General features: G+C 53.9%; 92 protein-coding genes, 1 pseudogene and 1 riboswitch (1 of these 94 running past the window's edge). Of the genes and pseudogenes, 49 read left to right on the top strand and 44 right to left on the bottom strand.

The features are described from left to right. On the top strand, positions 1–1,110 hold the 3' portion of the coding sequence (gene zapE, locus CX650_RS06705) for a cell division protein ZapE (RefSeq protein WP_101095370.1). Its footprint begins 9 nt before the window's first position; only the last 1,110 of its 1,119 coding nucleotides appear in the window; its start codon lies off the left edge, out of view; the stop codon is at positions 1,108–1,110. 64 nt (positions 1,111–1,174) lie between these two features. Here the strand turns inward: zapE and glnE (CX650_RS20530) are convergent, their stop codons facing one another. Then, positions 1,175–2,899, bottom strand: a complete 1,725-nt coding sequence (glnE, locus tag CX650_RS20530; protein WP_478011478.1) for a bifunctional [glutamate--ammonia ligase]-adenylyl-L-tyrosine phosphorylase/[glutamate--ammonia-ligase] adenylyltransferase — start codon at positions 2,897–2,899, stop codon at positions 1,175–1,177. Between the two features lie 31 nt (positions 2,900–2,930). Then, positions 2,931–4,130: pseudogene (gene glnE / locus CX650_RS20525) on the bottom strand (bifunctional [glutamate--ammonia ligase]-adenylyl-L-tyrosine phosphorylase/[glutamate--ammonia-ligase] adenylyltransferase); the annotation flags it as partial. A gap of 235 nt (positions 4,131–4,365) precedes the next feature. Here glnE (CX650_RS20525) and CX650_RS06690 point away from each other — a divergent pair. From CX650_RS06690 to CX650_RS06655, 8 genes are all read left to right on the top strand, one after another. Then, on the top strand, positions 4,366–5,316 hold the full coding sequence (locus CX650_RS06690; RefSeq protein WP_101095367.1) for a hypothetical protein: 951 nt from the start codon (positions 4,366–4,368) through the stop codon (positions 5,314–5,316). 31 nt (positions 5,317–5,347) lie between these two features. Beyond that, complete coding sequence (locus CX650_RS06685) at positions 5,348–6,247, top strand: DUF350 domain-containing protein (RefSeq protein WP_039034533.1); 900 nt, start codon at positions 5,348–5,350, stop codon at positions 6,245–6,247. Positions 6,248–6,251: 4 nt separating this feature from the next. Next, positions 6,252–7,979, top strand: coding sequence for a polyamine aminopropyltransferase (locus tag CX650_RS06680; RefSeq protein ID WP_101095366.1), 1,728 nt, complete (start codon positions 6,252–6,254; stop codon positions 7,977–7,979). A 79-nt stretch (positions 7,980–8,058) separates the two neighbouring features. Continuing rightward, entirely contained in the window at positions 8,059–8,472 is a 414-nt protein-coding gene (locus CX650_RS06675) for a YjfI family protein (protein WP_025010359.1), read from the top strand. Positions 8,473–8,483: 11 nt separating this feature from the next. Next, a complete protein-coding gene (locus tag CX650_RS06670; RefSeq protein ID WP_039034531.1) occupies positions 8,484–9,173 on the top strand; it encodes a PspA/IM30 family protein in 690 nt (229 codons plus the stop codon). 6 nt (positions 9,174–9,179) lie between these two features. Beyond that, positions 9,180–9,830 (top strand): hypothetical protein, encoded by a 651-nt coding sequence (locus tag CX650_RS06665; protein ID WP_101095365.1) that lies wholly within the window; start codon positions 9,180–9,182, stop codon positions 9,828–9,830. A gap of 6 nt (positions 9,831–9,836) precedes the next feature. Beyond that, complete coding sequence (locus CX650_RS06660) at positions 9,837–10,163, top strand: hypothetical protein (RefSeq protein WP_039034529.1); 327 nt, start codon at positions 9,837–9,839, stop codon at positions 10,161–10,163. A 71-nt stretch (positions 10,164–10,234) separates the two neighbouring features. Next, positions 10,235–11,032 (top strand): ion transporter, encoded by a 798-nt coding sequence (locus CX650_RS06655; RefSeq protein WP_039034569.1) that lies wholly within the window; start codon positions 10,235–10,237, stop codon positions 11,030–11,032. Positions 11,033–11,180: 148 nt separating this feature from the next. Here the strand turns inward: CX650_RS06655 and CX650_RS06650 are convergent, their stop codons facing one another. Beyond that, positions 11,181–12,665, bottom strand: coding sequence for a CYTH domain-containing protein (locus tag CX650_RS06650; protein ID WP_167388629.1), 1,485 nt, complete (start codon positions 12,663–12,665; stop codon positions 11,181–11,183). Positions 12,666–12,897: 232 nt separating this feature from the next. On the opposite strand from CX650_RS06650, the gene CX650_RS06645 reads away from it, so the two are divergent. From CX650_RS06645 to putA, 4 genes are all read left to right on the top strand, one after another. Then, positions 12,898–13,578 carry a TIGR00153 family protein gene (locus CX650_RS06645; RefSeq protein ID WP_039034527.1) on the top strand — a complete coding sequence of 227 codons (681 nt, stop codon included), beginning with the start codon at positions 12,898–12,900 and terminating at the stop codon, positions 13,576–13,578. 27 nt (positions 13,579–13,605) lie between these two features. Next, complete coding sequence (locus CX650_RS06640) at positions 13,606–14,874, top strand: inorganic phosphate transporter (protein WP_101052656.1); 1,269 nt, start codon at positions 13,606–13,608, stop codon at positions 14,872–14,874. Between the two features lie 127 nt (positions 14,875–15,001). Further along, positions 15,002–15,580 carry a TIGR04211 family SH3 domain-containing protein gene (locus CX650_RS06635; protein ID WP_083399717.1) on the top strand — a complete coding sequence of 193 codons (579 nt, stop codon included), beginning with the start codon at positions 15,002–15,004 and terminating at the stop codon, positions 15,578–15,580. 253 nt (positions 15,581–15,833) lie between these two features. Next, the gene (putA, locus tag CX650_RS06630) at positions 15,834–19,025 is read left to right on the top strand and encodes a bifunctional proline dehydrogenase/L-glutamate gamma-semialdehyde dehydrogenase PutA (protein ID WP_189484297.1); all 3,192 of its coding nucleotides are present in this window, start codon (positions 15,834–15,836) and stop codon (positions 19,023–19,025) included. Between the two features lie 75 nt (positions 19,026–19,100). On the opposite strand, the gene CX650_RS06625 is transcribed toward putA, so the two are convergent. Next, positions 19,101–20,330, bottom strand: coding sequence for a dicarboxylate/amino acid:cation symporter (locus tag CX650_RS06625; protein WP_039034523.1), 1,230 nt, complete (start codon positions 20,328–20,330; stop codon positions 19,101–19,103). 230 nt (positions 20,331–20,560) lie between these two features. Next, positions 20,561–20,824, bottom strand: a complete 264-nt coding sequence (locus tag CX650_RS06620; RefSeq protein WP_039034522.1) for a hypothetical protein — start codon at positions 20,822–20,824, stop codon at positions 20,561–20,563. Between the two features lie 431 nt (positions 20,825–21,255). Here CX650_RS06620 and CX650_RS06615 point away from each other — a divergent pair, with 431 nt between their 5' ends. After that, the gene (locus tag CX650_RS06615) at positions 21,256–22,554 is read left to right on the top strand and encodes a DUF5666 domain-containing protein (RefSeq protein ID WP_101095363.1); all 1,299 of its coding nucleotides are present in this window, start codon (positions 21,256–21,258) and stop codon (positions 22,552–22,554) included. A gap of 63 nt (positions 22,555–22,617) precedes the next feature. Here CX650_RS06615 and CX650_RS06610 read toward each other — a convergent pair whose 3' ends face one another. The 5 genes from CX650_RS06610 to CX650_RS06590 form a co-directional block, all read right to left on the bottom strand. Then, positions 22,618–23,193 carry a NifB/NifX family molybdenum-iron cluster-binding protein gene (locus CX650_RS06610; protein WP_101095362.1) on the bottom strand — a complete coding sequence of 192 codons (576 nt, stop codon included), beginning with the start codon at positions 23,191–23,193 and terminating at the stop codon, positions 22,618–22,620. Continuing rightward, positions 23,190–23,480 (bottom strand): DUF134 domain-containing protein, encoded by a 291-nt coding sequence (locus tag CX650_RS06605; protein WP_025888568.1) that lies wholly within the window; start codon positions 23,478–23,480, stop codon positions 23,190–23,192. Before CX650_RS06605 ends, CX650_RS06610 begins: the two co-directional genes overlap by 4 nt. A gap of 179 nt (positions 23,481–23,659) precedes the next feature. Then, positions 23,660–25,405, bottom strand: coding sequence for a heme ABC transporter ATP-binding protein/permease CydC (cydC, locus tag CX650_RS06600; RefSeq protein ID WP_101095361.1), 1,746 nt, complete (start codon positions 25,403–25,405; stop codon positions 23,660–23,662). A gap of 1 nt (position 25,406) precedes the next feature. After that, positions 25,407–27,275, bottom strand: a complete 1,869-nt coding sequence (gene cydD / locus CX650_RS06595) for a heme ABC transporter permease/ATP-binding protein CydD (protein WP_101095360.1) — start codon at positions 27,273–27,275, stop codon at positions 25,407–25,409. A gap of 340 nt (positions 27,276–27,615) precedes the next feature. Next, on the bottom strand, positions 27,616–28,662 hold the full coding sequence (locus CX650_RS06590; protein ID WP_101095359.1) for a DUF3626 domain-containing protein: 1,047 nt from the start codon (positions 28,660–28,662) through the stop codon (positions 27,616–27,618). Between the two features lie 223 nt (positions 28,663–28,885). Here CX650_RS06590 and CX650_RS06585 point away from each other — a divergent pair, with 223 nt between their 5' ends. Both CX650_RS06585 and dbpA read left to right on the top strand, forming a co-directional pair. Continuing rightward, a complete protein-coding gene (locus tag CX650_RS06585) occupies positions 28,886–30,385 on the top strand; it encodes a DEAD/DEAH box helicase (protein ID WP_101095358.1) in 1,500 nt (499 codons plus the stop codon). A 92-nt stretch (positions 30,386–30,477) separates the two neighbouring features. Beyond that, positions 30,478–31,911, top strand: coding sequence for an ATP-dependent RNA helicase DbpA (gene dbpA, locus CX650_RS06580; RefSeq protein WP_101095357.1), 1,434 nt, complete (start codon positions 30,478–30,480; stop codon positions 31,909–31,911). A gap of 175 nt (positions 31,912–32,086) precedes the next feature. On the opposite strand, the gene CX650_RS06575 is transcribed toward dbpA, so the two are convergent. The 7 genes from CX650_RS06575 to CX650_RS06545 form a co-directional block, all read right to left on the bottom strand. Continuing rightward, complete coding sequence (locus CX650_RS06575; protein ID WP_101095356.1) at positions 32,087–32,689, bottom strand: PqiC family protein; 603 nt, start codon at positions 32,687–32,689, stop codon at positions 32,087–32,089. Between the two features lies 1 nt (position 32,690). Further along, positions 32,691–34,364, bottom strand: coding sequence for an intermembrane transport protein PqiB (gene pqiB / locus CX650_RS06570; protein ID WP_229799983.1), 1,674 nt, complete (start codon positions 34,362–34,364; stop codon positions 32,691–32,693). Further along, positions 34,357–35,664: a paraquat-inducible protein A gene (locus CX650_RS06565; RefSeq protein WP_229799984.1), complete on the bottom strand. Its 1,308-nt coding sequence runs from the start codon at positions 35,662–35,664 to the stop codon at positions 34,357–34,359. The genes pqiB and CX650_RS06565 overlap by 8 nt, the downstream gene beginning before the upstream one ends. A 105-nt stretch (positions 35,665–35,769) precedes the next feature. Beyond that, positions 35,770–37,245 carry an efflux transporter outer membrane subunit gene (locus CX650_RS06560; protein ID WP_101095355.1) on the bottom strand — a complete coding sequence of 492 codons (1,476 nt, stop codon included), beginning with the start codon at positions 37,243–37,245 and terminating at the stop codon, positions 35,770–35,772. Next, positions 37,245–40,343, bottom strand: coding sequence for an efflux RND transporter permease subunit (locus CX650_RS06555; protein ID WP_101095354.1), 3,099 nt, complete (start codon positions 40,341–40,343; stop codon positions 37,245–37,247). The genes CX650_RS06560 and CX650_RS06555 overlap by 1 nt, the downstream gene beginning before the upstream one ends. Then, positions 40,340–41,449: an efflux RND transporter periplasmic adaptor subunit gene (locus tag CX650_RS06550; RefSeq protein ID WP_226684512.1), complete on the bottom strand. Its 1,110-nt coding sequence runs from the start codon at positions 41,447–41,449 to the stop codon at positions 40,340–40,342. The genes CX650_RS06555 and CX650_RS06550 overlap by 4 nt, the downstream gene beginning before the upstream one ends. 106 nt (positions 41,450–41,555) lie before the next feature. Next, positions 41,556–42,440: a LysR substrate-binding domain-containing protein gene (locus CX650_RS06545; protein WP_101095352.1), complete on the bottom strand. Its 885-nt coding sequence runs from the start codon at positions 42,438–42,440 to the stop codon at positions 41,556–41,558. A gap of 1,210 nt (positions 42,441–43,650) precedes the next feature. Between CX650_RS06545 and CX650_RS06540 the strand changes: the two genes are divergently transcribed. Next, positions 43,651–44,922 carry a hypothetical protein gene (locus CX650_RS06540; protein WP_101095351.1) on the top strand — a complete coding sequence of 424 codons (1,272 nt, stop codon included), beginning with the start codon at positions 43,651–43,653 and terminating at the stop codon, positions 44,920–44,922. 835 nt (positions 44,923–45,757) lie between these two features. On the opposite strand, the gene CX650_RS06535 is transcribed toward CX650_RS06540, so the two are convergent. The 9 genes from CX650_RS06535 to CX650_RS06495 all read right to left on the bottom strand — a co-directional run bounded on the left by CX650_RS06535 (position 45,758) and on the right by CX650_RS06495 (position 55,464). Next, positions 45,758–46,699, bottom strand: a complete 942-nt coding sequence (locus CX650_RS06535) for an FRG domain-containing protein (protein WP_101095350.1) — start codon at positions 46,697–46,699, stop codon at positions 45,758–45,760. A 932-nt stretch (positions 46,700–47,631) separates the two neighbouring features. Further along, the gene (gene cobO / locus CX650_RS06530; RefSeq protein WP_025011252.1) at positions 47,632–48,246 is read right to left on the bottom strand and encodes a cob(I)yrinic acid a,c-diamide adenosyltransferase; all 615 of its coding nucleotides are present in this window, start codon (positions 48,244–48,246) and stop codon (positions 47,632–47,634) included. Beyond that, positions 48,236–49,885 carry a cobyric acid synthase gene (locus tag CX650_RS06525; RefSeq protein WP_101095399.1) on the bottom strand — a complete coding sequence of 550 codons (1,650 nt, stop codon included), beginning with the start codon at positions 49,883–49,885 and terminating at the stop codon, positions 48,236–48,238. The genes cobO and CX650_RS06525 overlap by 11 nt, the downstream gene beginning before the upstream one ends. Before the next feature lie 74 nt (positions 49,886–49,959). Continuing rightward, positions 49,960–50,556 (bottom strand): bifunctional adenosylcobinamide kinase/adenosylcobinamide-phosphate guanylyltransferase, encoded by a 597-nt coding sequence (gene cobU / locus CX650_RS06520; protein WP_101095349.1) that lies wholly within the window; start codon positions 50,554–50,556, stop codon positions 49,960–49,962. Then, positions 50,553–51,329 carry an adenosylcobinamide-GDP ribazoletransferase gene (locus tag CX650_RS06515; RefSeq protein ID WP_101095348.1) on the bottom strand — a complete coding sequence of 259 codons (777 nt, stop codon included), beginning with the start codon at positions 51,327–51,329 and terminating at the stop codon, positions 50,553–50,555. The genes cobU and CX650_RS06515 overlap by 4 nt, the downstream gene beginning before the upstream one ends. Beyond that, complete coding sequence (gene cobT, locus CX650_RS06510) at positions 51,329–52,393, bottom strand: nicotinate-nucleotide--dimethylbenzimidazole phosphoribosyltransferase (RefSeq protein WP_071237202.1); 1,065 nt, start codon at positions 52,391–52,393, stop codon at positions 51,329–51,331. Before cobT ends, CX650_RS06515 begins: the two co-directional genes overlap by 1 nt. A gap of 17 nt (positions 52,394–52,410) precedes the next feature. Next, the gene (locus CX650_RS06505; protein ID WP_101095347.1) at positions 52,411–53,481 is read right to left on the bottom strand and encodes a FecCD family ABC transporter permease; all 1,071 of its coding nucleotides are present in this window, start codon (positions 53,479–53,481) and stop codon (positions 52,411–52,413) included. Next, positions 53,478–54,419 (bottom strand): ABC transporter ATP-binding protein, encoded by a 942-nt coding sequence (locus CX650_RS06500; RefSeq protein WP_101095346.1) that lies wholly within the window; start codon positions 54,417–54,419, stop codon positions 53,478–53,480. The genes CX650_RS06505 and CX650_RS06500 overlap by 4 nt, the downstream gene beginning before the upstream one ends. Positions 54,420–54,518: 99 nt before the next feature. Continuing rightward, positions 54,519–54,655, bottom strand: a riboswitch (cobalamin riboswitch). 68 nt (positions 54,656–54,723) lie between these two features. Further along, positions 54,724–55,464 (bottom strand): histidine phosphatase family protein, encoded by a 741-nt coding sequence (locus CX650_RS06495; protein WP_101095345.1) that lies wholly within the window; start codon positions 55,462–55,464, stop codon positions 54,724–54,726. A gap of 241 nt (positions 55,465–55,705) precedes the next feature. Between CX650_RS06495 and metH the strand changes: the two genes are divergently transcribed. Then, positions 55,706–59,425: a methionine synthase gene (metH, locus tag CX650_RS06490; RefSeq protein ID WP_101095398.1), complete on the top strand. Its 3,720-nt coding sequence runs from the start codon at positions 55,706–55,708 to the stop codon at positions 59,423–59,425. Positions 59,426–60,100: 675 nt separating this feature from the next. Next, positions 60,101–60,643, top strand: a complete 543-nt coding sequence (locus CX650_RS06485) for an outer membrane beta-barrel protein (protein ID WP_224866062.1) — start codon at positions 60,101–60,103, stop codon at positions 60,641–60,643. Positions 60,644–61,032: 389 nt separating this feature from the next. On the opposite strand, the gene CX650_RS06480 is transcribed toward CX650_RS06485, so the two are convergent. Further along, entirely contained in the window at positions 61,033–65,586 is a 4,554-nt protein-coding gene (locus tag CX650_RS06480; RefSeq protein ID WP_101095344.1) for an ATP-binding protein, read from the bottom strand. A 121-nt stretch (positions 65,587–65,707) separates the two neighbouring features. On the opposite strand from CX650_RS06480, the gene CX650_RS06475 reads away from it, so the two are divergent. Further along, complete coding sequence (locus CX650_RS06475) at positions 65,708–66,619, top strand: LysR family transcriptional regulator (protein WP_025008920.1); 912 nt, start codon at positions 65,708–65,710, stop codon at positions 66,617–66,619. 104 nt (positions 66,620–66,723) lie between these two features. On the opposite strand, the gene blaOXA is transcribed toward CX650_RS06475, so the two are convergent. Further along, positions 66,724–67,593: an OXA-55 family carbapenem-hydrolyzing class D beta-lactamase gene (blaOXA, locus tag CX650_RS06470; protein ID WP_157823003.1), complete on the bottom strand. Its 870-nt coding sequence runs from the start codon at positions 67,591–67,593 to the stop codon at positions 66,724–66,726. A gap of 266 nt (positions 67,594–67,859) precedes the next feature. Between blaOXA and CX650_RS06465 the strand changes: the two genes are divergently transcribed. The 10 genes from CX650_RS06465 to CX650_RS06420 all read left to right on the top strand — a co-directional run bounded on the left by CX650_RS06465 (position 67,860) and on the right by CX650_RS06420 (position 78,332). Further along, complete coding sequence (locus CX650_RS06465; protein WP_101095343.1) at positions 67,860–69,008, top strand: pyroglutamyl-peptidase I; 1,149 nt, start codon at positions 67,860–67,862, stop codon at positions 69,006–69,008. A gap of 71 nt (positions 69,009–69,079) precedes the next feature. Continuing rightward, positions 69,080–69,649 carry a SprT family zinc-dependent metalloprotease gene (locus tag CX650_RS06460; protein ID WP_101095342.1) on the top strand — a complete coding sequence of 190 codons (570 nt, stop codon included), beginning with the start codon at positions 69,080–69,082 and terminating at the stop codon, positions 69,647–69,649. 113 nt (positions 69,650–69,762) lie between these two features. After that, on the top strand, positions 69,763–70,500 hold the full coding sequence (locus CX650_RS06455) for an endonuclease (protein WP_229799989.1): 738 nt from the start codon (positions 69,763–69,765) through the stop codon (positions 70,498–70,500). Positions 70,501–70,518: 18 nt separating this feature from the next. After that, a complete protein-coding gene (rsmE, locus tag CX650_RS06450) occupies positions 70,519–71,250 on the top strand; it encodes a 16S rRNA (uracil(1498)-N(3))-methyltransferase (protein WP_101095340.1) in 732 nt (243 codons plus the stop codon). 43 nt (positions 71,251–71,293) lie between these two features. Beyond that, positions 71,294–72,253: a glutathione synthase gene (gene gshB / locus CX650_RS06445; protein WP_101095339.1), complete on the top strand. Its 960-nt coding sequence runs from the start codon at positions 71,294–71,296 to the stop codon at positions 72,251–72,253. A 7-nt stretch (positions 72,254–72,260) separates the two neighbouring features. After that, on the top strand, positions 72,261–73,577 hold the full coding sequence (locus tag CX650_RS06440) for an alkaline phosphatase (protein ID WP_101095338.1): 1,317 nt from the start codon (positions 72,261–72,263) through the stop codon (positions 73,575–73,577). A gap of 124 nt (positions 73,578–73,701) precedes the next feature. Further along, entirely contained in the window at positions 73,702–74,736 is a 1,035-nt protein-coding gene (locus CX650_RS06435; protein WP_101095396.1) for a class I SAM-dependent methyltransferase, read from the top strand. Between the two features lie 316 nt (positions 74,737–75,052). Beyond that, positions 75,053–76,723 carry a DUF342 domain-containing protein gene (locus tag CX650_RS06430; RefSeq protein ID WP_101095337.1) on the top strand — a complete coding sequence of 557 codons (1,671 nt, stop codon included), beginning with the start codon at positions 75,053–75,055 and terminating at the stop codon, positions 76,721–76,723. Positions 76,724–76,826: 103 nt separating this feature from the next. Further along, positions 76,827–77,189, top strand: coding sequence for a DUF4144 domain-containing protein (locus CX650_RS06425; RefSeq protein WP_226684522.1), 363 nt, complete (start codon positions 76,827–76,829; stop codon positions 77,187–77,189). Between the two features lie 111 nt (positions 77,190–77,300). Beyond that, complete coding sequence (locus CX650_RS06420; protein ID WP_229799986.1) at positions 77,301–78,332, top strand: site-2 protease family protein; 1,032 nt, start codon at positions 77,301–77,303, stop codon at positions 78,330–78,332. A 49-nt stretch (positions 78,333–78,381) separates the two neighbouring features. Here the strand turns inward: CX650_RS06420 and CX650_RS06415 are convergent, their stop codons facing one another. The 8 genes from CX650_RS06415 to CX650_RS06380 all read right to left on the bottom strand — a co-directional run bounded on the left by CX650_RS06415 (position 78,382) and on the right by CX650_RS06380 (position 88,339). Next, positions 78,382–79,239 carry a pirin family protein gene (locus tag CX650_RS06415; protein ID WP_101095334.1) on the bottom strand — a complete coding sequence of 286 codons (858 nt, stop codon included), beginning with the start codon at positions 79,237–79,239 and terminating at the stop codon, positions 78,382–78,384. A gap of 99 nt (positions 79,240–79,338) precedes the next feature. Continuing rightward, complete coding sequence (locus CX650_RS06410) at positions 79,339–80,262, bottom strand: phosphatidate cytidylyltransferase (protein WP_025008904.1); 924 nt, start codon at positions 80,260–80,262, stop codon at positions 79,339–79,341. Beyond that, entirely contained in the window at positions 80,259–80,897 is a 639-nt protein-coding gene (locus CX650_RS06405; RefSeq protein ID WP_025889733.1) for a lysophospholipid acyltransferase family protein, read from the bottom strand. Before CX650_RS06405 ends, CX650_RS06410 begins: the two co-directional genes overlap by 4 nt. Before the next feature lie 19 nt (positions 80,898–80,916). Then, positions 80,917–81,345: a hypothetical protein gene (locus CX650_RS06400; RefSeq protein WP_101095333.1), complete on the bottom strand. Its 429-nt coding sequence runs from the start codon at positions 81,343–81,345 to the stop codon at positions 80,917–80,919. Further along, a complete protein-coding gene (locus tag CX650_RS06395) occupies positions 81,338–82,723 on the bottom strand; it encodes a phosphatase PAP2/dual specificity phosphatase family protein (RefSeq protein ID WP_101095332.1) in 1,386 nt (461 codons plus the stop codon). Before CX650_RS06395 ends, CX650_RS06400 begins: the two co-directional genes overlap by 8 nt. Then, positions 82,723–84,492, bottom strand: a complete 1,770-nt coding sequence (locus CX650_RS06390) for a bifunctional alpha/beta hydrolase/class I SAM-dependent methyltransferase (RefSeq protein ID WP_101095331.1) — start codon at positions 84,490–84,492, stop codon at positions 82,723–82,725. The genes CX650_RS06395 and CX650_RS06390 overlap by 1 nt, the downstream gene beginning before the upstream one ends. A 25-nt stretch (positions 84,493–84,517) precedes the next feature. Further along, positions 84,518–85,132, bottom strand: a complete 615-nt coding sequence (locus CX650_RS06385; RefSeq protein WP_101095330.1) for a CDP-alcohol phosphatidyltransferase family protein — start codon at positions 85,130–85,132, stop codon at positions 84,518–84,520. A gap of 195 nt (positions 85,133–85,327) precedes the next feature. After that, positions 85,328–88,339 carry an ImpA family metalloprotease gene (locus CX650_RS06380; RefSeq protein ID WP_101095329.1) on the bottom strand — a complete coding sequence of 1,004 codons (3,012 nt, stop codon included), beginning with the start codon at positions 88,337–88,339 and terminating at the stop codon, positions 85,328–85,330. Between the two features lie 247 nt (positions 88,340–88,586). Here CX650_RS06380 and CX650_RS06375 point away from each other — a divergent pair, with 247 nt between their 5' ends. Both CX650_RS06375 and CX650_RS06370 read left to right on the top strand, forming a co-directional pair. Beyond that, a complete protein-coding gene (locus tag CX650_RS06375; protein ID WP_071476643.1) occupies positions 88,587–90,185 on the top strand; it encodes a TerC family protein in 1,599 nt (532 codons plus the stop codon). 275 nt (positions 90,186–90,460) lie between these two features. Continuing rightward, positions 90,461–92,401 (top strand): GGDEF domain-containing protein, encoded by a 1,941-nt coding sequence (locus tag CX650_RS06370; RefSeq protein ID WP_157823002.1) that lies wholly within the window; start codon positions 90,461–90,463, stop codon positions 92,399–92,401. 2 nt (positions 92,402–92,403) lie between these two features. Here CX650_RS06370 and CX650_RS06365 read toward each other — a convergent pair whose 3' ends face one another. Then, on the bottom strand, positions 92,404–93,135 hold the full coding sequence (locus tag CX650_RS06365) for a DUF3581 domain-containing protein (RefSeq protein WP_100144868.1): 732 nt from the start codon (positions 93,133–93,135) through the stop codon (positions 92,404–92,406). A 400-nt stretch (positions 93,136–93,535) separates the two neighbouring features. On the opposite strand from CX650_RS06365, the gene CX650_RS06360 reads away from it, so the two are divergent. From CX650_RS06360 to CX650_RS06350, 3 genes are read left to right on the top strand one after another with little or no spacing between them, the layout of a single operon-like run. After that, on the top strand, positions 93,536–94,756 hold the full coding sequence (locus CX650_RS06360; protein ID WP_039034144.1) for a porin: 1,221 nt from the start codon (positions 93,536–93,538) through the stop codon (positions 94,754–94,756). Between the two features lie 42 nt (positions 94,757–94,798). Continuing rightward, a complete protein-coding gene (locus CX650_RS06355) occupies positions 94,799–95,371 on the top strand; it encodes an FMN-binding protein (RefSeq protein ID WP_101095327.1) in 573 nt (190 codons plus the stop codon). Beyond that, a complete protein-coding gene (locus tag CX650_RS06350; RefSeq protein WP_101095326.1) occupies positions 95,368–96,117 on the top strand; it encodes a PepSY-associated TM helix domain-containing protein in 750 nt (249 codons plus the stop codon). The genes CX650_RS06355 and CX650_RS06350 overlap by 4 nt, the downstream gene beginning before the upstream one ends. A gap of 2 nt (positions 96,118–96,119) precedes the next feature. Here the strand turns inward: CX650_RS06350 and CX650_RS06345 are convergent, their stop codons facing one another. The 4 genes from CX650_RS06345 to CX650_RS06330 all read right to left on the bottom strand — a co-directional run bounded on the left by CX650_RS06345 (position 96,120) and on the right by CX650_RS06330 (position 101,126). Beyond that, complete coding sequence (locus CX650_RS06345; RefSeq protein ID WP_268248567.1) at positions 96,120–97,922, bottom strand: ABC transporter transmembrane domain-containing protein; 1,803 nt, start codon at positions 97,920–97,922, stop codon at positions 96,120–96,122. Between the two features lie 62 nt (positions 97,923–97,984). Beyond that, positions 97,985–98,518: a heme utilization protein HutZ gene (gene hutZ / locus CX650_RS06340; RefSeq protein WP_039034142.1), complete on the bottom strand. Its 534-nt coding sequence runs from the start codon at positions 98,516–98,518 to the stop codon at positions 97,985–97,987. Beyond that, positions 98,515–99,063 carry a heme utilization cystosolic carrier protein HutX gene (gene hutX, locus CX650_RS06335; protein WP_373297504.1) on the bottom strand — a complete coding sequence of 183 codons (549 nt, stop codon included), beginning with the start codon at positions 99,061–99,063 and terminating at the stop codon, positions 98,515–98,517. The genes hutZ and hutX overlap by 4 nt, the downstream gene beginning before the upstream one ends. A gap of 11 nt (positions 99,064–99,074) precedes the next feature. Continuing rightward, entirely contained in the window at positions 99,075–101,126 is a 2,052-nt protein-coding gene (locus tag CX650_RS06330) for a TonB-dependent hemoglobin/transferrin/lactoferrin family receptor (RefSeq protein ID WP_101095395.1), read from the bottom strand. Between the two features lie 450 nt (positions 101,127–101,576). On the opposite strand from CX650_RS06330, the gene CX650_RS06325 reads away from it, so the two are divergent. The 7 genes from CX650_RS06325 (at position 101,577) to CX650_RS06295 (ending at position 106,818) form a co-directional block, all read left to right on the top strand. After that, positions 101,577–102,398 carry an energy transducer TonB gene (locus tag CX650_RS06325; protein ID WP_101095323.1) on the top strand — a complete coding sequence of 274 codons (822 nt, stop codon included), beginning with the start codon at positions 101,577–101,579 and terminating at the stop codon, positions 102,396–102,398. Positions 102,399–102,412: 14 nt separating this feature from the next. Beyond that, positions 102,413–103,129 (top strand): MotA/TolQ/ExbB proton channel family protein, encoded by a 717-nt coding sequence (locus tag CX650_RS06320; protein WP_028779489.1) that lies wholly within the window; start codon positions 102,413–102,415, stop codon positions 103,127–103,129. Then, a complete protein-coding gene (locus CX650_RS06315; protein WP_101095322.1) occupies positions 103,126–103,533 on the top strand; it encodes an ExbD/TolR family protein in 408 nt (135 codons plus the stop codon). Before CX650_RS06320 ends, CX650_RS06315 begins: the two co-directional genes overlap by 4 nt. A gap of 64 nt (positions 103,534–103,597) precedes the next feature. Then, the gene (locus tag CX650_RS06310) at positions 103,598–104,437 is read left to right on the top strand and encodes a heme/hemin ABC transporter substrate-binding protein (protein ID WP_157823001.1); all 840 of its coding nucleotides are present in this window, start codon (positions 103,598–103,600) and stop codon (positions 104,435–104,437) included. 2 nt (positions 104,438–104,439) lie between these two features. Beyond that, the gene (locus CX650_RS06305; RefSeq protein WP_101095320.1) at positions 104,440–105,459 is read left to right on the top strand and encodes a FecCD family ABC transporter permease; all 1,020 of its coding nucleotides are present in this window, start codon (positions 104,440–104,442) and stop codon (positions 105,457–105,459) included. Positions 105,460–105,467: 8 nt separating this feature from the next. After that, positions 105,468–106,313, top strand: coding sequence for a heme ABC transporter ATP-binding protein (locus tag CX650_RS06300; protein WP_101052715.1), 846 nt, complete (start codon positions 105,468–105,470; stop codon positions 106,311–106,313). A 169-nt stretch (positions 106,314–106,482) separates the two neighbouring features. Then, positions 106,483–106,818 (top strand): DUF2956 domain-containing protein, encoded by a 336-nt coding sequence (locus CX650_RS06295; RefSeq protein WP_101052713.1) that lies wholly within the window; start codon positions 106,483–106,485, stop codon positions 106,816–106,818. 151 nt (positions 106,819–106,969) lie between these two features. Here the strand turns inward: CX650_RS06295 and CX650_RS06290 are convergent, their stop codons facing one another. Further along, positions 106,970–107,275 carry a winged helix-turn-helix domain-containing protein gene (locus tag CX650_RS06290; RefSeq protein WP_039034136.1) on the bottom strand — a complete coding sequence of 102 codons (306 nt, stop codon included), beginning with the start codon at positions 107,273–107,275 and terminating at the stop codon, positions 106,970–106,972. Between the two features lie 226 nt (positions 107,276–107,501). Here CX650_RS06290 and CX650_RS06285 point away from each other — a divergent pair, with 226 nt between their 5' ends. Genes CX650_RS06285 through CX650_RS06275 form a run of 3 tightly spaced genes read left to right on the top strand, consistent with a single transcriptional unit; the run spans position 107,502 to position 110,123 of the window. Further along, on the top strand, positions 107,502–108,050 hold the full coding sequence (locus CX650_RS06285) for a PH domain-containing protein (protein WP_101052709.1): 549 nt from the start codon (positions 107,502–107,504) through the stop codon (positions 108,048–108,050). 5 nt (positions 108,051–108,055) lie between these two features. Beyond that, positions 108,056–109,534, top strand: a complete 1,479-nt coding sequence (locus CX650_RS06280) for a PH domain-containing protein (protein ID WP_229799993.1) — start codon at positions 108,056–108,058, stop codon at positions 109,532–109,534. Between the two features lie 25 nt (positions 109,535–109,559). Then, positions 109,560–110,123 carry a DUF924 family protein gene (locus tag CX650_RS06275; RefSeq protein WP_101095318.1) on the top strand — a complete coding sequence of 188 codons (564 nt, stop codon included), beginning with the start codon at positions 109,560–109,562 and terminating at the stop codon, positions 110,121–110,123. Between the two features lie 25 nt (positions 110,124–110,148). Here the strand turns inward: CX650_RS06275 and CX650_RS06270 are convergent, their stop codons facing one another. After that, a complete protein-coding gene (locus CX650_RS06270; RefSeq protein ID WP_101057589.1) occupies positions 110,149–110,580 on the bottom strand; it encodes a universal stress protein in 432 nt (143 codons plus the stop codon). Positions 110,581–110,669: 89 nt separating this feature from the next. Between CX650_RS06270 and CX650_RS06265 the strand changes: the two genes are divergently transcribed. Next, positions 110,670–111,911 (top strand): lysozyme inhibitor LprI family protein, encoded by a 1,242-nt coding sequence (locus CX650_RS06265; protein ID WP_157823000.1) that lies wholly within the window; start codon positions 110,670–110,672, stop codon positions 111,909–111,911. Between the two features lie 51 nt (positions 111,912–111,962). On the opposite strand, the gene CX650_RS06260 is transcribed toward CX650_RS06265, so the two are convergent. Beyond that, entirely contained in the window at positions 111,963–112,346 is a 384-nt protein-coding gene (locus tag CX650_RS06260) for a SpoIIAA family protein (protein ID WP_101057592.1), read from the bottom strand. Between the two features lie 199 nt (positions 112,347–112,545). Here CX650_RS06260 and CX650_RS06255 point away from each other — a divergent pair, with 199 nt between their 5' ends. The 3 genes from CX650_RS06255 to CX650_RS06245 all read left to right on the top strand — a co-directional run. Next, positions 112,546–113,994 carry a coniferyl aldehyde dehydrogenase gene (locus tag CX650_RS06255; protein WP_101095316.1) on the top strand — a complete coding sequence of 483 codons (1,449 nt, stop codon included), beginning with the start codon at positions 112,546–112,548 and terminating at the stop codon, positions 113,992–113,994. Next, positions 113,991–114,605: a TetR/AcrR family transcriptional regulator gene (locus CX650_RS06250; protein ID WP_101057595.1), complete on the top strand. Its 615-nt coding sequence runs from the start codon at positions 113,991–113,993 to the stop codon at positions 114,603–114,605. Before CX650_RS06255 ends, CX650_RS06250 begins: the two co-directional genes overlap by 4 nt. 192 nt (positions 114,606–114,797) lie before the next feature. Beyond that, positions 114,798–115,343 (top strand): transposase domain-containing protein (locus CX650_RS06245; RefSeq protein WP_208622107.1); only part of this gene is annotated, 546 nt, incomplete at its 3' end.

Below are 115,343 nucleotides of genomic sequence, written 5' to 3'. Positions count from 1 at the left end.
ACAATTTCCCCCTCTGAACGCTATGCCCAAGGCCCTTGGCAGCAAGACCCCGCCCAGTTGCCTGCGCTGGCAGCGCTTGATAAGCGTTTTCAGGCGCTCGGTCAGGGAAACAAAGTCCCCGGGCTCTACCTGTGGGGCGATGTCGGCCGCGGCAAGACCATGTTGATGGATCTCTTTTTCAATGCCGTCGAGGGGCAGCCCAAGCTCAGACTGCATTTTCATCACTTTATGGCCAGGGTTCACAGAGATCTGAACCGCATCAGCGGCACCCGTGAGCCTTTGGATCAGATTGCCGCCACACTGGCCAAAGAGTGCCGCCTGCTGTGCTTCGATGAGTTTTTCGTCTCGGATATCGGCGATGCCATTATTCTCGGACGTTTACTCGAAGGGCTGTTTAACCGTGGCGTTATGCTGGTCAGCACTTCCAATACGCCAATCGAGCGCCTCTATGAAAACGGCCTGCAGCGAGAGCGCTTTTTGCCGACTATCGACTTGTTGCAACAAAAGATGGAATCGCTGCACCTCAATGGCGAGCGGGACCATCGCCTCACCAAAGGCGCGCTCCATGCCCAGGCGGCACTTCCCCTGCTGCAGCTTGGCAATGAACCTGACTTCAGCCAGTGGCTTTCAAAAAACGCCTCGGGCCCAGGGCAACTCTGCATCATGGGCAGAGCGCTTTTTTTCCAAGCCATGGAAGCCACACAATCCCTGGCCTGGTTTCGCTTCGATCAGCTGTGCGAAGGGCCGAGATCCACTCTGGATTATATGGAGCTGGCCGAAACACTGGATACTCTGCTGCTGAGCCATGTGCCCAGACTTGGCGGTGAGCGCCGCGGCTGGATCCGCGCCCGCGGCACCGAAGATGCTGCCGAAGCCGTCAGCACAGGCGATAGAAAACTCAGTTATGCGCCGGAGGATGATGCCGCCCGGCGCTTTATCGCCCTGATAGATGAGTTTTATGACAGGGGTAAACAACTGGTGCTGCATGCCCAAGTACCACTGGAACAACTGTATCAGGGCGGCGCCCTCAGCTTCGAGTTTCGCCGCACCTACAGCCGCTTAAGCGAAATGTTGCAGCGAACTCCCGGCAAGCCAGGGGTAGGTTATTGAAAGTCGAATAAAGATGGCATCAACCTCTTGTATCCGAGCCATGCCCATCAGCCATAAATAACTCTTACCCCAGGATAAGCTCATAGATGTTGCTGACCCGCTCGGCCTGCTCCGCCACTTTTTCCTGCGCCACTTGCCCAGGCAACCCGGCCAGAGTCAACCTGTGGTTTTCATCCCTCAGCATGCAATAGGCCTGAGTCAGATGCTGCGCCGACATCAAGGGCAACAGCTCAAGCTCAGCCAACACCTCAAAAATCCGCACATTATCAGACCAGATACACAGCTCAGGATGCTTATGGGCATGGGCCAGCACCAGATACTGAGCGATAAATTCAATATCGGCGATACCGCCAACGCTTTGTTTAAGATCGAACATTCCCTGCGGCGCTTTGAGCAGATGGTCGCGCATCTTAAGGCGCATCTCACGCACTTCGCTGGCCAGCTGTTTCCTGTCCCTTGCTTGGCGCAGCACACTGTCTCGCACCGCCTGAAATTCCTGCGCCAAGACGTTGTCACCGAAGACAAAGCGAGCACGAACCAAAGCCTGATGTTCCCAGGTCCAGGCCTCCTGCTGCTGATATTCACCGAAATGCCCAATTTCACTGACCAAGAGCCCGGAGGCGCCCGATGGTCTCAGGCGCATATCCACCTCGTAGAGCTCGCCCGACATGGTGCGGGTAGAAAACAGGTGTAATATCCGCTGCGCCAGTTTGAGATAGAAGTGCCCCACATCCAACGGCTTGTCACCGTCAGTCGAACCGCCCTTGGCATTGTGCAGAAACACCAGGTCGAGATCCGAGCCGTAGCCCAGCTCAATGCCCCCCAGCTTGCCATAGCCGACGACGGCAAAACCTATCTCGCCGTCAGCCAGGCCAAGCGGCACGCCGTGGCGCTCTGTCATTTGCTGCCAGGCCTGTTGCACCACTTGCTCTATAATGGCCTCGGCAAGAAAGGTCAGGTGATCGCTGACCTGCATGATAGGCAAGACCCCGGTGACATCCGCGGCGGCAATTTTCAACTGTTGTGACAGTTTGAACTGCCTGAGCGCCTCCATCTGCTGCTCCATATCCTCTTCCGGAACCCGCAGCAGGTATTGACGCAGTTCACTGCCGTAATCATCCAGAGAAGTGGTGTCATAAAGCTGCGCCGGATCGATCAGCTCATCCAGCAACATGGGGAATTTCGCCAGTTGCTGGGCAATCCAGGGACTGGCACAACACAGGCTCACCAATTGTTGGCGGGCGCCGGGGTTTTCACACAAAAGTTCAAGATAAGTGGTGCGGGTGAGGATCTGCTCCAGTACGCCGGTTACCGGCTTGAATGCCTTGCCGGGATTGGGCTGCAGCGTCAGCTCCTCAAGCATTTTCGGCATCAGCTTATCCAGGGTATCCCGCCCTCTTGGGCCTATGGCCCGGCGTGATACCGTCTCGTGCCAATGGGCCAGACTGCTCCAGAGTTCATTGTCTTCTATGCCTCGCTCGGCCAGCAGCGATTGTATGTCTTCCTCGCTGTCACAGACCCAGAGCTGGCAGGCCCAGCTATCGCTTTGCTCCTCATTATCTTCATCACCGCCGACGGTATCGCGAAAATGGCGATGAATTTTGAACATGGCAGAATCAATCTCACTGCGCAGCTCTGCTTCATTGGCCATCTCCAGTGCATAGCAGAGACGATGCCAATCCAAACCGTTATCCGGCAGGGTCTGGGTCTGTTTATCTCCTATGGCCTGCAACAGGTTTTCTACCCGGCGCAGCAGCAGATAACTTTGCTTGAGTTCATCTACCGCCAGGTACTCAAGTTGCCCNCTGGGTCTGTTTATCTCCTATGGCCTGCAACAGGTTTTCTACCCGGCGCAGCAGCAGATAACTTTGCTTGAGTTCATCTACCGCCAGGTACTCAAGTTGCCCCAAACGAAAGAGGGTATCTATGGCATCGAACAGGCTTTGACTGCGCAGCGCAGGCTCCCGGCCGCCGCGGATAAGCTGAAAACTCTGCACCACGAACTCCACTTCGCGGATACCGCCGGCACCGAGTTTGATGTTGTCCTTGAGCTGGCGCCGCCGCACTTCCTGGGCGATAAGGCGTTTCATCCGCCTCAAGGAATCTATGGCAGAAAAGTCGATATAACGCCGGTAAACAAAGGGGCGCAGCAGGTCGTGAAGCTCATCAGAGTATTGAGTCCAGGGACCAAGCGCACGGGCTTTGACCATGGCATAACGCTCCCAGTCACGCCCCTGCTCCTGATAATAATCCTCAAGGGCGCTGTAGCTGACCACCAGCGGGCCACTCTCGCCATAGGGACGCAAACGCATGTCGACCCGGAACACAAAGCCATCGACTGTGACCTGCCCCAGCAGATTGACCAGGCGTTGCCCCATGCGGATAAAGAACTGCTGGTTATCCAGGCTGCGCCGACCGCCCTGGGTCTCGCCGTGTTCCGGGAAGGTAAAGATCAAGTCGATATCGGATGAGAAATTCAGCTCACGACCGCCCAGCTTGCCCATTCCCAGGATCATCAAGGGTTGTGGCTTGCCGTCGCTGTCACAGGGGGTTCCCAGACTCTGGCACATTTCACGATAGAGCCAGTCTCTGGCGCCGATGATCAGTGCCTCAGCCAATACAGAGAGATCAAGCAGTGACTCCTGCAGCGGGCTATAACCCATGAAGTCGCGCCAGGCGAGGCGTACCATTTGCCGATTGCGATAATTTCGCAGCACTGATTTGGCGGTTTCTTCCTGGGTGACAGAGTCGAGCAGGGATTGAATTTCGCCGGCAAAGTCTTGTCTATCCAGGCGAGTGAGCTGGCCGGTAAACAAGGGGGCAATCCACTCTGGGTGGCGGCACAGCTGAGTGGCAACATAATCACTCAGGCCCATAACTCGCTGCAGCTCCTGCTGCTCGATGAAGCTGAGCTCGGTGACCACCTCAGGCCAGCGCTCCACCAGCAGATGCCAATGCTTACCGGCCTGCTTACACAGCAACTCGGAAAACGGCTTTTGACTGTCACACCCCAATTCCATAGTTATCCCTGTTCGATTGTATTCAAGATTATTTAGACATATTATGTCATTTTACTGCACGTATCTCTGCTCGACATGAGGGTTACCAAGTCGATGCCTGTGATTCTGACTTCACCCCAATTCTTGTGGGTGATACTCTGTGCACAGATTACACCAACTTGCACTGACGGCCTACGGGGACCAGAGGTTTTAGCACCGTTTGCCAGTCTCAAGTGCTTATCATAATGGAGAAAACATGGCAGGAATGCTGATCCGTATTCTCAGTCTGCTAATGCTGTTATCACTGACAGCCTGCGGTGACGACAGACCCGAGCAGATCGCCCAGTTGCAACAGCTGAATGACCAACGTCTGGAAAAACTCGGCCAGATGCTGGACAAAGACCAGCTGCGCAACGGCATCTTACTTAAACAGTATGGTCAAATTCTGGCGCAGCAGCGGCCGGAATTACAACCGCTGGTGGAGCAACTGACACTGGATGCCACCAGTAAAGGACCACTGTACAAGTCACTGGAAAGCAGGGTGAAAGACGCCAAGGTGGCGAGCAACTTTGTTAATCTTGACCAACAGTTGGAAGAGGAAAACAACCTCTATCAAGCGCTGGACTCAAGCCTGTTCAACGACATGCTGTCAGATCCCGTCAATGTGATTGCCGATATGTCAGAGGGCAAACTCGCCAGGGTCAACGCCATCAGCCGCGAGGCTTCAACCCTGGCCAATGGCTCGGAAGACTTTGGTGCCGGCAGCCAGTTGGTGGGTAACCCCGCCTATGGCCAGTGGCAAACCGATTCCAACGGCATGTCCTTTTGGGCCTGGTATGGCATGTACTCCATGTTTTCCAACCTGTTCCACAGGCCGGTTTATTATGACAACTGGTCCAGAGGCAGGGATTACAGCTACTACAATGATGTGGGCCGCTATCGCTATACCTCCCCCAAGCAGGCCAAGGCCCAAACTCAGGTCTATGAGCGCACCAAAAAACGTTTCGACTCTCAAGGCAAACGCTTTGACAGCCCTTATGCCAAGTCCCGCTCCGGCTCCAGCGCCCTCTCTCGTCAGAGCAGCGCCGCACCCAAGCCATCCAGCAGTGGACAATCGGCCAACAAGTTTCGCTCAAACTACTCTAAAGACAGCAGTTTCCGTAATTCTGGCAGTCGCACCAGCCGTGGTGTCAGCCGGGGCAAATAACTCAGCCAGGATCACAACTTAAGGAATGAACATGACTCTATTTCAGGAATTCGGCATCACTCAGGAACTGGCCGTCATACTCGCCATCGACCTTTCTATCGCCGTGGTACTGCTCACTCTGACCCGCTACCTGCAGGGCTGGAGTATTCGGGTAAACAGCAGTGAAGAGCTGGCGGTCAGAGACAACTTCGCCTTCGGCATCAGCACCGCCGGCGCTGTTGCGGCACTGGGTATAGTGCTGACAGGCGCCATTACCGGCGCCGCCGCTCACAGTTATCTGCAGGAAGCCATCGGCATGAGCGCCTACGGCCTGTTTGGTCTGGTGCTGATCAAAATGGGGCGCTTTTTGCACGATAAAATCGCCTTGAATAATATCGACAAGAACGCCCTGGTACTCAAAGGCAATGTGTCGGTTGCCATAGTCGATGCCTCGGCCGCTATCGCCACTGCGATTATTATCCGCGCCGTGCTGCTGTGGGCCGAAGATCTGACTCTGGATACCTTTATTGCCATCCTCAGTGCCTTCGCCATCTCTCAATTGATGCTGGTGTTGCTGACCCGCCTCAGAGAGAATCGCTACGCCGCCCGCAACCAGGACAGCTCAATGCAGCAAGCGCTGGCACAGGGAAATACCGCCTTGGCGATACGTCATGCCGGGGCGATGATCGCCATGGCGCTGAGCTTCAATGCCGCCAGTCACTTTATCGTCTTCAGCCCTGAAGCCTATGTCACCAACGCCCTTGGCTGGCTGGTGTTCTCCTTCATTATGTTGGTGGTACTGAGCCTGCTGCTGCCCTTGGTCAAACTCCTGGTGCTGGCAAAAATTGACCTCGCCGATGAGGTGGAAAAGCAGCACAACATAGGCTTGGCCGCGGTTGAAATGGCGATCAGCATAGCGGTTGCGCTGATCCTCACCGCTTTGATGGCCTGATCCCGTGGCATTAAGTAGTCACGCCAACCCCCAAGAGCCCAACAGACGCCACTTAGGTGCCCTCGATGATGCCCTGCTTTTGGGGATCATGGGGGTACTGGCGGCCTGTGGTCTGATATACGAATACCTGCTTTCCCATTATGCCGGGCGCATTTTGGGCGCCCTCGAGGCAGCCATCTACACCATGATAGGCTTGATGATAGTCTCCATGGGCTTGGGGGCCTTTGCCGCCCGCAAGATAAAGTGCGCCTTCAGTGGCTTTGCAGTATTGGAATTAACTGTCGCCTTGCTGGGCTCACTGGCGATTCTGATCACTGCGGCCGTCATCGGCTTTGGCCACGAGCTGCCGGAACTGATAGGACGAACCCTGGGGCTACCGCCGGATCATCTGCCTAAGGGTGGCTTTATCGGCCGTTTTCAGGAGTTATCCCGCTACCTGCCCTATCTCTGGGGTGTATTGCTCGGCTTGATGATAGGCATGGAGATCCCGCTCATTGCCAGGGTGCGTCAGGCTCTTTCCGAAGAACACCTGCTGCACAATGCCGGCACCATCTATGGCGCCGACTATATAGGCGCAGGTGTCGGCGCGGCGCTCTGGGTCGGCTTTATGCTGGCGCTGGATATCCAGCTGGCTGCCGCCATGACAGCCGCCTTTAACCTCTTGGCCGGGTTTATCTTTATTATCCGCTTCAGAGACAGGATCCGCGCCGCCAACTGGTTACTGGCGGCACACGTACTGGCTACGGGGATACTGCTGATGCTGGCCATTAAGGGGCCGACCTGGGAGCAAGGGTTCAACAACCTCCTGTATCAAGACAAGGTCGTCTATGCCAAGGCTACCCGGTTTCAGCAACTGACACTGACCAAGCGCCTGATGGGTAACCATCTGCCGCCGGTGTACTCCCTCTATATCAATGGACGGCTGCAGTTCTCCTCCAGTGATGAACACATCTATCATGCCTTCCTGGTACATCCGACTCTGGCAGCCAGTGCCCGTCACGACAAGGTGTTGATCATAGGCGGTGGGGATGGATTGGGCTTGAAACAGGTACTGAAATGGCAACCCAAGCAGGTCACTCTGGTGGATCTCGATGCCGAGATGGTCAAACTGTTCAAAGAACCCGGGGCTGAAGTACCGGAAGATCTCAGGACTGCATTGCTCGGCCTCAACGACAACGCCTTTGCCGATCCCAGGGTGGAAACGGTTTTCGACGATGCCTTTAACGGTGTCGACCGCTTGCTGGCCCGCGGTGATAAATACGATGCCATCATAGTGGATCTGCCAGATCCCTCACATCCGGATCTCAATAAGCTCTATTCAGACCTGTTTTATAAAAAACTCAGGGAACTTTTGAGCGCGGATGGAGCCATCAGTATACAGTCCACCTCGCCTTACCATGCGACCAAGGCCTTTATCTCAGTCGGCAAGACCCTGGCACTGGCGGGATTCAGGGTGAATCAGTATCACCACAATGTGCCCAGCTTTGGCGAATGGGGCTGGACCATAGGAACACTCAATGGTCAGGACGCCAAGAGCAGGCTGCAGCAGATGCAGCAACTGCCGGTAGAGGATGACTGGTTGACGCCCGGGCTTATTCGCGGCGCCTTCGAGTTTCCGAAACAATTTTACACTAAGATGGACCAGGTTCAGCCCAACACCATAGGCTCGCTGCAGCTGTATTACTACCACCTGCAGGCATGGACAGATGAACAGGGTGTAGCAACCTTTTAAACAGGCAAAGATAACGCTTGACATATTATGTCTCGGTGTTATCTTTAAACGCAGACATAATATGTCAAAGAGGACAAATATGAATATTCACACTATTGCCAATCATTTAAATGGACTTGGCGACAACAGCTCTACTGGGTTCCAGTTTGACTGTTACCCCATTGAAGGGGATGTAGAAGTGTTGCAGGTCAATGTGGTTGGCCGTGAAGAGATCCCCGTATTTGTTTCGGTAACGGAAAACCAAATCCTCTGCATCAGTTATCTCTGGGGAGAGGATGAACTCAAGCAGGAACGCCGTGCCGAGATGTTTGAAACCATGTTGGAACTCAACATCCCTATGCCACTGTCTTCATTCGCCAAGATTGATGATAAGTATGTGGTTTACGGTGCACTCTCCCTGCAATCGAGCATGCTGGAAATAGAGCAGGAACTCTCTGTCCTGTCTGACAACTGTCTCGAAGTCATTGACGAACTGGTCGACTTTTTGAAATAAGGAGCCAAATCATGGGCATACTGAACAAAATTCTTACAGCATTCCGCGGTGGGGCCAACGAAGTCGGCCAAAGCATAGTGGATGCCAATTCAACCCGCATCTTCGAACAGGAGATCCGTGACGCCGAGAAACACCTCACCAAGGCCAAGCGTGAACTGACAGATGTGATGGCCAAAGAGATGCAAGCCAGCCGCGAAATCGATCGCATTAAGCGTGCTATCGCCGAGCATGAAGGCTATGCCACTCAGGCACTGGAAAAAGGCAATGAAACCCTGGCACTGGAAGTGGCCGAGAAGATTGCCCAGCTGGAAATGGAACTGGCCGAGCAACAAACCGCCAACGACAGCTTCAGCGCCCATGCTGCCCGCCTGAAAGATCTGGTAAAGAAAACCGAACGTCAGTTGGCCGACTATCAGCGTCAGCTGAGCATGGTCAAGACCACTGAAAGCGTGCAAAAGGCCACTGCTTCCATTACCGACTCTTTCGCGTCAAGCAACTCCAAACTGCTCAACGCCAAAGACTCACTGGAGCGTATCAAGGCCCGTCAGCAACAGTTTGACGACCGCCTGAAGGCTGCCGAAAACCTGGAAGCCGAGAACAGCGACCAATCGCTGAAAGCCAAGCTGGCTGAAGCCGGTATCGGCGAGCAGAAGAGCAACGCCAGCGATGTGCTCGAGCGTTTGAAAGCCAAGAAAGGCTGATAACCTATGGGATTCTTTGGCAGCCTGTTTGGCAAAAAAGAAACTCCAGTGCGTCAGCTTAAGCATCCGTCAGAGCTGCAAAAGGGCGATATGATCTCCCTAGATGACAGCTTTGCCCTGCCTGCGCACCTGCGCGGGCAGCAGCTTAGGGTCGAAGCCGTCAATACCTATGAGTATCAGCGCAGTCAGTCGACTGAGTGGGTGCTCAAGGGGCACAGCGGTGAAGCCATCTATCTGGGGCTGGATGAAGACGACGAAACCTGGCTGGCTTTTTCACTGAAAATAAGCCGTGCTCAGGTGGATGCCTTGTTCGATCTGGATGATTTCGCCGCCATCTTCGATGAACCGGGGAAAGCTGAGCTAAGTACCAAGGCGCTCATCGCCGAGACTGAGATGCTTGAGCAATGGCTCGGGAAACACTACCATCAGGTCAGTTTTGCTGAGTTTGGCTATTTCCATCGGAAAGATTACCGTGGACTCAGGCCACCTCAGGATGCTGACGGTGCAACTGGAGAGGCTTTCGAGAGCTATCAGTTGCTGGATGATGACGAGTCTCGCGCTGTGGATATCGAAGTCTATGAAGGCGGCGAAACCGATGTGGCGCTGACCCTTTACCGCCCCCTCAGCGATATTCGTGACTACTGGCCAGGAGAATAATGCGGCATGAGCAAGAACCACCCTTATCCGGAAAAATGGTTACAAAACCAAAAAGCTGCCAAGGCAACCCAGGTAGCTTTCGATCTGGATGAAAGGTTTCAATACTCCATCCGCAAGGCGGCCCTGGATACAGGAGTCAGCCCGTCAGATCAGATCCGCATGATATTGGGTTTATCCGTGGCCAAGCGTCCCAAGCGGCCACGGTTAACCGTTTCACTCAGTCCCGCCGACTATGTTCAGCTCGCCGAAAAATACGGCTTGGCACCGGATGCACAGCTGGAAATCAAAAAACGGGTATTGGAAGACCTGGTACAATTCGTAGACGAACAATAAACGCGCGCATTTACAGGAAACGGTAAGTCTTTTACCCTGAAAGGATATCAAGTTTTTCAATGGAAGAACCAATGCCGGATAAACCTCGCTGGTTCCTGAAGCCGCCTGTTCAAGTCTCCCCTTTCGAATTGGCGATGATGTTATTGTCGCTGATTTCTGTGGTTGTGATCCTGATCATGACCTTTGTCCCTGTCGATCCTGAAACCCATAAGCTGTTGTTTTATATCGATACGGGTATCTGTTTTATCTTTATGAGTTATTTCCTGGTGGGCTTGGTTCAGGCAGAGAATCGACTCGCTTATATCAAGTCTCACTGGGTCGACTTTGTCGCCAGCATTCCGGCGATTGAAGCGCTGCGCTTCGCCCGTTTATTCCAGATCCTCCGGGTATTGCGGCTCATTCGCATGAGCAGTTCGCTGATAGGGCCACTGCTGAAACAAAGACGTCAAGCCACTATCGCCAGCCTACTGGTGTCCATGGTGACTATCATCACTATCGCCTCGGTATTGATGTTGCTGGTGGAAAGCGGCGTCGAAGGCGCCAATATTCAAACCGCCGAAAACGCTATCTGGTGGGCAATTGTGACTATTTCCACCGTCGGATACGGTGACTTTTACCCTGTGACGACTGTGGGTCATGTAATAGGTGGCATAGTCATCGTCTGCGGGGTCAGTTTCTTCGGGGTCATTTCCGGTTATATGGCATCGCTGTTTGTCGCCCCTGATGAACAAGAAAGCCTGGAAAACCAAAGCAAGGTCATCAAGAGCGAGTTGGATCTGGTACTCGAACGCATGGAAGCTAACCAACAACAGATGCTGACGGAGATCGCCGACTTGAAGCAGAAACTGGCGCAGCAACAGCGGGACTAATCCAATCAACAAGAAGGACGCCTAGGCGTCCTTCTTTGTGCTTATTTCCGGGCGACTCCTCCGGAAAACTTAGGGAAGGCGCGAATAAGTCCTCGTGGCCTTCTCTTTTGTAGTAGAGTGGCTTGCACAGCAATTGGCGTTCAAGGCATCAACGCCAGTAAGGGGGTTGCTGCAGCGCCATCTTACGGGATTGCTCCATTGCAAAAATCAAACTCTGCTGTTTGTCGGCCAAGGCTTCAGCAAACTCAGGCGCCAACTGCTCGGCCATGACATAAGCGCCGAGACTGATGATCCCATGACTCAAATCCTGCCAGGGAGCACGGAAACTATCACGAGCCTTGGATGAATAGAGGCTGCCATAAGCCAGCCCCACCAAGATGCCTTCATCCAAGGGCGTTGCCAGTTTCAAATAGTCATCACGGCTGAGTTCATCCCCCGGCATGGCCGCGAGCAGCTTTTGCCAGGATGCCTCCTGCAGACCGTCACAGGTTCCCTTCAAGCCACCGGCCACGACTATCTGCATTTCACCACTGGCCAGTTCGAGCAACATGTTCACCAGTTGCAACTGCAGCTGACCGTAGCGGCAATCCTGCCATAGCGTTTGTAAACGGCCGTGGAAATCCATATTTTGCAACTGTTGCAATGCCCGTTCACGCACATCCCCCGCATTGCCCAGCTTACCGAGCAGCAACTTATCCTGGGCCAAACGCCCGAGATAATTGGCTTCTGTCACAAAAGCGAGTTGCTGCTCCAGCCAGGAAAATCCCGCTTTGGTCTGGCTGTTGCCCAAGGTGAACTGCCCCAAAGTCAAACGCAGCAGGCGCACGCAAGAGCGCAGACGCTGCCACAATAGCGCTTGCCCTACCGGGTCATCAAAACTCTCGGCAATCATGCCCTCCAACAATTGCCAACGCTCCAACGCCGTTTCCAGCACCACCAAGAGTGTCGCCTTGATATCATTATCACAGGGCAGGCTGATATATTGCAGCGCTTCCAACGCCAGTGGACTGGCCTGCTGCGCCAGGCGATAGCCTCGCTGCGCCTTACTGGCCTTCCCCAGGCGCAGGGGCACATTGGCTGCCACCTGCTGTGCCAGCGGTAAGAGATCGGCTGCTCGGCCCCGCTTGAGTTCAAATTCCAGCTCACAAAGCGATTCGCTCCGGCCCCCGGCACTGATAGTGCCGGTATCCAGTGCCAGCTCTATCAGGCTATCCCCCTGAACCACCAACCAGCAGCAACGCTGAAAATCAGTATGAAACAGGCAACCGAGGCGGGCTTGCAGTCCGTCGATATCGGTATTCTCAGGCCAAATTTCAGCAGGAAACAGCGATAAAACAGGGCTGTTGGCATCAATATCGACATTGTATTCCGGTCGACTGTGGATCCCACCGCTGACCCGACCGGCAGTTTTTATGGTCTGCTCCCGCTTACCGTCACATCCGCGGACTCTAAGCCCCATATCCAGCTGACGCAGTGCCAGCTCTGGCGTATCATAATAGCCATTACTCAACTGCTGGCATCCCTGGGATGTAGCGGCGGGTAAAGAGTTCAGAAATGTGGTCAGCTGACTGACTTCTGTGGCGGGGAAAAAGAGCTTAAGTTCTATCTCATTTTGTTGATTGTCGGCATCCATGGTGCGCTACTGCTCATTTTGTCATCAAAAATTCATCATCTCGTCATTCAAAGGTCACAATGTCATATTGTTGTCACAAAAATGACCTAGGATTATCCTGTCGGGTGATATATAACCCGATAGAATAAAAACTGACGTGTTTTCTGTAAAAACACAGTTTCAATAAGCGGACGCTTGGGTTAACATTCGCCCGCATTTCCAATAGTGGAATAACCTAAATAGGTAAACGGCTATGCCAGTAAACTCTATTTTAGGCGTGTTTGCAAAATCGCCGATAAAACCTCTGCAAGAGCATATAGACAAAGTATACGATTGTGCTTCGCTACTCGTGCCCTTCTTCGAAGCGACCATAGCTGAAGATTGGGACAGTGCGGTCACTATTCGCAAGAAGATCAGCCAAGAGGAAAAAGAAGCTGACTTTCTTAAACGCGAAATCCGCCTGACACTGCCAGGTGGCTTGTTTATGCCAGTAGAAAGGACTGACTTACTGGAGCTCCTGACCCAACAGGACAAAATCGCTAATAAAGCTAAAGATATTTCCGGTCGAATCATCGGCCGCCAACTGCTTGTTCCTCAAACCATCCAAACCCCATTCATCGCTTATTTGCAGCGCTGCCTAGATGCAGTCGCCCTGGCCAAAGAAGCGATCAACGAGCTCGATGATCTGCTGGAAGCAGGCTTTAGAGGCCGTGAAGTGGATTTGGTAGCCAAAATGATCAGTGAACTCGATGCTATCGAAGAAGACACTGATGATCTGCAAATTCAGGTGCGTCGACAGCTGTTCGCCATGGAAGCTGAACTTAATCCTATCGATGTCATGTTCCTCTATAAGATAATTGAGTGGGTTGGTGACCTGGCAGATCTTGCCGAACGTGTCGGTTCCCGCCTTGAGCTGATGCTGGCTCGCGTCTAACAAACAAAAGGTTATCAAGGTAACAACATGGTTGATGTATTAGTCACCTATGGCCCATGGCTCATAGGTATCGCGGCTGTTTTCGGGTTTCTTATGGCCTGGGGCATTGGGGCCAACGACGTAGCAAATGCTATGGGTACGTCTGTTGGTTCAAACGCTATTACCATTAAGCAAGCGATTATTATCGCAATGATCTTTGAATTCGCCGGTGCCTATCTGGCCGGTGGTGAAGTCACCAGTACTATACGAAAAGGGATCATAGATTCCGCTTTCTTCATAGATAGCCCCGAGCTACTGGTCTACGGCATGATAGCCTCTCTATTGGCTGCGGGTATCTGGCTGGTAGCCGCATCAGCTCTTGGCTGGCCGGTTTCCACCACTCACTCTATCGTGGGAGCCATCATAGGCTTTGCTGCTGTGGGTGTGGGCACTGAAGCCGTTGCCTGGGGCAAAGTCGTTGGTATCGTTGGCTCTTGGGTCGTCACCCCGGCCATCTCAGGCTTTATCGCCTTTATGATTTTCCAGAGCGTACAAAAACTGATTTTCAATACTGAAAACCCTTTGGAAAACGCTAAACGTTATGTGCCTTTCTACATGGCCTTTGCCGGCTTTGTAATGTCTTTGGTTACCATCACCAAGGGCCTTAAGCATGTTGGTCTCAAGTTCAGTACTGTAGAAGCCTATCTGTTGGCATTGGCAATCGCCATTCTGGTGGGTATTGCGGGTAAAATCGCCATCAGCCGTCTGAAGATGAGCAGCAAAAACGATCGCCAGACCAACTTCGGCAATGTTGAACGAGTCTTCGCCATTCTGATGGTTGTGACCGCCTGTTGTATGGCTTTTGCCCACGGCTCCAACGACGTGGCCAATGCTATTGGTCCATTGGCTGCAGTTGTCTCTGTGGTAAACAGTGGCGGTGCCATTGAAGCCAAGGCACCGCTGGTTTGGTGGATTCTGCCTCTGGGTGCCGTTGGTATCGTTATGGGTCTGGCCATCTTCGGCAAGCGCGTAATGACCACTATAGGTAAGAATATTACTCACCTGACCCCAAGTCGTGGCTTTGCCGCCGAACTGGCCGCAGCCTCAACCGTGGTTATCGCCTCGGGCACAGGTTTACCTATTTCCACCACTCAAACTCTGGTAGGTGCGGTATTGGGTGTGGGTATGGCCAGGGGGATTGCCGCCATCAATATCGGTGTGGTTCGCAACATTGTAGTTTCATGGGTAGTGACCTTGCCAGCCGGTGCCGGCCTGTCTATTCTGTTCTTCTTCACCATCAAAGGTGTGTTCGGTTAACAGAAGTAGCATTAGAAATCACGGTAAATATCATGATTATAAGAGGGAAGTCGAATGACTTCCCTCTTGCATTGAAGCCTTCAAATCCCTAGCATGTGGGCAGTATTTTGCGACAGAGAATGACTAAGTGTTAAGACTCCTGACTCTCATAGGGATGATGCTCCTGTCTCCCACCCTATTGGCCCAAGGCCAGACGCGCTATATTTCGGATGATGTCTTCATCTACATTCATGGTGGACCCGGCACTCAATACCGGATCCTGGGTAGTATCGAAGCCGGTCAGCAGATAAACGTGTTGCCTGAGCGCCAAGGCGATTACACCAAGATTATCGACCATAAGGATCGTGAAGGCTGGGTACTGACCAGCATGATCTCCAAGGACAAGTCGCTGCGTTTTCGCGTCTCAGAACTGGAAAGCCAGTTGGTCGAAGCCAAAAGCCAGCTCACAGGACTTCAGAGCGAAAATGGTGACTTCAAGGGCGAGCTTGGCAGCCTCAAGTCTCAGCTGAGCAAAGCCCAGGCCGAACTGGCCCAAGCCAGTGCAGAACGCGATGAAGCCATCGCCAAACTCAAATCGATGAAAGACAATGAACGTTTCCGTATGTGGCAGGAAGGCGGGCTCATCGCCGCCCTGGGTTTGATCCTCGGGGTCATTCTGGTTTACATGCCAAGACCACAGCGACGCAAGAAAGATCGTTGGATGTAATAGCATTTTCCCTTCTCAAAGGCCAGTGTTTAAAACCACTGGCCTTTTGTTTATGTGACTTTACAGCTGGGGTACGTAAAGCCAATTAAACAATTTTCACATTCCCGCCAAGATTGGTGTCACAGATCACATTTTGATTGTATAATCGGCGCGCGCAAGCGCCAATATTGTATACAAAAATAATAAAGCGTCTTTTGCGTCAGACATATTCCAGGTAATTCGAGCAGTCCTTAACTGCCCCCAACCGGCTTAGATGGAAGCGATAACTATGTTCAAAGCGAGTGAAGTTCTGGCAGGCCACTATGATAGCGCCAATCTCGACGAACTCTTTAAAGCCATCAGTGACAACTATATTGTCGACGAAGAGCAATATCTGTCCGATCTGATCAAGCTAGTCCCGTCGAGTGACGAAACCATTGAGCGTGTGACCCGTCGCGCCCACGACTTGGTCAGCAAGGTTCGTCAATATGACAAAAAAGGTCTGATGGTAGGTATAGACGCTTTTTTACAACAATACAGCCTTGAAACTCAGGAAGGCATCATACTCATGTGCCTGGCCGAAGCCCTGTTGCGGATCCCGGATCCGGAAACGGCCGATGCCCTGATTGAAGACAAACTCTCAGGTGCCAAATGGGACGAGCATCTGTCAAAGAGTGATTCTGTATTGGTCAACGCCTCGACATGGGGCCTGATGCTGACGGGCAAAATCGTCAAACTTGACCGCAACCTGGATGGCAGTCCAAGCAACTTACTGAAACGCTTGGTTAATCGCCTGGGTGAGCCGGTGATCCGCCAAGCCATGTATGCCGCCATGAAGATCATGGGCAAACAGTTCGTACTCGGCCGCACAGTTAAAGAAGCGCTGAAAAACAGTGAAGACAAGCGCAAGCAGGGCTATACCCACTCTTACGACATGCTGGGTGAAGCCGCTCTGACCCAGAGAGATGCCGAGAAATACTTCCAGGATTACTCCCACGCCATCAGCGAATTAGGAGCCCAGCAGTACGATGAATCCCAGGCGCCCAGACCGACGATTTCCATCAAGCTGTCGGCGCTGCATCCCCGCTATGAAGTGGCCAATGAAGACAGAGTCATGTCCGAGTTGTATGCCACTGTGATCAAGCTGATTGAGCAGGCTCGCAGCCTGAATGTCGGTATCTCTATCGATGCCGAAGAGGTAGACCGTCTCGAGCTGTCACTCAAGCTGTTCCGCAAGTTATACAACTCAGAAACCGCCAAGGGCTGGGGCCTATTAGGCATAGTGGTTCAGGCTTACTCTAAACGGGCACTGCCTGTACTCCTGTGGCTGACCAAGCTTGCCAAAGAGCAAGGCGATGAAATCCCGTTGCGACTGGTGAAAGGCGCTTACTGGGACAGCGAACTCAAGTGGGCCCAACAGGCAGGTGAAGCCGGTTATCCCCTCTACACCCGCAAGGTGGGGACGGATCTCTCCTATCTGGCCTGTGCTCGTTTCCTGTTATCGGACAAGACCCGTGGTGCCATCTATCCACAATTTGCCAGCCATAACGCCCAGACAGTCGCTGCCATCAGCGATATGGCCGGCGATCGTGAGTTTGAATTCCAGCGTCTGCACGGCATGGGACAGGAGTTGTACGACACCATTTTGGCGGAAAGCCGAGCTCGCACCGTCAGAATTTATGCGCCGATAGGTGCCCATAAAGATCTGCTGCCCTATCTGGTGCGCCGTCTGCTGGAAAACGGTGCCAACACTTCATTTGTGCATAAGTTGGTGGATCCCAACACACCAATCGATTCACTGATCACCCACCCTCTGGTGACAGTCAAACAATACAAAACCCTGGCCAATAACAAGATAGTGAAGCCTGCCGACATTTTTGGCAGCGAACGCAAAAACTCCAAGGGACTCAATATGAACATTCTCTCTGAAGCCGAACCCTTCTTCGCGGCACTGGATCAGTTCAAGGCTCATCAATGGCATGCCGGCCCGCTGATCAATGGTGAAACCCTGAGCGGCGAGTCAAAGCCGGTTGTCAGCCCCTATGACACGACACAAACCGTCGGTCAGGTGGTTTTTGCCGACAACCAAGCCGTTGAGCAGGCCATCAGTTCAGCCGTCGCCGCCTTCCCAGCCTGGTGTCGCACGCCGGTGGCACAGCGCGCCAGCGCACTGCAAAAACTGGCCGACCTGCTGGAAGAAAATCGCGAAGAACTGATAGTGCTCTGTACCCGTGAAGCCGGCAAGAGCCTGCAGGACGGCATAGATGAAGTCCGAGAAGCCATCGACTTCTGCCGCTACTATGCGGTGCAGGCCAAGAAGATGATGAGCAAGCCCGAGCAGCTCCCCGGGCCAACCGGTGAATTGAACGAACTGTTTGTTCAAGGCCGCGGTGTCTTTGTCTGTATCAGCCCCTGGAACTTCCCGTTGGCGATTTTCCTCGGTCAGGTGACAGCAGCCCTTGCTGCCGGCAACACAGTTATCGCCAAGCCGGCCGAGCAAACCTGCCTGGTGGGCTACCGCGCCGTACAACTGGCCCATGAAGCCGGGATCCCCAAAGAAGCGCTGCAATTCCTGCCGGGCACAGGCGCCAGTGTCGGCGCCGCACTGACCAGCGACGAACGTATCGGCGGTGTCTGCTTCACAGGTTCGACCGGCACGGCCAAGGTGATCAACCGTGCTCTGGCTGCCCGCGAAGGTGCCATCATTCCTCTTATCGCCGAAACCGGTGGTCAAAATGCCATGGTGGTGGACTCCACCTCCCAGCCGGAGCAAGTGGTCAACGATGTGGTTGCCTCTTCCTTTACCAGCGCTGGCCAGCGCTGCTCGGCGCTGCGGGTACTCTATCTGCAGGAAGATATCGCCGATCGGGTACTGGAGATCCTCAAGGGTGCAATGGATGAACTCAGCATTGGCTATCCTGGTTCAGTGAAGACAGATGTCGGCCCTGTGATCGATGCCACAGCCAAAGCCAATCTCAACGCCCATATCGAGCACATCAAACAGGTAGGCAAGCTTATCAAACAGGTGGAGCTGCCCGCTGACTGCAAGGATGGCCATTTCGTTGCTCCAACCGCGGTGGAAATCGATTCCATCAAGGTGCTGGAGAAAGAACATTTCGGCCCAATACTGCACGTTATCCGTTTCAAAGCCTCAGAGCTGGACAAGGTGATTGCCGATATCAACAGCACAGGCTTTGGTCTGACTCTGGGGATCCATAGCCGCAACGAAGGCCACGCCCTGAGCGTTGCCGACCAAGTCAATGTAGGTAACGTCTATATTAACCGTAACCAGATTGGCGCCGTGGTGGGTGTGCAGCCCTTCGGTGGTCAGGGGCTTTCCGGCACAGGTCCCAAGGCCGGCGGGCCACACTACCTGACCCGCTTTATGACAGAAAAGACCCGCACCAACAACATCACAGCCATAGGTGGCAATGCTACTCTGCTGTCACTGGGTGATGCGGAATAATCTCCACCCATGAAAAAAGCCAGGAATTATTTCCTGGCTTTTTATTATCTGCTCGCGGCAAACAAACTCACGCTATCAGCTCTTGGCTTCCTCGGGACAAAAGTTATCCATCACCAGAGCGCAGGCGGCATCGCCGGTAATATTCAGCGATGTACGTATCATGTCGAAAATCCGGTCGAGGGCAAACAGCAGTGGCAGTCCATCGATAGGGATCTTGGCCGCCAGTAATACGGCCACCACCAGGAAAGAAGGCCCAGGCACCCCGGCCTGGCCAATAGCACCCAAGGTAGAGGTGAAGATGATAGCCGCATAGGCGGCAAGGCTCAGATCAATGTTATACATTTGGGCAAAGAACATGGCGACCAAACCATAATAGATGGCGTTGCCGCTCATATTGATGGTGGCGCCCAACGGCAATACGAAAGAAGCCGTGGCTTTTGAGACCTTCAACTCCTGCTCACAGGTTTCCATATTCACCGGCAAGGTTGCCATGGAGGAAGCCGTAGACAAGGCCATCACCTGGGGCTTTTTCATTGCACTGATGAAGCGCGCCGCCGACACCTTGGAAAACAGCTGCACCATCAAGGGGAAGAAGATGAAAGCGTAAATCAAAATTGCACCAACGAAGACGATGAATAACTTGAATACCACCTCAAGGGCATCAAAACCAAAGGTGCCGACTGAGTCGGCCATCAGACCGAATACCCCTATGGGTGCCACCAACATGACACAGTTAATCATCCAGACCATAGCCTCTGTGATGGCATTAAGCGCCCCAAGGATCGGCTTGGCGCCATCGCCCTTGACCTTGGTCAGTGCTATGCCAAAGAAAATACTGAACACCAGGATCTGTAAAATATTCCCTCCGGTCAGCGACTCAAATACATTGGTTGGTATCATGCCGATGAAGGTATCCATCACCCCGGGGAGATCGCCCTGTTCTTTGGTAACTTCCATTAGGTCAGTCATGCTGTGGGCAGTAAAATCAACTCCCTTACCCGGTTGAAACAGGTTTCCCAGCACCAGTGCCAAGGTGACTGCGATACCCGAAGTCACAATAAAGAAGCCGAATGTTCCTAGACCGATTTTCCCAGCCGAAGGGGTGTCCCCCAAACTGGCAGCACCAGAGATGATAGCCACCAATACCAGCGGTATGACCAACATCTTGATCAAATGGATAAAAATAGTCCCCAATGGGGCAAACATGCTGGCATCCTCACCTAACCACCAGCCTACAGCCGCCCCCAAAAACATGGCAATGACGACTTGCACGCCGATATTGCCAATCCAGTGTTTGTTATTCATTGTTATGTCTCCGCCGCACAAGGGCGTCATCTTGTCAAAATCAAAGCGGGCAAAGGTACCACATTCAAGCCAATCGCTTCCGTGAGTTTTCTCGACTCAGGCTCAACAATTAGTCAAAAATGGCAAAAGATGCAAAGAGAATTTAAAATATTCAATTTTCCCTGCCTTTAAATGAGAAAAGTTTAAATAAACTCGCCTTGTAACGGCTTAAAATAGAGATATCTCAACAACTATAAGTGAGTCGAGACAGCCAAGGCTGCTGCTGCAGCCAACCCTACCAGCACTATCCAGACAATGGCATTGCCGCTTCCGGGTTCTTTGTCGGCCAATTCCAGTTCAGGATGCCCCTGCAAATAGTCATCCACCTTCTTTTTTGCCTCTTTCAGGCTCAGGTTGTCTCGTTCTCGCAGGAGTTTAATTGCATGAATCGTCTGCCGGTCTTCCAGTAGACTGATCACTTCCAAATCCAAGGAGCGCTCTTTGGTGGGGGTCATAGTATCTTCCTGATTAGTGGGGACGTCATTGTCACAACTTTTATAATACTGATAACTTTAGCTATAAAAAAGCATAGAGCCAAGTAGTAACTTGTTCTCTTTTTTAGCTATTCAGATTCTCCAACTGCCTGTATACCTCCCTTACAAATCCTCTAAAAATCATACGATTTCCCATTTAAGTTGGCTTGGGATGTGAACAAAAAGCGTGCAGACAGCATGTTTGTCTGCCGATTGCAGTAAATCATGCTGATTTAAACCTTAACTAAATTCAAAAACCAAACACATCTGCACGGAGATTTTCAAAGTAACCCTCTATTTTTTAACGGCTGCATACGATCATTAATAAACTTTCATCCCGCCCTAATCTTAGCCTCATCTACAGTTGTTTATCCTGCCGCCGCTTTAAAAACCAAGACCCTAAGGAGAACAGAATGCAAAGAAGCATATGGCTGGTTCCTCTCGTTGCCGGACTGAGCGCCTGTGGCGGTTCAGATTCCAATGAGTCGAACAATCCCGATCCCCAACCGCCGGTTGCCACTTTGGCCAAGACTATCCAAGGTACCCTGCAAAAGGTCGATACGGATACGCTTTGGGTCAATGGTGTAGCAATCCCGGCGGCCAGGGCCAGTGTTGAAATCAATGAAACCAAGGCCAGCATCACTGAGTTGAAGCCCGGTATGCAGCTCAACATCAAGACAGATGGCAGCAGTGCCATCAGCGTAGACTATGACCCTGTGCTGGTATCCCCGGTGAGCGCAATTGATGGCGAGCAAGCTATTGTGGCCGGTTACCAAGTAACTGGACTTGACCTCAATAAAGTCAAGGCAGGTGACATAGTTGAGCTCAGTGGTTACAACCTGAGTGATAGTCAGTTCAAGGCCACCTATTTTGCTATCGACAATGACAGGCAAGAGATGGAAGTTGAAGGGCGGGTAAGCAAGCTGGACACTCATCTGAAGCAGTTCTATCTCGGTAGTATGCAGGTGGACTATGGTGCCAATGCCGTGCAGGTAGATGACACGCTGGCCAACGGTTCCTGGGTAGAAGTTGAAGGTCAATATCAGGGTGAAGTATTGCTGGCTTCTGAAGTGGAAGTCGAACGCGCCCCGGATTTGGACAAGGGCACTGAGGTGGAACTCGAAGGTCAGGTTACCTGGGTCAACGAGTTGCAGACCCGCTTTACCTTGAACCAAAAATGGCAAGTGATCCTGGATGGCAAAACCCACTTTGAAGATGGTACTGTTGCCGATCTCAAACCCGGCGCCTTGGTCGATGTGGAAGGCCTGTGGCAAGATGACACTCAAGAGCTGCAGGCCACCGAGATTGACTTTGAAAAACAGAGTCAGCCACCAGTAATTGCAAGCCACGCTTTTGAAGTTGAAGGCAAGGCTGTGTATGACGCCGGTGTATTCAGCATCAACGGCATAGTACTGACGCTGACACCTCAGACTCGTTTTGAAGATGGTTTGAACCAAGCCAGCCTCAACGGTACCTGGGTACAGGTTGAAGGCTCAGAGCAAAATGGTCAATTCCTGGTGATGGAGATCGAACCTGAGGTGCAGGAAGCAGATATAGAGCTCAAGGGCTTGGTCAATGATGACGGCCAAGGCGCCAGCCTCTGGGGTTATAAGGCCAGCGATGAAAGCCTTGAGCCTCATATTGGCAAAAGGGTCGAGCTGGAATGCCACTTAAGTGGTGAACTGCTGAGCCAGTGCCGCCTGGATGATTGATAACACAAGATAAACAAAGAGTGCCGGCTTTCTGTCGGCACTCTTTTTTTTCTGCAGACGGCTTTATCGCAAAGGCCTGAAGCCTGCGTAACTCAACTTGCCTTGCTGGTTTAGCGAATCACCGAGGGGTTTTAGTTTGGCCTCAGTGCGGCTCTTACAGCCACAGCCGCCACCACAACCGCCTTTCGCCTCCCCCTCATGGCCATGATCTTCACCATGACAAGCTGCGCCGGTTTCATTATGACCATGACAACCGCAGCCGCCACCACAACCGCCTTTGGCTTGATGCTTGAGTGACGGGCGTCCGGCCGCAGCACTGGTCAGCCGTAACTGAATATCACTGGCCGCAACCAGCAAAGCCGCGATATCGCTGCTCTCTTTGCCGGGCCGACAAACGCTGATGCCACCATCGAGCAGCTTACCCAACATTCGCTCGCCGATTTGATCCACCAACACAATGCGGCCGCCTTTGTCCTTGATAAGTTGCAGCATCGCCTTTTTGGCGGCGCAATTGCCGCCTGCGGCTGCCGGATTATCCAGGGTAAAACAGTGGTTGTGCTCGTTATCATAAAAGGCCAGCTCTTTGGCCTTGGTAAAATGCCCGGCCAAGCGGCCCCGGCTCATGGGTATCACTATCATCTCTGTTCCTCAGTGTGGGGCAACTCCAGCATCTGTCCCTCTATCAGGGCCTTGGCCAGTTTATGGCGTGCCTGCTTAATCAAGTTGCCAAAGGTCTGCCTGGATATCCCCATCTGCTCGGCGGCCTCTTGTTGCGCCAGACCGCGAAAGTCGGCCAACGCCAGGGCCTCAAACTCATCGGCCGCTAAGGCGACTGCCTCCAGGGCTGAGGCCGGAATGCCGTTGGGTTTGTAGAAGCGGCAGGGCGTGCCATGCTGCAGGCGGCGGCATTTTCTGGGTCTGGGCATGGGAGTATCCTTATTAGTTATTGGCATATGCCAATAACTATATTCTGACTTTGAACCCGTATGGGATCTGTGATCCAGGCGAGAATTTAGCGCTTTTAAAAGAAAAAGGGATGCTGAGCATCCCTTTGAATAAGTCTAACTTGAGCCTCTTTTTGAGTATCTTCTTGAGTCTCTGCGGCTCAGTGTAACCTCTGATACAGGGCGCTGTAAGCGGTCGACTCCTGTAGCAACTGCTCATGACTGCCACTGGCCACTATCTTGCCTTCATCCAGCAGGTGAATGGCATCCATCTGCGCCATACCGGTTAGGCGATGACTTATCATCACCAGCGTCTTGTCTTTGGCAAACTGCAGCAGCAACCTGAGGATCTCCTGCTCGGTACGCCGATCCAGCCCCTCGGTGGGTTCATCAAGCAGCAGCAACGGCGCATCCCGCAGCAGCGCCCGAGCCACGCCGATCCGGCGCTGCTCACCACCGGATAACTGACGCCCGCCTTCACCTATCCAGGCGTTGAGCCCCTCACCCGCAAGTAATCCCTCCAGCCCAACCTGGCGCAGCACCTCGGCTAGCGTGTCATCGGTGACTTTTTCCGGCAAGGCCAGCTGCAGGTTATCTCTGAGACTGGTGCTGAGCAATTGTACCCGTTGACTGACCACTGTCATGGAAGCCCGCAAGGTCTTTTCATCCAAGGAGGCCACAGGCACACCGCCCAGCAGTATCTCACCCTGCTGCGGCTGCCACTGACGGGTTATCAAGGCCAGCAGGCTGGACTTACCCGAGCCGGTTTTACCCAGGAGTGCCACCTTGTTGCGCGCAGGTACCTGCAGTGACAAGCCTTGCAGCACTGGCTGGGTGTCCGTGTAACCGAAATGCAGATCTTTGATGATAAGAGCGCCGCTCTCGGGCACGGTTGCCGAGACGGCAGGAAACTCAATGTCGGAGCGCTGCTCTGTCAACTCGGACACCCGCTTGGCAGCCAAGAGCACAGAAGACAAATGTTGAAAGGCGCCGGCCAGCGGCATCATCATCTCGATACAAGCCAGAGTGGCAAACAAGACCATGGCCAGCAAAGGCCCGGGAGGCACGGCCGGCCCAACACCTGCGGCGGCAAACCAGAGCAGCAGCAACACCAGCAAGCCGTGACAGAGGATCAACATTGCCTGGCTCAGGCCGGTGATCGCCGCCATCGCCTTCTGACTGGCAAACCAGCTCTGCTCGGCGCGGTCGAGTTCCGCCCGAAAGCTTTGAGCAGCGCCACCTTTGGCATCGGAAAACAGACTCAGCTCTGCCTGACCGGACAACCATTCCAGCAGCCGAACCCGGTAGCTGCGCCGCGCTTCAATCAGCTCGCGCCCGGGTCGCCTGCCAAGCAGATAGAACACGCTCGGCAACAACAACCAACTGAGCAAGAGGCCAGTACAAAGCAGGATAGCCAAGTTGAGATCAAACCAACCAATAAAGGTGGTCAATGCCAGCAGCATCAGCAAGAAGGCCGTCAGCGGCGTCAACAACCTCAGATACAGGTGATCCAGCGTGTCGATATCGGCCACCAAACGGTTGAGCAGATCGCCGCGGCGCATCCCGGATAGATTACGTTCACTCAAAGGCAGCAAAGAGCGCCAGGCCCACAACCTGAGATCGGTCAGGATCCTGAAGGTTGCCTCATGGGTAGCCAGCCTTTCACCGTAGCGGCTTGCCGTGCGGGCAATGGAGAGGAAACGCACCCCGCCCGCCGGAGTAAAGTAGTTGAAGGCTTCCGCCGTCACCAAAGCCAGACCGGCCACTGCGGTAGCAGATAAGAACCAACCGGAAAGCGACAGCAGGCCAATACCGGCCATGAGAGTCGTGACTGTCAGCAACAAGCCGACAAACATCATCAAAGACTGGCGGCGGAACAGCCGGATAAAGGGCAGTAACAGCTTCATCTCAACGCTCCTCCCCTGACTCTGACTTTGACTCTGGTTTTGATTCTGACTTTAACTCGGGCACGGCTTCCGCCTCAGCGCTCGCGGCAATCGGCGGCGCATCATCGAGGGAAACCGCCAGCGGCAGCTCATCCAGCATCTGCGCCAGTAAGCCCGGCTGCGCTTTGAGTTCGGCAAAGGTGCCCTGCTGCACCAGTTTTCCCTGATCCAGCACCAGAACTCTGTCCATCCGATCCAGTTGATCCAATCTGTGGGTCACCATAAGGCAGCTCTTGCCAGCCATCGCCTGCCACAGCGCGCTAAGCACCAGTTGTTCACTCTGGCTGTCGAGGCTGGCGCTGGGCTCATCGAGCACAAACAGCTGCGCCTGACGCCCAAGGGCACGGGCCAACGCCAGCCGCTGCGCTTGCCCCACAGACAGGCCACCGCTGTATTCATCCAATTGGTGTGCCAGCCCATCCGGCAAGGCGCGAACATAGTCGGCCACCTTGGCCTGTTGCAGATAATCCCACAATTGCGCCTCGGTCAGTTCGGGCTGGCCGAGACGCAGATTATCGGCGATAGAGCCGTGAAACAGCTGCGGATTCTGGCCAAGCCAGGCGATACGGCTGCGACAGGCGGCAGGATCCAGCTCGGCCAGTTCAATACCATTGAGCTTTAAGCTGCCCTCATAGGGCAGAAACCCCAGCAGAGCGTTGAGCAAGCTGGTTTTACCGGCGCCACTCGGGCCCACCAAGGCCAGCTTCTCGCCCGCCGCTAAGCTAAAACTCAACGGCCCCAGTAAAGGCACGCCGTCTATGCTCAATACCTTGAGATCCCGGGCCTGCAGTTCAATGCTCTCACCGGGGAGGGGCTGTTCGCCACGCTTGAGCGGCTCAGGCAACTCCAGCAGTGCCATCAAGGATTCGGCAGCGCCCACCGCCTGGGCCTTGGCATGGTAGTGAGTGCCCATGTCGCGCAGCGGCTGATAAAACTCAGGTGCCAGAATCAGCACAAACATCCCGGTAAACAGGCTGATACCCATGCCGTAATGACCAAAGTCGAGGTGCCCCAGATAACTGAAGCCGAAATATACCGCCAAAATAGCGATGGATACCGCGGCGAAGAACTCCAGCACGGCGGAGCTGAGAAACGCCATTCTGAGCACTGCCATGGTACGCTCACGAAAATCTTCCGAGGCCTTGCCTATGGCGCGCTGCTCCGCTTCGGCGCGATAGAAAAGCTTGAGTGTCGGCAAGGCCTTGAGGCGATCCATAAAGTGGCCGCTCAATTGCTGCAGCGCACCGAAATGCTTGCGGTTGGCATCGGCGGCACCCATGCCGACCAAGACCATAAACAGTGGAATAAGGGGAGCGGTGCCGAGCAAAATCAGGCCACCGGCCCAGTTGATGGGGAACACACATACCAAGATGATCAGCGGAATAAAGGCCGCCAGGCTCATCTGCGGCAGGTAACGGCCATAGAAATCCTGCAAATCTTCTATCTGTTCCAGCACTATACTGGCCCAGCTGCCGACAGGCTTGCCATTGACAAAGGCCGGCCCCAGGCGTTCAAGTTTATTGAGCACGGCGGCGCGCATCTGCTCTCTGAGGCGTCTGCCGGCCTCGAAGCTGACCCGCTCTCTGAGCCAAGCGATAACTGCTCGCAGCAACACCAGAGTCGCAAAGGCCAACATATGCGGAATAAATGCCTGCCTATCAAGCTCGTCGATGATCAGCCCCTGCAGCACAGTGGCCAGCACCCAGGCCTGGCCCACCAGCGCCAAGCCGTTGAGCACGCCCAACAACACAGAGAGTTTAAGGAAGGGGCCACAGGCAGATTGTTGCGCTTTGAGCCAGCGACCGAGTTGTTTCTCTAAGGATTTGTCCATGGGATCCTACTGCAAAATCAGCTAATGACGCTGTTGCTGCCAAAGCAGCATGGTAATAGCTTGACCTAAGGCGAATCGTTCGGTAGGCAAGCAGTATCGCAGGCATTGCCAAGGGAAGAAACCCGTTGCCCAGGAACTGTTACCGGACTCACAAAATTTGCGCCAGATCAAAAAAACGCACCATAAGCCAAGCAGATTAACCCCAGGTTAACGCCATCCCCACAATCTACTTAATGTTTAGAAGTTCGCTTCGATGGCGCAGCTACCGCTGTGAGCACACAGTGCATACTCACGGCTAATCCCCGCTCAATCGAGACAACCGACCAGAGATGGAGTGCCCTCAGCGGCTGTGACCAAAACGCACCAGCACATGCCACAGCAACTTGAGCTGCTGTTTGAGCTCGGTTTCATTGCCAAGCATGCGCCACTGCTGCGGATCTTTATGCAGTGCCAGCGCCGCTTCCCCTATCAGACGGGCATCGAGCAGGCCATCCGGTGCCACCAAGGCGGCGAGCTTGGGCATGGCGGCGCCGCGAAAGTCCGGCGGCACCTCATCAACCGGCATTTGATAGCCCTGATGCCAACACAACTGCAGTCGGTACTTGTCACACAAGCGCTGCATCAGAATCTCCATCTCTGTGCCTTTGAATGCCGGGTCGGCCACCAAATGAGTCAAGTCTTCACCTATCACCAGCTCACCGTGGCACTGAGCCTCAATGTAATGATCCAGGTCACCGCTCATGGGGCGCTCAAACCTGGCTGCCACCCCCAAAGGCAAGGCATTAACCAGATAATCGACCAAGGCCGCCGGGCGCAACTGACCTACGCCCAATGCCGAACTACGTTCAAAGCACTCGTTGAACAGCGCAGCAAAAATATCTTCAAAGCAGGCCGCAGTGCCTTTTTCCCTGGGCTCACGGCAGGAGTCCAGATAGCTGAATGTGCAGCGATGCAACAACGCAGGAGATGACAACAGATAGCAGCTGCCGAAACGGGCCGAGGGGCCGTTTTGATGCATGCCCAGATCCAGGGCGCCGTATTTGGGGCGCCCTCTGGCGCCGCGATAACAGTCACCGAACAGCTGGTTTTCCCAATGATCTCGCGGACCACCAACTTGAGGCGAGAGTTTGCCGTTGGATACCCGGGTTTCAAACTGGGTCTTATAAATACCATCGGCCAGCATACCGGCCAACACAGGCCAGCCGCGGGAGTCGATTCTGTCCGGGTGGAAATGAAAGGCGATACGGCCATGTTGAGCCAGCATATTCAGCCCGAGAGAGAGCCGTGCCGTGTCGATGGCGGACATCGACTGCACATTCTTGATCACGCCCAGTGCATACTCCCTGCGATGCAGGGCCTGCGCCTGTATATGCTCTATTGCCCCCATACACCTCACCGAGTCGAGGCCTGAATTTGGCTCTTGCTTTTCCAAGATAGGTTAAGCGGCTGCTTTGCAACAGTAAAAGTTAAGACAAGCGTAAAATAAAAGGGTTCAAGTTGGCTGCAATTAGCACTTTAGCCGCAAATGCTGTAAGCTTGCCGCCTTCGCCGCAACGCTGTGCATTGCGGCTCCCATATCTCAGCTCCGCGCTGTCAATTGAGAAGATTGCATGAGTTTTGCCTCCCTGGGCCTGTCGGCCCCGATTTTGAACGCTGTCGCCGAACAAGGTTACTCCACTCCATCCCCCATTCAAGCCCAGGCCATTCCCGCAGTATTGCAGGGACGGGATGTGATGGCTGCCGCCCAGACAGGGACAGGCAAAACCGCCGGCTTTACCTTGCCTTTGCTGGAGCGTCTCAATGGTGGTATTCGTCCGCGGGGCAACCATATCCGCGCTTTGGTGCTGACCCCCACCCGTGAGCTGGCCGCTCAGGTGGCCGAAAGCGTCAGTCTCTATGGCAAGCATCTGGATCTGCGTAGCTCTGTGGTCTTTGGCGGTGTTTCCATTAACCCACAGATGCAGACCTTGAGAAAAGGGGTCGATATCCTGGTGGCCACACCGGGACGCCTATTGGATCTGTACCAACAAAATGCCGTCAAATTCGGCCAGCTGGAAGTGCTGGTGCTGGACGAAGCCGACCGCATGCTGGATATGGGCTTTATTCACGACATCAAAAAAATTCTGGCTTTGCTGCCGGCCAAGCGGCAAAACCTGATGTTCAGTGCCACCTTCTCTGACGACATTCGCCGCCTGGCAAAGGGCTTGGTGCACGATCCCGCCGAGATTTCCGTAGCGCCGGCCAACAGCACCGCCGAGCGGGTGAGCCAGAAGTTGCACCCGGTAGACAAGTCAAAAAAATCGGCGCTGCTGACCTCGCTTATCAAAGAGTACAAGTGGCAACAGGTACTGGTGTTTACCCGCACCAAACACGGCGCCAACCGTCTGGCCAAGCACCTGGATGGCAAAGGAATTGGCGCCGCCGCCATCCACGGCAACAAGAGCCAGGGTGCCAGGACCAAGGCACTGGCGGATTTCAAGAGTGGCAAGGTCAAGGTGTTGGTTGCCACAGATATTGCCGCCCGCGGCCTGGATATAGATCAATTGCCACAAGTGGTTAACTTCGATCTGCCCAATGTGGCCGAAGATTATGTGCACCGCATCGGCCGTACCGGCCGCGCCGGTGCCAGTGGTCAGGCAGTGTCTCTGGTGAGTGCGGAAGAATTCAAGCAGCTCAAAGACATAGAGCAACTGATCGGCAAGACTATCGAGCGTGAAATCGTCAATGGCTTCGAACCTCAGGAAGCCTTGCCGGAATCGCGGCTCAACCCGAACAAGATAGGCCCTAAAAAGCCCAAGAAGCCGAAAAAGCCCAAAGAGGGGCATCAGGATGGCCAGCGCAGCGGCAACCTGGATAAAGGTAATGGCAACAAGCCGGCCAATGCTGAAAACCGCCATCGTCGTCCGGCCCAGGGCGCCAAGACCGAGGGTTCAAGTGCCAGACGTAAGCCCGCAAACGCCAAGCCTCAGGGCGGTCGCTCCCAGGAGAGTAAGCCGCAAGGCACCGGCAAGGGCAATAACGGCTCAGGCCAGCAGCGCAATAACCAGGGCCGGGCATCACAGCAACGCGACTCACAAGCGCGCGGCTCCCGGCAAAGAAATGAGCGCTAAGCTCTATCAAGCCTGAGATTGAAAGCCCACTTGAGTGGGCTTTTTCAATGCCGCAAGATTAGTCTGCCTAAAAACCATCCCCGCCTGTTACAATGCCCCTTTACCATTTTTGCTCCATTTGCGAGCCCATAGGACACAGCTTGAGTGATTTACCCTTTTCCAGCCTGCCGTTGAAACCCGCGCTGCTGGCCACCCTGAACGATCTTGGTTTCACCGCCATGACCCAGGTTCAAGCCGCCAGCCTGCCGGCCATTATTGAGGGCCGCGACGTACTGGCTCAGGCGAAAACCGGCTCGGGCAAAACGGCGGCCTTCGGTCTTGGGCTGTTGAATCGACTCAATGTGAAACGTTTTCGGGTGCAGTCCCTGGTGCTCTGCCCCACCCGGGAACTGGCCGATCAGGTGGCCAAGGAGCTGCGCCGTTTTGCCCGCGGCATTCACAACATCAAGATCCTGACCCTGTGTGGCGGTGTGCCTGTGGGGCCACAGATAGGCTCACTGGAACATGGCGCGCACATTATAGTTGGCACACCGGGGCGGGTACTGGACCACCTGCAGAAGGGGCGTCTGGATCTGGGCGAATTGCAGCAACTTGTGTTGGATGAAGCCGACCGTATGCTGGAGATGGGCTTTGCCGATGCACTGGAGCAGATAAGCGCCTATATGCCGGACAAACGCCAAAGTTTGCTGTTCAGCGCCACCTTCCCGGAACCGATTGCCGAATTGGCCCGCGCCATGATGGATAAGCCGCTCAGCATCAAGTTGGAGCAGCAACATGATCAACTCAGCATAGCGCAGCAATTTATCGAAGTGACAGACACCACCTCCAGGCTGCAAGCGGTGGAAGCATTGCTACTGGCCCACAGGCCTGAGAGTGCCGTGATATTTTGCAATACCAAAAGAGAAACCCAGGAGCTGGCCGACAGCCTGGAGCTGCAGGGCTTCAGCGTGCGGGCACTCCATGGCGATCTGGATCAGCGTGAGCGCGATCAGGCGCTGGTGCAGTTTGCCCTCAAGAGCGTGGTGGTGTTGGTAGCCACAGATGTTGCCGCCAGGGGCCTGGATATCGAAGCCCTGGATCTGGTGATCAACTATCAACTGGCATTCGATCCCGAAGTGCATGTGCACAGGGTCGGTCGTACCGGCCGCGCCGGTGCCTCGGGCCAGGCCATCAGCCTGGTAGGCCCCAAAGATGGCATGCGAATGGCGCTGCTGGAGGATATCTTTGGCCCGCAAACCATGAGCGAACTGCCACAGCCCGGCAGTTTTTCCTCTGCGCCGATAAGAGCGGCCATGCGCTGCATCCGCATTGAAGGCGGCAAGAAGCATAAGCTGCGCCCGGGGGATATTCTTGGAGCCATCACAGCCGACAACCGCCTGACCGGCGCCGATGTGGGCAAGATACAAATTCAGGATATCTGGTCTTATGTGGCGGTGCGCAGCGAGTGCGCCAATACCGCGGTCAAATTACTGAGCGAACGCAAGCTCAAAGGCAAGTCATTCCGCGCCTGGGCGATGAAACCTTAAACCGAAACCCTCAATACCGCCAAAGGCGGTGGTTTAAGGATGATAAAAATGCCTGCATCAATTGCAGGCATTTTTATGCTTATCCACATAGCTGCCGCCAGCCAAATAGCGTTAGGCAAAAACCATCAGCAAACCTCTGTCATTAGTCAGCAAGTTGGCCGCGTTCAACGGTATTTTAGCGCGTGGAGGCCAAACTCTGTTCGCTAGTGAGATTCAGGCTCTCAAGTCCGGCATCAATATCCCGCGCCAGCTTTTCAAGCCCCAGGGAGAGGCTCTCCACCAGCGCCGGGTACCCGTCTGAAGCAAGGGGCACGTCATAATGAAAGTCGGCCTGCAACACTTGTTCGCCGGAAGAGTTACTGATGCGCCAATCGCCTCCCAGCAAGGCATCACCGCTGTATCGTCCGTGAAACTCGTTGAAACGTAAAGTCAGGGTTAATGGCTCCTGCGCCGGTATATTGACCGAGGCCTCACGCGGGCATTCATGGGCCAATAAAGACGCCATCTTGACCTTTATCTGCTCACTGATATCGCCGGCCCACAGATGCTGACGGGCGATAGCCAATTCATGGTTTGAGACCTGATAAACCAAACCATTACCCGCCAGAAAGTCGGCCATTTCCACCCCGGCGAGGCGCCATTGGCACTGGCGCAGAGGGGATGTCGCTCTCGCTTCGGGAGTTGCCTGCGGCGCTTTACCCAAGAAGTAAGTGGTTACCTGGGGTTGGCTGGAGCAGCCGGCCAATACCAGCAGTAGAGAAAACAGGATAATTCGCATATCAATCGGCCTTTTTCGGTGTCGGATCGGCGGCAGTATCTGCCCCCATGATCAAGAGATTGGGTTTTTCATTCAGTTGCCGTGACAAGGGTTGCAACTCCCGCATCACAGCCTTGAGCTGTTTCAGGCTGGATTGCAATTCGGCGTACATGGCCGAGTCCTGGCCATAGTCCTGCGCCATCCCTTGAAATTCCCGCAGCGTGTTTTGCAGCTCACCCGGTAAGGCCTGCATCTCCTGTTGTTTAAGCAACTGCTCCAATTTTTGCCCCACCTTGTCCCATTGCGCCAAGGCGGCACTGGTGTTTTCCAGGGTATGGTTGACGCCCTGGAAAGTGCTCTCCAGTGGTAAGTTATTTAATTTGCTGATCAGTTGCCCCACCTGTTTTTGTATTTCGGCCACTCCGGCACGCTTGGTGGGAAACAGTGGATACTCCATAAAAGTCCCGGCCTGGTATGGCTTGGCATCCGGATACAGATCCAAGTCGATGAACAGCGCGCCGGTTAACAGACTCCCGGTCTTGAGACTCGCTCTCAGGCCCGCCCCCAAGTCTCTGTCTATTTCTGCGCGCAGCTGCTCAAGCCCCGCCGACTCGGCGTTTTCAAATACCCGCGCCAGCTCAATTCTGACCAATACCGGAATGGTGCCATTGCTGAGGCCTGCGCCATGAACACCATACTGCTGCAACGTCAGCGGTGCCTTGACCACTTTACCTATGGTAATACCGCGGAATTCGACGCTGGCGCCTTCATGCAACCCCCGCACCGACTCATCAAACAACATGACATATTCCAAATACTGGTTGTAAAGACTCTGACTGGCCAGCTCCCGCGAGTCATAGAGACGGAAATGGTCCTCACCATCCTCAACCTTTTCCCCGGCCAAACGCCCCTCCGGCAAGCCAAAGCTGACGCCTCCTCTGAGCAATGACTCCAGAGAACCCACCTGCAGATCCAGCCCCTTGGCAGACAACTGCATATTCAGCCCCGAGGCCAGCCAAAATTGGCTGTTGCTGCGTACCAACTCATCATAGGGTTTATTGATAAACAGCTGGTAAAACGCCTGGCGTTTATCGCTATCAAAGCCGGTGCTTTCCACTCTGCCGACAGTGAAGCCTTCGTAGAGTACAGGGTCGCCGACACCGAGCTTGCCCGCCTGACGGCTATTGAGCACTACCCTGATGCCCTGTTCATCAGCCGAGGCCACCGGAGGATGCTCCAGCACATTGAATTCATAGTGGCCGACGGCCGTTCTTCCCGGCTCCAGCTCTATGTAGGCACCGGACAGCAAGGTATCCAGTCCTGTGATCCCCTCTTTGCCGATCCTAGGCTTTGCCACCCAGAAGCGGGCGTCTGTGGTCAGCATTCTCTCGGCGTCCGGCGACACTCTTGCCGTCGCGATAATCGCGCTGTAATCATCGCTCAGCTTAATGCTCTCAATCACACCAACATTGACATTACGCGACTTGATAAAGGTTTTGCCTACCTCTATGCCTTCGGCGGTCTTGAGGTGTAGCTTGATCTCACTGCCGAGCTGATTGAAGTAGTCGTAAAGCATCCAACAGCCGATGAGTAGTGCAACTATAGGTATCAGCCAAACGGCAGACACCTTGGCGCTTGGGGACTCTTCGGCCCGGACAAATTCGTCATTTAACATAGATTCACTCATATTATTCATGGGCCCGCTTTTTGAGCCCTGACTGACTCCAGAGCACCCTGGAGTCAAAACTAATGGCAGACAGCATGGTTAGGATCACCACCATGGCGAAGGAGAGTGCCGCAGGTCCCGGCTTGATGGCCATAAGCTCATCCAACTGAACCAGAGCGGTCAACAAAGCCACCACAAAGATATCTATCATGGACCAGCGGCCGATGAATTCGGTTACCCGGTACAGCGACTGATTGCGACTCTCTTTGCCCTTAACCCGCCCTTTGCCCGCCTGGCGAAACAGATAAGCCAGAGACAGGATCTTGGCGGTAGGGATCACTATGCTGGCCAGAAAAATCACCGAGGCCACAGGATAGGAACCCAGATGCCAAAGCAAGACCACACCGCTGATAATGGTCGATGCTTCAGTCTGCCCGACGCTGATGGTATACATGATGGGATAGAAGTTGGCCGGTATATAAAACACCACGGCGGCCAGCAAAAAAGCCCAGGCCGTCTGCATACTTTGCAGCGGAATATAAGGCTGAACCCCGGCGCCGCAGCGGCAGCAGTTTTTACTCGACACCAGATTTAATTGACCACAGATATGGCAGGAATCATGGTTGTGATTCAGATGGCTGTCACCGCTATGGACCTGGGCAATCTCTTCTCTGGGTGACAAACGATCCCAGATCCACGAGCTGTCGATGACGGAGACAAACTTCACCAATAGCAGGCTGTAGAGGCAAAAAGCCCAGAAAGATGGCCCAAAACCGACATCTGCCAAGGCGATGATCTTCACCATGGCCACCAAGATCCCCACCAGAAACACATCAGCCATCAACCAGGATTCAAACTTGAAAACAAGCTTGCTGCCGGTTCTGGCCCAACCTAAAGACACAGCCTTGCCTTGGCTCGCCAGATAACCCAGGCGATAGATGCACATGGCAAAAAGGATATAGATCAGCGGCAAGATCACCACGCACAGTAAGATCACCAACGCCAATATGCTGTTGCTGGCATAATGCATGCTGACCAAGGCGCCCCAGAGGCTGACCTTTTGCGACAAGCCCTGGACACTGAAAAACAGAAAGGGAAATCCCAGGCTCAAGGCCAACAGGATAAGGGTCGCCAAGCCATAGGCCCAAACCTGCTGAAACGGTGCCTTCAAGGCTGACTGTAAGCCGTGATGACAGCGAGGACAGCTCACCTTGTTGCCGGGTTTGGGCTCGCTAAAAGCACTCACCAAACCGCACTCTTCACAGGCCTGCAGCTGGGTATTTTGCCCTTGGCGGCCAGCATCTTCCGGCGGGGTATTTAACGACTCCACAATAACTCCTGTGATTTTCAGTGTGACCAGACTCAGCGGTTCACTCAGGAAAAAGCGGGTGCAGGGATAGACTCATACAAAGTCCCTGCACCTAAGATCAACGCCTTATCGTTGCGACTGGGTTTGCTCCAAGCTCCAATCACCCCCGAGCGCCTTATACAGAGTGACAACAGTAGAGGCGGTATTGAGCCTGGCCACCACTTCGGCATCCTGAATGTTGTTTTTGACGTTCTGGGCATTCAACACACTCAAGTGGTTCTCGAGCCCGGCTCGATACAGGGAGGTGGCCTTGGTCACCGCCGTCTCGGCCTGGGCCTCAGCCTTGGCTATATGCTTATGATATTCCTGGCTATTGCCGTAAAGCCTCAGCACAGTTTCCACCTCATTGATGGCGTTATTGACCGTCTGTTGGTAACTCATCACGGCTGTCTTAAAGCCACTCTCCTGGATATCAACCATGGCCTGAGTCCGACCGGCATCGAAGATATTCCAGTTGAACCCCGCCGCCAGCGCCCAAGTGGTGGAGCCTGAGGAGAAGAGATCGTCAAAGTGATCTGCCGATAATCCCGGGGCGCCGGTCAGATAAAAGCTAGGGTACTTGGCGGCAATGGCGGCACCCAACTCCTGGTTCTTGGCGGCAATTTCCCTCTCGGCCAAGGCGATATCCAAACGCCGGGTCAACAATTCAGAAGGCACCCCGGTCGGGATCAACTGCTGCATCTGCGGCAATGCGGCATCAGTCAAACGCGCCTGGGTTTGGTTGATATTCTCCCCAAGCAGCAACGCCAGCCGATGCAGATGTGCCTGCTTGGCCGAGTCCAGCATGGGCAGCATCGCCTTGGTCGTCGCCAGCGCAGCCTTGGCATTGGCTACATCCAGGCTGGAGCCATAACCATGGCGCTCCAGCGATTCCACCAGTGCCAGCACCTCTGTCTGCTCCTTGATATTCTTGGCCGCGATCAGCATCCGCTCCTCGGCGCCGCGATATTGCAGATAGTTATCTATGACTTCGGCCGTCATCAAGGTGGTGAGGTTGGCTCTCAGTATTCTTGCCTGCTCCACCCGAATTTCTGCGGCCCGGCTCAGGCTATCTATGCGACCAAACAGATCGGCCTCCCAGGCTATCGTCGCCCCGAGAAAGCTGCTATTGGGGTCTCTGTCCATCAATTTGACACTGCCGCCACCGAGGGAGTCGGGCAAGTCGACGCCGGAAACTGCCCCCCCCATCATGGGATCGTTCTCGCTGATCCGCAGATCCATATAACCACCGCCCAGAGAAACCGAAGGCAACTTCAAAGATGACACTGCCGTTTCGTAGGCCTGGGCCGAACGGATCCGCTCGGCGGCGATTTTCAGGTTGATGTTTTGCTGCTGCGCCGTGGCTACCAAGGCATCCAATTGCGGATCATTGAACTGCCGCCACCACTCTTGATAGTCAAGGGCCTGAGCCGCCACGCCTTGGGTATCGGCATTGAAATACAGCTCACTGACCTTCACGCTTGGCAACTGATAGTCAGGTGCCATGCTGCAACCACTGACCAGGGTTACGCCGACAATGGCAGCCAAAATATGCTTCTTCATTACTTCACCTCTTTGGCTGTCAATACAGGCTGTGATGGGGCCGCCAACTCAAGTTGTTCGGCTTCTTTTTGTTCATCCCTGTGATAAAACAAGCGATAAAGGGCCGGCATTACAAACAGTGACAGCACGGATGCCGCGGTGAGACCGCCAATAATGGTGGCCGCCATCTGATCGAACAAGCGATCGGTAAGCAGAGGGATCATCCCCAGCGCCGTAGTCAACGCCGCCATTGAGATCGCCATGGTTCGATTCAAGGTCGCAGCCTTGATCGCCTCGGCAATGCCCAAACCGTTACGACGCTCTAGCTCTATCTGATCCATCAGGACAATGCCGTTTTTGATGATCATGCCCGAGAGGCAGATCATGCCGACTATCGCCATAAAGCCGAAGGGTTTATCCAGCAACAACAGGCTCCAGACAATGCCGATGGAGGCCAGCGGCAAGGTGATCATGATGATCAGAGGCTGGCGGAAGGCATTGAACATGGCGACCAGAATGATCAGCATCAACAAGGTGGCCTTGGGATTTTGTTCCAGCAAGTCATCAATGGAGCGCTGCTCGTCATAGTATTCACCACCCCACTCCATCTTGTAGCCGGCCGGCAAGGCAATGGCTTCAATCTCGGCGGCAATCTGCTGACGAACATTGGATGCGGTGTCGCCGCTAACTCCGGCCTGAACCGTAATAGCCGGCAGCCGGTTGCGACGCCAGATCATGCTTTCTTCACCCTTGATCTCTATGCTCTCAACCACTTGCCCCATAGGCACGCTGTGAGTGCCCAGCAAAGAGCGCACCGGAATATTTTCAAAGTGCTCCAGAGTCGCGTTGGCACTGCGCAGCTTAATAGGAATAAGGTCATCCCCATGCCTCATGGTGCCCACCTGGCTGCCTTCAGTCACCCGATTGATGGCATTGGCAATATCGGTTCGGGTTACACCGGCGAGGCGCGCCGCATGCAGGTCGACCATAGGCGTCATCACCTTGCTTTCCTGACGCCAGTCGTCGCGAATATATTTGAGATTGGGGTGTGCTGCCATCACAGCCTTTGCCTCATCGGCTAGGCGATGCAGCACCTCGGGATCCGGGCCGATAAAGCGCGCTTCAACCGAATACTTATCCTTGGTCGCCAGTTTGAGATCCCTGAATCTCGGCTCGGCATAGGGGAATTGCGCCTTTAACCAGGCATCACCACGACTGACCAGGGGTTCAATATCCTCATAGCTGCGGGTGTTGATCAGTATCTGACCATAGCTGGAGTCCAGCGGCTCGGGTTCAACTGTCACCGAAAAGCGCGGTGCACTCTCGCCGACCGAGCTGGAGATACTTTCCACCTCTGGCTGCTGCAATAACCAGGCTTCGACCTTGCGCATATCGGCAGAGGTCTGCTCTATGCGGCCACCGTTGGGCAACCAGTAATCCAGAAACACTATCGCCCGGTCCGATGACGGCATGAAGTTCACCTTCAGCAGCGGTGCGGCCAACAGGGTGCCGACCAGTAAAGGGACAACATACAGTAAGGTTTTCTTGGGGTTTTCCACTACCCAATCAACTGCATTTTGATACATCAGCCAATAGCGAGAAGGGGCTTTCGCCTTGTCTTCATCAACGGCCGTGCCGAGGAAGAACCAGCACATCAGCGGCGTGACTATCATGGCGATTACCCAGGAAAGCAGCAGTGAACTGCACAGCACCTGGACGATGGACAAGGAGAACTCGGCCGAGTCGGTTTGTGACAGCAATACCGGCGCCGTACCCATAGCGGCAATCACAGTCGCCGCCAGCAGCGGAACCGCCATCTCCTTGATGCTATCGATAACCGCCTGGGTACGCTCTATCCCTTGTTTAATCTTGGCCTGGAACAGATCCACTATCACAATGGCGTTATCCACCAGCATCCCCAAGGCCAAAATAAAGGAACCCAAGGAGACCCGCTGCAGATCCACATTGGTCAAATTCATATAAACCAGGGTAAAGAGAATTGTCAGCAACAAACTGGCACCGACAATCGAAGCACTGCGCCAGCCCATGAAGATCAGCAGCACAACCACAACTATCACAATACTTTCAATAAGATTACTGATGAAGTTGTTGACCGACTTCTGCACCTCTTCCGGCTGATAAGCGATAACCCCGATACCGGCACCCGCAGGCAATTCGGCCTGATAATCTGCCAGCACCTGTTTAAGGGTGTCGCCTATGCTAACCACATTGATACCGTTAACCGGACTCACAGCCAGAGTAACCGCCTGTTGGCCATTAAAACGGCTTAAAGTAGTGGCAGGATCCTGATAGTCCATAGTGATATCGGCGATATCCCCCAGGCGGATCACCGCCGAGTTCAAACCATTGATCCCGGTTTGAATACTGACGTTACGAATATCATCCACAGTTTGGAAACTGCCGCCCTGCTCTACCCGCAGGTTTTCAATCCCGAGATCAAAGTCACCGGCGGTCACTGGCATATTCTGGCTCTGCAACTGATCGATCAGTTGCAGCATGGTCAGGCCGGTTTCGCTCAGACGTTCTTCCGAGATGCGGATATTAACCACCTGCTCGTGAATGCCGTGCAGTTGCACTTTTTTCACGCCATCAACCGCCTTGATCCGCCGCTGTAATTCCCTGGCGTGGTCTTTCATCTCCGCCATGTTCATGTTGTCGCCATAGACCGCAAACAACATGCCGTAGACTTCGGAAAACTCATCCTGGACTATGCTGATCTGCGCCTGCATCGGCAGCTCCAGCTTCACATCTTCCACTTTGCGGCGCAGCAAATCCCACTGCTGCGGCAGTTCGTCAGAGTTCACCTTCTCTTTGAGATCAACAAAGATCATCGAGCTACCGGGACGGGACAGTGAGCGCAGTTTCCACAGCGACTCCATCTCCTCCAGTTTGGTCTCGACCTTGTCGGTCACCAACTGTTCCACTTCCTTGGCATCGGCTCCTGGATAGAGAGTCACGATAACCGCGCTTTTAACCGTAAATGAAGGGTCTTCCAACTTCCCCAGATCAAAATAGGAGTAGATCCCGGCGATCATGCCAAGAATCGTGAAAAAAATGACAAAGGTTTTTTGTCTCAGTGCAAAGGTAGACAGATTCATGACTTAACCTGCGCCTCGCCCAATACCTCCACCTTGTGTCCATTTTCCACAAAGGCACCACCGGCCAAAATGATACGTTCACCTTGCTGGAGTTCGCCGGAAACACAGATAGAGTCGTCGGTTTGACTCATGGCTTTAACCGCTACCGCCTTGGCATGCTCATTCACCACCCGATTAACATACAGCTGACTCTTTTGACTGGATACCGCCATCGCCGGAATACAAAACACCGGTGTTTTGCTGGCGTAAGGTAAGCTCACCGCCACATTGACAGCCTTTCCGGCGACCAACTGCTTGGGTGCTTGTTTCAGGGCAAAGGTCACTTCATAAGTGCGTTTGAGCCTATCGGGAACACTGGCAATCTGGGTGATCTCGGCCGCAACCGAACCTTCAGCATTGAACCAGGAGACTTCACCGTTTGCGCCCTGGCGTAGATTCCAAATTTGACTTTCAGAGACATCGACCACGGCATTAAGCGTGGTGGGTTGATGTATGGTGACTATCTGAGTGCCAACATCCACCAGCTCATATCGGTCGACAAAGCGCTTACCTATGACGCCGTCATAGGGAGCTTTGAGAGAGGTATAGGCCAGAGAGTCCTGGGCCTTTTTCAAAGATTGCTTCAACAGTTCGACACCCGCCTTGGCGCGGGCTTCGGCGCTGATAGCCCGATCCAATTTGACCCCGGCTATCGCCTTATCATTAATAGCGGCGCGAACCCGCTTAAGTTCAATGGCAGCCAAACGATGTGCAGCCTCGGCCTCGCTGAGTCTGGCCTCAAGCTCCATCACACTGACCTGAAAATCATGGGGATCCAGACGAGCGATGACTTGGCCCTTTTTAACCTGACTGCCTTCATCAGCCAAGATCTGCTCCAGTGTGCCCGGCACCCTAAAAGACAGCTCAGCCGTTTTGTCTGATTCCAGAATGCCACTGAACTGATGCACTCTATCACTGACCGGAGCCGGTAGCTCCATCACCTGAACCAGTGGAAGCGCAGTCGAGGAGACCTGTGGCTGCTCACTGTTGCCACAACCCCACAGCATGAATACCACGCTACTGCATAGCAGACTTAACTTAAGCCCGGTCGGTTTTACTCTTGTCACTGCAATTTCCTAACTACTTATATCAATTGCGGCACAGAGTAATACCAGGCCATATCTAAAACAATAACATATATTTACACATCAATGTCATGAAATTCGTGACAATCTACAGATCCAACTTACGTGCTTCCTCAATAATACTGTCAATCAATAACCTGGCGGCATGGGTCATCCCCTTGCGACTGGGATAAACCAACCAAACATCATCAACATAAACTTCACACTCTGGCAGTACTTCTACCAACTCACCCGATTTAACATGTTCTGCAGCGCTCAGCTCAGCCAACAAACTGATACCGGCCCCATTCATAACAGCATGTTTTACGTAGGAACTATTGTTGGAAATCAGCCGGCTATGGGTGCGGTACTCGCCCTGGTTAAAAGTCCATTTATCTTCCAGCTCGCCGTTAGCCAAACGGTGAATGATCAAGGCATGATTATCCAGATCTTCAATCGATGCGGGCATGCCATGCTCCGCGATATAATCCGGGCTGGCATAGAGTTTTCGCAATCCTCTCATCAAAGGGCGGGCCACAAAGGAGCTGTCTTTCATCTCACCTATATGAACACAGGCATCCAAACCATAGGTCAAAATATCGTGGTATCCCAGGTTGCTTACATGAGTTTCCAAAGTAATCAGCGGATAGGTTCGAAGGAATTCCTGCAACAGGTTGTGGGCGACAATATCGGCATCGCCAATTAAACCCAGTTTGACCGAGCCCGTTGGCATATTCCTTTGGTTCTTTATCGACTCATTTAACGACTCTAATCTGGGAATAATCTCCAGCAGCTGCTGATAGTAGATTTCTCCGGTTGGCGTCAGAGTCAGCTTACGTGTGGTTCTGGTAAAGAGTTTGCTACCTAAGTCAGCCTCCAACTCACCAATACGGCGGCTGACATAGGCTCTTGGAACACCTATGGAACTGGCGGCTGCGGCAAAGCTGCCTAGATCCACAACCGATAAAAATAATCTGAGGTCGTCAATTTTCACTGTTTTCTTCTCATGCCAAACATAAGTTACACACTATGCCTCTAAGGAGACCAAGATGACAAATGTGGAATATCAACAGCTCAGATAACGCATGAGCATAGTTCCGCACTGCCTGTCACAATCCCACCTTCCTTTACTCATTGTAAGTCATTAACTCATAAAAAGGTGTTATTGAAGCCCTATCAAGCTCTACAGTTACAAAATAATTCAGTATAAATTCAAAAAACAACAATTGAACCTCAACGTTCTCACAAATCACAAACCGATAACCATACTTACACTATAAAAAATACACTTGTAAATAATATCGACCTATAAAAACTGGATGCGACAACGCCTCAGCTTGCTATTGAATTCTCATTAAAATACATTCAACACATCACAGATTAACATTTAATAATATCGGCCACACCCTGACTGATTCAGCCTTATACATCCAACATTGAAAGCCTCAACCTTGGCTCAATACACAATAATACATCCCACCATAACAAACACTTAACCTAAATATTATCCAGGGAAGGATTCAGAAAATAAGCACCCTGAAATATTCATATTTTTCACATTCTGCAATCAAGAAATCAAAGTTACGGGGATATAAGTCGCTTAACGGAATTTATTTGATCATTGTTTTTCGTCCAAATTAAATCTAGTTCAGCTTTCACTTTTTTTAAGCTCGAAATTGGTAACAATCTCAACATCCGATGGAACAATATTTTCCATATAAAGCAATAACTCTCCATTGAAAACATCTATTGTCCAATTACTGGTTATAGCAGAACGGATTCAAACCCGTAGTAGTGCTGAACACTTTTAATACCTATAACCATGTTACCTCTCAGGCAATTCCCCGGGCCAGGATCAGGCATCACTTCAATGATTAGCTTGTCGCGAATTCAACACCTATGTTGATACACCTGAACACCACATTATATAAACGGCGGCTGAAAGCACAATTTCCGCCAATTACAGTCTATCCGAGGCATCAGTGAGGTATGTTTAACATAAGATGATGCCCCCCCTTACTTTCTACAATCACCCGACGCCTTGATCCCCATTAACTGATGACAAGGCAGGACAATTCGCGATAGCATAAATAAATGAAAACCATCATTCACTAAGCAACTAATTTTAATTGGAAATATGGTTTTTTAACGAAAACATGATGGGGAAAAGCCTCACTACAAACTACGCGCAACAAGGACTTTGCATGAAACAAAGATTGGTATTTCTTGGCCTGGCCCTGGGTGGCCTAACCCTCAACACCAACGCTCAGCAGTGCGATCTCAGCATTACAGGTACTGTGCCCGAAGGGATTAGCCTGGATAAGTTGGTCGTTTCCACCTATGACAAGGAGCTGCCGGTCACCAGCAGGGACTACTCCCTGTGCGCCAGTAAGCAAGATCTTCAAGTCGTCGGCCGCCATAGCCCCAACAACACCATCTACCTGATGGATAAGAGTGGTGCCATCCCCAGAGGCATCTATACCGCCGAGGTATTTATCCAGAGCGAGGCGATCACCTTGGGCCCGGCTTCCAGTTTGACCAAACAAGTCTGTAACCTACGCTGCGGCTACTATGCCAGCCAAAGGGTGCAGAACTCCAAAGAGTTGCAACAACTGGCGGCCGAATACCAACTGCTGTCCGCCACTGATGGCAAGGCGATTGGTGCCTTCCTTAGCCAAAACCAAGCCAAATTAGATCGAATCTACTATGGCGATATCCACCCTAAGCCATCAGCTCCAATAAACACAGGCGATCTCTGGGTCGATCCCTACAGCGGCGCGGGACTCTACTTCGATGCCCCCGAAACCATACTCAACAGCACCTTTAGAGATTATGTGAGCTCCGAAGCCAGAGCGGCGCGCCAGCAGGATGAGGCCGTCGCCAAAGCGATGAAGCAGCATAAAGCTTCACTACAAGGCCTAATGAAGGGTTTCAACAGTTGGCAAGAGCGGGTGGAGGCCGTCAACAGAGTCAGCGCTGAGCTAAAGGCCAGCCAGGATCCGGCGGCAATAAAGGTGGCGCAAATATTCGAGCGCGGCCTTGAAGAAGCCGAGGCGACTCTTAAAAGTTACCTTACCAACGACAACAAGACCCCAATCGCATCTCTGACCCGGGCCAACAAGACCTTCGAACTCTTGTTGGCCGACTGGACCAACGCCGCCTATATCCACAGCAAGGACAAACAGGCCTTCGCAGCCCTGTTCAGTGAGCAGTTTAAGCAGCAACTGCCGATACAAGATCGCGAGTTGGACAAGGCGCTGAGCCGCCTTATCGATCTGCCAAATCATCTGGGGAAGTTGTCTATCGAGGATGGTTATCAGAACATTCAGCTGGAGTTTAACAATCTCCTGCCAGACTCGAACCAACGCTATGACTTTAAGGATGCCCTGCACAGCGTTAGCTTCGTGTATGAGAAGGGAGCCTGGCGACTCGACAGCGTCAGCCAGTTGCCCATTCGCCACTATGATCAGGGCTAGACTAAAGGCTAGATATAAAATGAGGATCAAGGGGGCGAGTTTGAATCAACACCTCAGCCCCTTGATTCCCACTCTTTCAACAACTCTGGCATCTTGAATTTGTTCACTCTTAACACGTTATTTTTATCAAAATATAATAAACCAAGCCAAAGCAACAATTTATAAATCATAGCAAGCCATCATATTATCTAATCTCTTTATCATAGGTTTTCATCAATTTGGCCAAGGGAGTCATATCAATGTCATGGTCTTAAATTCGGGGGAAAGGTCAGTTCATTATTACTTGTTAGGGTAAAAAGTTAAGATCACGCCTAATCCACCTTGCTTGGTATCTTGCAGCATGCCCACCAGTTTCTAAATATATGACAAATGTAGCCATACACGAATCACAACGATATACATCACCACCGTTGTAAGGGTAATGCGATAAACTCACAGGAGCCATATCTGAAAATGGATTACTACCATTTTTAGTGTAAGTCTGATAACCAAGAAAAGTTATTGGTTCTATTTTTCCCATAAAATGAAGTTTGTTTTCCAGGCCATCAGAGTTAGTCAAATGAAGCTTGGATTCCTTTCCGCACTCAGAACAAGAATTAGATTCTTGTTCTGCTACAACATTGAGTAAGTCATCGATATTCTTAAAGCCCTCAGAACACAAAATAAAAATTGGAAAAGAAAATGCAAGCTGAAAAACCAAAGAAAGTGGCGATTATTGCTTGCGTTCGCAAGATGGTGGTCATCCTAAACTCTATGCTTCGAGATGGCATCATGTGAGACCAGAACATCGCCAAAAATAAAGGATTGACGCTATACTCGTTTGTTAAATTAATTTCTACAACCAATCTGACAACTTAGGCTTACCAAGAATTAAAGGAGCCTCATCTGCATAATTCTCGTTCTTTAAGCCAAGGTCATCTTTTATAAACTGAGAAACCATGTCAATTTCAGGGAAAAGTTTTGCTTTAGATATCCCAAGACTAGCCAACTGTTTGTTAATTTCTGGTTTATCTTTTGCCTTAATTATATATCGGTTGCCACTTGGTCGTAGGACCCATTCAGGCTTGACAGAGGCAGAAACACTTTTTTCTTCACCAATACCAAACAACAAGAATGCACCGTCTTGTCTGATTATCCGTTGGTTATCTAGTTTAGGTTTAACGCAAACAACACTCTGAATATGTTTAGGGTTTACTCGTTCTCTAAAATGAGGCTTTTCTTGTCTTATGCAATGCATTAGCACATCAGCATGCTCATTTTCTTCATTATGGAATGACTTGCTATCGGCACTAAACCTATGAGGCAGAGAGAAATTACTTTTAAGCCATGCAATGTTAGACACAACACTTACCGTATCGCTATCAAAGTACTTAATATCCTTTTTAGGTATTTTAAAAAATATGAGTTCTCCATCTTTATCGCCATCCATTTGCGATGAGCATGCAAAGTATAACGCTACTAGCGGATTTTCAGTTATATCGAGTAATCGAGTAGGCAGATCATAATGTTGCATTTTAACTAATTTTTCAAAACTAGATTGCTTGCCATCGAAATCTTTAGGGCAACGGATCAACAATTCTTGAATCATTTTGTGTTCATTATTTATCCACTCGTCCTTTCTATATATCGAAGGAGTCAAGCTATAAACTTTATCACCATGCCCCCGATAAAATATGACATATTCAGGGTCATGTAGATCTTCAATAACTGTTAGCAGTGTACGTAAACTGCCTAATTTTGATTCATTCAATTTGTGTACTGCCTCTACCAAATTCATTTAACAGCTGTATAGTGCGCATGCGCATTTTAGTCCTCTGAGGATTGAAAACACGCATCGTTATGTATTTGTATCAATTAATTAAAATAGGTTTCAGTCCTAATATCCCTTACAGCTAAACGCGTATGCGCGGTTTTCAAACCGATTATCTACCAACAGTGTTTTATATCTTTTTGAATTTAAATCTATTTTATGTGGCATTACAGAAATAATGCGCAAACTTATCTTCAAATTGCCAGGCATTTTGTCAAAACTTTAATAGACAAGCGGCGTGGCTACCGCAGGGGGATTAAGTGTTCTGCCTCTTCCCCTAAACTAAATTTTATCTTTCTGTATCAGTATCTTGTCAGAGATCAGCAACATTAGGCAAGCGATAAATTTGCTATCTTTTGGTCAATTATTCAATCTGTGCCTGAGTGAAATCACTCATCCAATCGCACCAAAGATGGCAACAAAAACCGCCGAGTAGCTTTAGTTCCTGAGCAAATGCACCTATTTCAAACTGTTTGCGGCTGTGGCTAAGCCGTCAAGGAAGCTCAGCCCATGAGCATACAATGAGTATGTGATTGGGGGAGCCGACGCAGACAATAACGCCACGGTCGCAAACAAAAAGTAAAACACTGCAGTCTGATCGAGGGCTGACAAAGCCGACTAGTCACTTCAGCCCCTAAACCAATGCACCTATTTCAAACTGTTTGCGGCTGTGGCTAAGCCGTCAAGGAGGCTCGGCCCATGAGCATACAATGAGTATGTGATTGGGTGAGCCGACGCAGACAATAACGCCACGGTCGCAAACAAAAAGTAAAACACTGCAGTCTGATCGAGGGCTGACAAAGCCGCCGAGTCGCTTCAGTCCCTGAGCCTAGTTATCCTAGGTGATGGGATGAAGCTACGCTGGCAATACCGTCAGCCTCGAAGAACAGGCTGCAGATTCAGTAGTCGAAACCAGGCTGCGCTTTAACCCCCGCCTCAAACGCATGCTTCACGCTATTCACCTCACTGACAGTATCTGCCAATTCAATCAGTTGCCTGTGGCAGTTGCGGCCGGTGATGATCACATGCTGCATGGGGGGGCGATTTTGCAACGCATCTATCACTCGCTGCAGATCCAGATAGTGGTAGCTGACCATATAGGTGAGTTCATCGAGCAGCAGTATGTCTATGCTGGCATCCTGAAGCCATTTTTCGGCGGCCGCCCAGGCCTTTTCGGCGGCGGCGATATCCTTGGCTTTGTCCTGGGTGTCCCAGGTAAAGCCTGTGCCCATGACTTCGAACTTGACCCCGGCACCTTCCAGTAGCTTTCGCTCACCGCACTCCCAGGTGCCCTTGATAAACTGCACCACGGCGCCCTGCTTGCCATGACCGACCGCGCGGGCCAGAGTGCCAAAGCCGGAGGTGGACTTGCCCTTGCCGTTACCTGTCACGACCAGGAGTATGCCCTTCTCTTCGGTGGCGGCCGCGATTTTGGCATCCACCGCCGCTTTTACTTTCTGCTGCCGCTGTTTATGACGCTCTGCCTTGATATCGGTTTGATTATTATCGGTCACCCGGGTCTTCCTCTTTGAATATGTTGATTATTTTATTGAAATCCAGATGTTGCTCCAGCACATCGGCCAAACGATCCAGCTGTTGCTGGCGCTGCTGATTGATATCCACGGCATGGCCCTGTGGCGCCGTCATCCCGGCCCAGGCGAGCAGCAGCTCACAGGCCTCTGGGCTGTCAAACAGACCATGCAAATAACTGCCGAGAATTTGATTATCCTCCGACAGCAGGCCTTCGCTGCGGACTGCTGCGATTTGTGTAGGTACTGTGGTTTTTGCAGGCTCAGTGGCGCTGACGCGGTTGGCGTCACTGCCTCGCTCATTAAGCAACAATGGCTGCATGCATCTGTCCGGGATCCGCGACGCTCCGCAGTGGATCTCATAGCCGGAGACTGACGCCGATGATTGCCCAAGCCTCAGGGTACCGCTGACATTGAGCAGCTGTTTTTCGACTTGCAGCTCGGTAGTGAGCGGCAGGTAGCCCAGCCCTTGGCTGGTACCGGGCAAGTCTTCCAGCCCCAAGGGGTCGGCAATGTTCTGCCCCAGCATCTGAAAGCCGCCGCAGATACCGATAAGCTTGCCGCCATAGCGCAGATGGCGGGCTATGCCCTTATCCCAGCCCTGTTGGCGGATAAAAGCCAGGTCGGCGCGCACATTCTTGCTGCCGGGCAACAGCAGGAGATCCAGCCCTGGAAGTTCACCCTGATGGGTCGGCCCTATATAACAAAACTCGATATCCGGATGCAGCCGCAGCGGGTCAAAGTCGGTATGGTTGCTGATCCTGGGGTACACCAAGACGCCGACTCGCAGTCGCGTCCCAGTTCTATCAGATTGAGTTGCTTCAGATTGAGCTGTTTCAGATTGAGCTCGTGCTGATTGAGCTGTTGCCGGCTGCTCGGTAGCAACCTGAGACTGAGTAGTGGGCTGCACCAGTGCATCTTCGGCGTCCAGATGCAGGGCATCGAGGTAGGGCAATACGCCCAATACCGGCTTGCCGGTGTGAGCCTCGAGCCAATCCAGCCCGGACTGCAACAATGAGATATCACCGCGAAAACGATTGATCACAAAGCCTTTTACCCTAGCCTGCTCACTCTCGGACAGCAGGGCCAAGGTACCTACCAGGTGGGCAAATACTCCGCCCTTGTCAATATCGGCGATGAGGATCACCGGGCAGTCCACCGCTTCGGCAAAGCCCATATTGGCAATATCGCCCTGGCGCAAATTGATTTCAGCCGGGCTACCGGCGCCTTCTACCAGCAGCCAGTCAAACTCCTGCTGCAACCTGTGCCAGGATGCCAACACCGCCTGCATGGCAGCGGCTTTATAGTCACGACTCTCGGGGCCGAAAAAGGCGGCGGCTTCCAGGCTGGTCAGCGCCTTGCCCTGAATTATCACCTGCGCCTTGGTATCTGAGCTGGGTTTCAGCAATACCGGGTTGAAGTCGATTCTCGGCTCAAGACCGGCGGCCACCGCCTGCAGCGCCTGGGCCCGGCCAATTTCACCGCCATCCCGGGTGACGGCGCTGTTGAGTGCCATATTTTGCGGCTTGAAGGGGGCCACTCGCTGACCATGACGATGAAACACCCGGCAGAGTCCGGCTACCAAGGTGCTCTTACCGGCATCCGAAGTGGTGCCCTGCACCATAAGGCTGCGGCCAGGCCGGGCCAGAGCCGACAATTCAGCTTTAAGTTCTGCGCCATTATGGGGTACTGGGTTACTCATGCCTTGCCCCGCGGATCCGGGCTTGTACCCGAAGCACTCAAGCCTAGGGAGCCACTGCTATCAGAGCTCACAGGCTTTAACGCCAGAGGTAAACCGGCGACAACCAGAGTGACTCTATCGGCCTTGGCGGCAAGCGCCTGATTGAGCCAACCAGCCTCATCGACAAAACGCCGACTCAGCTCCCCAAGCGGCACTATGCCGGAGCCGACTTCGTTGCTCACCAACAGCAGATCGCCGTCAAACTCGGCTACCGCCCGCAGCAAGGCCGCGCGTTCGCTAGCCATATCGGCACCAAAGCAGAGCTGATTACTGAGCCAAAGCGTCAGGCAGTCTACCAATACCGGCGCTCCAGAGCCTGAGCGCTGCACAAGCGCCTTGGCCAAATCGAGCGGCACCTCGGCCAACTGCCATTCGAGGCTGCCGCCTTGGCGCGCAGTTTGATGGTGGGCGATACGCCGGGCCATCTCCTCATCGGCGGACTCGGCCGTTGCCAGATACCAGGGGCGGACATTGGCCGGGCACAAGTCGGCCAGTTGCCGCTCGGCGTAACCACTCTTGCCGCTGCGGGCACCGCCCAGAATTAGATGGATCATGCAGGGCTGCCCCCCAATGCCAGCAACAGCATATAAACCGCCAGCTCACTCACCTGCTGCGCCGCTCCCAGGGTATCGCCGGTGTAACCGCCAATCTGGCGCCGGAACCAGAATACCAGGGCCCAACGCAGCAGCAACATGGTCGGCAATAGCCAGAACAGCAGCGTGGTGGACAGCAGTGCCGTCAGCACAATTCCAGTCAGCAGCAAAATACCCAACTCATTGAGCCCCTGCTGCTGCGCCAAAGGTTTGCTCTTGCCCTCGTCGCGAACATAGGTTTCGCTGAAGATAATGCTGGCCGCCGTCACCCGGCTGACACAGTGCGCCAATACCAGGGCCAGCGCCGCCTGGTTGATGTCGTAAAGTGCTAACTCCAGCAGTAACTGGTACTTGAGCAACAACACCAACACCAATGCCAAGGCGCCATAGCTGCCAAGGCGGCTGTCTTTCATGATTTTCAGTTTGTCTTCAACCCACCAACCGCCGCCGAAACCATCGGCGGTATCGGCCAGGCCATCTTCATGAAAACCGCCGGTAACCAGCACACTGCTAATCATCGCCAGCACTATGGCGATGGAGCTTGGCAATATGCCGGCGGCCAGCAACAACACCAAGGCGGAGATCAAGCCCACCACCACGCCCACCAGGCCAAAGTAGCGGCTGGCCTTGTTGAGGCTGTCGCTGTCCACCGTCAGGGCGCTGGGCACAGGAATACGGGTGAAAAAACCTATTGCGATCAAAAACAGCCGCAGCTGCCCGAGCCAGAATCCCATCAGAACACCTCTTGGGTAGCCGGCTCTACCACCTTGTCGACCCCGGCTTCACCAAAGCTGGCCATCTGGTTGTAGAAGTTGGCCGCCGCCTGCACCAAAGGCAGCGCCAGCGCCGCGCCCGAGCCTTCGCCCAACCTGAGCCCAAGCCGCAGCAAAGGCTTGGCGGACATGGCCTCGAGCAGCAACTTGTGGCCGCGCTCTTCAGACTCATGGGCAAAAATAAGATAATCCCTCACCCCCGGCGCCAAACGCACAGCCGCCAGCGCCGCTGTCGACGCGATAAAACCGTCCACCAGCACGGGCACGCCAAATTCGGCCGCCGCCAACATGGCTCCTGTCATCTGCACTATTTCAAAGCCACCCAGGCAGGCGAGGATACTGAGCGGCTCGGTCAGCTCGCAGTGGTGCAGCAGCAGTGCCTGCTCTATCAGCAGGCATTTGCGCTTAAGCGTCGCGGCATCTATACCGGTGCCGCGGCCGACACATTCACTCACAGGAAGGCCGGTCAGGGCGGCCATCACGGCGGCGGCAGAAGAGGTGTTGCCTATTCCCATCTCCCCCAGCGCCAGCAGGTTGCTGCCGGCATCGATATGGCGTTTTACCAAGGTGCGCGCCATGGCAAACCCTTGATGCACAGCGCCCAGAGTCATGGCGGCGCGTTTGTGGATAGGCCCGGTACCGGCGCCCAGACGCTGCTCTGTAACCTCGGGGATCCCCAAGGGGCTGAGAATGCCGCAGTCAATCACCTCCAGCTCGAAGCCGGTCTGGCGACAAAACACATTGATGGCGGCGCCGCCGGCAACAAAGTTGAGCACCATTTGGGTGGTCACCTCGCTGGGGGCAATCGACACCCCGGCCGCGGCAATACCATGGTCGGCGGCAAACACCAGCATCACGGGACGGCGGATGACCAACTCATCAGTAGCGGAACCGAGCTGAATGCGCCCCAATTGCAGCGCCAAAGCCTCCAACTCACCCAAAGCGCCCAGGGGTTTGGTCTTGTTGTCTATGCGGGCCTGAATCGCGTCATCCAGCGCGTGATTGATTGCTGCTACCTGGTACATCCTTCCCTCTCTTATCGTTATTGGCCGCGTTTACGCAGCACCATCAGGAAAAACAGACTGCCGATGGCCGAGGTGATCACCCCCACCGGCAGCTCTTGGGTGGGCAGTATGCTGCGAGCCAGCACATCGACCCAAACCATAAACAGGCCGCCCGCCAGTGCCGTCAGCACCATGGGGTACTGCCCCGGCAGCAACAACCTAACAATATGAGGCACCATCAGCCCCACAAAACCAATCCCGCCGCAGTGGGCCACCAGAGTGGCGGTAATAATCGAGCATAACAGCAGCATGGAAACCCTGAGCCTTTGCACCCTTATTCCCAGAGTGTGGGCGGTTTCATCACCGGCAAGCATCGCCAGTACCTGGCGCTTGAAGGCCAGGATCACCAGCAAGGCCGCCAGCACCACCAGAGTGGGCAGTCCAAGCCCATCCCAACTGGCGCGGGCAAAACTGCCCAGGCTCCAAAACAGCAAGGAGGTGGTAGCCTGCGGGGTGGAAAAATACAAGATCAGGCTGGTGAGGGCACTGAACATAAAGGAGATGGCGACCCCGGAGAGCAACATTCGCTCTATCTGGTTGCCGATATTCCTGCCCGCGAGCAGCAGTACCATAAGCACAGCCAAACTGGCACCGATAAAGGCTCCCAGCGGCAGCGATACCCCGGAGATGGCCGAACTCAGCCCAAGGCCGGTCGCCAGGGCGACCGAGACCACGGCGCCGAAGCTGGCGCCCGAGCTGATACCGAACAGGTAAGGATCGGCCAACGGGTTGCGGGTCACCGCCTGCAATACATAACCCGACAATGCCAGACCGCTGCCGGCGATAAAGGCCAGCAAGATACGCGGCAGGCGCAGATCCCAGACGATGCGCTCGCTGATGGCAGAAGGCTCACCCACGCCCAGCAGGTGTTTGCCAATCACTCTTGCCACATCGAAGAGGCTGATATCGGCGGCGCCAAAACCGGCGGCGGCCAAGGGTGTCAACACAGTGCCGAGCAGCAACAGCAGCCAGCACCAGTAAAGTCTGGGCAAGGGCCTGAGAAACCAGCCGATAAGCGAGCGCCCCGCTGCGGCCACGGAAGCATTCATGCGCCACCTCCCACCGAGCGTGGGCGCCGGTCAGTTTCCTTGTGAGCAACACAGGTTTCGGCCGAGGCAGGCCCTGCCATTGGCTCGACTATCGCAGCGCCTTGAACCTCGCCACTGGCGAGCGCCGCCGAGCTTACAGCCTTGCCGTGACCAGGCTCTGGCGACTGATAGCCGTAAAAGTAGTGGATCAGCGGCCGTCCCAACTGCGGATGCGTCCCCACCTGGCAGCAAACACCGAAGACACCGGCAATTCTGTCTTCGGTCAATACGCTCTGGGGCGAGCCGTGGGCAATACGGCGGCCGTTATCCAGCAGCAAGAGTTCGTCACACAGGGCCGAGGCCAGATTGAGATCGTGAATCGAGGCGATCACCGTGACCCCCAGGCTGCGCACCAGCTCGAGGATCTGGATCTGATAGCGGATATCCAGATGATTAGTGGGCTCGTCCAGGATCAAAAGCTTGGGGCGCTGCACTATGGCGCGGGCAATCAAGGCCCTTTGCTTCTCACCGCCGGAAAGCTGCGCGAAAGGCTCTGCGGCCTTGTACTGCAACCCGACCTGCGCCAATGCCGCCTGCACCTGGGCCTTGTCGGTCGCCGATGGCATATCAAACAACCCCTTGTGGGGAGTCAGTCCCATGGCCACCAATTGAGTCAAATCCAGTGCCAACTGGGCCGGGGTATCCTGCAGCACCACGGCCACCTCTTTGGCGAAGGCTTTGGCAGACAAGCTATGGATATCCTGACCAAACAGCTGGATCTGGCCGCTATCCGGGCGGATATAACGATAGAGGCAGCGCAGCAGGCTCGACTTACCGGCACCATTGGGGCCTATGAGCCCGAGCATCTTGCCACTTGGCAGCTCAAAACCCACATCGGCCAATACGCTGTGACCACCGGGAAGCCAGCTAAGCTGTTGCACCTTGAGTGCCAGGCTCATAACCGCCCCCCGACATTGAGCCTGTGACCGGCAAAAGGCTCAAGCTGCAGTGGAAGAATCATCTATTCGCTCCCCCGGTTTACCCGCCCGGGTTTCTGGTTTGGTTTATCAGCCTGGGCAGGTCTCCTGACTCGCCGCCAAAGGCGACTCACAGTTGCGGGCACAGTCCGGGCTTTCCCGGTTCCCTGGGTTGGTTCACCTGCAAAGGCGCCAACACCCTGGCTGCTGCCGCACTTGGCGGCCATTTGGGGTTATTATCCCGGTTTTATCGCCCGGCACAATTGCCCGGCGCAATAGCGCAGCACTATTGCGGCCAGTGGAGCTTGCTGAAACACTGCCATTCCTGGTCACTTTCACCGCTGGCATCACCGCTGGCATCACGGCTGGCATAGAGGGTTATTCTGACCCAGGCCGCATAAGGTAGCTCCAAGGCGTTGAACACTGCCGCAGGCGGTATTTGCCCCGGCAGCAAAATCTCGGCCAGCAGCAGCCGGATAACCCCGCTGTGAGTCAAGATCAGTGCCGCATCGGCGCTTGCTGAAGAACCAGAGCCTTCGGAAGAACTAACCTCTCTCGCAAGCCAGCGCTGCACCATAGTCTGCCAGCCATCCAACACCCGGCTACGAAAGGCTGGCAGCGATTCCCCGCCCGGCGGAGTATTGGCCACAGGGTCACGCCAGAAGGCTTCGGCCGCCTCGCTATGCTGCTGATAGACACTCGCCACCTTCATGCCGTCCCAGTCACCGAAGTCCAGCTCCCAGAGCCAGTCATGCTGCTGCAGCGGCGCCGGGAAATAGTCAGGCATATCGGCCTTGAGCTCGGCGGCAAAGGCCTGGCAACGCTGGGCCGGAGAGCTCAGCAGCACCAGGCTTTCGGGCGCTTTCGGCAACTGTTCCAGCGCACTACTGATAGCCCGCCAGCTACGCCACATCTGCGCTTTGCCCTCATCGCTCAGGGCCACATCACTGCGGCCGCGGATAATCTCGCCGCCTTCACATTCACCGTGCCGCAGCAGATAGATATTCAGTTGCCTATGTTCAGCCACACACTTCTCCCGTCAGAGTCCGGTGGTTACCGGGCCAATTTAACCTTGCCGCAGGCCGCCGGAATCCGTATATTATGGACGTCTACACGTATAAATGTCCAAAATAACTTTCCGCGCCCACACACGCCTTTGGCTATCATGCCAGATAGTGTCCCGGGCGTCAGGTCGGCAGAGATGATGTCGCGGATGCCAAGCACCGCGAATGTAAAACAGCAATAAGACAGGTATGAAAGGTAACCCTATGGCGACTTCCCAGCACTCCCCAAGCCAGACAGAGTTCAAGCTCAAACAGACCCTCGAAGAGCGGATCCTGATTTTAGATGGCGCCATGGGCACCATGATCCAGGACTACAAGCTGGAAGAAGCCGATTACCGCGGCGAGCGCTTCAAAGATTGGCATTGCGATGTCAAAGGCAACAATGATCTGCTGGTACTGACCCAGAGCGAGATCATCAAGACCATTCACAGGGAATACCTGCTGGCCGGTGCCGACATCATAGAAACCAACACCTTCAACGCCACCACCATTGCCATGGCCGACTACGAGATGCAGAGCCTGGCGGCGGAGATCAATTACCAAGGCGCCAAAATCGCCCGCGAAGTGGCCGATGAAGTGGCCGCCGCCAGCGGTATTCCCCGCTATGTGGCCGGAGTGCTCGGCCCCACCAACCGCACCTGCTCCATCAGCCCGGATGTGAATGACCCCGGCTTTCGCAACATACATTTTGACGATCTTGTGTTGGCCTACAGCGAATCCACCGAGGCGCTGATCGCCGGTGGCGCCGACATCATCCTGGTGGAAACCATCTTCGATACTCTCAATGCCAAGGCGGCGTTGTTTGCCATCGAAAATGTGTTCGAGAAACTGGACCAAAAGTTGCCGGTGATGATTTCCGGCACCATTACCGATGCCTCGGGCCGCACCCTGACAGGGCAAACCACAGAGGCCTTTTACCATTCTCTCAGACATATCAAGCCGCTGAGTATAGGCCTCAACTGCGCCCTGGGCCCGAAAGAACTGCGGCCCTATGTCGAGGAGCTTTCCCGTATCAGCGAGTGCTTTGTCTCGGCGCACCCCAATGCCGGCCTGCCCAATGAATTCGGCGGCTATGACGAGACTCCGGCAGAGATGGCAAGCGTGATAGGCCCCTGGGCCGAAGAGGGGCTGCTCAATATTGTCGGCGGCTGCTGCGGCACCACGCCTGCGCATATCAAGGCGATTTCTGAAGCTGTTAGCCTTCATGCACCAAGGCCGCTGCCTGAGCTGCCGGTAGCATGTCGCCTCTCCGGACTGGAACCCCTGACCATAGATGCAAACAGCCTGTTTGTGAATGTGGGCGAGCGCACCAATGTCACCGGCTCGGCCCGGTTTCTCAAGTTAATCAAAGAAGGCCAGTACGAAACCGCGCTGGAGGTGGCCCGTGACCAGGTAGAAAACGGCGCCCAGATCATAGATATCAACATGGATGAGGGTATGCTCGACGGGGTCGAGATGATGCAGAAATTCCTCAACCTTATCGCCTCAGAGCCGGATATCAGCAAGGTGCCTGTGATGATAGACTCCTCCAAGTGGGAGGTGATTGAGGCCGGGCTCAAGTGCATTCAGGGCAAGGGAATAGTCAACTCCATCTCCCTCAAAGAGGGCGAGGCCAAGTTTATTGAACAGGCCAAACTGGTGAAGCGCTACGGCGCCGCCGCCATCATCATGGCCTTCGACGAACAGGGCCAGGCCGACACTCGGGAGCGCAAAACCGAGATCTGTACCCGCGCCTACCGGGTGCTGGTGGATAAGGTGGGCTTCCCGCCGGAAGATATTATCTTCGACCCCAATATCTTCGCCATCGCCACCGGCATAGAGGAGCACGATAACTATGCGGTGGACTTTATCGGCGCCATTGCAGATATCAAGGCCAACCTGCCCCATGCGATGATTTCCGGCGGGGTGTCCAACGTTTCTTTCTCCTTCCGCGGCAACAACCCGGTGCGGGAAGCCATTCATGCCGTGTTCCTCTATCACGCCATCAAGGCGGGGATGGATATGGGCATAGTCAACGCCGGTCAGTTGGCCATCTATGACGACATCGACCCTGAGCTGAAGCAGAAGGTAGAGGCCGTGGTGCTCAACCTGCCCTGCCCGGTTGCCGACTCCAGTAACACAGAGCAGCTGCTCGAAGTCGCCGAGAAGTATCGAGGTGGCCCAGGCGGCGCAGGCAAGAAAGAAGATCTCGAATGGCGCAAGTTGCCGGTCAACAAACGCCTGGAACACGCGTTGGTGAAAGGGATCACCGAGTACATAGACGCCGACACAGAAGAAGCGCGCCTGCAAGCCAAGCGGCCGCTGGATGTAATTGAAGGCCCGCTGATGGACGGCATGAACGTGGTGGGCGATCTCTTTGGCGCCGGTAAGATGTTTTTGCCGCAAGTGGTCAAGTCCGCCCGGGTGATGAAAAAGGCGGTCGCCTATCTCAATCCCTATATCGAAGCCGAAAAAGTCGAAGGCCAGAGCAACGGTAAGGTGCTGATGGTCACGGTCAAGGGCGATGTTCACGACATAGGCAAGAACATAGTCGGGGTGGTGCTGGCCTGTAATGGCTATGAAGTGATAGATCTGGGTGTCATGGTGCCGGTGGAGAAAATCATCGAAGTTGCCAAGGCCGAGAAGGTCGACATCATAGGCATGTCCGGGCTCATTACCCCGAGCCTGGATGAGATGGTGCACAACGTTAAAACCTTCGAGCGCGAAGGTCTGACCCTGCCGGCGATTATCGGTGGTGCCACCTGCTCCAAGATCCATACCGCAGTAAAGATAGCGCCCCATTACCCCCACGGCGCCATCTATATCGCCGATGCCTCGCGCGCCGTGCCTATGGTCAGCAAGCTCATCAACAATGAAACCCGCCAGGCCACCATAGACGAATCCTACCGCGAATATGAAATGATGCGCCAAAAGCGCCTGTCGCAGACCAAGCGCAAACAGATAGTGCCCTTGCAAATCGCACGGGATAACCGCTGCAGCCACGACTGGGCCAACTATCAAGCAGTGAAACCCAACACCCCGGGGATCCAGGTGTTTGACGACTATCCGCTGGAGGACTTACTCGAGCGCATCGACTGGACGCCGTTTTTCCGCGCCTGGGAGTTACACGGTCATTTCCCGCAAATACTGGATGATGAAGTCGTTGGTACTGAGGCCCGTAAAGTCTATGCCGACGGCAAGGCGATGCTGGAGCAAATCATCCAAGAGAAGTGGCTCACCGCCAAGGGGGTTATCGGCCTCTTTCCCGCCAACAGCGTCAACTTCGATGATATCGAGATCTACACAGATGACTCTCGCAGCCAAGTGTTGCTGACCACCCATCATCTACGGATGCAGCTGGAGCGGGTGGGCAACCACAACTTCTGTCTCTCTGACTTTGTTGCTCCCAAAGAGAGCGGCGTGGCCGACTATATGGGTGGATTTGCGGTCACCGCCGGCCATGGCATCGACGCCCATATTACCCGTTTTGAGGCGGCCCACGATGACTACAGCGCCATCATGCTCAAGTGTCTGGCCGACCGCCTGGCCGAAGCCTTTGCCGAGCGGATGCACGAGCGGGTGCGTAAGGAGTTCTGGGGGTATGCCAGAGAAGAAAACCTGGATAACGAGGCGCTTATTCGTGAAAAGTACAAGGGCATACGCCCGGCTCCCGGCTACCCTGCCTGCCCGGACCACACGGAAAAAGGCCTGCTTTGGCAGCTTCTTCAGCCAGACGAGTGTATCGACCTCAAGATCACCGAAAGCTTTGCCATGTACCCTACGGCGGCGGTCAGCGGCTGGTACTTTGCGCACCCGCAATCACGCTATTTTGGGGTGAGCAACATAGGCCGAGATCAGGTGGAAGACTACGCCCGCCGCAAAGGGATGACAGTGGCCGAAGCCGAAAAATGGCTGGCCCCGGTGTTGGATTATGATCCTGAGTAAAAGAGGCTCTTAAGCGAACAACTGAGCTGTTCAGGGGCTCTCTCCTTTTCTCATCAGAGCCCCTGATTGCTGACCATTGTTCCTCTTTAAAACAAGCGCTTCCCAAAACCCGTTATTGTCTCCAATCACAGCCCTCTGGGCTTTCGTCCTGATGACTGGTGTAAAGGCCGCGAAAACATCAGCATCTATATCAGCGGTGTTGGATATCCCGAAGGATTATTAGCAATGAGTCAGCTCAGGTTCAGGAAGGGTAAAAACATGCACTCACCAAATCGCCAATAAAAACCTAACCAACTGTTAAATAATAAAATTATATGAATGAGCTTGGAGCTTCGACGGCTTAAAACACCTTACATCCAAGCCGGTAAACCGACGCTACGCACGCATGGGACTTGTGCACAACCGGCCTAACAACTCCAACTTGGACAACCCAAAATACACAATATAATCAAGTAGATAGAGACTTTAGCGGCGGCAATCCCAGCATCATCCCCTCCCCTCATAGTTATCACACAAGATCTGAAGCTATCTCTGTGACAAGGCTCTTATTGTTCTATTTTTTGAGACAAAGAGACACATAGTTGCGGGCTTCTGTAAGCGCTTAACTTACCTTAAAGTATGACTCATCAACCCGATAAACATTTTGATAAAACGACTTAGCAGTCTTAGGAGTCTATGATGAAACTGAACAAAATAATGATGATGGCTGCAGGAGCAGCATTGGTATGTAGCAGTGCACAAGCAGTCGAAATAGAGTACTTCGCCGGGGCAGGTCTGGGCTACCAGGCTGATGAAATTGAGGGCGTAGTCAATAAAGACACCGAAGATATGAGCTATCAGGCACGTATAGGTATGCTGATTGAACAGCAACACCGTATTACCGGTACTTTTGGTTACATGGAAGATAAGTTCAGCGTTGCCGCCAACAACTACAAACAGGAACAATACAGCTGGCTGGTATCCTATGATTACCTATTGCCGGTGCATAAAGATGTCAATCTGTTCGCCGGTGTCAGTATGGGCGCCAATGACAACAAGATTGCCGGCAAATCTTCAACAGATTTCGTCTGGGGTGGTCAAGTCGGTGTCCAGTACAAATGGAGTGAACATTTCTCCTCAGATCTTGGCTATCGTTACCTGGCCCAGGACTATGAAAAGAACGGCATCGAAATTAATGACAGCCAGCAAGTATATTTGACCTTGGATTACAAGTTCTAAACTGTATTGACATAGTTTTCAAAGGGTACTGATAGTTTAAGTACCCGGGAATTTTAAACTCATTCTTCTTCATTCATCAACTATTGACCATTTGGCAAGTGCCAGTCAGCTTTAGGGCGACTGGCATTTTTTTATCATATTGATTTTTATAATATTGGTTGTCATTTAATGTCTATGTTCCGCAGATAGGAACTTAAACCAGCATGATGGGAAACAAGCCAATGGCAGACAAGCTTTCAGCAAGACCTTAGGCAATGGTGTAAGGTATGCTGAGAGTTAAATAAAAAAATCCGATGACTGTTAGCCACCGGATTTTTAACTTTATAAATGAAACTGCAAACACTCAGGCTTAACAGTTCACGATTTACCTGAGCTGACTATCTGTAACCTCAGTCTTCCACTGGGGAAACCACAAACAGCAAATCGCCTTGGGACACCTGTTGACCATTACTGTTGAGGATCCGCTCGATGCGGTATTTCTTGTCCTCTGGATACAGCTCGGCGCCTTTGCGGTTAAAGCCTGCCAGTGTCACCTGAGAGAACATCTTCATCGCTTCGGTCAGTGCCAGCGTCTGATCGACGGTCACTATATCGCCTTCCTTGACGAAGTCGGCTTCGCCCGGTGCCGGAGAGGTATAGAAGATACCCGCGCCCTGAGCCAACACCTTGAGCTCGTTGGACTCACCCACACGCAGCGATTCGGTATCCACACCTTGAGTTTCGGCAGCGGCTTCCATTTCGGCGATCAGGGCAGGGATATCCAGCTCGGCCATCAGGCGCGGCAGATAGTTGGTGTCATACACGCCTTCACGGAAGGTCTCGTCGGCCAGGATCCGCTTCAGCAGCGGGATGTTGGTGGCGATACCCTTGATGACCACCTGATCCAGATAGTCATACATCTTGGCAATCACATCGTCCCGGCTTTCACCACGGATGATGATCTGGGCAATCAGGCTGTCGTAGTATGGCGACACTTCTTTGCCATCGGCCGCGATAGAGATGATTTCCACATCATCGCGCTCAGGCATCACGCACTCAGTGATAAGCCCCGGGTTTGGCACCAACTGCAGAACGCCCTGGCTGTCCAGTGCCGCCTTCTCGGCTGTCACCCGCACTTCCATCGCATAACCGATTTCCTGCGGCTGCAGATCTTCAATGGAGCGACCGGCTGCCACATCGAATTGGGCGCTGACGATATCAATACCGGAAGTCGCTTCGGTTACCGGGTGCTCTACCTGCAGACGGGTATTCATCTCCATAAAGTAGACTTCGTTGGCATCCAGGTTATAGATGAACTCAACGGTACCTGCGCCCATATAGTCGGTGGCATCACCCAGAGCACGGGTGTATTCCATCACCTTCTGCTTGAGTTCTTCAGGCAGCATGGTGGAACCGGACTCTTCAATCACCTTCTGGTTGTTACGCTGCACCGAGCAGTCACGCAGACCCAGTACCTTGGTGTTGCCGAACTTGTCACGCAGCAGCTGAACTTCAATGTGACGCAGGGAAGTCACATATTTTTCCAGGTACAGGTCACCGTTACCAAAAGCGGCAGCCGCTTCGGTGGAGGTTTTCTGGAACAGGCCAATCATATCCTCGGGGCGCTTAACCACTTGGATACCCTTACCGCCACCACCTTGTACCGCTTTAAGCAGCACTGGGTAGCCGATTTCGTTGGCCACGTTAACCGCTTGCTCGGCGTTGGTCAAAATACCGTGAGAGCCTGGTACCACGGGCACATTCTGCGCCTGAGAGGTCTTGATGGCGTTGGACTTGTTACCCATGGTTGTCATCGAGTGCACACTTGGACCAACAAAGTTCACGCCGTTGTTCACACACAGGGCAGCAAACTGTGGGCTTTCCGACAGGAAGCCGATACCAGGGTGCAGTGCGTCTACCTGCTCATACTCGGCCACTTTCAACACTGAGTAAGCGTTCAGGTAGGACTCGTCGGAAGTATTACCGCCGAGACAAACCAGCTTGTCGTTTTCCTTGAGCATGTCGGCAGGAACCGAAGTCATATCAGGATCGGACGCCACCAGTACCACATTAATGCCATTGTCGTGAGCCTTGCGGATCAGTTTCACCGCAGTACAGCCTCGGGCATGTACCAGCACCTTGTCGATAGGCTTCATCAGGGCACGAGGATCGTCCTGAACTATCTCTTCGCTGACCTCTTCAACTTCAACCACCAGAGTCGACAGAGCATTGGTCAACACATCACTTATCTCAGCGTTAGGCATAGGCATTAGAGGATCTATGCTCTTGAGCTGTTCATCGAGCTGACTGCTGAATGGATTGTTGACCAGGCCATTCATCGCTCCGGGTACCTTGGACAGGTAGTTGGACAGAGTCGAAGTGGATGGCAGATAAGCAGGTACCACCATCTGACCGGCAAACGGCATATTGGTACCGGACAGATAATAAGTCTGCACCAGAGGGTGAGTCACGAAGGATGCCTGAGCTCCACCGGTACAGTCACCAAAACCGAACATCAACACAGGCAGTTCGTTGTCACGCACGAAACGGGTAATACGATCGTTCACCACGGCCATGGAGAACAGCGCAGCAGCCCCCTCTTTGGTCTGCATACCGCCGGAGCTGATAAAGCAGATCACCGGCAACCTGCGCTTGGCACACTCAATAAGCAGCGCAGAGAACTTCTCGGCACTGGCCATATCGAAAGCACCGGCCTGGAAGGCGGTGTTGGATACGGCAACCCCGACACGCAGCGCCTTACCGCCATGTTCAAAGTCTGCCAGACCCGTGATCAAACCGCAGGGGCGAATGCCCTTGTCGAGTGCATCTTCAATAGAGAGACGGAAACCTGGGAAGTTGAGCAGGTTGGCCGACATCTTGTCGCCGTTGAGCTCATCGAAGTTCTTGAAGAACTTGGCGATGATATTTTCCCAGGTCATATTGCCGGCTTTCTTCTCGTCACGCAGCACCTTCTGGATCAGCAGATCCTGGTAACCCATGGTCAAACGGTTCCAGAAGTCCTTACGACGACCGATACGCACCGGGTTGATGGCACCTGTGTACTTGCCCTTATCCTCTTCACTGTCGAAGTATTCCGGCAACAGACGTTCGAAGAAGTAAGTCAGGATAACAAACAGCGAATCGTTCAGTTGTGGGAAACCCACACTCTTCCACTGCTCAGTCTTGGTCAGCAGTTCAGCGCGGTTGGACTGTGACATGAAGTACTTCAGCCACTTGTAGAACTTGCTCTTGTCGTTGGCGGTATCCTGAGTGGAAATCGCCCGGTCGATAGACTTGTGCAGCAAGCCATCAACAGACTGACGCGACAGGCTCTTGGCCATCATGGCTTCCTTGGCGATAGAGGCCAGGTTACCCACGACATTGTCGTACAGCGCGTTAAAGATCAGGATGTTGTAACACTGCCAAATGAAGTCTTCACGCAGTTCTTCATTGACCACGACATCCAATACTGTCAGTTGGTTCAGTTCAGGCCAAGGCGCCTGGGTCACTTCTGCCGGCAGAGTTTCCAGATAGTGGATAAGCCCCTTGAAGTTGTTGGCGGCATTACTCTTCCAGCGGTGATACAAAGACCAACCAATGTTGAACAACAGCGCCTTACGGGCCTTCTTGTAGTTCTCTTTCGGCTCACCCAGGATCAGACGGGTCAGCATGTTGCGCTCGGTGGAAACATCATCACGCTTGGAGATGAAGTTACTCCACAGTTTGTTGAGTTCTTCGTCGTAAACCAGTTTATCCGGACTGGACAGCCAAGCCTGGAACACCTTCTCCTGCTCTTTCTGGATCCGGGCCAACAGATCCCCTTCCGGCACACTCACCTTGGACAGGCGACCATACTGATCCATTGAGATGGAGTGAATACGGCTACGCAGGGTCAAATAACGCAAATAACGGTAGGCGCTGCCGAACAGGTTAAGGTGCATGGTCGGGCTGATAGCAACCGACATTTCCGCGTTGGACTCCAACGCCTTGAGGCTCTTGGAAGGCTCGAGGAAACGCTTGAGGCTGCGATCATAATGTTCGCGCAGGTCATCGGATTCTTTTACAAACTGCACCGCAGCGCGCTCAATGGCTTCGATGGCGCTGATGATGGCGCGGCGCAGATTGTGCTGACGCTCATCGCGATCATAAGGAGAGAAATCCACAATGCCATCGATACAACCTGAAGTGTAAAGCTCTTCCGGGGACACGCCCACAGACTTGGCACACTCCTGCCATGAAAGGTTGTACTTGCGAGCAATGCTCTGCAGGCCCTGAGGCTGAATGGTGTTGAAAATACCATCACGCAGCGACAACAGTATATTGGCCGCCGCCAGTGGAATAGCCCCGCCCGAGTAGCCAGCACCAATCACTATACCCAGAGTCGGCACATCGACGTTGGCACTCTCGGCAATCGCCTTAGAAATAGAATGCGCCTGGTTGTGGCTGTTGGCCACTTCACCGGCATCGGCTCCGGGGGTATCAATCAAGTAAACGATGGGCATGGACAATTCGGCAAAATGGCGAATCGCCTCACAGGCCTGCAGGTGGTGCTCCGGCATCCAGGCACCGTTGGCCGTGGTGCGTTCCTGGGCAATAAAACCGATGCGGCGGTTACGACCACCAAAGTTCAACTCTATTTCGGCGCTGTAGAATGGGCCGTTGTGGCTCTCGGCGATCATCTTGCCTTTCAGATCGGCAATGATCCTTTTGGCACCTGGGCGGTTCTTGTCCTGGGTAGGCTGGATAACTTTGGCAACATAGCCATCCACATCCAACTGCGCCAATGACTTTAAGTTACTCTGGATGGCATCGTCATCCAACAGACCCTTTATCTCTTCTGAAAGGCTCTGTTTGCTGTGCTCTGGGAACAGCGAAAAATCTTTAGCCAAATGCTCCGCCTGCAAAAACAGGGGATCCGGAGTCTGGGCTTGAGTCGTGTTTGCGGGCTGCTTCTTGCTGGTCATCTATCGATCCTCTGCTAAGCCTCTGAAATTTTTTAGCCAGTAAATATACCTTTGTTATCCCGTCAAATGCCATTAAACTGCCTTAGACGCTATGTTCCATTTTTGAGACAGTAATAAAAACATGCCAGATTTGAATGGGATGCTCCTATTTGCAGCAGTGGTCAGAGCAGAAGGCTTCTCTCAGGCGGCCCGTGAAACCGGCCTGCCAAAGTCTACCATTAGCCGAAAAATCGCCCAACTGGAACAACAGCTTGGGGTACGTCTGCTGCAACGAAATACCCGCTCAATAAGCCTCACTCAGGTGGGCGCGCTCTTTTATCAACACTGTGACAGCATCTGCAACGAAGTGGAAGCGGCAAAAGCCACAATCGAGAATACCCATAACGATGTTTCCGGTTCATTGCGGATTGCGATCCCGGTTTCATTCAGCCAAGAGTTAATCGCCAATCTCTGCAGCGGCTTTATGCGTCTCTATCCGGGGGTCGAACTGGATGTACAGTTTACCGATGCCGATGTGGGCTTGGTAGGCGAAGGCTATGATATCGCCATCAAGTATGGCCCGCTGCAGCCTTCGGATCTTGTCGCCCGGCTCCTGTTTGAACGTCAGCCGATTCTGGTGGCAGGCCCTGGCTATCTCAAGTCCAAAGGAACGCCGGCAACCCCGAGAGATCTGGCCCGCCACGATGGTATCTTGCTGGGTACCTCCCGTTCGGCCCCCATTTGGCCGCTGGGAAAGGGTAGCCGCAAAACCATGGCCAGCTTCAGGCGCCGCACTCGGGTAAACAGTGCCATCATGGTCAAGCAACTGGCGCTGGATGATTTTGGCATCGCCATGTTGTCCCATTCGGTATGCAAGAACGAACTGGCCAGTGGCGCCCTGGTGCCGCTGCTGCAGGAATGGCCCATAGAGCCCTTTAAGGTCTATGGCGTCTATTCCTCCCGTCGGCAACTGGCGACCAATATCAGTGTGTTTCTGGACTTTTTCACCAAACGCTTCAACAGTCAGGAGTCATTGCAATCTTTAATGATGTAGCCAATCTTTGCAGATGAAAGTAGGCTGAGGAATCAATAGCACAGCACACAAGTCGGCCTTCTGTGACTTATTTTTTGGCTCTCTATATTCCGTGCCAGCCATACTCAAGGCAGTAGCTGTTCCTGCTTGAGCACCTGTTTCACCAGTTGTTGGCGCAACGGTAACTGGCCGGCTGAGGCCAGATCCAGGTTAATGGCGAAATAGACAGTGTTGTCGTCCAACTCCAACCAACCGACCCACCAACCTATGGCCGGCGTATGCCGTACACCATAGCCTGTCTTGGCACGAATGATATAGTCAGTACTCGCTTCGGTCAGCATCATCTGTTTGACAATTCGCTGGCTGCGCTCGGACACAGGCAACTTGTTGTCATGCAGTTGCTGCAGAAAATCCAGCTGTTGAAACGCCGTTATCCTAAGTTGGCCGTCGAGCCAGAAACTGTCCGCTTGACCGCCGATATCCTGATTGCCATATTGCAACTGCCGCACCATAGCTGCCATCACTTTGGGGCCTATCTCCCTTGCCAACTGCTGATACACAGGCACCACAGAATATTTCATTGCGGTGCGAAAACTCTGGTCCCGGTTCCAGGCAGCAATTTCACGAACCTTTCCGTCCCAGCTAAAACGACTGGTTTCATCGCGCACTGCCCCGGTTTGCAACGCAATAAGGCTGGAGGGGATCTTAAAGGTAGAAGCCGGAATAAAACCTTCGGCGGCGCGACTTAGATTGTTGGAGAGCCCCAAAGAACGCTTTTGATCCCAAAGCAGCAAACAGCCTTTAACACCTGCGGATTCGAACAGCTTGTCCCAGCGGCGTACCTCTTGCCACCCCTCGGCCGTGACCTCAGAGCCGACTTCACTGACCTTGGTCTGCGCCGCTGCCACAGCCTGCGTTTGTTGAGCCAATAAACACAGCAACATGGGCAGCAGCAAACGCTTACTCAGGCGCCTTCTGTGCAAACCTTTATTCATCTTATTCCCCTTTTAATCCCGGCAGTCAAAGCAACGAGCATACAGCCCTGGGGTGAATAAATGTCAGGCAAAGCCCTGCTCAATTGTGGCAACAATCAGGCAAGGCAACAGATAGCTTTCCAGTTGCTGGCGAGTGTTGCATACTTGAAGAAGGTCGGATAACGCAGAGAGTCAATGACTGTGCAAGCCACTCACAAAAGAGAAGGCCACGAGGACTTATTCGCACCGTCCCTAACTTTACAACTCTATAAGCGAAAGGAACTGCCATGTTTAAGCCCAGCCTGGCCATAGCCCTGCTGTCGGGTACTCTGGTTTCTCTGTCGGCTCAGGCCGGTGTCGAAGAGGATCGCCTGCCTGCCGCCAACGAAAAAATGCCTCAAGTGGTCCAGCGCTATCAGGCATTGACTGATGATTTGGTAACCAAATACCGCCAACATACCGATGAGCTCAAGGTTACCCAGATGGTGGCGCACCAGGGGCAACGCCTGTGGCAACAGGCAGTCAGAGATGTGCAGTCAGGTCACAGCGACGATCGCTCCCTTTATTGGAGCCGGTTGCAGATGCGCGCAGAGCTGGACAAACAATCGCCCAAGTTCAATATCGCCTCCTGGCAACGGCAGATACTCACCAAGGCGGTGGAAAAGTCATCCCGAGGTTTCAGCGATATCGACTTTAAGGATGATGTCAGCATCAAGATACTGCTGACCGGATTCGACCCCTTCTTTCTCGACCGCAATATAGAGCAGAGCAACCCTTCAGGTCTGGTCGCTTTGGCATTGGATGGTTACCGCTTTTCGGTTAACGGCCGTCAGGCGCAGATAGAGACAGTGATGATCCCGGTGCGTTTCGCCGACTTTGATGAGGGCATCATAGAGTCGCTGTTGACCCCGGTTTATCGCGACAAGAGTGTCGACATGGTGGTCACTGTCAGTATGGGGCGCAGCGACTTCGATCTGGAGCGCTTCCCGGGCCGCAACCGCAGCGCCGAAGCCCCGGACAACCGCAATATTTTCACCGGCGCCAGTATACAGCGCCCTCTGCCCCCCAAGCTGGATAACGATACCCTCAATGGCCCTGAGTTTGTCGAGTTCTCCCTGCCGGTAGCGGCCATGCAAAGTGTAAATGGCCGCTGGAAGGTCAACGACAACCATAGCGTCAGCACTATTTCCCGGGGCGAGTTTCAGGCAAGTAGCCTGAGCGAACTGCAAAACAGCATTTCGGTGGAGGGCTCTGGCGGCGGTTACCTGTCCAACGAAATCTCCTACCGGGCTATCCTGTTGCAGAACCAACTCGGCAGCCGCATTCCCACCGGGCATATTCACACCCCGAGAATTGCCGGTTTTGAAGCCGATACCGAAACGGCAATTGTCGAGCAGGTCAAAGCCATGCTGACAGCGGCTGCCAAAAGCCTATAATTCCTTACTCATAGAGGCGCGGTTGCGCCTCTGCTTATTTGCCACCAATTCATGCCAATTCGAGTTTTCTCATGCTGAGTCAGTTGTTCAGATCCCTTAAAAGCGCCAGCACAGTTGAATACCATCAAGCGTCTAAACCGCAGCCTGAAGCTGCCGCTAGTGAAGCGCAGCAGGCAGTGCTCGATGCAATAGAGCTTTGCTATCTCAAGGCGGAGGCCGCGCTGGGGCATGCACTAAAGCGCCCCTCGGTCAGCTTTGCCCTGCGAGGCCGCAGCGCCGGTACCGCTCATCCAACCGAGAACCGCTTGCGTTTCAATCCAGTACTGCTGGAGCAAAACCTGCACACCTTCACCCATGAGGTGGTTCCACACGAGATCTGTCACCTGCTCTGCTTCCAACTGCATGGCAAAACCCGACCTCATGGTAAGGAGTGGCAGAGCTTGATGCGACGGATCTACGGTCTGGCACCGCGTACCACTCACTCAATGGATATCAGTTCGGTCAAACCCAGAACCCTACCCTATCAGTGTGGCTGCGGCGTGGTGGAGCTAAGCATCCGCCGCCATAACAAGGTCATGCGGGGTCAGGCTAAATATCAATGCCGCCGCTGCGGCCAACTGCTAAGCCCTCAGCCATCCTGAGCCAAGTTGCCAAGCCTGGCGGCTTCTTTTACTATCTGCTGCAACAATTCCAAGTCTGACACCTGAAGTATCGGCTGTCGGCATCCTTAGCTATGATTTTAGGGAACAGAGTGATTTCATTCCTTCAGCGGCCGCTTGTGGCCCTGCCGCTGCTTTTGGCAGCCTCATCTGTGCTGGCTTCGCCCAGCCATCCAAGCAGTTTTTCCGAAGCAAAAAAACGCGCCAGGACTATCTACAGCCAAACCCTGCCGGCGGTCAGTTTCTACTGTGGCTGCGCCATCAAAATGGAAGGCAAGAAATGGCAGCCTGACTTGGAAAGTTGCGGCTATCAAATCCGCAAACAACAGACCCGTGCCAACCGCATCGAATGGGAGCACATAGTGCCTGCCTGGGAGTTTGGCCATCAGTTGCAGTGCTGGCAAAACGGCGGCCGCAAGAACTGCAGCCGTAACGACAAGACCTTCAAGCGCATGGAGGCCGACCTGCATAATCTGGTGCCCGCCGTGGGTGAGGTCAACGGCGATAGGTCCAACTTCAGGTTCAGCCAGTGGAACGCCAAGCCAAACCAATATGGCCAGTGTCAGATGACAGTCGACTTTAAAGGCCGTAAGGCAGAGCCACCGGCGCAGGCAAGGGGGCGCATCGCCAGAACCTACCTTTATATGCAGCAAACCTATGGGCTCAAAATAGCCTCCAGCCAATTAAAGTTATTCAAGGCGTGGGACAAAAGCTATCCAGTTGATACTATTGAATGCCAACGAGATCAGGCGATTGCCGCCTCTCAGGGCAATCACAATCCATGGGTGCAGGCTGCCTGCAGCCAAAGTGCCTTCAGTGGCAGAACACATTAAGCCTAAGGAACACAGAGCATGAGAGTGCCGAGAATTTATCACCCAGGTCCAATAACCACGGGGCAAGTCCTGTCATTGGATGATGATGCCAGCGCCCATGTCGGCCGAGTGCTGCGGATGTCCAGCGGCGAGCAGATAAGCCTGTTCAATGGCGATGGTAAAGACTATCCGGCCACTATCGTCAGCGCCGGAAAGAAGGCCGTGGATGTGAACGTGCTGTCTGCCATGGACAATCCCTCTGAGTCCCCTCTGGATCTGCACCTGGGACAAGTGATCTCCCGCGGCGATCGCATGGACTTCACCTTGCAAAAATCGGTAGAGTTGGGGGTTAACACCATCACGCCACTGTTTTCAGAGCGTTGCGGCGTTAAACTCAGCGGCGATAGGTTAGAAAAGAAACTGCAGCAGTGGCAAAAAATTGTTATCAGCGCCTGTGAGCAATCCGGCCGTAGCCGGATTCCTGAAGTGAGACCAGTCATGGAGCTGGCCGCTTGGTGCGCCGAGCCAACAACAGCATTGAAACTCAATCTGCATCCCAGAGCCGCTCACGGCATCAATGGCCTTGAGCTGCCAAACAACAAGGTGCGACTCTTGATAGGTCCGGAAGGCGGCCTGTCGGAGCAGGAAATTGCCATGACAGAAACCCAGGCATTTACCGAAGTTCTGCTCGGCCCCAGAGTACTGCGCACCGAAACCGCGGCGCTAACCGCCATTACCGCATTGCAACTCAGATTCGGCGATCTGGGTTAACCATTTTCCGCCCGGTGGGCGTAACGAATAAAGGAAAGGCATCATGATCAAGCTCGGCATAGTGATGGACCCCATCAAGGATATCAACATCAAAAAAGACTCCAGCTTCGCCATGTTGTTGGCGGCGCAGTCCCGCGGCTATGAGCTCTTCTATATGGAGATGCAGGATCTGGCGCTGCTGCAGGGTGAAGCCTGGGCCAAGATGCGGCCACTCAAAGTTCAGGAAGATCCCACTGATTGGTACCAGTTGGGTGAAGCGACCGACACGCCGCTCAAGGAGCTGGATGTGATTCTGATGCGTAAGGATCCACCGTTCGATACCGAATACATCTACGCCACTTACATGCTTGAGCGCGCCGAAGAGGCCGGGGTACTGATAGTCAACAAGCCACAGAGCCTGCGTGATGCCAATGAAAAGCTGTTTACCGCCTGGTTCAGTCAATTCACCCCCACCACACTGGTCAGTAGCGATCCGCAGCGGTTACGCGCTTTCCATGCCCAGCATGGCGATGTGATCCTCAAGCCGCTTGACGGCATGGGCGGCACATCTATATTCAGGGTCAAGCAGAACGATCCCAACCTGGGGGTCATCATAGAAACCCTGACCAACTACGGCCAAAACTATGCCATGGCGCAGGTATTTATTCCTGAGATCACCAAGGGTGACAAGCGTATTCTGGTCATCGACGGCGAGCCTGTCCCCTACTGTTTGGCGCGGATCCCCAAGAAGGGCGAAACCCGCGGTAACCTGGCAGCCGGTGGCAGCGGTGTTGCCCAGCCTCTGTCAGAAAGTGACTGGGCCATTGCCAGAGCCCTGGGCCCAGAGCTTAAAAAGCGCGGCCTGATCTTCGTCGGTCTGGATGTGATCGGGGATAAGCTCACCGAAATCAATGTTACCAGCCCAACTTGCATCAAAGAGATTGAAGCGGCTTTCGATGTCAATATCACCGGCATGCTGATGAATGCCATTGAGCAAAGACTGCAACAAAAACAACAAGGATGAGACTCTGATGAAACTGAGCCAACTCACGGGCGCATTACTGGGACTGTCATTGCTGCTGCCACTGGCAGTCGATGCCAATCAGTTGCCCAATCCCGCCCCTTCCAGACCCCAAAATATCGTGATCATGGTCGGTGATGGCATGGGGCCGGCTTATACCAGCGCCTACCGATATTTCAAAGACAACCCGGATACCGAAGAGATAGAACAGACGGTATTCGATCGCCTGTTGGTCGGTATGGCCAGTACCTACCCCGCCAGAGTCAGTGGCTATGTCACCGACTCCGCCGCCGCGGCAACCGCGCTGGCAACCGGAGTAAAAAGCTATAATGGTGCCATCTCGGTCGACCCCCAGAAGCAGCCGATCCCGACCATAATGGAAAAGGCCAAGCAGCGGGGAATGAGCACAGGAGTGGCGGTCACTTCCCAGATAAATCACGCCACACCGGCGGCCTTTTTGTCTCACAGCGAAAGTCGCAAGCACTATGTCGAGCTGGCCAACAAGTATCTGGAGACGGATGCCGATGTAATGCTTGGGGGGGGCCAGAAATACTTTGATCAGGAACTGCTGGCCAAGTTTGATGCCAAGGGCTATCAAATTTTGCAGGAGTTCAGCGCGCTTGAAAGTATCACACAACCCAAGGTAATGGGCCTGTTTGCCGAAGTGCAATTGCCCTGGGTGCTGGATGACAAGGACGGCCATCGCCTCAGCACCATGACAGGCAAGGCACTGGAGCTCTTGTCACAAAACAACAACGGCTTTGTATTGCTGGTCGAAGGCAGTCTGATCGACTGGGCCGGTCACAACAACGACATCGCCGCCGCCATGGCGGAGATGGATGAATTTGCCCGTACCATGGAAGTGGTCGAGCAGTTCGTACGCCAAAACCCCAATACCCTGATGGTGGCCACCGCAGATCACAATACCGGCGGTCTCTCCATCGGCAGCAAGGGCAAATATGCCTGGAATCCAGAGGTACTCAAGGGGCTCTCTGCCAGTATCGACACTCTGGCCGCCGCGGCGTTGACCGCAGAAGACTGGCAAGCACCGCTGGCTCAAGGCCTGGGTTTTGAGCTGGAACCCGCTTTGCTGGAGCAATTGGCCAAGGCCAGAATGCAAGGCAAAGAGACGCTGGCCAGCGCTATCAAACAGGAAGTGGATCGCCGCTCCAACACAGGCTGGACCACAGGTGGCCATACGGGCACAGATGTGCAGGTGTTTGCCGCAGGCCCGGGCGCCAAGCTGTTTATCGGCAATCAGGACAACACGGATATCGCCTCCAAACTGAGCAGCCTACTGCCCAAGGGGCAACACGCCGCCAAATAAGGCTTGGCCTGGTAAAAGCGGCTGCGGCCGCTTTTTTTGTCTTTGCCGACTATAACTCTTGCCCGCTGCCACCACTGATTGGCTATAATGCGCGGCAGATTTTATCCTTGGAAGTTCTCCTATGTTGCTGACACCGCCATCGCAATTACTGCTGCGCAACAGTGCGCTATTTGAAGGCCAAAGCCTGCTGCTGCTCAACCATGAAAGCGATAGCTGCGCCAGAGAGCTTTTGAAGCTGTGCCCCAGAGTCGATGCCCTGGCGCTGGACTTCAATCACTTCCAACAGCTTAAATCGCAAGCCACAGCCTCGCTTCATTGCTACTTTGGCCACCAATTGCCCCATACAGACAGGTTCGAGACCGTTGTGGTCTACTACCCCAAGGCCAAGCCGCTGCTCGCTTATCTGCTGGAGCTGGCGGCGCTGCACCTGCAACCAGGAGGCCAACTTCTGGTCATAGGGGAAAACAAAGGCGGGATAAAGTCGTTTGCCAAGCAGCAAAGTCGCTGGTTCAGCAATGCAGCCAAACTGGACAACGCCCGTCACTGTCTATTGTTTGCCGCCGAGGCCATCACCAACCCAACTGCGCTGGATATTGAGACCTATGTCAGCCACTACAGCTTGCCTACTCCCCAAGGGGATGTGCAAATCTGCAATATGGCCGGAGTATTCAGTGAAAAACGGCTGGATCTGGGTACTGAGCTGTTGCTGTCTCATCTGCCTAAGCTCGAGGGCCGGGTATTGGACTTTGGCTGCGGCGCCGGAGTGATTGCGGCCGCCCTGCTCAAGGCCCAGCCGGAGCTGACCCTTGAATGTGTCGACATCAATGCCATGGCGCTGCTGTCCTGTGAGCTGACCCTTAAGGCCAATGGCCTTAGCGCCAAAGTCTATCCATCAGATGGCTTGAGCGCCACTCAGGGCGAGTTCGACGCCATCATCTCCAACCCACCGTTTCATGATGGTTTGGCGGCAACTACCCATATTGCCGAAAGCTTTATCGCCGACAGTACCAAAAAACTCACAGAGCGAGGAGTATGGCAGATAGTAGCCAACCGCCACCTGCCTTACAGCGATACAATCGCGGCCCATTTCGGCAAGGTGAATGTCATCGCCGAAAACAACAAATACAAGCTTTACCGGAATATCAGTGACAAAAAGTAGCGCCGAAAATTTTTGGTAACTTTTCGCTAAGAGATCAAAGATTTTTATAAGTATTCAGGGCTATTATCTTTTGAATAACTGCTAATGGGATGTTAACGACAGGCTTCGTTTCGGCGAGCTTATGTTGTTATACTCAATAGCAGTCGGAAAAATAATAATAGTACCGTTCCGCACAGGAGTTGACTCAGTCGATAAGAGCCCCTGTTTTCCTGTTATGTCATGGCACACCCCGCACCATGGACAAACAGTTTCTTACTCGAGTGGCAAACATGTTCAAGCTCCAAAGGAAAGGTATAACTAACCTGGATACTCTAATATGCTGGCGCCGGATCTCGTTGAACTCAGCAGTAACATGCAATTTGCCGAGCTGAGGCTCATCCCCAAAACCCATGGTCCCGTTACCGAGGAAGCCATTCGTCATCTGCTGGCATTACCTGACTTTGCCAAACTTTACCCCCTCGACAGTCAAATTGTTAAAGCCGTCAAAGAGATCAACAAGCTCTATGCCGAAGAAGATGGCCAATTCGAGCAATTTTTTCAGATAGCCGAGTGTCGTGACGGCCAGATATCACTCCAGCCCAGTAAGGACAAGATGCAAGCCACAATGACCCTTACCGCCGCCTGGGGGGGGAAGGAGATCACCCTGCCGGATATCCTTCGCCGTCTCAAGGAAGATAAGATCTGCATGGGGCTGTCGAAAATCAAGATAGAAACCATGCTCAAACGCCTGAAGCAGAGTAAACCCGGTGAAACCATAGAAGGCATCATTGCCTGCGGCAAGGCGGCGGTAAATGGCAACCATGCCAAATTGGACCGCAAAGTGCCCCTGGCCCGTGAACGCCTATTGCATCCGCAAGAACGTGAGGATGGCACTGTGGATATGCGCAACCTAGGCGCCGTCATCATGGTCAATAGCGGCGATCTTTTAATGGAGAAGATCCCCGCCACCCAAGGTACCCCTGGCTACAATGTCTTCGGTGAAGTACTACCGGCCAAGCCAGGTAAAGAGTTGGAGATGGTGATAGGTAAAGGTACAGAACTCAGCGCCAAGGACAGCAATAAGCTTATCGCCACAGTTGCCGGTCAGCCGGTGGAAATCCGCAATGGCATGCAGGTAGATGATGTGCTGCAGATAAAAGATGTCGACGTGGGCTATGGCAACGTCGACTTTAAAGGCAGCATTCTTATCAGTGGCGACGTCCATGAAGGGATGCAAGTCACGAGCAGCGGCGATATCACAGTCATGGGCTTTGTCGACTCGGCATCCCTGACGGCCGAGGGAGATATCACTGTCAGCAAAGGCATCATAGGCAGGCAGATCCGCACCAATGAGCTGTCGACCCAAATAAGAGCCAAGGGGCAAATTTCGGCCCAATTTGTGCAATATTCCGATCTTCAGTGCCAAGGCGATATTTTGGTAACCAAGCAACTGCTGCACAGCCACAGTTGCACCGATGGCAAACTGATAGTCAGCGATGGCAACGGCCGTCGCGGAGACCTGGTGGGCGGAATAGCCAAGGCAGAAAAAGGCATCAAGGCAGTTGCCATAGGCGCCACAGCCGATACCAAGACAGAGCTCTTCTGCGCCATGCGTTTGGGGGAATACCGCCAAAACCTCAAAGAACTCGAAGAGTGTGTTAGGGTTCTGGTAGTGGCCGGGCTGGAAATGGAAGCCCGGCTGAGAAAACTGCCGCCCAAGAGTGAATGGCAAACAGATCCTACCATGGTCGAACAGGTAAAAATGATGCTGCAGGAGAAACATCGTGTCGATGATGAGCGACTGCGGGAAGAAACCGAACTCGATCTACTGAAAGCAGAAACCGAAGGTTACTATCGCCATTACTTTGTCGAAGCCCTGAAGCATGTCTACTCCAATGTGGAAATTCATATAGGCCCGGCCCAGCAGCGCACTCAAAGGGAACATGGCCCCTGCGTGATTGAAAACCAAAATGGAGAAATCCACTTCGATTACAGCAATCGCGGTTAAGCTCAAAGCCGCACGGTTATGGTTCAATCTGACCGGGAAGAAATCATAGCAACACCAAGTCACTGTGTTATGGTATCGGCAACAGCTTATGCATGGATACCCTATGACACAGCCCACCTGGCCCGCCATTCTAAAACCGGCAGATTCAGACGAACTCCTGTTCCTTGAGAATGAAAGAGACTGGTTGGAGTATATCTGCCTACATCAACACCTGAGTTGCCAGGGCGACCAACTGATAGATTCCGGCGGCTTATGCTATCCCATACTTCCGGCCACTCGCTGTGACGAACCTGTACTGGCTTCATTGCCGCAAATAGGCCCGAGCCAGTCTCGACTCGAACTCAAAGATCTCAAGCTGTTGGTACAAAAGCACGCCGCCGCGCTCGGCAGTTGCTGCGTGGCCAAATTAGCCTTTATCACTTTTCCACAAGGGCTGGAGATGGTGCGTTATCTCGACAATCTCTGACAAAGCCCAGCGCCCACGGGTATAATCGGCGCGTTTTCTCTCACCGGAGTCATAGATTTGCAACTTCTGAAAATAGATTGCTTAGGGAAGCCTCTGAGGCTGGAAGGTTCCATGGCAGGTTGGCAACAACTCTTTTGGGATAATCAATTGGTCTCGCAACAAGCCGCCAGCGCCAATGACCAAGACAGCGGCAGCCATGAGTTCAGCCTTAGTCGCACCGATGGCAGCAGCATCAAGGTACGCCTGGAAACCCAGCTCAACTGGCAACCCTTTGAGCTGAGCTATCGTTTGCTCATCGATGAACAAGTCACGATTGAAGGCAGGCGCGATAGCAAAGATATTGAGCGGCAAACACCAGACATAGCGCCGGTGAAACAACAGAAACTGAGTCTGGTGGGGCTGGTGTCTCTGGGCTTTAAGCTGCTCAAGAGTGCCAAGGTAATCAAAGTCGTACTGGCCGGGGCCAGTATTGCCGCTTATTCCTGGCTGTTTTCACTGCAGTTTGCATTGGCCCTTATTGCCTGTCTGGTGTTTCACGAATACGGCCATATCCGGGCGATGAAGTATTTTGGTATGAAAACCAAAGGTATCTACCTCATTCCCTTTATGGGCGGCCTGGCCCTGTCCGATGAGAAGATCAACACCCGCTGGCAAGATGTGGTGATCTCCATCATGGGGCCAACCTTTGGCCTGTTGATGTCGTTGGCGGCACTCGTGGCCTACTGGATCACTGGCAATCCCTTCTTTGCCGGTCTGGCGGCCTTCAACGCCTTACTCAATCTGTTCAACCTATTGCCAATTCTGCCGCTGGACGGCGGACATATTCTCAAGAGCATCAGCTTTTCAATGAACAGCGCCATCGGCCTTATCGCCTGTATTCTCGGTGCCGCCATCGGAGTATTTATCAGCTACAGCCTGGGGCTAGCGCTGCTGGGGTTCCTGTTGCTGATAGGCAGCGCCGAGATTCTGTTTGAGTGGAAACAGCGTCATCAAAGCCATCTGTTGCCGCTGGACAGGTATGGGCAAGTGTTTTCCCTTATCTGGTATTTGTTAACCGTGGCGGCCCTGGTAGGGGTTATCTGGCATCTGGCGGGTAGCGGAGATGATATGCTGGGATTGCCACTCAAGATATTGCAGAGTTGATGCAATATGGCAAACGGCTGCAGTAAAGCAGCCGTCTGTTGCCTATCAGTTAAACGGAACCGGATGGGATCTCACCAAAATCACCGTTTTGGTAATCACGAATGGCCTGCAGGATCTCCGCCTGGGTATTCATCACAAAAGGCCCCATCTGCACCACGGTCTCACCAATAGGGTTACCGGCCAGAATGAGCAGGCCCGCGCCCTTGAAACCGGCTTGCAGCTCAAAAGGATAACGACTGTCGAGCAGCAACATATTACCGGCCGCCAGTTGTTTGCCATCCAGCAGTTGCAATTCACCGCTGTGCAGATAGAGCGCCAGTCGCCCCAGATGACTGAGATCCAACTCGGCTTGGGCTTCCGGCGCCAGCGTCAAATCGGCAATCGCCGCATCGCCGGCCAACCCGGTCAAGGGAGCACTGGCTTCAGTACCGGCGAAACGCCAGTCACCGGCCAGCAGTCTCAGGCTGGCGCCGTCAGTTTCAAGCTGCGGGTGTTCATCGGCATCGCTGTCCTGATACCTGGGCGGCCGCATCTTGTCTTTGGCCGGCATATTGAGCCAGATCTGAAAGCCATGCAGCCCCTCTTTGGCATCAGCCAGCGGCATTTCGGAGTGGACCACGCCGCGGCCGGTACTCATCCACTGCACCTTGCCTTCGCGGATGGCGCGGACATTGCCCAGTTGATCCCTGTGCTCAAAACCGCCCTTGCGGATATAGGTAAAAGTTTCCATACCGCGGTGGGGATGCGGCGGAAAACCGCCGAGATAATCGCGTTCATCGTCGGAGCGGATCTCATCCAGCATCAGATAGGGATCCAGCGCCAGAGCCTGAAAATCGGCGACCCGGCTGATATTGACCCCATCGCCGTCAGAGGTGGGTTGCGCCGGCAGTATTTGCAATATTTTCATCATTGGGCTCCTTCACTTTGGAATAGCCCCAGCTTACTGCCGACAAATAACAACAAAAAGCGCATTTATCCGCTATGAGTCTTCGACTTTATAGAAAGGTCACACCCACCAATAGCGCACCACATGGAAGAAAACCGGCGCGGCAAAACAGACAGAATCCATGCGATCCAGCATGCCGCCGTGGCCCTCTATCATATGGCCCCAATCCTTGACGCCGCGGTCACGCTTGATAGCCGACATCACCAGTCCCCCGGCAAAGCCGAGCAGGTTCACCAGTAAAGCTATGATTGCCGCCTGCCAGGGGGTGAATGGGGTGATCCAAAACAGCGAAGTACCCACCAGCGTCGCCAGCAACACCCCACCGACCAGGCCTTCGAGGGTCTTGGAGGGCGACAGCTTGGGTGCCACCTTGCGTTTGCCAAACAGCTTGCCACAGCAATACTGCAGCACATCGGAGAGTTGCACTACCAGAATAAGCCAGGCGATCAGCAGCAAGTTACGCCCTTCATAGCCCTCTATCTTCAAAGTCATCAGCGCCGGCACCGACGAGACACAATAGACGGCTATCATCAGCCCCCACTGCACCTTGGCGGTACGCTCAAGGTAACGTGTAGTATCGCCGCCAAGTGCTGCCAGAATCGGCATCAGCAGGAACAGATACACGGGAATAAAGATACTGAACATGCCGTACCAATGGATGGCGATCAGCAGATACTGCACCGGCAAGGCAAAATAGAAGGCTGCGACCAGGGCAGGATAGTCGCTGGCCCGAGTCGGTGTCAGGGTTAAAAACTCCCTCAGCGCATAGAAAGATACCAGGGCAAACAGCAATATCACCCCATAGAGCCCGAACAGGAAAGCTATGCCTATGGCCAGCACCATCATCCACCAGGCATCGATTCTGGCGTTGAGATTGGCAATAACGGCGTTGTTGCCCTTACGCCAGGCCAGCAAACGACCTATCAGGGTCGCTACCACCAGCAGTAGGCCTATACCGGCAAACAACCACAGTGTCTGGTTCATACTTCCTCCCGTGACATCGCCAATAGTGCCAAACGCAAACGCTCGAGAAAGGCCACCTTGGTTTCCTGCGGCTGCAGCTTGATAGGCGTGCCAAAACTCAAAGTGCAGAGCAGCGGCAACGGCAGATAACGCCCCTTGGGCATGGCGCGATTGAGGTTGGCAATCCACACGGGGATCAGCTCCAGATCCGGGCGCGAGTGTGCCAGATGATAGATTCCACTCTTGAACGGCAACAATGGCGCCTCGCTCAGATTACGGGTTCCTTCCGGGAAGAAGATCAGCGAGTCGCCCTCGGCCAGCGCCTTTTCCACCGGCGCCAGGGGATTGCCCTCACCATGGCTCTCTCTTGGAATAAGCACGGCATTGAATACCCGCTGAATAATAAAGCGCCTCAGCGCCGTCTTTTGCCAATACTCGGCGCCGGCAACCGGACGTGTCTTGCGTCTCAGCAAAGCAGGCAGTGATGCCCACAGCAACACAAAGTCACCGTGACTGCTGTGATTGGCAAAGTAGAGCCGCTGATTGTGATTGGCGCGGCAGCCAAGCCACAGGGCGCGGGCACCGGTGACCAACCTGGCCGCCGAGGTGATCCCAAAGGCAGTCAATCCCGCGAGCCAGCCGATTAGGGTATCCATAGATAAGGGTAAACTCCTCTTACAGGAAAAAGCGCCAGACGAGTAACAACACCAACGCCGTGGCCTGCCCGGCAAAACAGAGGAACAGACGCTTTAGCAGCGCCTGCGCCCCTTGGGCGCGCAGCAGCATGCTGCGACCGGCCTGCTCTTCTTTGAGCCAGCCGAGCTGCTGCATGCTGTGATCCAAACGTTCGCAGGAATGCTCCCCTGCCAGGGCGGCAAACAGCTTGGCATCCAGCGCCACTCTGAGGCCGAAATACTGTCCGCCCAGTCCTAAAAGCACCATCAACAGGGCACTAAGCAGTTCCGGCCATCCCTGAAGCTTGCCGCCCCAGAGAAGCAGCAAAGGTGCCAACATCAAAACCGCACTAAACCAGCGCAGCGGCGCGGCATTGCCCAATAAAGTGGCCACCAATTTAGCCAGTTCCCGCTGCTGCGACTCAGGCATGTTGCACCTCTGGCGGGCAAAAACCGGACTTGAGCCGCTCCAGGTAAGCCAGAGTCTCTGGCTTGAAAACCACCTTGGGCCTAACGGCGGCAATCATCTTTGCGGCATCCTGGGCACTGCCGGCCCGACCGCTCAGCAGCAACCAGGCCGCCAATATCAGGGCGCTACGGCCATAACCCAAGGCGCAACATACAAGTAGAGTACCTGAGGTGCGCAAACACTCGAGCCGCCTGACCGCTTCCAGGCAGTCCTGTTCATCCGGCAAGCATAAATCCAGCATGGGCATGGGCTGATACCATTTGAGCCTGCCTTCGGTCATCCCCCGGGCGGGTGTAAGCAAAGCCTTACCCGAATAGGGGAAAGGCAACTCGGCGCAGAGATCCAATATGGCATCATATTGCTGCGCTTCACTCATGGTGGGCATGCGCCCAAGCCAAACCCCGGGCAGCACCTCTTGCGCCGCCACCTGGCCACAGGTCCAGAAACGGATATTGAGCCAGGCAAACAACCGGTAAGGTAATAACAGCCAGCGACAGGCGAAGCTGGGATGGCCCAGCTCACTCTTTTGAAAACCCGCGGCGGCAAACAGGAGATAATTGAGCGCCACCATGGCCAGCGCCAAGGCCAGCCAAAACAGCAGCATGCCAAAGAGACTCATGGGCCAGAGCAAGGCCGCGAGCAGCAGCAAGACGGCGCCCACGCCATAAGCCGCTGCCAGCTTGAGCCTGCAAGTTTCCCTCGCCAAACTCAAGCGGCTGAACGAATGTCGTGGCCACAGCCAGAGGCAGAACAGACCGGCCGCCAGCCCTGTGGGCAGGTCGATAAAATGATGTTGCCAGGTCGTCAGCACAGACAGGCCAATCAAGGCAAACCAGCCGTGGAGCAGATAACGCCAGGCGCCCTTGGCCCGCTGACTGTATTCACTCCAGAGCACCACCAAGAGCGCGATGTGCAAAGAGGGCGCCTGATTGAAAGGCTTATCAAACCCCATCAGGAGATCGAACAAACCACCAAAAACGCCGTCGAGCGGCGGGCGCTCAAAACTGAATTTAAGGGGCCAGATGAGAAAACAGCCGATACACAGAAGCTGTACGCTCAGCAGCCTGAGCCCCAGTCTGTCTATCCCCTTGCGGCTGAGGGGGAGCAGAAACGCCAGGCCGTAGAGAAGATCTATCGACCAGTAAGGCACTATGGTCCAGGGCCAGAGCGGAATGGCATGCTCCCAGGAAAACACCAGACTGGGAACCTCACTTTGCTGCGAGGCATACCAATTGGCAAAACCATAGCTGGCAAAGAAAAACGGCGCCAACAACGCCAGCCAAAGCAGGCCCCGGCGAATGGTGCCGACCTCGCGTCGACGGGCGGGCAGCTCAGGCATCAGTCGGCCTTACGCGCCATGGACACGGTAAATATGCCCCACTCATCCACTCTTTGAGTCAACTTGTGAAAACCGTTGGCTTTGGTCAGTTGATCCATCTCCTGCTGACTGCGGCGACGCATCACCCAAGGCTGACCGTCTCTGTGGCTGGTCAGGGCCCGGCCGATGAATTCCAGCTGCGGATGCCAGGGCTGGCCCGTGTAGATAAGCAGGCCTCCTGGCGCCAGCGCCGCGGCGATACCCGCCAGGGAGCGGGACACCATCTCATTGTCACCAAACAGCTCGTAAAGGCCGGAGACTACCGCCAGGGTTGGCTTGGGCTCGACCGCCGCCAGCGAATCAAAGTCGAAGGCATCGCCCTTTTCAAAGCGCACTATGTCACTGAGGCCAAGCTCATCGATGAGGGCGCGGCCGTCGCGGATATTGATATCACTGTAATCACGCAGCAGTACAGAATCGGGCTTGATATCGCTGTTCGCCAGGCTCTCCAGCAGATAGCGGCCATGTCCGGCGGCCACATCCATCAAATGCAGCGGCTTTTCTTCCTTTCTCAGCGTCGACAGCGCCTGCGCCAGCAGCTCTTCGATATGGCGTTTACGCTGGCGTATGCCGCGCCAGCCAATGGCATTGAGATATTGTTTGTCGACAAAGCGGCCAAACTCGCCCTTGCCGGAGGGGGTGTTGCGATAGACATAGTCCAGGGTGCTGCCAGAGTCGAAGCCGCGCTCGAACCCCAGAGCAATGCCCTCTGAGTATTTCTCCCCCAGCTTCATCACTGCGCGGGTGGCTTGCCAGTACTTGGCCTGCCAGGAAGCCTCGGGCAGAGGGGCGGCGAGCGATTCACTTTCTGCGCAGCTCGGGCCGAATTTATCTTGCTGCAACAAATTCACAGCTGCCTGCGGCGAGGCGATATTGGCCCGCAAGAAGCGTCTGATCCTGGCTATCGGGTCAGCCCGGTCCAGCTCTCCCAGGGTGTCATGATAAAAACCGGGCAACAGGTGCAATTCTTTACGCTGGGAACCCAAACGCTCAAAAAACTGCTGCTGCGGCTTGCGCCGAACCACATAGTCGGCGCCCGAGATCAGTACCTGAGTCGGTACAGTAATCGCCTGGGCATTGGCCACCACCCTTTCGGCGGCATCATAGAGTCCCAACAACACATTGACCGAGATCGGTCTGGCGATCAGTGGGTCAGTCTCAAAGCTGTATTGTCTGGCGGGGTCATGGGTCAACAGCTTGGCCTTAACATAGCTGTTGACGAAAAAGTTGCCCTTGAGGCTCCTCAGCAACTTGAGCCCAGGGATAGCAAAAGGCACATAGAGTTTGACACTGAAGGCCGGCGACGCCAGCACCAGCGCACGAATAGCAGGCGCATAGTCATGCACCCAGGTGCTGGCCAGCACGGCGCCGACACTTTGGGCCACCACGCACAGCTGCTCTTGGCTGAAACCATGTTTGCGCTCTATGTGTTCGACAAAGGTTTGAATGTCGCGGACACTGGTAGCAAAGGAGGGGCTGTCGCCTCTGGCGCCCGGTGATTGCCCATGACCACGGGCATCCCAGGCGAAAAAAGCCTGCTCAGGCAGCGCCAATTCATCCACCAGGTGCGCCATTCTGCCACCGTGTTCATGGCCACGGTGGAACAGCAACACGGCCCCGGATTCCTCTTGTTCATTGGTTTCCAGCGCCGGCCAGAAACGATAAAACAGCTGGAATCCATCATGGGTAGTAAAAAAGTGTTCCTCGGGTACCCTTGCGGCATTATCCATATAATTCATTCCTTTGATAACCAACTTAACTTGCGCTCTCGCCCTGCTTCAAACCGGATTTTACCCGGTTGAATATGGTCAGACAGAGTAACAGGAGCACCAATGACAGGATCAAATTGAGCCAGAATGGCGTCAACCAACCCAAGGCGACAGCCAGCCCCAGAATACCGAAGACAAACGCGCGATCGCTCTTGCCCATGGGGCCATCATAGCGGCGCTCTGCCCCCACCATCAGGCCGAGCACCCCGGCGTATTCACTGGCAACGGCCAGTAAGGTCAGGGCGATCACCAGCGCAGGTTCCACACCACCGAGCAAGGCGAAAGGCAGATAGAGTATCGCATCCGAAACGATATCGGCGAGCTCATTGAGATAGGCGCCGAGACGGGATTGCTGCCCAAACTCACGGGCCAACATGCCATCTATGGCATTGAGCGCCATTCTTTTCAGCATCCAAATAGGGATGAGAGCAAAGAGCCAAGGATGAGGCCAGATAAGCAACAGGGTTCCCAGCAGTATAGAACCCAGCGCCGCCAACACTGTGACTTGATTGGCGCTGACGCCGCGCCGATACAGACGGGTAACCAGTGGCCTCAGTAGGCCCTGAAAGCGGGATTTCAACTGATAAACAGACAAACTCATTGGCTACAACATCCTAATCGAGAAAGAAAAGTTCTCACAGTCATCCTTGAGTCTCGCGCAAATGACCAAAGTGCACTATGCCTGATTTTTAATATGCTTCAAAGTGCTTGGGGGAAAAAGCCGCGGCTGAATCACGCCCCAACCGCAACGCCTCCGAAAAGAGGGAAAGAGCGCTAAAGCGCCCTTTCCTCTCTGTTACCAATTGGCATCCAGAGTGAGCTTGGGCACCGCCAGCTCAGCACATTGGCTCGAAAGGCGATAAAACACGGCTTCGGCGGTCGGGTAACCATAGGCAGCTACCTGGTTGGCGGCCTGGGCCTGATAGCGCACACCCCAGAGATCGAACCAGGGACGCATATCCAGTTGCAGCAACTTCGACAGGCTGAGCAGCATAAAGTCGTTGCCATCCAGGTTCGGGGCATAAATATAACTGCTCATGCCCAGTGCATCCCTCATCTCGCCCCAGCGAGCGACATCGGCAATCGCATGGCTGAACAGACGCTCATGCAGATAAAGCAAGGTGAAAATCTGCCAGCCGTTATCCAAACCGGCATGTTCTTCGGCCAATGCCGCCAGCTGCAGATAGAAATCCAGCCTGGGCCCGGCGTTGTCATAGGTGCCGGTCTGACTCCAGAGCTTTTCGTAGACAGAAGTCACAGGATCGCTGCTGTTTTGCGCCTGTTTCAGCCACTCGAACGTGGTTTGAGGCGACTGGCGATCGCAGCTGGCGATCCGCTCACCACTATCTTTAAAGCGTTGCCAACCCTTGTACAGCGGGAAAATATTATTGGAGACTTCACCGGAGCGGCCACCATAGATTTTCAGCCGGTTCCGCTGCAGATTGTGGCCTATCTCGTGACTCTCGCCCCAGCCGAAGGGACTCAATACCCAGGCTTGATCATAGGGGTTACCCGAGCAGCCGCCACCACAGTGTGCCGCCTCATCGACATTGATGTGCTGCACCTTGGGTTTGGCATGGATCAGTTCATTTTGGCAATCCCAACCCAGCAGGGCGCAGCGGGCGGCCACGCTGGGTGCCAGCGCCAGTCCTTCACCACTGAAGCCGGCCAGATCGTAGGTCCCCTTGATCATATAGCGCCAAACATCATTCAGGGCCTGCTCCACATCGCCGCGGTACGGCTCGGCATAGATGAACTGTTTCATCATATGTTTGCGGGAGTTAACTTCGACAAAGTCGGTGCGCAGCCCGGCCCAGCTCAGCGGGCTGGTTTCAAGCGCCGTCAAATAACCACTCGCTTGGTTGAAATCCTTGAGGTAGGGATAGGCCAGTACATTTTGCGCTTCAACACTCACCACGCCCTCACCGGCCGGCAGTTGCAGCATCAAAGTCCCGCCATAAGGGCTACTCAGGGTCAGAGGTTGCCCGGGTTTCAAGGTCAGCTCGACCGAGCGCAAAAATTTGGGGCGCTGGTATCCCTGGTTATTGAATTCCCGGGTTGAGCCGGTTCTCTGGGTATTGATAAAGGCCTTGACCGTCAGCGGCAGTGTGTCTTTGCGCTCGAGACGCACACTCTGGCCGGGTAACAAGTAAAAACCGCTGCCGCGATAACCACTCTCTTTACTCAGTGCCATTTCCAGGCTGACGTTCTCAAGAGTCAGCGTTTGCGGCAAAGGATCGCTGAAATTGCCCAAATCCGGCTGCGCTGGATTATTCCCCCTCAAATACAGCGCCAAGTGGTCGGCCAGGTAGGCCGCCAGAAAACGCCCTTGCGGCGTGGTGTCCTTATCCATGGGATAAGCTATGTCGGCACGGTAAAGATCGCCAAGCAACACAAAGAGTTTCAGCAGCCTGCGCCCCTCGTTGCCGAACAACATCTGACCACGGCTATCCAGTTGATTAAGTGAATTTTTAAGCGCTCTGGCACCTGCAAGAAACTCAGACTCAAAGCCGTTGACCTTGTCACAGCTCACTTTACCCACATAGGTGTCACAGCCGGACCAGTCAAAGTTGAAGTCATCATCAATAAAGTGCTGTGTCAGGCGCTGCTCACCGCCAAGCAGCGGGAAAGCGGCCGCCATGGCCGTGGCCGAAGACCAATCGGCAGCGGCGCTGGCCCAGAAGTTACCGCCATAGTGCAAACTGACTCCCATGGTTCCGGCAATGGCGTCGGCCACCGCATTGGTCGCTTCATACCAGTTGTGCTGATAATAGAGTGCCTTGCCCGATGCCAGCGCCCGGGAATAGACACCGGCTATCTGCCCGGCATCGGTATCGGCCGCGCGCCAGCCACTGATTAACAACTGGGCATCGGCGATACAGGCTTCCAAAGTAGCGACCTGATTACAACTCTTGATGGTCCAATTGGGAAACCGCCCTTGCAACCAACTGCGACTGGCACTCTCCTGGCCACCAAGAAAGCTCAAGGACACGGTCAATGGTTGCTGCAATTCTGCCGCTTGTGCTCTGTTCAGCAACCAAGCCAGCAGATTATCATTGGCTGGCTCCATGGCGGTGAGTTCACCGGCATGGAAACGGGCAAACAGATGGGTACCAAAGGCCGCAAAGCGCCCGGTATGCTGCTCGCCGGCGACGGCCAATACCTGCCCCGTGTTGGCACGCAGCAGAGGTGTGGCGATTTCCGGCTCGATGATATTGAACAATTGAGTTCGGTTGCCTGGAGCATAGGCCAGCGCCGTATCGGCAAATACCCTTTGCCGCAGGGCTTGCTCATTCGAGCGCAGCTGCGTTATCTCTGCGGCAATCGCCTCAAGCAGAGTATCCGGGTCCAGCCCGCTTGCATCACCGCTTGCCAGCGCCCGCTCCAGAGGGCTTTGACCGTCCACGCCAAAAACTGCCAACTTGAGGCTGACGCTGCCACCACGGCCATCACTAACCTGCAATAGCCCTTGATCGCTGCCCTTGGCATCTTTATCTGCTTTGTAGCTCAGTATATCGCCATCGAGACTGAACTGCCCCAGCTTGCCCTGCTCGGCAATGCTGGCCTGCAAGGGATCGCCATCGGGATCTGACACATAACCTTGCCAGTTGACCGTAATGCTCTGCAGCAAGCTGTCATAAGCCAGCTGAATATCGTCACCCTTAGGTGCTTGATTAACGCCAGCAGGCGGCTTCAGATTATCACCGCTTGACCCGGCGCCACTTTCATCATCACCACCGCCGCAAGCGCCAAGCAGTAAACTACCCAGTAATATAGAGTGCAGCAACAGAGGTTTTTTTCTTGCCATCACAGATGTTTCCCATTTGTTATTCCGGGTTAATTCTAAAGTCTGCTATGGAAAGATAAAACCTTTATAATCAACTTTTTAAGCAACTATCAATGCGTAAATTTTATGACTCAAAGGCAGTTTTTTGACACTCATTCAAGCGCTGCAGCACCGGCAAAGGATTAACCAAAATTAATTCAGCATTTCGCCCAAGTTGTGCTGCAATAGGCCCAAGTTAAACCCATTTTGAGGCCCTTGGTTCACCACTATGGAACTTTTGCTCGACCCACACATATGGATCGGACTCTTTACCCTTATCATCCTCGAGATAGTTCTCGGCATAGACAACCTGGTATTTATTGCCATTCTGGTTAAAAAACTCCCTCAACATCAAAGAGACAAAGCCCGGGTCATAGGCCTGTCGCTGGCCTTATTGATGCGCCTTGGCCTATTGGCCGTGGTGTCCTGGCTGGTCACCCTCAACCAACCTTTGTTCAGCCTTGCCAATTTCAGTTTTTCCGGACGGGATCTGATCCTGATATCCGGAGGTCTGTTCCTGCTGTTCAAGGCCACCAGCGAACTGCATGAAAGGCTGGAGTCCAAAGAGCCGGAAATTGGCCAGAAAGTCGCCTATGCCAGCTTTGGCATAGTTGTGACCCAGATACTGGTGCTGGATGCGGTATTCTCCATCGACTCCATCATCACCGCGGTCGGCATGGTGGATGAACTCTGGGTGATGATGACAGCCGTAGTGGTAGCCATGACTGTGATGTTGCTGGCTTCCAAACCACTGACTCGCTTTGTCAATGCCCACCCAACCGTGGTGGTGCTCTGTCTCAGTTTCCTGTTGATGATAGGTTTCAGCCTGGTGGCCGAAGGCTTTGGTTTCCATATTCCAAAAGGCTATCTGTATGCCGCCATAGGTTTCTCCATCATGATCGAGTTCTTCAACCAGTTGGGGCAACGCAGGTTCGAACAACGTGAAGCCCGTAAACCCTTGAGGGACAGGACAGCCAACGCTATTTTCAAGCTGATGGGCGGCAAGAAACAGTTTGAGGAATTTGACGAAGATGAAGAACTGCCAAACGACGAGCGTGCCCTGAGCAAGTGCTTTGCTGAAGACGAGCGCAACATGGTCGGTGAAGTGCTGACTCTGGCGGAGCGCCGCATCAAGAGCATTATGACGCCGCGAGCCGAAATAAGCTGGGTTAACCTCAGCCACAGCCCCGAGCAGATAAAACAACAACTGCATGGCGACAGATTCAGCCAGTATCCCCTGTGTGACGGCGATATAGACAAGGTCGTGGCACTGGTGAGTGCCAAGGAGTTGCTGGCCGCCATAGAGCAACAACGGCCACTGCAGAGTCTGCGCCCCGGCCACAAGCCGGTGATAGTGCCGAAAAGCATCAGCGTGTTCCGTTTGTTGGAAGAGCTAAAGCGCGCCAAGGCCGACATGGCGTTGGTCACAGACGAATTCGGTGCCCTATTGGGACTGGTCACCGGCCACGACATTCTCGAAGCCATAGTCGGCGAACTGCCCCAGGAAGATGAGGCCGAAGAGATCCGCATCGATGGCGATGGTTGGCGCGCTCGCGGCAGCATTAACCTGCATCAGTTAGGGAAGCTCCTGGGCTACGATGAACTCGAAAGCCATAATCACGAGTATGTGACCCTCGCGGGCATGTTGCTGGCACGCTTTGGCCGGATCCCGGAAGCAGGCAGTGTGCTGACTATAGAGCCCTGGCGCTTTGAAGTCACTGAGATGAATCAGCACCAGATAGCCGAAGTCAAAATAAGCCGTCTGGATCAGCAAACTGAAAACAGCCCTGCCAACGACGGCTCCTATCAAACGCTAGTAGAAAACTGATCCACAAGCGCCGATAGCCAAACAAAATTTGCGGTTATCGGCGCTGTTTTTACGACAACCCGCCTTTCCGCCATTTGTTGATCACCTAGCTCCTTCGGGCACTCCGGCTCCATCGGACAATTCCCAAACTTAAGTAGTCACCCGCGAATAATTAGACAAACCCAAGCCGTGAACGCGATAATCCCTCCCCAATATCACTTTTATCAGACATTTTCGGTTCAAAGAGCACTAAAAGTATGAAGAAACGCTTCTGCCTGCCATGGATAGCAATAATAATGATACTGGCCAGCCCTGCTCTGTCGGCGGCCAACGCAGAGCAATTCTCCCGCTTGCTTAAAGGGGCCGAAAGCCAGCTCTATTCACTGCCGCAACGGTCGCAGGCTCAACTGTACGAGATGGAAAGCGGGCAACTCAAAGACCTGCCCAAGCCCCTGCTGACCCGTTTTTATCTGACCAAGGCGACAGTATCTCTGCTGCTGCATGAGAGCCCCGCCGCCGAACAAGCCGCCAAAGAGGGCCTGAAACTGGCGGTTCCGGGAACCAGCGAACATACCCTGCTGGAACTGAGACTGGTACAGGTGATGTTGCAATCCGGCAAGGTCACACAGGCCATCAGCGAACTGCAAAAAATAATAGATAGTCAGCAAAATTCGGCCGATAAAGTGGTTCAGGCTGAAGCCCTGCTACTAAAAAGTAAGGCGCTTGAACAGCAAGGCAAGCTGGATGCATCCTATGCCAGCCTGATGCTGTCATTGGACGCCGCCGAACAGAGCCAGAACAAGGAGTTGCTGGAGCGGATCTCCTTTGGCATGGGCCACCTTCTGGTGCGCCTTAACGGCTTTGAGCGCTCGGAAAAACTGCTTAAGAAAGCATTCAAATTCTTCAAGGACAGAAGGATGTCCTACAACCAGATGCTGGTGCAATTGGAATTGGCTCAGTTGGACGAGCAGCAGGGACAGGTTGAAATAGCCATAGATAGATATCAAGCGGCGCTGGAACTGGCCAGAGTATTGGGATACGGCCTGTATCGCTTTCGCATCAATGTAGAACTAGCGCTGAAGTACCGGGATTCCGGGGATGTGTCGTCCATGGCAAAGCACCTGCAACTGGCCGACAAGTTGCAATATCGCGAGACTTCAACCCTCTATACCAGCCGCTTTCAACTGCTCAAGGCCCAAGAGTTACTCAACAAGCATAAGTACGCCGAAATGGCCGTCTATGTCGACCCTCTGCTTATCAGCTTTGCCAAGGAAAAAGCCTTGTTACGCTCCCAGATAGAATTGTTAAAGGTCAGCGCCGAAGGCTTTGCCGGATTGGGTAATTTCAAGCGCGCTTACGAGGTATTGGATCAGTACCAGCAACGCTTCGCCGTATACAGCTCCAAGGAGTTGGTCAGTAATCTGGATCGCCAGCAGTTACTGTTTAACTTAGAACGTCTCGAATTTGAAAACCAGGATCTCAACTGGAACAACGTACTGCAAAAACTGGAGCTGGAAACCAACCGCACGACCCTGAATCAACTCAATATCATCAGCAGCATCATCCTGTTGCTGCTGTTACTGGCCACTATCATCATTCTCTGGCTCAATCGCTCACGCTTGAAGTGGGGACTGCTGGCCAAGACCGACAGCCTCACCGGCCTCTATAACCGCCGTTATCTGGCAGGTTGGTTGCTGTACCATCAAGCTTCAGAGGAGCAAAGCCAGGAGTCGCAACCTAAGTGGCGCACACTGCTTTTTCGACTGAAATCACTGTTGTTGCCGGCCAAAGTCCAGCGCAGACATGGCCCGCTGGCGTTAATCACGCTCGACATAGATAGCTTCAAAAAGGTTAATGACACTCATGGCCACAATAACGGCGACCGAGTGCTGATCGAACTGGCCAAGGTGATGAAAGCCTTGCTGCGGAAGGATGATCTGCTGGCTCGGGTTGGCGGTGAAGAGTTTATGTTATTGCTGCCCAATACCGGCTTGAATGACGCTGTGTCTGTTGCCGAAACCCTTAGGCAAAGCGTGGCCGAGCACATATTCACCCTGGAAAATGGCGAGCCACTGAGACTCACCGTTAGCCAGGGAGTGGCTTTGGACGCCGACGGTTGCCAAAGCTTCAGTCAACTGACTGATACTGCGGATAAACTTCTTTATCAAGCCAAGCAGCTTGGGCGTAATCGAGTCGAAAGTGAGCTGGCACAGGACTCAGAAGCCAACGCAGTTTGAATTCAGGCGTTTGTCTGCGAGCCGCCGCCATTCCAGCTGCCATCGCGGCGCGCCTGATACTCACTGACCATGGCCTCCACTGCCGCCTCGTCGAAAGGACGTAAGCCACTGAGTACCAAGGTCTTACGTCCGGTTCCTACCTGTTTATCATCACTGATAAGCGCGAAATCCAGCGTCACATCACCGCGTTTGCCATCGACTTTGAGATTGCTGTTAATCAGCTCCAGTTTAACCTGCTCAAACTCCAGGGTGTCCAGTTCAAAACCCATGCTTTCATAGATAACCAAGGGCCGCGCCGGATTAATGGTGACCTGATGCTCGCGCATCAAAGGCACCAAAACATGGGTAAAGTTGAGACCGGAAAAAGCCACATAACTGCGGACAAATGACTCCAGTTGCCGCTCGCAGTGGCGCGTTTCACCTTCGCGATGGACATTCAGGTAGCGTTTGCCGCGCTCATCTTCTATCGCCAGCTCGGCCCCCTGATCACCAGGAAAATGCAGACATACGCCGTCACCGACCATGCCTTCAAACTTAAACAGCATCCGGCGGCTAAGGCCATAATCGTTCAACACCAGGGCAAACAGAAGATCGCCTGGAACGCAAAAACGCTTGGCATCCTCATCATGGATAGGATTGAAATCCCCTGCTACTCCCTTGGCAAAATCACTGGCCTGCTTGCGGCCTATGGTTATTTGGTTATTTTCTCTTTTAAAATAATCAACTAGAAACATCTTGTTCGAACACTCACAAAGCCAAGGCTAACCGGAATAAAAAGGTTTATCAGTTTAACCGCCTTTTGACAAATAACTCACCCGATCTGTTGGCCTTGACTTCCAGCCAAGGTTAAATGTTTAAAAATCAAGCAATCGCACTTCAGCGACTTTATCCGAAAATGGTTCCAAGCTCTGCCGGATAACTCAAATACAGCCTTACTACTTTGCTTAAAAGATCAAAAGCTTACTTTGTAAAGCCAGTTTTTCAGGCAAAACCTCAACAATAACAACTCGGTTTACAGACGCTGACATTTGTTAATTTTGATCACAACAATAAATGCAAATCGTTTGCATTTATTAAATCAATTGCTAGAATTCGCTCGATTTCAACAACAGTAACATCACAACGGGAACCAAGATGATCAAGAAAACTCTCATTGCCAGTGCGCTACTGACAGCCCTGTGCGGCCCACAGGCATTCGCCTCGGACGAGACTCAGGAGCTGCGCAAAATCATCGAACAGCAGCAGAAGGTCCTCAAGGATCTGGAGCGCCGTCTGGCAGAAACCGAAAAGCGTCAGCAACAAACTGCCGAGCGTGTCGAGCAAACCGCTGAGCGGGTTGAACAGACCGCCGAGGTGGTAGATGCCACGCCGCAAAAAACCGCCACCACTATCGGCGGTTATGGTGAGCTGCACTACAACAACATAGACAACAAGCTGGGCGAGGATAAGAAAGAGTTCGACTTCCACCGTTTCGTGCTCTTCTTCGGCCATGAGTTTACCGAAGACACCCGTTTCTTCTCCGAGCTGGAAGTGGAGCACTCCATCTCAGGCGATGGTCAAAATGGTGAAGTCGAGCTGGAGCAGGCCTACATAGAGCACGACTTCAACCAAGCCCTGACTGCCAAGGCGGGTCTGTTCCTGATGCCGGTTGGCATCATCAATGAAACCCACGAGCCACCGGCATTTTATGGTGTCGAGCGCAACCCGGTTGAGAAAGACATACTCCCGGCTACCTGGTGGGAAGCGGGTCTGGCAATGAATATCCAGGCGGCTCCTGGACTGGCCTTCGATGCGGCCGTGACCTCGGGTCTGAATGTCCCTACCACAGGTAAAAATGCCTATAAGCCAAGAAGCGGTCGCCAAAAGGTTTCCGAGGCCAAGGCTGACGATCTGGCCTATACCGGCCGGGTGAAATACACAGCCGTTCCCGGCCTGGAGCTGGCCGCGACGGTTCAATACCAATCGGATCTGACTCAAGGGGAAGCCAGTGTAGACACCGCCTCGGCCCTGATGTGGTCGGCGCATGCTATCTACCACCTAGAAAACTTCAGTATCAGAGCCCTCTATGCCGAGTGGGACATAGATGGATTTGAAGCCGAAGCACTGGGCCGCGACAAGCAAAATGGCTGGTACATAGAACCGTCCTACCGCTTTAACGAGCAGTTCGGTATCTTCGCCCGCTACAACGAATGGGACAACAACGCCGGTGACAATCAAGACACCAAAGAAACCCAAACCAATGTGGGTATCAACTACTGGTTGCACGAGAATGTGGTGTTCAAGGCCGACTACGAAAAACGTGGCGGTAAGTCAGACTCAGATGGGTTCAATCTGGGCGTAGGTTATCAGTTCTGATGATCTTTGGGTGCCCTCTGGGGCGCCCTCATTGAGGCATTTATGAAGACTCTTATTGCATTACTCTCGCTGTTTTTGCTGCCGGTCGCTCAAACCCAGGCGGCGCAAAGCGTTTACCAAAGCCCGGCAGACTTTGTCACCCAGGCCTTGGGCTCCCAAGGTAAAGGTCAAGCGAAAGCCAAAGTCTTTTGGTTCAGCGCCGAGCAACGCCAGGTCATAGAAGAGATACTGGCCCACGATTTTCGGCCGCTGCGTACCCGCTATTGGCAGCAGGGAGACGACACTGTCTGGATCCTCGAGGAGATAGGCAAAGAAGCGCCAATCACTGTGGGCATTCAGGTGCGCCATGGGCAGATTTATCGCACCAAGGTGCTTATCTACCGCGAAAGCCGCGGCGATGAAGTCAGGCACGACTTCTTTACCGACCAATTTAAATCGGCAACACTCACAAAAGATAAACAGCTGGACAAACATATAGATGGCATTACCGGAGCGACACTTTCCGTCAGGGCCCTGACCAAACTGGCCCGCATCGCCCTCTATCTTGACCGGCAACTCAGCCTGCAACACGGTCTGCAACAACACAGCCTGCAACAAAACAGCGAGCCCAGATGACACGTAAACATCCGGACTTTCGAGTCCGTCTCCTGCGCGCCCTGCGCCCCTGGCACAGACGTATTGGCATCATCAGCAGTGTGCTTGTGTTGCTGCTGACTCTGACCGGCCTGGCTTTGAATCACAGCCGTGAGCTGAACCTATCCCAAGGCGTGCACTGGCAATGGCTGCAAGACTATTACGGCATTGGCGCCCCGGAAGATGTCAAAGTCTGGCAAGCCCAGCCGCTGGCGGGCAGCAGTCAGGGACAGGCCTGGATAGCCGGCACGCCGCTAGCCGAGCAAACCGATGAGATACTGGCCATAGCCCCCTTTGAAGACAAGTGGCTAATGCTGACCCGAAACAGTTTGACGATTTTGAGCCAGGATCTTGCTGTGCTGGAAACCCAAACCGAGCTGACAGGTTTGCCGCCGCAGATAAACGCCATGGCAGTCGAGCCCGGCGGTGTCTGGCTGAAAACATCCCGGGGCCAATATCGCAGCGACAGCGAACTGTTGGATTGGCAAGCGGCCAGCAGCCTGGTTGCCCTCCCCTGGATAAAACCACTCGAAGGGGCAAAGATACAAACGCAGCAGTTGCTCGGAGATATTCGCGCCAGTCGCCTGTCCTGGCACAGGGTTCTTCAGGATCTGCACAGCGGCCGGATCTTCGGCGCTGCCGGTAGTTATCTGATGGATCTGGCGGCGATCGCCTTATTGTTGCTGGCGGTGACTGGCCTGATCATTTATTTAAAACAGAAGCGCTGAGATCAAGCCAGCGATGATGTCTGCCCGGGCTCGTTTGAGCCACTGGCCAGACTATCGGGCGCGAGCAACTGCAGACTGGCAAATTCACGGTACAGCGGGCTGGTTTGCATCAACTCACTGTGGCTGCCACTGGCCAATAATCGCCCCCGCTCCAGCACCAGAATACGGTCGGCATTGAGCACTGTCGCCAATCTGTGGGCTATGATGAGAGTGGTTCGTCCCGCCATCAACTCATCCAAAGCCTGTTTGACCTTGACTTCACTGACCGCATCCAGGGCACTGGTGGCTTCATCGAGCAGCAGTAAAGGCCTGCGGGCCAAGATGGCGCGGGCAATGGCAATTCGCTGCTTTTGACCACCGGAAAGACGCACGCCACGCTCACCCAAATAGGTATCATACCCCTGGGCAAACTCACTGATAAATTCATGAGCTCTGGCGCCCTTACAGGCGGCAACCACCTCTTCCAGGCTGGCCTCCGGGCGGCCATAACGCACATTTTCCAGCACACTGGTGGCGAAGATCACCGACTCCTGGGGCACCAGGGCAAACTGTGCCCTCAGGCTCGCCAATGATACAGAAGCGATATCGACACCATAGAGCAGAATGCGGCCGCAACTCGGCTGATAGAAACGCTGCAGCAGCTGAAACAGCGTACTCTTGCCGGCGCCGCTGGGCCCAACCAGAGCCACCCGTTCACCGGGTTGAATATGGATATTGAGATCCTCAAGCACAGTTGCGCCCTCATCATAGGCAAAACTCAGCTGTTCTATTCTGAGTTCTCCCTTGAGCGGACTGGGCAGCGCCAGCGGCTTGGCCGGCTCGGCAATATTTGCCTTGGACTCGGCCAGCTCCATCAAGCGTTCGCCGGCACCGGCAGCCCGCTGAATATCCCCTATCACTTCGCTTATGGTGGCCACCGCGCCGGCCACCATCATGGCGTAAAACATGAATGCCGACAGCTCACCGGCGCTGACCACACCGGCCATTACGTCTCTGGCCCCCACCCAGGTCACAGCCACTATGGCGCCAATAGTCAGCAACATGACAGAGGAGATCAGTGCCGAGCGATAGCGGATGCGACCACTGGCAGCACGCATCACCGCCGCCAGGTAGCCGTCAAAATTGTCGCGATCGCGAGCCTCGTGACCATAGGATTGTACCGTGTGGATCTCATGCAAGGTTTCATCCACATAGGCGCCGAGATCGGCGACACTGTCCTGACTGGTGCGCGCAAGCTTGCGTACCCGCCGCCCGAGTAAGCCCACAGGCACCAACACCAGCGGCACGGCCAGCAGCACCAAGGCCGTGAGCTTGATGCTGGTAAAAGCCATCATCACCAAGCCACCTATAGTGGTCACTGAAGAGCGCAGCGCCATCGACAGGCTAGAACCTATAACTGTCTGCAACAGAGTGCTGTCGGCGGTAAAGCGGGAGATGATTTCCCCGGTGCGCAAGCGGGCGAAAAACACCGGGCTTTGTTCCAGTAACCTGTGATACACCAAGCGGCGAATATCGTTGCTGACTTTCTCACCGAGCCAGGTCATCAGATAAAAGCGGCAGAACACGGCCACGGCACTGACCAGGGTAATCCCCAGAATAAACAACACAATTTCGTTGAGGCGCCCCGAGTTGTCGGCCATAAAGCCCTCATCCACTATCAAGCGAACCCCTTGCCCCAGGGCCAGCCAGGCCAATGACCCCAGCAGCAGAAACAGCAGCGCCAGGGCAACCCGCAAACGATAAGGCTTAAGAAAGCTCAGGATCCAGGGCAGGATCCGAGCCGAAGCAATTTGAGGAGCAGACAAGCGAAAATCCAGACAATGACTGTTAATCAGGATTGTGGCGCCAAAGCGCCGATGAGTCCAGCTCAGGCAGGTACGGCCTTGGGCGTTCCATGGTGACCATCACGCATCCAGTTGACATCCAACAACTCGGCACCGCTGAGACTGAACGCCTGGCCAAAGCCTTTGACATAGAGACCGCGCTCGGGCACCAGCTTAAACAAGTTGAAATCGGTCAAGGCCGCCAGGTTATCTATCATCTCACCGAAGCGCCCGGACAACACCTGTACCCCTTTGGCAAAGCTCGGGCTGTCTCTTGCTATCAGCTCGGCGGCGGCATCAAAGGTCAGGCGGCGGCGGGCAAACACGCTGCGCGCCTCGGCTTCGTCTTCCACCAGCATCACAGATACCCGCGGTGACTGTTTAAGGTTGATACCGTGACGCGCCAGATCGCTTACCAGAATATAGAAACCATCATCGGCCAGCGCGAACGGCGCATAACTGGCGTTGGGGATCCCGTTGGCATCCTGGGTCGCCAACTGCAAGGTGGTACGCCCCTGTTTGAACTCTTCGATTTCCGGCAGCAGTTTTTCCTGCAGGCGTTGGTTTTCACTGGTCATATTTCCCCCTTTTGGGCAGCCACTTCACCACGGTGACGCCAGTCGGCAAACAGTGCCAACTGTGGCGGCAGCAGCTTGCGTTGTTGATCCCGGCCCAAATAGACCTTAAAAACGATGACGCCATCAGGGCCGAAGAAATTAATCGAATGGCTTTCAGTGCCCCGAAATGGACGACTTATCAAGGCGATGGCACTGAAATTCTCCAATTTTAGATGGCCATGCAGGCCATCTCCCTTGCTGTAGAGGTTAAAATAGCCATGAGCCGTCTTTCCCTTGGGGAAGTCGCCTTTGAATTCAAATATCTGCCCGGCAACTGTGACTATGGTGGTCAACTTACCCCACTCAGGCAGTGCCTGCAGCAGGGCTTCCAGCCATTCCAGCGGCAAGAATTGCTGCTGCTCGGCCGGTAATGCCTGCACCACCTCAAGCTCAGAAATCCCCAGATTGGCGGCGGCATCGGCCGGCAACCACTCAGGGTGTTCCAGCATGGCGGCTGCTATCTGCAGGCGGCCAGCGACCGCCCTTGTTGTATCGCTTATCTGCATCTGTTGCTCCATCAGAAACGGTAGCGGGCCGAGAGCTTGAAGTTGCGCCCTTGATCCATAAGTGTTTGCCAGGCTTGGATGTACTCTTCATCGCCAATGTTTTCAATGGCAAAGTCGACCCGCAACCCTTCGAAGGTCCCCATGGCAGGCTCCCAGGCCAGATACACATCCCATAGGGTGTAGTCCTGGTAGCGGTTAACCGGGTTATCTTTGGGCACCCTGTCTTGACTGGCGTTATAGCTGACCCGGGTTCCCAGCTTCATATCGCCCGCCATGATCCCCTGCGACAAGTCGAGCACCAGCTTGTTGGCCGGAATATTGGCCAGATAACCTCCGTCATGCCTGTCCTTGCCTTCAGTCTGACCATAGCTGAGTGATAAGCGGGTCTGATTGATACGATACTTCCCCGTCAGTTCGAAACCGGTCAGCCTGGCCTTGTCGACGTTATCCCAACGGGTATTCTGCTCAAGCCTGGGAATACCATGCAATGGATTGGTCACCCGCTGCTCAATAAAGTCATCGACATCGTTTCTGAATACACTCAAGCTCAGCGCCAACTCATCGTTGCCCGCCAGCTCAGCAAAGCGCATATCGGCCTTCAGTTCCTTGTTCTTGGCCTTTTCAGCCTTGAGGCTTTCATTGACCTCGAAGGTATTACACAGGCCGTTGGGCAAGAAATTGGGGATGGATGGAATACAATAGTGAGTGCCGCTGGAGTACATCTCCTCCACTGATGGCGCGCGGAAGGCTTCATCGTAACGGGCACTGAGTGTCAGCCATGGCGCTGTCTTCCACACCAGTGCCAACGAGGGAGACAAAGCATCGTCATCACTGGAATGACCCAGGTTATTGCTTTCGTTTTCAAAGCTGTCGTAACGCAGCGCCGGATCCAATGACCAGTTTTCCCCCAGGGCGATATTGGCGGCCACGAAAGCGCCCCACACCCGAGACTCACCATCTATGTTGCCGGGACGCTGACCGCTCTGGCCGCTGTCATCACGGAAGGTTTCTATCTGGTCGCGGTAGCCATCCAGACCATAGGTTAATTTGAGCCCCTGCCATTGACTGCGATTGGCGATACTGAACCCCAGGGTTTCATATTCTGTGGTGTCGAACTGGCCCTTGGTCAGGCGATTCTCATCATAATCTGTCTTGTTCCAGTAGAACTTGGCATCCAGATCCAGCAAGGCATTGCCCCTTGGTGCCAGGCTGTAGTCCAGGGTCAGGTTGGAATCTTTGCTGTCACGGCGCACCAGAGGCACACTATTGCTGACACCTGTGGCCGGATTGCTGGGCACGGCCTCGGAGATCTCATTGATCCTGCCGGAAAGCTGCAGCCTTTGTGCCTCGTCCAACTGCCAACCAAACTTGGCCAAACCACTGCGGCTGCGGCTGGCGCTGTTTTCCAGGGTATTGTCATTACCGGCCTTGATATTGTCGCCGTCGCTGTAGCTGCCGTTCAGCAACCAGTCGATACTGCCCTTGGCACCATAAATGGCACCACTGCTCTTGCTGCGCTGGCCATTGGCTTCATAACCTTGCTTGAGATAACCACCAAAGCTCTGGCCTTCGTCGAGCATCTCTCTTGCCGACTTGGTATTTTGTGATACCACGCCACCTATGGCGCCACTGCCCCAAAGGCTGGAAGCCGGGCCGCGTACCACCTCGATAGAACTGAGCAGCTCAGGATCCATAAAGAAGGTGCCTCTATGGCCAGCGCTGGTGTTTTGCCTGGCACCATCTATGGTCTGCAATACTCTCTGGCCACTGAGGCCACGAATTTCCACCTGTTGGGCAGACGCCCTGGGGCCATTGGCGATATTGATGTTGGCTTCCGTTTTGAGCACTTCGGCCACCGAGTCGCCCTGCTTCTCAGCCAACTGCTCTTCGCCGACAACCACTGCACTGCGGCTGGACTCAGAGACTTTCTCCTGAATGCGGGTAGCACTTACCAGCACTTCATCAAATTCAGCTGTTTTTACCTGCTCGGCAACAGCGGCCAAACTCAGGAGGGGAGTCCCCAATGCCAGAGTAATAGCCATAACCAGCGGCTTTCTATTCATCATCTTTGATCCTCAAACAGATTATCAGGCTGTATCTCCAGCCTTTCTCATGGGAGTGGCATTACTGAAAATAAATTGAGCCCAGGGGCAAACAGCAAGCCCGGGATAACACCACTTACGCCGGCACTCTAGCTTAACTTTAGAAGATGATCAAATAGTAATTATTATCATTTGCAATATTATTTACTCTAATATATTTTAATCTGAAGAAAGGGAAGTTACTCGGGAAGCTAAGCCATTTGTCGGTACGAAATGCGGTGCTATTCAAACGGTAAAAGCTAGCCAAGCGGTAAAAACTGGTTAGGCAGTAAAAGTAGGAACCATGGAATGGTGGCGGCTCAGGGACAGAGCCGACCCAAAACAGAACAGCATTGAGCCTTACGGGTCCTTGCTTAGTTGAATTTGAACATTCACCCGCAGCAACAAGCGGTTGTAAACAGGAGTAACGGCGTGACCCCCAAGCGTTATTGTGGTTTTGCGCTCATGGCATTGTCACTTCAGAGTGCGGTATTGGCCTCTCAGACAGCCCCCCCAGATCCTTTGGTAATGCCCACCAAGGGCGGTTTGCAGCTGAGTTTCAGCGCAGCCCCTGCTGCAGCGCCCCAAACTGCCTCTGCCCAGACTCAAAACCAGGCTGCTACCGCCGAAAGCCACCCCGCGGCAAAGGCCCCATCCGCTAAGCATAAAGAAGCTGAACATAGCGAACCTCAATATAAAAAACCGTTGAAGCAGAATGTGGCAAACCCTGAGTCGCCAAAGTCTGAGCAACCAAAGTCTGAGCAGCTAAATGCCAAACCTGCCAAAGCGAGTCAGAAACAAGCCTCAAAGATGAGTAAGCCACAACCGACTCAGGAAAAACCGCGAGAGAGAGAAGATAAATCTGAACCGAAACACGCCTCAACAACTCAGCAAGAAGAGCCTGTGTCCCATGAGGAAAAGCCGGGCATTCCTTCGTCGCCGGTTCTAACAGCCACCACCTCAGGGCTGAATCACACAATAGAGCTGGCTGAGCCTGTTTTTGCCAGCCCGCCGACGCCACCGAACTACCCCAGACTCGCCCGCAAGCGGGGCTTTGAGGGCACGGCTCTGGTAGACATCTTCTTTGATCATCAAGGCAAAACCCAAAACGCCCTGCTCGTCAGCAGCTCAGGCTATTCCATTCTGGATGAAGCGGCATTGGCCGCCGTACGCCACTGGCAGTTCAGCATTCCTTCCCAAGCCTCAGCCGCCCGTTTCAAAGTCAGGGTGCCGGTTCGCTTCGCCCTTAATTAACAGTTGGAGACACGATGGAATTAAGTTTGTACCAAAGCCTGCACCAGCAACTTGGCGATCTCACTTGGCCTTTGCTCATCTGCGCCTTTCTGACCCTGATGATATTGCTGGAGCGCTTTGCCATCTTGTTGCCGAGCCTGTTCAGGCGCCAATCCTGGCTCGGCGAATTGCGCAGCGGCACACTGGATGAAAGCTGTGACAGCCTGCTTGAACGCCTGAAAGATAACCGGGGACTGATTTCCTGCGGTGCCCGCCATTTGCTGAGACAGGCCGCACAACCCAAGGCGCTGCGGGAAGAGTTGTTGTCACTTTGGCTGGCAAAGGAGAAACGCAAACTCCACGCCGGGCTCAAGTTGCTGCAATACATAGGTGCCATCAGCCCGCTTCTGGGTTTACTCGGCACTGTGCTGGGGTTACTGGAGATGTTCAATGACATTGGCGCCAATCAGAGTGACAGTATCACTCCGGCCTTGTTGGCTTCAGGCTTGGGATTGGCCATGTACACCACAGCCGCCGGCCTGTTGATCGCCGTACCCGCGCTGTTGGGCGCGCAGCTGTTCGGACTCTGGGCCGAGCGCTCAGTGGCCTCCTGCGCCCATGTACTGAATCAACTCAACCTTTGGCTGGAAGGGGTTCCACTGCAGGGCGAAGACAATGATTACGCTGCTTTTAACCTGACCAAACTCAGTCAAATCAATGGCAAGCGTCGCCATCCGGAGCCGCTGTCATGATTGAAATTAAGGAAGAGCATGGCCTGGATAGCGGCCTGGATCTAACCCCCTTGATAGACATCATCTTCATTGTGCTGGTGTTTTTGCTGCTCACAGCCAATCCCAAGTTATTGAGCCTGCCGATTGAAGTGCCGGATAACAGTGCCACAACTTTGAGCCCACAAGCACAGACTCAATTGACGGTAAGCGTGTTACCCCAGGCGCCGTTCTGGGCGCTCAACGAACAAAAATTTGCCCGGTTCGACGCGTTCGAGCAGGCACTGACTCAGGCGCTGGCCGACAATCCCGAACTGACTTTGGTGGTAGCCGCCGACAAGGAGGCAAGAGTCCAGCCGCTGATGCAACTGCTGAGTCTGCTGCAACGGCTGCAGATCAGCCAGACCAGGGTCCTGATGGAACCCTAAACAACTGATGAAACCTCAGACACAAGTCTGTGGCGATGAGTCCCTGAATTATTTTGGAGCTAGAATGAAAAACTCTCTTATCTTCCTCTGTGGCCTGCTCGCCATGCCGCTTTTTGCCGCAGAAGAACCTCCCAAGCGAGTGATCAGTGCCGGTGCCGGCGTCACTGAATTGGTACTGGCATTGGATGCCGCCCCACAACTGGTGGCTGTTGACGCCAGCAGCGCCCTGCCAGGAACGCTGAAACTGCCAAGACTCGGCTACCACAGAATGCTTTCAGCCGAGGGCATATTGGCGCAAAAACCGGATCTCCTGATTGGCACCTCTGTGATGGGACCGGCCAGCAGTATAGAGCTGGTAAAACAGGCCGGTGTGCCGGTTATCACCCTGAATGCGGCCGATACCGCCGAGCAACTACAGCAAAATATTCTCACTCTGGGAAAGGCTCTGAATAAGGAAAAAGCCGCCACCGAACTGGCCAATACCCTGGGTGACAGGTTACAGCAATTGGCGCAATCAGCGGCCAAATTCGAACATCCACCCAGAGTCATGTTTATGTTGTTGCAGTCAGAGCGTCCCGCCAGGGTCGGCGGCGCCGATACGGCCGCCGATATCATTATCCAGCTGGCCGGTGCCACCAACGCCGCCGACTTCAGCGGCTACCGCAGCCTGTCTCAGGAAGGCATTCTGGCGCTCAAGCCAGAGCTGATTTTACTCTCAAGCGCCAGCGAGCAACCCGAACCTCAAGCCGATAAGCTACTGAAGAGCATGCCGCTACTGGCCCATACTCCGGCCGGAAAAGCCGGTTTGATCCGGGATCTTCAACCTCAGGCATTGCTCGGGGGATTGGGTATCTCCGCCATTGAAGCGGCCGAATCCCTGAATCAGGAACTGCTGGAGCAATAATCATGGCTGCCGTGCTGCCCACCCACCGTCACCCCTGGCTCTGGCCAGGACTCGCCAGCCTGCTGCTGTTTTCCGCATTGCTCTCGATAGCAACCGGACCTGTGACCATAGGCTTGAGCGATATAATCGACTCCCTGCTTGGCTCAATCGCCGCCGGGCAGGAAGCCAATGCCCTGATAGTGCAAAATGTCCGTCTGCCGAGAACCTTGCTGGCACTGATTGTCGGCGCCCTGTTGGCACAGTGCGGCGCCGTAATGCAAGGCCTGTTTCGTAACCCTCTGGCGGATCCCGGCATCATAGGTGTGTCCTCGGGCGCGGCGCTGGGAGCCGCCATCTGCATAGTGCTACTGCCACATCTTGGCAGCTATGCCGTCCCCCTTGGTGCTTTTCTCTGCGGTCTGGCAACCAGTTTACTGGTTTACCGGCTCGCCACTTCAGGTGGCAGCACCTCAGTGGTGTTACTCTTGCTGGCCGGGGTGGCTATTACCGCCCTGGCCGGTGCCGGAATTGGCATGCTGACTTTCCTTGCCAACGACATGGCACTGCGGGATCTCAGCCTGTGGCAACTGGGGGCCATCGCCGGTGCCAGTTGGCAATCTGTATTTATCTGTCTGCCGGTACTGGCCTTGGTGAGTTGGCAGTTCAACAAACAGGCATTGGCGCTCAACGCCCTGTTGCTTGGCGAATCCGAGGCGCGTCATCTGGGCATAGAGGTAGACAGGCTCAAGCTGAAGTTGATCTTACTCTGCTCTTTGGGTGTCGGTGTTGCCGTGGCGGCCACCGGCATCATAGGTTTTATCGGACTGGTGGTACCACATCTGGTGCGGCTGCTCAAGGGGCCGGATCATCGGCAACTGCTGCCGCTGAGTGCCATTCTCGGCGCCGTGCTGCTGGCCTTGGCCGACTCAGGGGCCCGCACCTTGATGTCACCGGCCGAGATCCCTGTCGGCCTGATGACGGCTCTGCTCGGCGCTCCCTTCTTCCTCTATCTGCTGCTAAGTCAGCGACGTAAGCTTTATTGAGGTACTCCATGCCTTCACTCGAATCCGTGACCACAACAACTGCCGCACAGACACCGGCTATATCATTTGAGTCCACCGTAGTTACTGAGCAAGTACTGGAGCTCAAACATCTCCATGCCAGAGTCGACAACAAGCCCTTGCTGACCGATGTCAGTTGCCGACTGCAAAGCGGCCAATTTTACGCTCTATTGGGGCCCAATGGCGCTGGCAAGTCCAGTCTGCTGCGGCTGTTAACTCAGGAGCTCAAGGCCGATGCCGGGCGGATAAGCTTTCACGGCTCGCCTCTTGGGCAGTGGCCGAAACAAGCCTTGGCCAGGCATCTGGCCATGTTGCCGCAACACTCGAGTCTCAGCTTTCCCTTCAGCGTTCGTGAAGTGGTAGCCATGGGCCTGTATCCTCTCAGTCTCAGTGCCAGAGATGCCGCCCAACTGGTTGAGCAGCAACTCTGGCGTCTGGATCTGGCTCACCTGAGTGAGCGCAGCTATCCGGCACTGTCCGGCGGTGAACGCCAGCGGGTTCAGTTGGCCAGGGTTTTGACTCAATTGGCCCAGGCCGAGCACTCGCCTGTACTCTTGTTGGATGAACCCACTTCGGCGCTGGATTTGGCCCAGCAACACAGAGTACTGCGGCTCGCCAGAGAGCTGGCACATGAGCAGGGCTACACTGTATTGGCCGTGCTGCACGACCTCAACCAGGCCAGTCACTATGCCGATCAGTTGCTGGTTTTGGACAAAGGAAAACTCCTGGTTCAGGGCGAGCCTCAACAGGCTTTGACGCCTGAACTGATTTCCAGGGTCTGGCACTATCAACCGGGTACCTTCGCCGACGCGCAGGGGCAGAGACTCTATTTTTGAAGCGATCAAAATCTTGACAATAAAAGCCCTTGCAATATGGCCCTGCCATAAGAGCATTTGACCCCGAACAAGTTCAGCACCGACAAGCGCCTTTGATGTGAAGCCGTCTGTGGTCAGAACTCCAAGCAGGCAGGTATAATTCTTGGGTCAGCCATCAACCCCATCAGAGATGAACAAGAAGCCAGCGATTTCCAACGAAACCCAAACCGAAGCCATGCGCGTGGCCAAAGCCACTCAAAAGGCGGGGCAGACCAAGGAGCAAACCCGCCTCATTGCCCAGGGCATAGAGAAAGGCATTGCTGAATACAAGAAGCAACAAAAGGCCAAGGCCAGGGAAAGAGACAAGGCGCGCAAACAAGAGCTGAGGCAGAAAAAGAAACTTCAGTCCGGCGAAGATGACGGCGTCGCGGCAAGCGAAATACCTTCAAGCTACATCCCCAAGTGGCAACTCTTGTTACCTTGGACACTGCTCATTTTAAGCTGGATTTGGTTTGTATTTATATAACTTTATCAATTGCTTAAATTTTATTTGAGAGCAAGTAAGGCTATAAAAATAACTTCCTCACCGCGAGTTCAGCCACACACGAACAAGTTACGGCATGATTTAAGATACAATAATCCGTAAACTTTCTGCCGGTTAATGGCAACAGAGAAGCTCAGATGTCGCTAAACAGCAGAGTGCGGATCTGCTCCAGGTGAGTGCCAACCCAGGCACTGTTAATCGGGCCCCAGGTGCGGATGTGGTAGTGCCCTGAATTATTCCTGCGGCCATCCTGAATAAAGTCCACCTGAATACCTATATCGCCGAAGGCGGCAATGGCATCTTGCAAAGTGCGGCGCGGCATGCCGGTTTCCTTCTGTAAGGACAGCAGGTTATGTTGGCTATCGTCTATCAGGTGGGCCAGATAGAGCTTACGTAAAAAGGCAGTTTGCTGTTTGGATACCTTATCGGCTTGGAACATACTCATCGTCCTGATGGTTTACAGCCAGTAGCGGCGCGTTTGAGAAAACGAGCGCCACATAGGCAACAAAGTCTTGCAACCAAACTACTTGATATCCAGTTGTTAACACAAGTGCAATCGCTCAGGATCCGGAACTGCATCAAGTCTCTGCCATCCGAGTTAGCGGCTTGAAGCGACAAACTCTCTATTGCTATAGTCAGGTCAATGCCTCAAGGACTCAAAGCACATGGATATCCGCTCGCCCCACTCGCCCCTGCCTCAGCAGCAGTGGTTGGGCTTTGACAGCCAACCCTTGGCCCCCTTGTCTCCCCGCTACCGTCAACAATTGCTGTGGCAAAACCTGTTGCTGATGGCGCTGGTCATACTGCTACTAGTGCCTGCTTTACTGCTCAGCGCCAAGCTGAGTGGTCTTGGAGTCATCATCTCGGTCACACTGGCTCTGCTGCTTTTGGGATTCAAGACCTGGCTCAATCTAAAACAAGCCGAAGCCATGGCTTATGGCGTTTGTGAATACGGCATTTTGCTGCGTGAAGGGCTTTGGTGGCAGAGCCATACCGCCATGCCGGCCAGCAGGCTGCAACATGTGAGCCTGTCTCAGGGGCCATTGCAGCGCCATTTCGGACTGACAAGTTTGCGCTGCTACAGTGCCGGCAGTTCGGCGGCCGAGGTGAGTCTGCCCGGGCTGGATATTGAAGTCGCCGAAGCGCTGCGCCAACATCTGCTGTCTCTGGCAAGTAAAAATGTTAGTGGCACCTTGATGGAGACGCCGAATTGAGCCAGGTGCAGCAAGCCAATTGGCACTCACTCTCGCCTTGGGCAATCATCAGTTTCAGCCTCTCCAGCCTAAAGCACTTCCTCAGCAACGGCTATGCCCTGGTGCCTATTCTCTATACCGGCTGGCAGCAGGGATTTGACTCCGTCTGGCTGCCACTGGCACTGGCATTGACCCTGATAGTGATTTTTGCCCATGGGCTGTTGAGCTGGCGTAAATTCCGTTATCGCTTGACTCGAGGGCAACTCGAGGTCCACAGCGGCGCCCTGTTCAAACGTAAAGTCGAGCTGCCGATAGACAGAATTCAGAATGTGCGTCTGGAACAGCCTTTTTACTTTAAGCCTTTGCGACTGGGTAACTTGATAGTGGAAACTGCGGGTTCAGCCAAGGATGAAGCCTGCTTGAGCGCAGTCACTCAAGCTCAGGCCGAGTCACTGAGGCGGCAATTGATGAAACGGGCCGACACAGACGAAAGCGCCCCCGCCTCTGCACCACCAAACTCCCGCTTACTGGTGAAGAAGTCCCTGGCAGAGCTGGCACTCTTTGGCCTGTATCAAAATAATTTTGTTTGGTTTGCCGTCATCGCAGGCCCGGTACTCAGCCAGCTCGAAGGCAGTCAACTGATGGAGCTGGGGCTGACACAAGTCTTCGACTGGCATCAGCAGCAGCTCAGTGGCAACCTGCTGCTGGAGCTGGGGTTCCTTGTCGGCCTTCTGCTCCTTGGCTATCTGTTGTTTTCCTTGATCTCAATAGTCGCGGCGCTGCTGAAATATGTCCCCTATCGCCTGACCCAGGAGTCGGAGACCTTACAGCGTAGCGGCGGCCTGCTGTCCCACCAGCAAGACATACTCAAGCAGCACAGAATTCAACTCATCAGTTTGCAGCAGCCGTTGCTGGCCCGCTGGCTGAAACGCTGGACTCTGAGCTTCAAGCAGATAAAAGGCAATGAAGTGGAAGGCGGCAGCAACAATCACATGTTGGTTCCATCGCTCGGTAGAGGCGAAGTGCATCGCCTGCTGAAAAGGCTCAACCAAAGAAGCAGCAAGGCCGACGGTATTCCCAATCGTTGGCACCCCATTCACCCGAGCTGGTTTTACTATAGGGCGCTGTGGTGCTTAACGCCGGCGCCGCTGGCGTGGGCATTTATCGGCTCGGCAGTAGAGACCTGGTTGCTGTTGCTGGTCGGAGTGTTGGCTGTCCTGGCGCTTTATCTACGCTATCGTCAATGGGGTTTTTGGCGGGTTGAAAACGATCTCTGGATCCACAAAGGGCTCCTAGGTCACAGTTGGCAGTTGGTGCCGCTGGGCAAGGTGCAACATCTGCAGTTGATCCAAAGCAGGGGCCAAAAACGCCGAGGCCTCGCGAGCCTCAAACTTGGGCTCGCCAGCGGCGAACTGACACTACCAGCCATCCCGCTGGCCAAGGCGCAGGATATCGCGGCGCAAACCCTTGGGCTTATCGCCCATGATTACAGCAACTGGATTTAATCCTATTCAAATAGAAGGAATTGTCATGCCAGCTCAAATCGCTTCCGAGTACAGGCCACAACGGGTAATCCATTTTTGGTTTGAAGAGATAAGCCCCAAAGCTTGGTGGGACAAGGATCCTGAGTTTGACAACACAATTGATCGCCGTTTCGGCGCCTTGCTAAATGCGGCCCGTCAGGGCGAATTATGGCATTGGCGGCAAACGCCACAAGGGCGCCTGGCGGAAATTTTGCTGCTGGATCAGTTCTCGCGCAACATTCACCGCGATACTCCCGATGCCTTCAGTGCCGATCCCATGGCATTGGCTTTAGCGCAGGAGGCGATCAGCATTGGCGCCGACAAACAGCTGCAAGCCCCTATGCTGGCATTTCTTTATATGCCCTTTATGCACAGCGAGTCGGCGGTTATTCATCAAAAAGCCCTGGAACTGTTCGCCTCGGAACAAACCAGGGACAACTATGACTTTGAGTTGAGGCACAAGGCGATTATTGACAGGTTTGGCCGTTATCCCCATCGCAATGCCATATTGGGACGGCAGTCGACCGCCGAGGAGCAGGCCTTTCTCGAGCAGCCCGGCTCCTCGTTCTAGTACTCATTCAAGCAGTATCGACTTGTTACTTCACCACCAACACGGGGCAGCGAGCCTTGTTGGCCACGGCCTCGGCCACATTGGTGCTGAGAAAATGGGCCAGGCCACTGCGACCATGGCTGGCAATCACTATCATGCCAACATCGGCAGACTCGGCTTCGGCCAGGATCTCATCAACCGCGTCACCGCGGCGAATAACAGTTTCAATCTTCAGTGGGCTTTTCAGCTTGGCCAGCAACTCATGCATCTTCTCGGCCGCAGCCTTCTCCATGGTTTGCGCCAGTTCTTCCGGAGTGATGATCAACAGCTGATAGTTTTCATCACCGAAAGGCTGATCGACCACGTGCAAAATTCGCAGCCCCACATGGTAAAGATTAGCCATTTCAATAGCATATCTCAATGCGCTCGCGGCTGTATCACTGAAATCAGTGGGCCAGAGGATATCTTTGTTACGCATAGCGACCTCCTTGACACGACGGGCATCGACTAATGAGATACCTGCCGAATAATATCAACAAGTTATATTGCAAAACTTTTAAACACCCTATGAATACTTTACTCCATTTAACCGCTACCGTAAGCCTGTTGTCGATTTTTTTTACCCCAGCTTACGCCGAGAATGCTGCCAGTCTGGTAGAAGAAGCCAAGGCGCTGCAACAAGCCGGACAAAGCCAGCAGGCCAAACCGCTCTTTGAACAAGCCGCGGCCCTTGGCAGCAGCGAAGCCCACTTCATGCTGAGCTACAGTTATTCCTTACCTTTGGCCGAAGATATAGCCCATTTAAGCCAGGCGGCAAGGGCCGGTCACCCCAAGGCCTTCTATTACCTGACAGAGCGTCTGTTGACCCGCGGCGGCTCAGCAAACAGTGCCGACCCGCGCAGGCTGGCCGAGGTGTTAAAACAGTATAGAAGTCACCATCCGGACTTTAGCTTCGACTATCAAACCACACTGGATGCCTGCATCTATGCCGGCAAGCCCGACTTCAATCGGCTCAATGCCCTGAGCGCGCCCTTAGCGGAAGGCTATAGCTATCGTTTGTGGCAACAGGCCGAGAATCTCTCCAAACTGCAAGATGGCAACAATTATGATCGCCAGGTGCTGCAGCTCATCTGCTATGGCGCCGAGGTACCGGCCGAGCTGGATATCGCCGTCAAAGACAGGCTCAAAATCGCCTCAAATGCCAAACAGACCACTGAATTTGATCTCTGCAGCGCGATTACCAGCATGGGAATGGGCTTTTGTGCCTCACGGGAAGAGCAGCGACAGGAGCAACAACGCCTCGCCAAACTAGAGCGGATCAACCAAAGTATCAAACAACGCCTGGGGCTAGCGCCGCTTAAATTGCTTGAGGCGGCCAACAGTGCGTTCGAGCTGTGGTTGCAAGCGAAAACCTCAAGGGAGGAAGGCCACGGCGGCAGTGGTCGCAGCGCCTTTATTATCGGCTCCCAGAGCGAGCAGAGACAAAACTATCTGGCACGTTTGGAAATGCTCAGTAACGAAGAGCAACTGGTGAGCACTTTCCCTGACTTTGCCGGCGCCGACAAAGAGCTCAACCAGGTTTACCGCGCCTTGATGAAAAAACTGCGCCCGGCGGATGACCCCGAACTTTATATGTTTGAAGTGACCCAAGAAGACCTTCGCGCGGTGCAGAGGTTGTGGCTTAAATACCGCGACAGCAATGCGCGCCTATTTGCCGCACTTGAAGGCTCCACCAGTGAGCAGGAATGGCAGGCACTCTTGACTCAAGAGCGTAGCGAGCAGCTCAAAAGCCTGTTGGAATGGCAATAAAAAAATGCCCGCGCCTCCTCACAGGCAGCGGGCATTTCATGGCAAGGCAGTCTAGTCTTTCAGCCAGTCGATGGCATCGAGGCGGTCAACAAAGAACTTCATGTCCCCTGGCGTAAACCAGTCGGCCATCTTGGTCATCCATTCCTGCAAACTGGTATTGCCTATAATGGCAATCTTCTCGAAATGGCGTCCATGTTTGATCCCCAACTTGAGATCGTCCCACATGGCTCTGGCTTCCCAACCATCCATCTCGGTAACATCCAGCAAAGCGTAAATATCCGGATCCTTCACACCGGATATCGCCGACTCCAGCATAGGCACCATATATTCATAGTCTTCATGGGTCAGTTTTCCCACGGCTTTCATGGTGACAAAGAAATCGTCATCACCATAACGCTCAATTCCGATTGAAATACCATGCATGTTCAAGCTCATCATCAATTCCTTATGTCAACGATTTCAAAAACAAGGCCCCATCTATTCGATTTCAGTCTAGTTGGCGGCCGTGACGCATTCTGTGATCCATATCAAATATAGCCGGGTTATTGCCAATAGGCGCAGACTGAACTAACATCAGACCGACTAATCAGTCGGTTATTTTAAAGACAGCCTAATGGCTGCCAAAGGAGGCAATATGTCGCTTGTTAACCCAGAGCCGCTCACAGTGGAGAATCAGCAACTGCTGCAAAAATTCACCGTGCAGCGCCAGGCTTTCAGTGCCGCCCCCATGCCAAGCCTTGGCGAGCGCAAGGCCAAGCTCAAGGCATTAAAACAAGCCTTGCTGAAACACCAACAGGCCCTCACAGATGCACTCAGTCGCGACTATGGCCACAGGTCGACCGACGATAGCCTGATCTCCGACATACTGCCGGTCGTTACCCAGATCAACTACAGCCTCAGGCATCTCAAAGGCTGGATGAAACCCAGTCGCCGCCATGCCGGATTATTGCTGGCCCCGGCCAGCGTCAGGGTGGAGTACCAGCCCAAAGGCGTGGTGGGCATCATAGTGCCGTGGAACTTCCCTATCATGTTGTCCTTGAGTCCGCTGGCCACTGTGATTGCCGCCGGTAACCGCGCCATGTTGAAGCTGTCTGAATATACTCCCCACACCAATGCCGCCCTGCGCTCCCTGCTGGCCGAAGTCTTCGATGGCTCCGAGGTCTGTGTGATTGAAGGGGAAGCCGAAATAGCCGCCAGTTTCTCCGCCCTGCCCTTCGATCATCTGCTGTTTACCGGCTCGACTCAGGTAGGGCGCCATGTAATGCGCGCGGCGGCCGATAATCTCACCCCTGTGACTCTTGAGCTGGGAGGCAAGTCCCCTGTGTTAATCGCCCGGGACATGCCCATGGAGACAGCGGTAGAGCGCCTCATCTATGGCAAGTGCCTCAACGCCGGGCAAATTTGTGTCGCCCCCGACTATATTCTCTGCCCCAGTGGCAAAGAGGCCGAGTTTATTAGCGCCTATCGGCACCGCTTCCAGCAGTTCTACCCCGACTTTGCCAACACCCCGGACTATGGCCAGATAGTCAACGAACGTCAGGCCGCCAGGCTGGTCGCCCTCCTGGAAGATGCCACCGCCAAAGGGGCACAGGTATTTGCAGCCGACCGCGAGCAACCACTCCGCAAATTGCCCAGCGCCGAACAGCGCAAATGGCCCACCTTGCTGCTGACCAAGGTCAGCGACGATATGAAACTGATGCAGGAAGAGATCTTCGGCCCTTTGCTGCCCTTGGTCAGTTATCAAGAGCTGGGGCAGGCGCTCGACTATATCAAGGCGCGCCCCAGACCTTTGGCCCTGTATCTGATGAGTTTCGATAAAGAAGTGCAGCAAAAGGTATTGTCCCAAACCCACTCTGGCGGCGTCTGTATCAATGAAACCGTGTTTCATGTGGCCGCCGACGATGCCCCCTTCGGTGGCATAGGCCCGTCCGGCATGGGTCACTACCACGGCCAGGAAGGGTTTCGCACCTTCAGCCACGCCCGCACTGTGCTGTCCCGGGGGCGACTCAATACCGGCAAACTGGTGCATCCACCCTACGGCAAGGGGATCCAGAAGCTACTGTTGAAGGTGTTTCTCAGATGAAGCGCAGCAGAGAAGCAACCCGGGCAATAAGCGGCAAACAGGACAAGAAGCAGCAGATCCTGGGCAGCGCATTGCAACTGTTTGTCGAGCAAGGTTTCTATGCCACCTCGACCGCCAGCATAGCCCGCCATGCCGGCGTCGCCACGGGCACCCTGTTCCATCACTTTGCCAGTAAAGAAATCCTGATGGACCAGCTATTTCTGGCTATCAAGACAGAGTTTGCCGACGCCATTTCAGCAAGCTTGCCAAAGGCGCCGGCAAGTATCACTGAATTGCCGCTGCGGGCAGAAATGCTGTGGCAGGCCGGGCTGGATTGGGCACTGGCGCAGCCTCTGAAGCTGAGTTTCTTTGTGCAATACGCCATGTCACCCAGTGTTAGTAAAGCGGTCAGGCAGCAGGCAATGCATGGCATTCTCGGCTTTATCGCTGAACTGTTGGAGCAGGGCATCAACCAAGGGGTATTGGCAGACTTACCCAGAGAGCTGTTGCTGGAAACGTGCCACAGCCAGTTCCTGGCGGCGGCGCGATTCTTCTGCAACCAGCCTCAGAATGCTACCAGAGAGGCCAGAGACGCCAGCTTTCGCCTGTTCTGGCGCGGTGTGGCAGCCTAGCCCTTCAGAGTCAAAACCCCGGAAACCAGCCTCCTGAAATCGGCCTTATGAAATGAACCAGCTGAAATGAACGCCCTTGAATTAGTCAAACAAAGGGCCCGCAATTGCGCAATGTAGATCAGATAAGGATCGGTTGACCGATCCTTCTGATGAGAGACAATCGGAAACCTGTTTGTAGGTTTCCGATTTTTTATGTCTATTCAAAACTGCTTTGCCGACTTTCTTGAAGAGAGTCCTGTTGATGTCGCTCAGCTAACCACCTTCTCCGAGCATATTCCTGACGAGTGGATTGCTAAAGCGGTAACACTTTCCGATAAAGCGACGATTCGTCGACGTCGCTTACCGAGTGATATGGTTCTTTGGCTTATTGTTGGAATGGCGTTTTTCCGCAACGAACCGATTGCCGAAGTCGCACGGCGAATGAATGTCTGTGCCGAGGGGTTGGCTAATGAGGAGCTGTTAGCAAAAAGTGCTTTAACGCAAGCAAGGCAACGCCTTGGCAAAGCAGCCCCAGAATGGTTGTTTAGGCAATGCAGCCATAGGTGGGGGTTAGAGCGTTACCCTGAGGATACATGGCAAGGTTTGCAAGTCTTTGCTGTGGATGGCGCGCTTTTTCGAACCGCTGACACACCGGAACTAAGAGACCATTTTGGGTCAGGTAATACATCCAGCGACAGACAGACGCCTCATCCAGTATTAAGGGTGGTGACCATGATGAATGTTCGCTCTCATGTCATT

The sequence above is a fragment of the Shewanella indica genome, assembly GCF_002836975.1.
GTDB classification, from domain to species: domain Bacteria; phylum Pseudomonadota; class Gammaproteobacteria; order Enterobacterales; family Shewanellaceae; genus Shewanella; species Shewanella indica.
This window is presented reverse-complemented; position numbering and strand designations above follow the sequence as displayed.

Bases quoted from the DNA above. Each gene is read 5' to 3' on its own strand.
- CX650_RS06535 (WP_101095350.1), bottom strand. From the start codon at position 46,699: ATGAATTTGGTAGAGGCAGTACACAAATTGAATGAATCAAAATTAGGC.
- metH (WP_101095398.1), top strand. From the start codon at position 55,706: ATGGCGACTTCCCAGCACTCCCCAAGCCAGACAGAGTTCAAGCTCAAA.
- CX650_RS06655 (WP_039034569.1), top strand. From the start codon at position 10,235: ATGCCGGATAAACCTCGCTGGTTCCTGAAGCCGCCTGTTCAAGTCTCC.
- cydC (WP_101095361.1), bottom strand. From the start codon at position 25,405: ATGAAGCTGTTACTGCCCTTTATCCGGCTGTTCCGCCGCCAGTCTTTG.
- CX650_RS06425 (WP_226684522.1), top strand. From the start codon at position 76,827: ATGACACAGCCCACCTGGCCCGCCATTCTAAAACCGGCAGATTCAGAC.
- blaOXA (WP_157823003.1), bottom strand. From the start codon at position 67,593: ATGAATAAAGGTTTGCACAGAAGGCGCCTGAGTAAGCGTTTGCTGCTG.
- CX650_RS06370 (WP_157823002.1), top strand. From the start codon at position 90,461: ATGATACTGGCCAGCCCTGCTCTGTCGGCGGCCAACGCAGAGCAATTC.
- CX650_RS06410 (WP_025008904.1), bottom strand. From the start codon at position 80,262: ATGAACCAGACACTGTGGTTGTTTGCCGGTATAGGCCTACTGCTGGTG.
- CX650_RS06540 (WP_101095351.1), top strand. From the start codon at position 43,651: ATGAAACAAAGATTGGTATTTCTTGGCCTGGCCCTGGGTGGCCTAACC.
- CX650_RS06500 (WP_101095346.1), bottom strand. From the start codon at position 54,419: ATGAGCCTGGCACTCAAGGTGCAACAGCTTAGCTGGCTTCCCGGTGGT.
- CX650_RS06350 (WP_101095326.1), top strand. From the start codon at position 95,368: ATGACACGTAAACATCCGGACTTTCGAGTCCGTCTCCTGCGCGCCCTG.
- CX650_RS06385 (WP_101095330.1), bottom strand. From the start codon at position 85,132: ATGAGTTTGTCTGTTTATCAGTTGAAATCCCGCTTTCAGGGCCTACTG.
- CX650_RS06685 (WP_039034533.1), top strand. From the start codon at position 5,348: ATGACTCTATTTCAGGAATTCGGCATCACTCAGGAACTGGCCGTCATA.
- CX650_RS06430 (WP_101095337.1), top strand. From the start codon at position 75,053: ATGCTGGCGCCGGATCTCGTTGAACTCAGCAGTAACATGCAATTTGCC.
- CX650_RS06400 (WP_101095333.1), bottom strand. From the start codon at position 81,345: ATGCCTGAGTCGCAGCAGCGGGAACTGGCTAAATTGGTGGCCACTTTA.
- CX650_RS06650 (WP_167388629.1), bottom strand. From the start codon at position 12,665: ATGGATGCCGACAATCAACAAAATGAGATAGAACTTAAGCTCTTTTTC.
- CX650_RS06305 (WP_101095320.1), top strand. From the start codon at position 104,440: ATGGCTGCCGTGCTGCCCACCCACCGTCACCCCTGGCTCTGGCCAGGA.
- CX650_RS06315 (WP_101095322.1), top strand. From the start codon at position 103,126: ATGATTGAAATTAAGGAAGAGCATGGCCTGGATAGCGGCCTGGATCTA.
- CX650_RS06590 (WP_101095359.1), bottom strand. From the start codon at position 28,662: ATGGGGGCAATAGAGCATATACAGGCGCAGGCCCTGCATCGCAGGGAG.
- hutX (WP_373297504.1), bottom strand. From the start codon at position 99,063: ATGCAGATAAGCGATACAACAAGGGCGGTCGCTGGCCGCCTGCAGATA.
- CX650_RS06645 (WP_039034527.1), top strand. From the start codon at position 12,898: ATGCCAGTAAACTCTATTTTAGGCGTGTTTGCAAAATCGCCGATAAAA.
- CX650_RS06250 (WP_101057595.1), top strand. From the start codon at position 113,991: ATGAAGCGCAGCAGAGAAGCAACCCGGGCAATAAGCGGCAAACAGGAC.
- CX650_RS06610 (WP_101095362.1), bottom strand. From the start codon at position 23,193: ATGATAGTGATACCCATGAGCCGGGGCCGCTTGGCCGGGCATTTTACC.
- CX650_RS06475 (WP_025008920.1), top strand. From the start codon at position 65,708: ATGCCAGATTTGAATGGGATGCTCCTATTTGCAGCAGTGGTCAGAGCA.
- CX650_RS06330 (WP_101095395.1), bottom strand. From the start codon at position 101,126: ATGAATAGAAAGCCGCTGGTTATGGCTATTACTCTGGCATTGGGGACT.
- CX650_RS06270 (WP_101057589.1), bottom strand. From the start codon at position 110,580: ATGCGTAACAAAGATATCCTCTGGCCCACTGATTTCAGTGATACAGCC.
- CX650_RS06415 (WP_101095334.1), bottom strand. From the start codon at position 79,239: ATGAAAATATTGCAAATACTGCCGGCGCAACCCACCTCTGACGGCGAT.
- CX650_RS06405 (WP_025889733.1), bottom strand. From the start codon at position 80,897: ATGGATACCCTAATCGGCTGGCTCGCGGGATTGACTGCCTTTGGGATC.
- CX650_RS06560 (WP_101095355.1), bottom strand. From the start codon at position 37,245: ATGAAGAAGCATATTTTGGCTGCCATTGTCGGCGTAACCCTGGTCAGT.
- CX650_RS06255 (WP_101095316.1), top strand. From the start codon at position 112,546: ATGTCGCTTGTTAACCCAGAGCCGCTCACAGTGGAGAATCAGCAACTG.
- CX650_RS06485 (WP_224866062.1), top strand. From the start codon at position 60,101: ATGATGAAACTGAACAAAATAATGATGATGGCTGCAGGAGCAGCATTG.
- CX650_RS06515 (WP_101095348.1), bottom strand. From the start codon at position 51,329: ATGGGATTCTGGCTCGGGCAGCTGCGGCTGTTTTTGATCGCAATAGGT.
- CX650_RS06625 (WP_039034523.1), bottom strand. From the start codon at position 20,330: ATGAATAACAAACACTGGATTGGCAATATCGGCGTGCAAGTCGTCATT.
- CX650_RS06620 (WP_039034522.1), bottom strand. From the start codon at position 20,824: ATGACCCCCACCAAAGAGCGCTCCTTGGATTTGGAAGTGATCAGTCTA.
- CX650_RS06660 (WP_039034529.1), top strand. From the start codon at position 9,837: ATGAGCAAGAACCACCCTTATCCGGAAAAATGGTTACAAAACCAAAAA.
- CX650_RS06355 (WP_101095327.1), top strand. From the start codon at position 94,799: ATGAAGACTCTTATTGCATTACTCTCGCTGTTTTTGCTGCCGGTCGCT.
- CX650_RS06440 (WP_101095338.1), top strand. From the start codon at position 72,261: ATGAAACTGAGCCAACTCACGGGCGCATTACTGGGACTGTCATTGCTG.
- CX650_RS06505 (WP_101095347.1), bottom strand. From the start codon at position 53,481: ATGAATGCTTCCGTGGCCGCAGCGGGGCGCTCGCTTATCGGCTGGTTT.
- CX650_RS06525 (WP_101095399.1), bottom strand. From the start codon at position 49,885: ATGGTGCAGGGCACCACTTCGGATGCCGGTAAGAGCACCTTGGTAGCC.
- CX650_RS06465 (WP_101095343.1), top strand. From the start codon at position 67,860: ATGTTTAAGCCCAGCCTGGCCATAGCCCTGCTGTCGGGTACTCTGGTT.
- pqiB (WP_229799983.1), bottom strand. From the start codon at position 34,364: ATGAATAATATGAGTGAATCTATGTTAAATGACGAATTTGTCCGGGCC.
- CX650_RS06365 (WP_100144868.1), bottom strand. From the start codon at position 93,135: ATGTTTCTAGTTGATTATTTTAAAAGAGAAAATAACCAAATAACCATA.
- CX650_RS06615 (WP_101095363.1), top strand. From the start codon at position 21,256: ATGCAAAGAAGCATATGGCTGGTTCCTCTCGTTGCCGGACTGAGCGCC.
- CX650_RS06265 (WP_157823000.1), top strand. From the start codon at position 110,670: ATGAATACTTTACTCCATTTAACCGCTACCGTAAGCCTGTTGTCGATT.
- cobT (WP_071237202.1), bottom strand. From the start codon at position 52,393: ATGTACCAGGTAGCAGCAATCAATCACGCGCTGGATGACGCGATTCAG.
- putA (WP_189484297.1), top strand. From the start codon at position 15,834: ATGGAAGCGATAACTATGTTCAAAGCGAGTGAAGTTCTGGCAGGCCAC.
- hutZ (WP_039034142.1), bottom strand. From the start codon at position 98,518: ATGACCAGTGAAAACCAACGCCTGCAGGAAAAACTGCTGCCGGAAATC.
- gshB (WP_101095339.1), top strand. From the start codon at position 71,294: ATGATCAAGCTCGGCATAGTGATGGACCCCATCAAGGATATCAACATC.
- CX650_RS06555 (WP_101095354.1), bottom strand. From the start codon at position 40,343: ATGAATCTGTCTACCTTTGCACTGAGACAAAAAACCTTTGTCATTTTT.
- CX650_RS06605 (WP_025888568.1), bottom strand. From the start codon at position 23,480: ATGCCCAGACCCAGAAAATGCCGCCGCCTGCAGCATGGCACGCCCTGC.
- CX650_RS06665 (WP_101095365.1), top strand. From the start codon at position 9,180: ATGGGATTCTTTGGCAGCCTGTTTGGCAAAAAAGAAACTCCAGTGCGT.
- CX650_RS06320 (WP_028779489.1), top strand. From the start codon at position 102,413: ATGGAATTAAGTTTGTACCAAAGCCTGCACCAGCAACTTGGCGATCTC.
- dbpA (WP_101095357.1), top strand. From the start codon at position 30,478: ATGCCCCTTTACCATTTTTGCTCCATTTGCGAGCCCATAGGACACAGC.
- CX650_RS06260 (WP_101057592.1), bottom strand. From the start codon at position 112,346: ATGAGCTTGAACATGCATGGTATTTCAATCGGAATTGAGCGTTATGGT.
- CX650_RS06480 (WP_101095344.1), bottom strand. From the start codon at position 65,586: ATGACCAGCAAGAAGCAGCCCGCAAACACGACTCAAGCCCAGACTCCG.
- CX650_RS06670 (WP_039034531.1), top strand. From the start codon at position 8,484: ATGGGCATACTGAACAAAATTCTTACAGCATTCCGCGGTGGGGCCAAC.
- CX650_RS06275 (WP_101095318.1), top strand. From the start codon at position 109,560: ATGCCAGCTCAAATCGCTTCCGAGTACAGGCCACAACGGGTAATCCAT.
- CX650_RS06585 (WP_101095358.1), top strand. From the start codon at position 28,886: ATGAGTTTTGCCTCCCTGGGCCTGTCGGCCCCGATTTTGAACGCTGTC.
- CX650_RS06310 (WP_157823001.1), top strand. From the start codon at position 103,598: ATGAAAAACTCTCTTATCTTCCTCTGTGGCCTGCTCGCCATGCCGCTT.
- CX650_RS06420 (WP_229799986.1), top strand. From the start codon at position 77,301: ATGGCAGGTTGGCAACAACTCTTTTGGGATAATCAATTGGTCTCGCAA.
- CX650_RS06375 (WP_071476643.1), top strand. From the start codon at position 88,587: ATGGAACTTTTGCTCGACCCACACATATGGATCGGACTCTTTACCCTT.
- CX650_RS06675 (WP_025010359.1), top strand. From the start codon at position 8,059: ATGAATATTCACACTATTGCCAATCATTTAAATGGACTTGGCGACAAC.
- cobU (WP_101095349.1), bottom strand. From the start codon at position 50,556: ATGATCCATCTAATTCTGGGCGGTGCCCGCAGCGGCAAGAGTGGTTAC.
- CX650_RS06300 (WP_101052715.1), top strand. From the start codon at position 105,468: ATGCCTTCACTCGAATCCGTGACCACAACAACTGCCGCACAGACACCG.
- CX650_RS06285 (WP_101052709.1), top strand. From the start codon at position 107,502: ATGGATATCCGCTCGCCCCACTCGCCCCTGCCTCAGCAGCAGTGGTTG.
- CX650_RS06360 (WP_039034144.1), top strand. From the start codon at position 93,536: ATGATCAAGAAAACTCTCATTGCCAGTGCGCTACTGACAGCCCTGTGC.
- CX650_RS06460 (WP_101095342.1), top strand. From the start codon at position 69,080: ATGCTGAGTCAGTTGTTCAGATCCCTTAAAAGCGCCAGCACAGTTGAA.
- CX650_RS06690 (WP_101095367.1), top strand. From the start codon at position 4,366: ATGGCAGGAATGCTGATCCGTATTCTCAGTCTGCTAATGCTGTTATCA.
- CX650_RS06390 (WP_101095331.1), bottom strand. From the start codon at position 84,492: ATGGATAATGCCGCAAGGGTACCCGAGGAACACTTTTTTACTACCCAT.
- CX650_RS06575 (WP_101095356.1), bottom strand. From the start codon at position 32,689: ATGCGAATTATCCTGTTTTCTCTACTGCTGGTATTGGCCGGCTGCTCC.
- CX650_RS06380 (WP_101095329.1), bottom strand. From the start codon at position 88,339: ATGGCAAGAAAAAAACCTCTGTTGCTGCACTCTATATTACTGGGTAGT.
- cydD (WP_101095360.1), bottom strand. From the start codon at position 27,275: ATGGACAAATCCTTAGAGAAACAACTCGGTCGCTGGCTCAAAGCGCAA.
- rsmE (WP_101095340.1), top strand. From the start codon at position 70,519: ATGAGAGTGCCGAGAATTTATCACCCAGGTCCAATAACCACGGGGCAA.
- CX650_RS06295 (WP_101052713.1), top strand. From the start codon at position 106,483: ATGAACAAGAAGCCAGCGATTTCCAACGAAACCCAAACCGAAGCCATG.
- CX650_RS06290 (WP_039034136.1), bottom strand. From the start codon at position 107,275: ATGTTCCAAGCCGATAAGGTATCCAAACAGCAAACTGCCTTTTTACGT.
- CX650_RS06640 (WP_101052656.1), top strand. From the start codon at position 13,606: ATGGTTGATGTATTAGTCACCTATGGCCCATGGCTCATAGGTATCGCG.
- CX650_RS06395 (WP_101095332.1), bottom strand. From the start codon at position 82,723: ATGCCTGAGCTGCCCGCCCGTCGACGCGAGGTCGGCACCATTCGCCGG.